Here is a 93651-nt window from a genome sequence, read left to right on the forward strand (position 1 = left end):
CCGGGACCGGACGGGCGGGACCGGCCAGGGCGGGACGAGGGCGGACTGGGGCGGGACGGGACGAGGGCGGACTCGGGCGGGACCGGACAGGATGGCGGACAGGACGGGCGGGACAGGACGGGACGAGGGCGGACTGGGGCGGGACCGGACAGGACGGGCGGGATAGGACAGGATGGCGGACAGGACGGGCAGGACAGGACGGGCGGGACCGGACAGGACGACCAGACAGGCTGACCGGACAGGACGGGACGCATGGGACGGGGACCGGCAGGACGGGGCGCCGAGCAGGACAGGACGACCGGACAGGACGGTCCGGAGCAGCGGACCGGAAGCCGGAACGAGGTGGGACGAGACGGTGCGGGACCAGAGCGGTACTCGTGCACCGGTCCGGTCGGGACTAGAGCGGCGCAGAAGAGCGGTACTGGTGCACCGGAACGGCGCGGACCAGAGCACCGGAACGTAGCGGTACCGGCGTGGCGGAAACCGAGCTGGAAAGAGCGCAGCGGAACAGTGCAGAGCGGGGAGGTGGAACGGTGCGGGATGTGTCTGCGCGAGGATGGGTGTAATGGGATCGGATCAACTCGGCTACTCATGCGGAGGCTGGGTGGCGCGGTCGACGCCGAGCGGCTGAGGCGCGGAGCGAGGGTCGTCGACCGCGATGAGTTGCTTTGCGTGTTCAAGCCGCGTCCGCTGGAACTCTCTGTAGCCGGCGTGCGCCAATGTGGTCGGTGCCGCGCCTACGGCTCGTGCCCTTTGTGACATGGGACACATCGGCGGGTTGCGGCGTTCGGGGGACCTTTCGTAGACACGGCCGCATGCCTCGGGCCTCGTCGGGACCCTTGGATTCGTCTCCGCAGGGAGCACCCCGCGTGGGGCTGAGATTGGTGGTAGGGAGCGGAACGTCAGGGCTGCGTGCGTGCTTGAGGCCGACCGCAGCGACTGGTCTTTGGGCTGTCCGCCATCGGTGATGGACGCACGTGCTCTCTGTGGAGTCGAGCAGGTGGCCCGTGTCGAGTTCACTGTCTGGGAGGCATTGCGGCGACGATCGGATAGCCGCTGCGTTAGCGCCTGCCGTTGACAGCTTTCTCGGTCGCGATGTCTAAGTGGGGCGTAGCTTGATCGCGTCAACGTCGGACAGATGCTGTCGGGCCAGTCGATGCGAGCCCGGTGGCAAGCTCACAGACTTGCTCGATGCCGGGCCGGCGGCGATGTGAGACCGTCGTTCGACGACCCGCTGGAGCTTGATGCTGGGGGAGTGTGATCGATTGGCGACGCGGGCTACGCCGCCGCCCATCCGGTCCAAGTCGGACGCGGCTCGAACTCACCTGACCGAACAGAACCCGAACGCCTACGTCACGCAGCGCCGCGACGGTCCTGCCGAAGGCCGGACTGTTGACTTGCGCCTGGTTGACGAACGGGAGTACGACGAGCTGTACTCCTACTCCTGTGAGCTCGGTGAGCTGCTTCAGAACGTACTTGTCGGCGATCCCAGCCCCACTTGTTGATCGTGTTGTAGGTCGCGGGAGCGACGATCACCGCATCAGACTGCGGAGCGGGCGTGCTTCCGGACCTTCGATACGTGGTTCGAACAGGCTGACCACTCAAGTGTTCGACCGCGCTGCCGGCGCGATGCACTCGACGTCCCATCCAGCATCATGGGCCAGGCTGATCCAGGCGTGAACTCGCTCGGCAGGCCCAGCGCCGCAGATGAACAGGTGGAGCACGCGCCAATCCGTCATGCTGTGACACTGATCGTGTCGCCATGCTCTGGAGCGTCGAAGACCGCACCGCCTCTCGCGCTGGCCGGGTCATGCGGATCAGGCGAAAGGTTGCCGTGGGTCCCTGCGCTCGACTGTGCACCGCGCTGCGTCCGCTCAGGCGCAGGGGGCGCCGAGCGGACGCAGCTTTCGAGGCAGGAACGCCACCCGACTCAGTGAGGTGGATCAGGGGCGCTCCCGGTGGAGCGGCGGAACGGACGCGGGGTGCAGGGGACTTGAGGAGAACGAGAGATGTCCCCTCAGCACGTCCGCACCGCCGGCTTGGTGGCGATCAGGACCTCGTGGGTGCAGCGGCGGAGATGGTCTCTGATCTTCAGTGGGTGCCCGATTGCGGCGAGGTGGTGCAGCGTTGGAACGATGAGCGGCTGCCCGTCGGACTCCAGAAGCGATTCGAGAAGGTCGAAGGCCGCACTGGGCGGCCAGGGCTCTTCGACGTACACCTTGGTGAGCTGTAGCCCGTGCTCGGTCGCGAACGCCTTCAACTGCCGACGGATCGCAAGGAGCTCGCCGGTATTGCGCACGAAGGACATGGAGACGAACCCGAGGGCTGGCGTAGCCGGCATGTGCACCACTCGTTCCTTTCGGGTCGAGGTGCCTAGTCGGCGACCACGATCGTGATGCCGTTGGACTCAAGTCGCTGTCGTACGGAGGACGGGTCGCCGGCCACCTCGAGGTGCTGCAGGTCAGGCGTGATGATCATTCGCTGCACTTCCTGCATCACGACTGCGAGTAGATCGTGGAAGGCCTCGGGCGATGTCTCGATCTCCTCGACGTGAATCGCCACAAGCTCCGCACCGTGGGCCTGAGCGGCGTCGACAATCAGCTTCCGAGCGTTAGCCAACTCGATCTCTGCCATAAGGAAGTGCTTCCGGATGTAGCCGTACGCCCGCATGGCGTCGCCCCGCTCGTAGTGATTCGTACCTGGACGAGTGCTAGTCATCTGTCTGACCGCCGTGTCATTCGTTGCGGCCGGACAGGTCTCGCACCAGGTCCGTGATCATTGCGACAGTCAGGCCCGCAGTCAGGCAGATCACGATGAACAGTGGCGTCGTCATGGTGGGCGTCCTTATCGTTGTTGTAACGCTCTGTATCCACACCATTGCGCTGCGAGGGTGGCCACCACTACAGGCAGTGCTCATCGAGCCGACCTATCGGCGGGGCCGATAGACGCGCCGGATGCGCTCGGGCTAACTTCACAGAGCCGCCTAGGGACAAGGAGTGACGATGACGGCAACGCAGCCGGTGCTCAAGTCCTCCTGGTGGGATCAGCCGGAGCTGCGTCCTGTCCTGGCGTCGCGTGACGTGGCAGGCATCTTCCGCTGGTTGCAGCGGCACGGCTGGAGCCAGACCCAGATCGGTGCCCGCACATGTCAGTCCCAGGGCGAGGTCTCCGAGATCCTCAACGGCCGCCACGTCAAGGCGTACGACGTCCTTGAACGGATAGCCGACGCGTTCGAGATTCCGCGCGGACGGATGGGGCTCGCATACAGCTCATCTGGCCGTGGAGAGAGCGAAGAATCGCGCGAACTGACCAGCGACGATCGCAGGAACTTCGCCGGCGCTGTGGCGAGCGTGGCGTTCGGTTCGGTCAATGAGCAGGCTCGAAAATGGCTGCCCGACGTACCCAGCGGTGTAGCTTCTGTGCCGTCGGCGATCTCCGAGACCGACGTGGAACAGGTCGTGTTGATGACCGCCGAATTCCGGAAACTCGATCAACGCTACGGCGGGGGAGCAGCGGTCGACGCTGCCCGTGGTTTCTACGGCTACGCGCGGCGGATGATCCACTCCACCGCCGATCAGCGCACACACCGGGACCTCAAGGTCTCCCTGGCCGACTTCAGCAGCATGTTGGGCTGGTCGTTCCACGACATTGGCGATCAAGCCGCAGCTCGACGCTTCCTGATGAACGCACTCGTGCTCGCGAAGGACGCCGACGAGCCCTCGCTGGCAGCATCGATCCTGTACCGCCTCGGCCGTGTGAGCATGCAAGAAGCCCAGCCTGTGGAGGCCTTGAAGATGCTGCAACTTGGCCAACTCGCCGCGCAGGACGCAGGCGATCCGGCCGAAGTCGCCAGACTGCACGCCAACGAAGCCCTGGCCTACGCGATGCTCGGCAAGCACGATCACGTCGTCGAGGCTCTCGCCCGCGCAGAACACGAGATGGGCCGTGCCGACAAGCGTCGAGTGTCTCCATGGACCACGCTGTACTTCACTCCTGGGGACTACACAGGGCATCAGGCGCTGGTGTACAACTCGCTGTCGGGCTACGCGAAAGACGACGCGCAAGCCCGCGAGTACGCCGTACGCGCTGTCGCGTTCGCACAGCAAGCAATCACCGAATCCGGCCCCGACAGATCGCGCCGAAGCCGGACCTTCGATCGGATCATCTTGTCGACGAACCTGCTGCGTACCAACGAGCTGGATTCCGGCGTCGACGTCGCTCGAGAGGTGATCAGCGAAGCGCAACATCTCCGCAGCGGCCGCGGTATGAGCCGCCTCGCCGAGATCGGTACTGCGGCCTCACAACACACCGACAAATCGGATGCTGTGGACCTGCTACATCAGCTTGAATCCGTTCGCACAACCGCGCCGAAGGCTCTCACCGCATGACCAACCTGTCCCCAGAGCTCGACCAGCGGCTCAAACACGCCCTCAAGGGCATCTGCCAAGAAGCCGGCCTACTCCCGGACGAAGCCGAACTCATCAAGTACACGAACAACGCCGTCTACCGCCTCCCCAGCCAAGGCGTTGTCGTCAGATTCGGAGCCGGCGACCTCGCTAGCCAACGCGCCGACCACGTCGCCCGAATCGCCACCTGGCTGGAACGCCACGACGCACCCGCTGTACGGCTCGCGCCTGGTCTGATCCAGCCCGTCCTGTTCGAGAACTACTCAGCCACGATCTGGAACCTCCTCGAAAGCAGCAACCCAGCATGGACCGGCGCCGAACTGGCAGCTCCACTGCTCGGCTGGCACAAGCTCGAACCGATGCCCAGCCTCAAGCCCTGGGACCCGTTCAGCAGTGCCCGCAGCCGCCTCGCCATGGCCGACGGCCTCACCTCCGACGACCACTCCTGGCTCACCAAGCAGTGGGCCAAAATCGAAGCCGACTACCGCGCCCTCATGCCTGACCTCCAGATGGGCCTACTCCACGGCGACGCCTACATCGGCAACCTGCTGCGAGAGCCCACCGGCCGCTTCGTCCTCTGCGACTTCGACGGCACCAGCACCGGCCCGCTCGCCTACGACCTAGTGGTGGCCGCCGTCAGCGCCCTCCGCTTCGGCGCCACCCAAGACCACGAAGCCCTAGCCACCACCTACGGACTAGACGTCACCACTCTCCCCGCCTGGCCAACCCTCCGCCGCATCCGAGAACTGGTCCTAGTCACCAGCGTCATCACCGACCTCCGCAACCGCCCCGACATCGCGAAGGTCCACGCGCACCGTCTGGCGACTCTCAGATCGGGCGCCAACGAACTGTGGCACCGCTACAAGTAGCGGTTGTCGCGGCTCAGAAGAGGGTCGCTGCTGCGTCATCCGCCGCCTGGCGTGTTGCGGCCTTGCTGACTGTGGCATCCAGCAGTTCGGAGAGTGCAAGTGGCTCGCGTCCCGGAGGCGTCGCGAGATGAGAGAGCAGCCGTGCGCAGACGAGCGCGTCGTAGGTCGCGCGGTGCGGCACCAGGTCAGTCGGAAGGCCTCTGGCTAGCCCAAACGCTTCGACAAGCCCACCGAGCTGGTACGAGCCGCGGCCCGGAAGCAGCCGTCGAGCGAGCTTGAGAGTGTCCACAACGCGCACAGGTCGGAAGCCCAGCAGCTCACGGCCGAGCACCCCGAGATCGACGCCGGCGTTGTGGGCGACGAACACCTTGTCGCTCAGCGCCTCGCGCAGTTCGGCTTCGATGTCTGCAACAACCGGAGCGTCTACGACCTGGTCGTCGGAGATCTTGTGGAACCGTCGCACCATCGCAGTGATCGGTCGAGGCGGTCGAACCAACCAGCTCCTCGGTTGGCCGATCGAGCCGCCTGTGACCGCGACAATCGAGATCTCAACAAGATCCGGTGGCCGCTGTCCGTTACCTTCCACGTCGACAACGGCGTAGTCGAATGTCGTCCACGGGTCGGTAGGTTGCGCCATTCCCGTCGCCTACCTCCACTGATCGTGCCGCCGGGGCGGTGGCGTGTATGCCGCCCTGTGCTGCGAACGTGCCGAGCCACACCAAGTCTGCCGCCACCGGTCGCTCCGACGCTGCATCCGAACCGGCGCGCGTCGCGACAACTGGTGCTCCACGCGCTCGCAGTATCCGGCTGAACCCGAACTGCGTCACGCTCAGAGTCAGGACGGAATCAGTGCTCGTGGCTCGGCCGCACTGGGCCATCTCATCTCCAAGATCCGTACGGCCGCCGAGGCCACGGCATCGCGGTGACCAAGCGCTTCTGCGCGCGGGAAAGTGCCTCCCGGAGCGTCGCGTTGGCTTGTTGGAGCTCGGTGACCTGATGCTGCAATCGGTCGACTTCGGCGAGGAGCACAGCGACGTGTTCGGCCCCGATTGCCTCTGCCGAGCGGACCCGCCGGTGGCTTCGCCAGTGGCGGAGGCGGCAGCGATCCGAGCAGAAGCGCTGGTCGGATCTGGCCGCGATGTAGGTGTCGCCGCAGTGCTCACACACGTGTTGGCGCGCGCTCAGATCGTGTCTAAACGGGGGTGGTAGATCGTCCATAACCACTCAACGCGCGGCTCGCGCACGGGTTCGAAATACGCGTTGCGGTTTGCTGACACGCCTCGAATGCCAGATGTGTAACGGCTTGCGACTTCGTCGCTGCGGCGGTGGATGAGAATCGTGGCTGCCGTCCGGCGACGTCGCGGCACACTGGTGCGGGCGAGCCCGCAGATGTGTAAGGCGCGGGGTCTTCGGGTGCCGGTGGATTGTTGCTGCGAGCACGTGGGTCTGTGTCCTGGCAGAAGGCCCTCCGGACGGCGCGGCCGCGGGCGTCGCGGCCAGGCTGATCGGAGGTGTCCTCGATGGAGGTTCTGTTCGAGCGAGTGGCCGGCTTGGATGTCGGCAAGGCGTCGGTCACGGTCTGCGTGCGGATCCCGGGGAAGCGGCATGGGAGTCGTTCGTCGGTGACGCGGACGTTCAAGACCACGACCGGGTCAGCGCAGGTGATGCGGGACTGGTTGGTCGACAACGGCGTGACGGTCGCGGAGATGGAGTCGACGTCGACGTATTGGAAGCCGCCGTTCTATTGCCTGGAGGAGCTGATGGAGGTGTGGTTGCTGAACGCCGCGCACATGAAGGCGATGCCGGGCCGCAAGACCGACGTGCGTGATGCGGAGTGGATCGCCCAGCTGCTCGAACACGGATTGCTGTCGCCTTCGTTCGTTCCACCACCTCCGATCCGGCGGTTGCGGATGCTGACTCGATACCGGGTGCAGCTGATGGGCGACCGGACCCGCGAGGCGGTCCGTTTGGAGTTGATGTTGGAGGACGCGTCGATCAAGTTGTCGGCGGTCGCGTGGTCGGTGACCACGGTGTCTGCGCGGCTGATGCTGCGCGCGATGATCGACGGTGAGCGCGACGCGCGGGTGCTGGCTGAGATGGCCAAGGGCAAGATGCGCTCGAAGATCCCCGATCTCGCCCAAGCACTCGAGGGCCACTTCGACGACCACCACGCCCGGATGGCCGCCGCGATCCTGGATCGGCTCGAGCTGGTCGAGCACGCCCTGGCCGATCTTGATGAGGCGATCCGGGTTCAGTGTCTGCCGTGGGCGCACGAGATCGAGTTGCTGCAGACCATCCCAGGGGTCGGGGAGAAGGTCGCGCAGGTGATCGTCGCCGAGACAGGCGCGGACATGTCGAGGTTCGGATCGGCTGCCAGGCTTGCTGCTTGGGCGGGGGTCGCGCCCGGGGTCTATGAGTCGGCCGGCAAGCGCACCCCGACCGGGAAGCGGCACGGGAACAAGTGGCTGACCGCGATGCTCGTCGAGGCAGCCGGCTCGGTCGCGCGCATGCATGGCAAGAACTATCTCGCCGCGCAGCACGCCCGGCTTGCCAAACGCCGTGGTGCCGGGCGAGCCCAGATCGCCGTTGCGCACTCCATCCTCGTCGCCGCGTTCCACATGCTCAGCAAGGACGAGCCCTACCGCGATCTCGGCGCGGACTGGCTCGCTCGCCGCAACGACGAAGCCCACACCCGCCGGCTCGTCGCGCAACTCGAGAGACTTGGACACACCGTCCAACTCGACCCCGTCGCCTAGCTGCAGCCACCAAACAAACGTGTCGGGCAAAGCCCGACGCGCTGACGCGCCTGCGCACCAACAGGTGATTCACGGGTCTGTGACGGTGGTTTGTGCGGTAAAGAGACCCGGCCCGCTACTGCTGGGCCAATGTGGGCGTGTGTCTGTATACGTCACACGCAGATGATTGTCGGGCTAGCGGCCAGTTCACGGACTCTGCTGCGGACGGCTCGTCTGGGCATTTTGTCCTCGCGAGTGTCCGTTACGGGTGCGCTTGTCGTCCCAATCGGCCACTGGGCGAACGATCTGTGCGTCTGATGTCCAAGTCGACTGGGCGTGCCAAAGCCTGTATGCCTTAACCGGATGACCCCATGGATGCCACGAGCGGAGGTGACAGATGAGGTACTCGCTCCCTGATACGTTCCCGTCCAGCCAAGTGTTCCGCTGGGCGGGGGATCGCAAGTGTCCCGGGTGCTTGATCACGATGCCGGCGACCCAGTCCTCTTCAGCTGGGTCGTTCGGGTCGGAGGGTTTGACGACAAACGCTATCGGTTTGACGATCTTCCGCGGCGGCCCGTCGGAGTGAATGGTGGTGATCGCTCTGTCGTCCTTTGGACGGAAGTAGACTGGCGAGCGGACGTCGAATGTGTCGCACAGGTGCCTCAGCGGTGAGGTGTCGAGCGGAATCCCGGACTGCTGGAACGAGATGTTTGTGTGGCCGACCCGGCGGTGCTCCGACGCCGATACCGAGCCGGTGAGAGTGTAGAGCCCGCCGTCGCAGACATCGAGGTAGCTGAACTCCTCGGTGTGGTGAAGTGATTTCACGGGCTGATACCGCTCCCGCCACGCGACGAGCTGGTCGGCGAAGGATCGTGTTCCGGCTCCGTGCCAGTTCACGGTCCCTTGCTGGATCGTCCAGCGAGCTTTGGGAGTGGTCCAGCCGAGGTGCGTCAGTTCATGGATGACGGATATCAGCTCGTGCTCGTTCTCGACGTCTAGGTCGATATCGGCTGACACCCCAACGCCACCGGCAGGAACCCAATCGATGTCGATCAGGTCGAGCGTGAAGATTAAGGGGCCGAAGTCGCCCCCGGACGCGAGGACGTCGGTCCGTCGTCCGTCCAAGAAGACGAATTGTTCGTCCGACTCGGGGAGCGGATCGACCGGTGACCTGCGCTCCGTCGGGATGTGGTGGACGCGATCGAGCTCGACTTCGCGGTGCGTCAGCAGGCTGGCTCGCTTGCGGCGAAGCATCCCAGGAAAGCTCTCGATCCCGTCGGCGACGGCGTTGAGTTCGTTGCCGCTGATGAGCAGGACTGGCCGACTTGAGCGTTCTTCGACGCGGTTGACGACCGACTTAGAGAACCCGGCGTGACTGCAGAGGATACCGACGACGTCCGATGGAGTAGCGTCGAGCCGAGTGAACAGAGAGTCGACGTCGTTTATGGTTGCAGGTCTGCTTCGGTACTTCGTCTCAATCAGATAGACGTCGTCAGATCGCTTCACGAACAGGTCGGTCTGTCGGGGTGCTGCAGCGCGGGCGTGCCGCTCGACTGAGAAGTGTTCACGCCGGAACAGACCCGCGATCAGGTCCTCGAACTCGTAGCCCGCGCGCTGGGGCCTGCCGAGTCGCTGAAGGCGCCTCAGTTCATCCTTTAGGCTCAACTCGTTCGTCACCGGACGCACGGTAGTCGACTGGCTGCCTCCACGCCGCGGATGAAGGTTCATGTGGCGCCGCTCGAGGGAAGGTGTCGGGCATCTTGACCGCATTGAGGATGCGGCGCCAGCTGTGTGGGATCGATCGCCGAGCCATCTCCGGCATGCGAATCAGGCAGTAACCCCGCGCGCAACGCAGATGCCTCGCTCGTCGCCTCATCTCGGACACGTGCGGTGCGCGCCCACTAAGCCACGGCTGGCGGGGACGCCCTATGACTCCGCCCTCGTTACCCACAGGTTCGGCGGATAGGGAACGGGCGCTTGCCTGCACTGTCACTAACCACCGGCATCAGTCTGGTGGTTAGGCTTGACCTAGGCTGTCTTTGGTGGCTCGACGGCTCGGTGTCGGACAAGGTTGCCCAGGCGAACGCTGGGAGTGACCTGAGAAATTAGAGATAGCGGTCGACGTCAGCGCCTAGACCTCGGCTGAACTGTCAGCGATGCTGATCTCGTGGCGGTTGCTGATTTCGAAGAGAAAACCTATGAGGCTGCCTATAACGCCGAGCTTGCTCATGGCGTTGGCGCAAGCCGGCTTGTTTTTTCTCCAGGACAAGTCCTCGAGAAACTAACTGGGTTCGACGCTGCGCATGATCCGGGCCTCGAGCATCCAATCTGGCAAGTCCTCGGAGCCGCTCGTCCTCGGGGAGTGAGGCTCGTTCCTGAACACTGGCCAAGTTTGGCTCCGAAGCACGACCAACTCCCGACATATCCGCTCAGTCTCATACTCCAGTTCAAGCGCGCTGAGTTCTTGTGTGGAGCGAGAGCGAAGCAATGGAACCTCTGGCGCGGACCCTATTATCGCTTTCAACGACAGCGATACCAGCATCAGGTCCTCCGGAAGTTGGAGGTGGCGTTGACGGGCCAGGCCGTCGTGCGCTATGCCGCTCCGGCCTTTCATACGCTCCGAGAGCTCGAAACTGCTCAGATGCAAGAGGAGGTCATCGCGAGATCGGGGCACGTGTCACCTGAAGCGATGGGTAAGCACGCTGTTTGGACCTACCAGATGGCTGGAATAATCGGCCGGGGAAATCCGGCCGGGCCAGAAGTCAGGTTCGAGTCTTTCGGCCAGATCCTCGAGGATCTTCTAGTCCTCCGCGATTCGGGTGTAACCGCGTTAGTCCCGTACGACGGCCTGGCTGCCCACCTCGCGGCTGTGGCAGAGGCATGTCGATCGCGGGCGCCCCGGGTACGGCAAGCTGTTGTCGACTGGACGGGGAACCTCAACCAGGTGCTTTTACCGCTCGAGTCCGTCCAGGCGTTGGTGGATTACGTCACGATCCAAACCGTAATGTCGTGGTACAGGATGAGTTGGTGGCTCATTGACGGACTACCGATAACCCGCTAGCAGTTATATGCAGCGCACTGCCGCCGAGGCGACATCTTTCTCGGTGTCACCAGTCAGAGGACAGATTGACCTCGACACGGACGGCCAGACCGACATCCTGCTGTTCGTTCCGGTGCTGCCGCCAGTTCCACGGGAATCGCCTCATCCGGAGGTTGCGCTTGGCCCTTCCTCGCCGTCTCTTGCCGTCGCGCCTGACGCGGGCGGCGGCTTCTTGCTCGCAGCACCACGAGCGATCGGAAGGTCGCCGGTGATCACCGGACTTGAGGAGCTGTGATCGGTACAGACACACGTCGCGTAGTGAGGTCAGAGATCGGGCTGTCAGCCGAGTTGTAGCCCACTACATCATGTGTACATGTGCCACATGACGACATGATGTACTCTGGAGCAGTGGATGATGAGAACCCGGTCAAAATCACGCTCACGGGCAAGGTCAGCTACAGCGACGACATCACGGTGATGCAAGCGGCCCAGATCATGGCGCTGATCGAGAACGCCGGAGGGGCGCATCAGTCAGCTGTCCCGCGAGGTGGAGGCGGACTGCGGGGAGGTGGTGATCGCGGACATCTCACCGAAGGCCCGAAATTGAACCGCGGCGGACAAAGCCCGCGGGACGCTCTGGATTCGTCGGGCGCGATGACCAATCCTGAGCGGATCGTCGCTCTGGCTTTGCACCTCCACGCTACCGATGGTGCAGACACTGTGCTGCCGGATGACATCAAAGGCTTGTTTAAGCGAGCTCGCGAAGCAACGCCGAAGAACTTCAGCCGGGATCTGGGAGAGGCGGTGCGCGTCGGCTGGCTCGATGGTAATGACGCCGACGGGTACTACGTGACTCGAAAGGCCCAAGAAGTCCTGGAGGAGGGGTTCGAGTCTTTGCGTGCGTCGCGGACTGCCAGTCGGTCATCGGGCAATCGTGGCGGATCAACGAGGCCGAGCTCGACGCCAGAGGCCTTTGCGGGTATTGATGAGATCGACGGTGAGCTGCCAGGCGTCATCGGTTACCACGCGGTCAAGAAGCGGACGGAGAAGGTCTTATGGGCGTTGGCCAAGGCAAAGGAGCTCGGCGTCGCGAGCATCTCCGGTAAGGATCTGTCTTGGCTTACTGACCGTCTTGGCGACGGCATCGCGGTCAGCGATATGACTGCCAACTACCGTTCCCTCAACAGGTCGGGCCTAGCGAACAAGAGTCTCCAGACCAAGCAGATGCGCATCACTCCTGCCGGCGAGGAGCGCTTGAAGACGTTGTCGGCGAAGTAGCGAGCTGGCCAGCCATCGCGCACTCATCGCATCCCTTGCCGCCGCCATACGCCCGACGCTTGCCAGGCAGCTGATCGAGGAAGCCGAGGCGTTGGAGGAGTCATTCTTGCTCGGGCGCTGGAAGTCCTCCGAACTCGATGGCGGCCGCTTCGCTGAGGCTGCCGCACGGATCGTAGGCGCCGTGGACTCCGGAAACGTGTCACTGACGAAGTCCGTGGACGATTGCCTGAAGTACATCGACAACCAGCATGTGCCGCACAGCCTTCCGGAACCGCAGAACGCCTGGCCCGCGCAGCACCGCGACACTCCCTGCTGAAGACCGGGTTGCTGGCGAGCGCCTGATTGACGAACGGCAGTACGAACGATCCGCGCGCACCCAGCCTGGTGAGCTCGGCAAGTTGCGTCAGCAAGTAGTTGCGCCCGACTTGTTGATCGTGTTTGTACGTCGCCGGAGCAACGATCACCGCATCAGACTGCGGCGCCGGCTCTGCGGTACGTCGTACGCACAGGATGACCAGTCAACTGCTCATGCGAATCCGGAGGCGCTGGGCGCTTGGCTTCGTGTCCGAAGGGACTTGACTCTGGATCTCGATCTTGAAGAGCCAGTTGCGTTTGAAAGATGAAATCGATATTCATCCCTGAGGCGTCGGAGCCGCCGAATACGCCCTGGTCAGCGAGGCGAGACCTCGCCGCCTGTTCGTGGAGCCCTCCACTCGGGCCCCGAAATCGGCCAGTTCTCGCGCAGTTCTCCCCACCTCGCTCAAGCCGACCTCCATTCAGCAACAGGCTCTGAAGCCTGCGGGCGGTCGAAGAATCTCGCCCGTCTCAGACCACGGTGCTCCTGAATGAGGCTTCCGGGAGCATCCGCGGGATCCCGACTCTCGTAACTCAGTGCGGGGAGCGGCCCCGGTTCTCGCTGCGCTGGGCTGGATTCCCCCCGAAGACCAGGCGCCCATGTGCGATGATCAGAACCAAGCAGTGCTTTAGGAGGTCTTTGATGTCCACCACAGAGCTGGATGAGCTGCTCGACCGCATGCCGCGGATCGCCGAAGTGGTAGAGAAGTTTTCATCCGAATCCATTCAGTCCGAGGTGTTCCGCGCCCTCATGGATGCATTCGGCGTCGCTGCCGGGATGATTAGTGAGGCCGACGCCGATCCCGGCGCCTTCGCGGTTGATCTGCAATCACCCGTCGGCTCCGCTGACACGGAGCCTGTGAATGGTGCGCCAGCGCCTGTAAAGAAGTCGCCGACGAAGAAGACGTCCGGGTCGAAGGCGAAGCAGACAAGACCCTCGACCTAGTGAACGGCGGCACGCCGTCGTACAAGGAGTTTTCGGAGTCGAAGAAGCCGACGTCGGCCCTGGAGAAGTGTCTGGTGTCGGTGTATTGGCTGTCGCGGTTGACGAAGACCCCCGTTCCGACGACCGTCGATCAGGTCTACACCTGCTTCAAGGTGGCGGGCTGGGCGGTACCGACCGATCTGGTCAACACGCTCCAGCAGGCTGGCACCAAGGGGTGGCTCGACACGAAGAAGCGGGATGACCTGAAGGTCGTCGTTCAGGGCGAGAATCACATCGAGCACGAGATGCCCGCGACGCCGAAGGGTGCCTAGCCGTGGCAGCGCAAACTCTGCTTGAGTTCGTCCATCCCGTGCTGGGCGGCGGCCGTCGAGATGTTTGCCTTGCGGCCATGTACTACCTGCGGACCAAGACGGGCGTCGAACGATGCACGGCCGCACAGTTGAAGGCTGCCTTGGTCGCGGCGCGCGTACCAAAGGCCAAAGCATTCAACGTTGCCGATATTCTTGGCAAGTCAGGTCATTTCGTCAGCACGATCGAGAAGAACGCTGCGAAGGTCAACCTTTGGCACCTCACTGAATCCGGCGTCGAACATGTCCGCATCGCGCTGGGCACCGAGGATTTCGCTGAGATCGAGATCAAGAACGACATCTCAATGATGGACTCGGTGGTTGCCAGCGTCACCGACGAGGTTGTACGGAGCTACTTGGAGGAGTCCGTTCTTGCGTATGGAGTGGGCGCGGTGCGGGCGGCGGTCGTGTTCTTGTGGTCCGGCGCGATCCGCCAGCTGCAGGAAAAGGCGCTCAGGATGGGGGCGCCCGCGTTGAACGCAGCTCTGCTGAAGCACGACCCAAAGGCTCGCCATGTCGGCAAGATCGAGGACTACTCCGGCATCAAGGATGTCGTCCAACTGCTAGCATTCCGCGAAATCGGTCTGATCGACAAGGGTGAGTGGGGAACGCTGCAAGAGGGACTCGACCTCCGTAATCGGTGCGGCCACCCGACGAAATACAGGCCCGGTGTCAAGAAGACGTCGGCCTTCATTGAAGACGTTGTGGGCATCGCCTTCTAGCTGCGGCCCTGAGGTTGGCTTCGACCTACTCACGACGCGAGACCAGATGATAACCGCAAGAGGTCAGTTCCGACGGAAGCGGACCTCAGCGACTCGATCGCCGCAGTGGCCAATATCGCTGGCATGGACCTCGGCACGAACGTGCGGACCTGGTCTGCCCGAGTCGGCGGCGCCTACGACGACCGTGACGCATCGGGTCGCGGAGCCTGCAGAGCAAGTGTGCCGATGGATCTGCGAGGCGAACAACCTAATCGAGGCCCACCGTGCTCAGGACTACCGCCCATTGGAGCGTTCAGATTCCCAGAGGGCGGCTTCGGCGACCTCAGGCTGGCGACCGGCGGACTGGGTAATGGACGGGTGCCCGGGGTGTATTGCGCAACTGTCGACCCTGTGTGCCACCATATTCAGACAGGTCGCCCGGGGAGGGCGCTGAAGAAGGGTGATCAGATGGCGGAGGATAATTTCGACCGGCTCCTGAAGGCACTGCCCGAAATCGCGACTGCGGTCAATGGATTCGATTCGAAGGAAGTACAGGAGCAGGCATTCGCCGCTCTAATCAACTCGCTCGGCGTGAGTCCGGTCGACGTGAGGAGCGACCGTTCGCAGAGCGGTGCGGGCGCTGGCGGCAGAGACAAGCCCGAGGAGCCGGCTGCCGAGAATGGTGCGCCCGCGACTGAGCCCACGAAGAAGGCGGCGAAATCCAAGAAGGCCCCTGCGGCGAAGCGCTACTCGCCGACTCCGAACCTCAACTTTGCCCCTGAGGGAAAGCAGTCGCTGGACGAATTCATCGTCGAGAAGGAGCCGACTACTAATCATGAGAAGTGCCTCTTGGCGGTGTACTACCTCTGCGATGTGATGGATCGGAAGATCTGCAACACGAACGACGTACTCGCGGTCTTCCTGCACGCCGACTGGGACAAGCCCTCCCACCCGGACACCACGCTACAGGCGACCAAGAGTGTTCATCACTGGATCGAGACGAGTGATATGGAGAAGATCACGGTGCAGTGGGCCGGCACGAAGTACATCTCGGACAAGATGCCGAAGCAGCCGAAGGCCAAGAAGTAGTGGCCCTCGACGCGACAACCGCCCTGGGTCTGCTCCCCGCTGGCCTCCGTGGGGAGCTCCTCGCCGAATTCGACCTGATCACGCGCAACTACCGGGAGGGCCGGTGGGGCCCGGCCGAGCTGTACGGCGGTCGGCTCGCCGAGGTCGTGTACACCATTCTCGACGGGTACATGTCCGGCGGGGCATACGCCACCACGGCCACCAAACCGCGGAACTTCGAGGGCTCCTGTAAGGCCCTCGAGAACAGGACGGCGTACCCGGAATCGGCGCGGCTCACGATCCCGAGAGTGCTCGTCGGTCTGTATGATGTCCGAAACCGGCGGAATGTGGGGCACGTCGGCGGCGATGTCTCCGCCAACCACATGGACGCGGAGTTGGTCCTAGCGACTGCTAAGTGGATCGTCGCGGAGCTTATCCGCATGTTCCACAGCACCGACGTCAAGACGGCCGCGGAGGTTGTCGACGCGCTGGTCGACCGGACGCTTCCCGTCATCTGGGAGGTCGACGGAGTGAAGCGCGTGCTCGATACCTCGCTGCCACTGTCGGAACAGACTCTCCTCCTGCTGTACTCGGAAACCGGGGCGCTGAGCGAGCGGAGCCTCGCGAAGTACCTCGAGCAGGACAAGCTGCCGAACTACCGGCGCGTCCTCGACAGGCTGCACAAGGCTAGGCGCGTCGAGTGGAATAGGTCCACCGGGATGGTGACGCTCGGCCCGCCGGGCAGGAAACACGTGGAGGAGCGGCTCCTGAAGTAAGGCGCTCAGCCGGCGGGCCTTGCGCCGGCCTCGCCGCCCAGTGATCCTCGCCGCGGCCAGTCGGCGAGCCGCTGGCAGCGGCCGTTGGAGCACGTCACGTCGCACCTCTTCGTATCTGCTCGCACGGCCTCCAGCGCCAGTCGATGCTGGTCCGATGAGGGCCGACGCGCAGTCGTTAGTGCAAGCAGTCGACGCATCGCGACCGGCTGGCCGCCCGTGAATCGTGAGAACGCATCCGCGGAGATGTTGCACGCCGTCAGCGGACGATCGCGCAACTGCTGGAGTTCGTCCGGCAATCCCGTGGGCGGGGAGGTGCCGCTACCACCGGGCGCGATTTTGCAGCCTGAGGCTGGTCTGCGCTTCGTTCGACCTCGTTCCTACGGATGCCAGCGGCGATTACCCCAGCCAAAGATCTGTTGCTCAAGGCAAATTGCTGCTCCGTCACAGCTCCGTGAGACGTTGGCAAACGACGATAAAGGTCAGATGGCGTTGCGAGATGAAAGTGCAGGTCAGAGACAGTTTCAGCCTTTCGCCATCGGGCGACATCGAGGCTCCAAGAGATCTACACCATCTTCGAAGGCACCTCAGAAATCCAGCGCCTCGTAACAGCCCGAGCCATCTCCGGCATGCGCATCAGGTAACCGCCGGCGGAGAGGAGTGTGATCGACCCACGCGTGCTACGCGTGCGCTACGTCGCTCCGCTCCTCCCGCGCCCGCTACGCCCGCTCCCACCCGCCCCCGGCTAAGCGCCGGAACACAGTTTCCGGCTAGCGCCGGGCGCTGCGGGCTAGCGCCCGCGATCAGCGCCTTACCGCGCGCCCGCGACCGCCTCATGGTGCCGGCCAACCAGAGTGAGCAAGCGGACCCGCCCGGGCTTGGCCGCTCACTTGACTGCCGGCACTGCAATGTGCCCGACGGCTGCCGCCGCTCACCCGCGCGGGTACGGGAAGCGCCACGCTGCGTCCGCTCAGACGCAGGGTGCCGAGCGGACGCAGCTTCGGGGCGGGAGCACCAGCCCGACGTAGTGAGGTGGTCGGCTAGCGCTCCCGGTGGAGCGGCGGAACGGACGCGGAGTGCAGGGGACTTGAGGAGAACGAGGGATGTCCCCTCAGCACGTCCGCTCCGCCGGCTTGGTGGCGATCAGGACCTCGTGAGTGCAGTGGCGGAGGTGGTCTCTGATCTTGAGTGGGTGCCCGAGTACGGCGAGGTGGTGCAGCGTCGGCACGACGAGCGGCTGCCCGTCGGACTCCAGGAGCGATTCGAGAAGGTCAAAGGCCGCGCTGGGCGGTCCAGGTTCCTCGACGTACACCCTGGTGAGCTGGAGCCCTTGCTCACTCGCCAACGCCTTCAGCTGTCGACGGATCGCGAGGTGCCAGCCGGTCTCTTGGTCCCTGGCCGAGTCATCCACAGGGGAACAGGCGACTCGGACAAGGACGTTCGTGGGTGACGGAACAGGGCTATGGACGCAGCGCTTCAAGACATCGCCTCGCCGACGTGGTCGGTCATGGCGTGGTCGAGGGTGATGATCCGGGCCTCGGTCGCGGCCTCGAAGTACTCCTGGATGCGGCCCGGCGACCCCAGGACCATCAGGTGCAGCAGGCTCGGCAGGAGCACTACTTTGACCTGGTCACGCATGACAGCATCGAGCAGGCGTCCGAAGGCATCCGGCCGTCGCGGGTCCTCCTCAACGAAGATTCCCGCCAGCTCGAAGCCAGATGCCTTGGCGAAGGCGTTCAGGCGTTCCTTAGCGCGGTTGACCTCGGACGTACAGATCAGAAGGTTGGCATGCACGTAGGCGTGGGCCCGTGGACACTCAGACAGATGGCCGCGGTCTTCGGGGCCGCAACTACAACAGAGCGAACAGCACACGTGAGGGGCGGGCGTCTGGCCGCCTGATGCTCGTGTTGGCGCCTGGAGTGCGCCGGTAGGCGTCCGAAGGTCATACCCCGCTGTCACCCTCCGACCGTATGGATTGAGAGTGGGCGAACTCGATGAACTTGCGGCAACTTGCGCGCGTTGACTGACGGCGGAGAGACCTAGACGGGCAAGTCAGTCAGGGCGGCCTTGATGAGGGCCCGGGCGGTAGACCCGTAGACGGCAAGTTTGGACAGGGCAGTGAAGGTCTCGGCATACATGCCGATCTCGCGCGGCTGCGTGATGGTGAGGAACCCGGAGACAAGCTCAACGTTGGCTTGGGCCTGGTCGAAGATGTAGAAGTCCTCGACCGGCCACCGCGGCGTCCGGTCGACCGCGGCGGGGATCACGCCAAGGCTGACGGAGGCGGACTGCATAACCTCGAGGAGGTGACGCAGTTGTCCGGCCAGGACCGAAGGGCCGCCGACTTGGTAATGCAAAGCGGCCTCTTCGAGCACGAAGGCGAAGGTGTGTCCGCCCTCGATCAGGATGCGCTGGCGGTCCATGCGTTCCGCCACGGTCGCGGCTACGTCGTCGACCGGCACTCGTCGGCGGTCGCGCAGGGACGTGAGGACTGCGGTGGTGTAGTCGGCGGTCTGCAACAGCCCGGGAATCATGCTCTGGCAGTAGGACCGGTACTGCTTGGTGCGGTCGTAGAGTTCGCGCACGGAGGCGTTGAGGTGGCGCAGCCCTGTCTGTTCAGCACGCCGCCAGTCCAGCCACATCGAGTCGACGGAGCGGAGTTCGGCGATTAGCTCCGGAAGGAGCGCGGGTGAGGAGCAGACCGCGCACCAAGTGCGTAGGTCGGACTCGGAAGGTTGTTGCTTGCCATGCTCGATCTTGGAGGTTTTGGCCTCATGCCAGCCGGCCGCGGTCGACAGCGCCCGCGCGGTGAATCCCGCGTCGAGCCTGACATCCCGCAGCCGGTCGGCCAGCGCCTGACGGGCGCTTTGGGCACTCGAGGATTGCGAAGCAGGCATCCAGATTCATAACCGACGAGAAGTAGGGCGGTTACAGCGTAATGGAGTAGTCGTCGTGGTCGATCCCACGCTCCCAGGCCGCCTCAAACGCCTGGAGGCACAGCTTCACGACGTCTGGATCGGTGCTCACCTCGTTGCCGACGAACCGCCCATCACCGGCAAAGAAGATGAACTGCAGGGTGGCTTCATCGAAGATCCACGCATCATTGCCAGGCAGGGCAACCGCCGACACATGCGGACGGGGCACCCAGCGAATCTGCTCCCCAGCCGCTACGTTGGCGCGCGAAGTCACCGCGTGCTCAAAGGCGATGTAATCCGACACTGGCTCGCTGATGACCCGAACCCGCTTCATCTGGACGCCTCGTCCGGTGGCGCTACGGGCGGTCTCCGTCCAGCCGGCGTATTCGCGGACCGCCTGGCCGAGGTCGCCCGCTTGCCAAGCGACGTAGCCCGGGTCGTCGGTCATGTACTGGTCGCGAAACTCCAGCTTCAGCGCGGTCCGGGTGCAGGTGGCAAGCAGCTCAGCGAACGACGGCTCCGGCACGACAGGCCTCCACAATCATCTCCGCCATGCGGGCGGGCAGCATCACAACGGACTCTGAGTCGGCGAGCCCATTGTCCTTGGACAGTCTGGCCAGTACGTCCGGGTTGATGACGGTCTCGCCTTGGAAGTAGAGATCCCCCGTCTCGTTGTCCCGGAAGACCGCCGCACAGTTGTTGCCTGGGCAGTCGGGGTCCTTGCCGTAGAACTCTAACGCCATGATGACCTCCCGTATTGGGTAATGCGCGGACGGTGCTGGCCTATCATCGAGCGGACTACCGCCCGTAGCCAACCCTTAGTCGGGGACGGCGCAAGTTCGAGCAAGTCGCTTGCCTGGGCGCGCCCGCCGTTGTGTACCAGCCGGGGAGGTCGCAGGGCGCCGACGTACAGCATGCGTATCAGACGAAGGTGCTCGCGAAGTCGGCGGTCAATCCGACCGTCGGGTTGTTCTCCAAGACCTTCGCCACCAAGAACGCCGTGCTCGACAAGGCGATCAGCAGCGGTGTGAAGGACATCGTGCAAGGGCGCAAGCCGATGACGACGCTCGATGACCTGGTGAGGACGTGGCGCAACACCGGCGGGGACGCGATGCGCAAGGAGTACGAGGCCCAGTTGCAGAGCCGGTAGTTAGCTGTGGGTCAGGTGTTGCAGTACTTCGAAGACGGCGGCGATGTCGCGGTGTTCGTAGCCGAGGGCTCGGGCGATGGCGAGGATTTCGTCGGCGGTGGTGGCTGTGGGGAGGGGGACTGTCAGCGAGCGGCCGGCGTCCAGGCGAGGACGAGGTCTTTGTTTACAAGGACATCGGCTCATCGGTCGGCTACGACAAGGTCGACAAGGAAATCACCTCGCGCTTCGCCGGCATCACCCTCCTCCTCACCTTCGCGGCCGCAGCCGCCACCATCGCTCTCGCATCTCGCTTCCCGTGAGGTTTGGTCGACAATGACATCTTGTCGATGGACGTTTCGACAACCTAACGTTGTCGGATGGAACCCAGTGCGCAGGCGCTGATCGGGCTGGTTGTCGACCAGGCGCCGTCTTCGGACCCGTTGGTGATGCTCGAGACGGCGGTTGCGGTCGCCGGTCGGGCCGGGAGGACCGCGGACGCGATGGTCGATCACTATGTCGGGGCCGCCCGGGCCGCGGGGCTGTCTTGGACGGACATCGGTGAGCGGCTCGGGGTTTCGAAGCAGGCCGCACGGCAGCGGTTCTCGGCGCGGTTGGACGGTGGTACGGCGATCGCAACGGAGTTGCCCGCCCTTGCTGCGCGCTTGGTCGCTTGTGTCGAGGTAGCACGCTCCGCAGCCGATGCCGAGGGCAGCGTCCCCGGTACGCACCATCTTCTGGTCGGTCTGCTGCATGTGGGCGTGGCGGCGAACGTGCTGGATCGCCTCGGCGTCTCGCGGGACGCGGTGAGGGAGGCGTGCGGCCGGTTGCTGTCAGCGCGTGACGCGGAGGAAGGCGGGCGGCAGATCGGCGACGGCGAGGCGGAGAGCGCCTTGACGGCCGCGCAACGGTTCGCGGCGGAGCGGGGGCAGAATCTGACGCGGACGGAGCATCTGTTGTTCGTGCTGGCGCTGGATCCGGGGTCGTCGGCCCGGCGGGTGCTCGACAGTCTGGGGGTCGAGCCGGCGCGGGTGAAGAAGGAACTCGCCGACCTGGTCCCGCCCGCGCCGCGGCCCGGTCGGCGCGGGCGCCGGGCCTGGAAGCCGGATCGGGACGGTACTGCGTGCTCGTTCTGCGGATGCAACGACCGGGGCCGGGTGATGGTCAACGGGCCGGGCGTACGGATCTGCAGTGAGTGCGTCGTACTGGCGACAGACATCGTCGGGATCCGGGGCCAGCGGTTGACTCCGTAGCCAGGTCCAGGGTTCACGATGGGGGTATGCGAACGAGTGAACTGGACGGCCGGGCTGGGGTGAACACGGAGACGCTGCGGTACTACGAGCGGCGTGGGCTGTTGAAGGCGCCACCGCGCACCGTGGGCGGGTATCGGGACTATCCGGTGTCTGCGGTGGGATTGCTGCGGTTCGTGAAGCGGGCGCAGGAGCTCGGGTTCGCGCTGGACGAGGTGGAGGAGCTGCTGCACCTGGACGGTGGGGGACCAGACGGCTGCGACGCGGCGAGGGCCTTGGCTGAGCACCGGCGCAACGATCTTGCCGCGCGGATCGCAGATCTTCAGCGGATGCACGACTCGTTGTCAGCCCTCTTCGAGACCTGCGATCTGCCGCGCGCCGACCGCAAGTGCGCGCTGCTCGTGGCGATCCGGTGAGGCTCGAAGTACTGCACGTCCCTGACTGCCCGAACCTCGCACCGCTGCTGGAGGGCCTCGCGCAGGTCACGGAGCTACCGGTTGCGATCCGGGTGATCGAGAGCGATGCTGACGCGGCCCGGTACGGCATGGCGGGCTCCCCGACCTTGCTCGTCGACGGCGTCGATCCCTTTGCCGCGCCGGAGGAGGGTGCCTGCGGTCTGTCATGCCGCTTGTATCGAGACGATGCCGGCCGGATCGTTCCGACGCCGTCGGTCGAGCAACTTCGTGGTGCGCTCGCGGGGACGGCGGCGCCAGACGAGTCGATCGACATGACCACGGGCCGCCAGATCCGGGTGGTCACTCGGGACGGCCGCAGTACCTGGGGACCAGCTGCGGCGGTCGTGTTCGTCGGCGCGGACGCCGGCGGTGGCCCGTCCGCGGAAGTCCCTCGCCGGGAAGCTCTTCGGGCACTTGGTTGCCGAAGACACCTCAGGGTAGGTGGCGGTTGATCCTGCGCAGTAGTGGCCCGATGAGCGGCCTGTTGTGCCAGTCGTGGTCGATCACCCACCCCCGCACGCGGCGTACCCCGATCCGGATTCGCGCTGTCTGCGTCGGCCGGAGCTCGTCCTCGCGCTGCCCCGCGCGCTGTCTGATGTCCACCGCGCACCGGACGCAGATCGCAACCTCAGGATGAGCGCCGAGCCGCACCAACTCACGCTCGTCGTACTCCGCGTCACAACACCAACACCGCACAGAGGCAGGTGGCGCCGACTCCTCCAAGCTGCTCACATGACCATCATGGCTGCATCGCTCCTCGGAAGCGCCGAACAGCCGCCAGTCAGTCTTCCGCAGCCAGCCGTGAATGCGGCCAGTGTGCGTAGGTGACGTTGCCTCCTGTGATGGTGGTGCGGAGTCGGGTCTCTCCGGTTGGGCGTTCGTACAGTTCGTAGGAGCCGGCGGGTAGCTCGGGGAAGACGGCTGAGCAGACCGGGCCGGCCGGTGTGGGGCGGCGGAGAACCTCGACGTGTGGCAGGTGTTGCGGTGACGGTACGAGTGGTCGGGCCTCGATCTCGATGCCGAGGAGTTCGTCCGGCATCGTGATGACCAGGGCGCCGACCGTTCCGCCGATGTCCAGCAGGACGGCGCCCTGGCCCGCGTGCGGGTTCTCGGTGGACATCAGGCGGCCGGGATCCCGGGTTTGGTCTGGTATCCGCCGGCCGGTGTGCCGAGGTACGGGAACCCCGGCAGGTATGGCGAGTTGGTGTTGGACGTCCCGTCCTGGATGACATTGACCGCGCCGTCCGGTGTGAACGACGGATCGACCAGTGGGATCGTGAGGCCGGCGATGGCCCGCAGTTCGATGGTGACGACGTCGTCGAAAACCCTTCGTCCGTTGGGGAATCCGGCCGGGTCGCCCGCGACGAGACCCAGCGGGTTCGGACTTGCGACCGGGGGTACGGCGAGGTTCAGCCGGAGCATGTCTGCGAGTACCGGGCCGGTGGAGTTCTGGAAGCCCGGCACGATGCCGGCGGGGATCCCGGTGAGCAGCACCGCGGTCAGGTCTGCGCGGGGTTTCTGGTATGCCGCGAGGTTCGGGAACACGCCGGGATACAGCACGGGGAGCAGCCCGGCCAGCTCCGGTTTCGCGACGTACTTGGCGAACTCGGCGTCGCCGTCCGGGGGAACCGCGTTCCAGTGGTCCTTGTCCGCCATCGGCACGATCACTTCGTTGAACAGGGGGTTCCCGAGTCGGGAGACCTGCTGGTACGGTCCGTGGCCGACGGCTCGGCCTTGCTCGGCGTCGAAGATCCGCGACTTGCGGCGGGAGGCCGTGGCCCAGACACCGATGACCGAGTTCGGGCTCAGCACGTCGGTCGGGGTCCGGCCGTCGCGCGTCAGTTCGCGCAGCGGCACCTGGAGCGCGATCGTGTGCACGTTCAGGCCCTGGGTGCCGTTCACCCCGACCGCGGCGGCGGACGGGATCAGGTGCAGGTGCTGGAACGGGCGCAGGGTGCCCAGGTCGAAGATGCTGCCGAGGTCGACGAAGAATCCCTCGGCCCGCTGCCCGGCAAAGACTCGGCGTCCGCGGGACAGGTGATGCGTAGCCTGTGCCGTGAAGCGGGCGTAGTCCGGAGTACTGCGCGGCCCGATGTTGACCGGTGGGGTCGGCAGGTCGTTGCCGAGCAGCTCCGGTTCACCGTGTGCCACCTTCGTGATCGAGTAGAACTGCGGCCGGTTCCAGCTCGGGTCGCCGATCGAGCCGATCGGGCCGGTGTTGTAGAGGAACGTGTTGTCGTTGCGGATCCGGGTGCGGAACCGGAACAGGTAGCTGATGTCGGCGCGGGCGTCGCCGCGGTTGGAGACGTGGATTCCGTACAGCACGTCGTCGCCGAACTCGTAGAAGTTGGGGCCGCCCTGGGGTGACTGGAACGGGATGAAGTTCGCGATCAGCGTGACCTTGTCGGGCTGGTCCGGGCTGACGAATGCGTACACGTCGGTGTTGTCGGCCACCGGGTCCTTCGAGATCTCGGGAGCCTCGCGGTGCGATGACATGCCTGCCCCCTCAGTCCCGGGCGGACGCACGGACCAGCCGCGCGACCAGGTCGGCGTCGTGTACGACGACCTCGTGCTCGCCGACCATGATCGAGACCTCCGATCGGCGTACGTCGCCGACGTACGCAACCAGCGTCCCGCGCGATTGGCGCGTCACCGACGCGTCCGCAACCGTCTCCGGCGCGGCGACGACCGCCGCGCCCACCCCCGTTATGACCAGAAACCCACGACGCGTGGCGTTGCTCATGCCCGTCCCCTTCCCCCTGTTGGAGGCCCTCCCCGGCCTCGCCCCTTCTCAATACCATCCGTCATCCGGAAGCGACGGTAAACCGGTCATGCGCCACGGATTCCCGCCGTGACCGGTGGACTACCAGGTGGCGTCAGTCAGAAGGGACGCACCACAATGCGAGCCGTGCTGAAGGTGTTCCCGCCCAGGCACGACCCGAGAGCCGGTAGCTAGCTGTGGGTGAGGTGTTGTAAGACTTCGAAGACGGCGGCGATGTCTCGGTGTTCGTAGCCGAGGGCTCGGGCGATGGTGAGGATTTCGTCGGCGGTGGTGGCTGTGGGTAGGGGGACTGTCAGCGAGCGGCCGGCGTCCAGGGCGAGGACGAGGTCTTTTTGCATCAGGCGGATGTCGAACCAGGCATCGTCGGGGAGGTGCAGCAGGAGTGGCTCGCGTGCTTGCAGCATGGGGGAGCCGATCGGGCTGGCTGTCATCACGCGGAGGGCGAGCTCGCGGTCTACCCCGGATCGTTCGGCCAGCAGCAAGCCTTCGGCCATTGCGAGGATCTGCACCGCGAGACTGATGTTGATCCCGAGCTTCAGGGCGAGCCCCTGACCGTTTCCGCCGATGTACGTCGGGCGGCCGAGCTCGCTGAGGATCGGTTCGACGCGGTGGTACGCGTCCTCGTCCCCGCCGACCATGATGGTGAGCGTGCCGGCCCGTACCTGGGGAACGCTCCCGGACACCGGCGCGTCGAGGAACCGGGCGCCGGTGGCGAGGACGCGGTCCGCCACCTCCTGGCTGGCGCGCGGGCTAACTGTGCTCATGTCGATCCAGACCTGACCGTCGGCCAGTTCGGGAATGATGCTGTCGGCAACGACCTGCAGGGCCGTGTCGTCCGGAATCGAGGTGACGACGACCTCGGACGTCTTCGCCAGCGACCCGGCGTCGTCGATCCAGTGCAGACCGTCCGCGACGAGGGAGTCGGCCCGTTCGCGGGTCCGGGTCGTCCCGTAGACCTCGTAGCCGGCTCCGAGCAGCCGTCCCGCCATTGCGCCGCCCATGTGCCCGAGGCCGACGAAGCCGACGACCGGGCGGCGGTTCGCCTTGATTCCTGCCTGCTTCATCGTCTTCACTCGCTTCCGTCGACTCCGTGCTGTCCCCAGCATCGCCAGCCGGACCGGGGGAGTCGTCACTGCCAGCCGTCCTTGCATCCCCCCGGTAGCCGGAATATCGGTTGGGCGCTGGCCGGGGCGATCGATCCCTGCTCGGCACGGGATCCTGAGGAAATGAAGCGTGAGCAATTGCGGCGTCTGATGCGAGTGAGAGCGCTGCCGGCCGTCGGACTCGGACTCGCATGGATGTTTCTCCTGCTGGCCGCTGTTCGTCACCCGGTATTTCGCGTCGCGGCCGCCGCGCTCCTGGTCGCCGTCGCCGTCTACGCGGCTCTGGACGCCACAGGGGTTCTACAGCGGTCACGGAATCGGCGGCTCACCGCAGCGCTCGAGCCGGCCGGTCCGCCGATCGAGGAGATCGCGGCGGCGCTTCGGCAACTGCTCTGGGACCACGACGAAATGCTGCGGTCGCCGGAGCGGGCTGACCCTGCCGGGCGTCTGCGCTGGTTGGAGCGGCGGATCGGCGACCGCGCGGTACAGGCGGCGCGGGCGATCGACGTACGGCATCCGAACCGGCCGATGGGTGGTTACAGCAGGCAGCAGTTGGGGCGGCTACTGCACGAGCTGGCCTGTGCCGGCCTGGTGCTTCCCCGCTCGGTCGTCCTGCTCGCGCCCGACAACCTGCCCTGAGACGGGCCGTTGTGCGGTCGGGACGGCGATGGGACGCTCGACGGGTGGTGAGCCTCGCATGGGTTCGGCTCCGCAGGTCGTTGCTGCTGCAGTGTGTGGCGGCGTTGGCCGCGGGTGTCGTTGCGTTCGTCCTGGCCGCTGGCGTTTGTACGGCGGCCCGGGATCGCGTTCCCGTGGTGGTCGTCGGCGTAGTCCTGCTGATCGTTGTCTTCGGCATCGCTCGGCTCAGCGGGATCATGTACGCGCTGCCGATCGGCGTCGTCGTGATCCTGGCGTTCGACTGGTACATCCTGCCTCCGCTGCGTGCGCTGGATTCGGCCACCGTCCTGCTGCTGGTGCTGTTCCTGGTGATGTCGGTCGTCGTCGCCGCGGTGACCACCGACGCGGGCCGTCGCTCGGTCGAGGCCGAGAGAGCCCGTGGCGACATGGCCGACACGCAGGCGTCGTTGCGTCGCCTGGCCCTGCTGGTCGCCGCCGGCGAATCGCCCGCGGTGGTGTTCGGCGCGGTCACTGAGGAAGTGACGCGGCACTTCGGCGGCGACACGGCCCGGATGATCCGCTTCGAGCGTGACGGTACGGCGACCTTGGTCGCGAGCGACGGTACGACGGGACCGCATGTGCGGATCGGTGAGCCGTGGGAGGGCTATCCGCCGACCGGACTGACCGCGACAGTCCTGCGCACCGGACGGCCCGCTCGTGTGGACGACTACGCCGCGGTCCCTGGTGGTGAACCGTATCTGCGCGAAGGCCTCCGCGCGGCCGTGGCGATGCCGGTCCATGTGGACGGGCGGGTGTGGGGGTTGATCGCCCTCGGGTCCAGGCATGGACCGCTGCCGGCCGGTGCCGAGGATCGGCTGACGGACTTCACCAATCTGGTCGCGATGGCGGTGGCCAACGCGCAGAGTCGCGCGGAGGTGATGACCTCGAGGGCACGGCTGGTGACTGCGTCGGACGACGCCCGCCGCCGGATCGAGCGGAACCTGCACGACGGCGCCCAGCAGCGGCTTGTCTCGCTGGCCCTCGGTCTGCGATCGGCGGCGACCGGCTTCACCGGCTCGGAGGAGACCCGGGCCGAGATCGAGCAGATCGCCACCGATCTCGTCGAGGTGATCGACGAGCTCAGGGAGATCTCCCGGGGGATTCACCCGGCGATCCTGTCCGAGTCGGGACTGGGCGCGGCACTCCGGGCGCTGGCCCGGAGGTCGGTCGTCGAGGTGCAGCTCGAGGCCCGGATCGCCCGCCGGCTTCCCGAGGTGGTCGAGGTGGCGGCGTACTACGTCGTCTCGGAGATGCTCGCCAACGCGGCCAAACACGCGCAGGCAACCGTTGTGCAGGTGCGCGCGGAGGTTTCGGACAGCAGACTGCTGCTGGTGGTGCGTGACGACGGCATCGGCGGCGCCGATCCGGCGCTCGGCTCGGGGCTGGTCGGTCTCAAGGACCGCCTCGACGCCCTCGGCGGTTCCTTCGTCGTCAACAGCCCGCCGGGCGGCGGCACGACAGCCACCTGCGAGCTCCCGATCGGCACTTGAGTTCCTGCTAGCGGGCACGCCGGGATTCCCACCACCGTGCTCATCGGTTGGGTGCTCACGGCGACGACGGCACCGCCCGCCACGCGCAATGCTCCAAGGGTGCTATCACAGCGCAGTACCCAGGAGCTCAAGGAGCGCTTCGAGGCCGAGGCGATCCCGCTTCGGCACCGCGTGTACGTCGGTGCGCTGCGGCTGACCGGGAATCCGGCCGACGCGGAGGACCTGGTCCAGGAGACGTACCTGCGCGCCTATCGGGGTTTCGCCGGATTCGAGCCCGGAACCAACCTGCGCGGCTGGCTGTTCCGTATCCTGCGCAATGTGTTCATCACCAGCTATCGCAAGCGCCAGAGCGAGCCGATCACCGTCTCCCACGACTGGTACGAGAGCACCGTCCGCGTCCTGCACAACGTCGCGGCCTCCGCAGAAACCACCGTGATCGATGCGATCCCGGATCACGGGCTGCAGGCGGCGCTGACGTCGCTGCCCGAGCGTTACCGGCGAGTCGTGCTGCTGTTCGACGTCGACGGTTTCAGCTACCAGGAGATCGCCGACATCGTCGGGATTCCCCGCGGAACCGTGATGTCGCGGATCCACCGCGGCCGGCGAGCCCTGCGGGCAAACCTGGAGCGCGCGTCGTGATCGCGGCGCTGCGGGAGGCCTGGCGCACCGTCGTACCGCCCGATGACGATCGCCATGGCCCGCTGCAGCCGTTGATGCTCGTGCTCACGGTGGTCACCGGCCTGGTCGACGCCTTCAGTTATCTGTCGCTCGGGCACGTCTTCGTGGCGAACATGACCGGGAACGTGGTGTTCGGCGGCTTCGCGATCGCCGGCGTACCGGGCTTCTCGCTCCTTGCGGCGATCGTCGCCCTGGTCACATTCGCCGCGGGAGCGTTGCTCTGCGGGCGCATCATTCGCCGCGGTGCGGCGCATCGGGCCCGCGTCCTGTACCGCGCGCTGGTCGCGGAGGTAGTGCTCGTCGGCGTCGCATTCGCAGTGGCCGCGGTGTTCGGAGCAGACGGCACCCGCTATCCGCTGCTCGTCCTGCTCGGTATTGGGCTGGGCGCGCAGAACGCGGTGGCCCGGTGGCTGGCGGTTCCCGATCTCACGACCACGGTGCTGACCCTGACCATCACGGGTACGGCGGCTGACAGCCGCTTGGCAGGCGGGCCCGGATCGAAGGCCGGGCGCCGTCTGCTGTCCGCGACGGCCATGTTCCTCGGCGGCCTCGTCGGAGCGCTTCTGGAGCGCGCGGGCTGGCACGCCGTACCCCTTCTGGTCGCCACGGTGCTGCTCGCGACGGCCTGTCTCACGGCCCGTCGGCTCGCCTCGTCCAGTGCGGCCTGGACGCATGTCCCGTGACGGCCGCATCGGGAATACTCTGTGCCATGACGACCGGTCCGTCACCACAGCCGAGCGACGATGACACCGCCTTTCGGACACGTGTGCTGCTTGCCGAGGACGACGTACTCATGCGTGAAGGACTCGCCAGGCTCCTGCAGCAGGCGGGTTTCGAGGTGGTCGGGCAGACCGGCGACAGCGTGTGGATCCTTCCGCTGGTGCGGGACGAGCAACCCGATCTGGTCGTGCTCGACATCCGGATGCCGCCGACGAACACCACCGAGGGCCTGGACGCCGCCCGCCAGATCCGCACGGAGTTCCCGGAGATCGGCATCCTGGTGCTGTCAGCCCACACCGAGGTCGAGCACGCGATGGAGCTGCTGGCGACCGGTGAACGGGTCGGGTACCTGCTGAAGACGCGGATCACCGACGTGGACGAGTTCCTCCAGACGCTGGAGCGGATCGTCCGGGGCGGTTCGGTGATCGACCCCGCGCTGGTGCAGGAGCTGGTCAGCATGCGACGCCGCAACGACCCGCTGGCGGGACTGAGCGAGCGCGAGCAGGAGGTCCTCGAGCTGATGGCCGAGGGCCGCTCGAACGCCGGCATCGCCCGGCGGTTGTGGGTGACCGAGGGCACCGTGGAGAAGCACGTCCGGCACATCATGGCGAAGTTGAGCCTGCCCGCGACCGACGACGACCACCGCCGGGTGCTCGCGGTGGTCGCCTTCCTCGAGGCCCGCTGACCGGATCAGTGCCTGTTACGCAGTGAGTCCCAGCACCGCGCGGATCGCCGGGACCGACAGCCTGGTCTTGGGCAAGAAACCGGCGACCGGGCTGGCCGAGATGCGTTCCGCGTAGTCCTCCTCGGCATGGGTGGAGACCAGGATCACGCTGTCCGGCGCCAGGCCGGTCCCGCTGGTCAAGCGCCGTACGACGTCGAAACCGCTTTCCGGGCCGAGGTCGATGTCGACCAGGGCGACGTCCGGCCCGAACTCCAAGGCCAGGCGGACCGCCTCGTCCCCGGTCGAGGCCACGGCCACGACCTGCATGCCCTCGCGCTCCAGCAGACCGCGCGCAGCCGCCAGGAAATGAGGGCTGTCGTCGACGATCAAGCAGCGCAACTCCATGACTCCAGCATGCCGACCTGTCCGGTGGCCGGACAATCCGGCTAGCTGGAACCCTGCCCTCCTCCGGCCTTCCGGCTGGCCGGTACGGCGGATGGGCGCTCGCCGTGACGAAAATCCGATTGCGACCTGGGCACCGTGGTAGTGGCAGAAGCGTGAGGTCGTGGAGAGGTGCCGGTCGTGCTGATCGAATCGTTGCTGAGGGCAACAGCAGTGCTGCTCTCGCTGGCGGGATGCGGGATCACGCCGCAAGGGGAGTTCGCCCAGGCGCCCGCCGTCGCGCACCACGATCCGGTCCCCACAGAATCACCTGCGGCCCGCGCGGAGGAGCGGCTGGCGGCCATGTCGCCAGGGGACCGCGGCCGGGTGCAGGCGGCGATCGGGACGGCCGGTCCCGGCGAGCGGCCGTACGTCGTCGACGTGGTGGCCGCCGGGCACAACGCCAACGACGTCGCCTCGTTCGCAGCTCTGATCCGAGGCAAGCGCCCACACTGGCTACAGACGCACCTCGACCTGCTCGATCCGGGCGGATCCGGCTGGGTGGAGTACCGGTCGTCGCCGGTGCAGCAGCCCGACGACACGAGCTGCGGGCCGATGACCGTCCTGATGGCGCGGGCGATGGCCGACCCCTTCTACGCGCTGTACCTCACGACCGGAGACAGCACCGCCCGTTCCAACGCCGGCCCGGACGAATTCCAGGCACGGTTGACCGCCGAGGAACACCGCATCCACGCCGCGACCAACCGCTTCTGGCCGCAGCAGCTCGGCTCAACTCCGTTCGGGATCAGCGACGAGCTGAACCGGTACGCCGGAGCTCTCGGAACCCGCTACCAGGCCCAGCTGGCCGATCGGTCGACCCTGGCGGCCGCGGCCGAGGCGGCCGGCGAGGGTCATCCGGTCCCCGTCCTGATCGGCGACTGGATCCCGCGCCACTACATCCTCCTGATCGGCCGCACCGGCAACGACCTGACCTACTACGAACCCGGCTACGCAACAGTCGGCCACCTCAGCGAACAGTCCTTCGAACACGGCAAACTCAACGTAATCGGCTTCCACCACATCTACGCCCTGGTAGGCACCCAGCCCACCTCCACCCCGCCATCCCCGATCCAGCCCAGCAAGTAATCCCCACCGCACCCACCGCACCCACCACACCCACCGCAGCCACTGCACCCACCGCAGCCACTGCACCCACCGCAGCCGCTGCACCCACGCGCCCACCGCACCCACTGCACCGGCCTGCACCGGCCTGCACCGGCCTGCATGCACCGCGGGGTGCGAGCCACCGGTCGGGTTCAGGCCGGGCGCGGCGAGGGCCCTCGCACACGAGTGGATATCCGGCGGTGTTGTGGGTTCTCTGTTGGTGTTAGAGGGGAGAACCCACAACGCCAGGGGATATCCGTTCTCGTGTCGGATGGGTGGGTGTTGTGGTGCCAGCGCCCGGCATACACCGCGGGGTGCGAGCCGCCGGCTGGCCCGGACCGAGCGCGACGAGGGCCTCCGCACACGAGGGGATATCCGTCGGTGTTGTGGGTTGTCTGTTGGTGTTAGAGGGGAGAACCCACAACACCAGGGGATATCCGGTCTTCTGTCGGATGGGTGGGTGGTTGGGGGTGGTGGTGCTGGCTGGCGGGTTGTGTGTGGGATGGCGGGAAGCTGAGGGTCAGCGGTGGCATGGCCCGTCGGTGGTGACCTGCCGACGGGGCTGGGATCGGGCTGGCGTGGGGCTGCTCCCGTCGACAGTCGCGCCGGGTGGCCGGCTGGGTGATCGGGTTGGTGATCGGGTTGGTGGAGGCGCGGGTGCTCGCGGCGGGGTGATGTGCACGCTCGACAGGTAGTGCACCGGTGAGACGGTGTACGCACGGGCGCGTTCACGCTCAGGTGCACTACCCGTCCACTGGACATGTCCTGTCGAGCGTGCACATCACACCGGGCCCGGCACCGCCCAGGAACCCGTCGACCGCTCACACATCGGTCACAAGAGCCGATTGATCGCCCGGTTGTTCAAGAACCCCGAGGATCCCGAATCGGCGCTCGAAGGGGTGGCCGAGGTGGTCGCCGCGGCCGCCGGGACCGGCGCGCACATGCACTTGTGTCATGTGAACTCACGTCCCTGCGAGCTATCGACGAGGTCGCCGAGTTGATCGACGGTGCCCGGCAGAGTGGGTTGGACGTCACGACCGAGGCCTACCCGTACGGCGCCGGGATGACAACTGTCGGTGTGCCGTTCCTGCATCCGGATCACCTCCCGCGGCCTGGGATCGAGCCGTCGAACCTGAGCATCGTGGCGACGGGGGAGCGCCCCAAGGACGCGGCTCGGCTGCTGCAGATCCGGCAGGAGATGCCGGGCGCGCTGGTGATCATCCACTACCTCGACGAAGACAAGGAGGAGGACGTGTCCCTGATTCGCCGCGCACTGCTGATGCGCGACACCGCCGTCGCGTCCGATGCGATTCCGTTCACGACACCGGCAGGTCTGGTGGTCGAAGGCGATCGAGCCCTGTCACCGGACGCGTCGTCCCATCCACGGACCACCGGGACGTTCGCCCGCTTCCTTCGTACGACGGTGCGTGAGAGCGGCGCGCTGTCGCTGCCAGAGGCGCTCCGGCGGTGCTCGTTGCTTCCGGCAAACATCCTGACGGGGGCCGTTCCCGCGATGGCCCGCAAGGGCAGGGTGCAGGTCGGCGCCGACGCCGACCTGGTGGTCGTCGACCCCGAGCAGGTCAGCGATCGGTCGACGTACGCCGGATCGCAGACCAGCTCGACCGGCTTCGAGCACGTGCTGGTGGCGGGCCAGGCAGTTGTCCGCGACGGCGACGTGGTCGCCACCGCGCTTCCCGGCCGGCCTGTCGTGCGAGGTGCGCGATGACCGCGGAACTGGTGGGGCTGAACGAGATCCGCGCGGCCGCGGCCTGACGGTGTTGTCGTCGGTGGCCGGGTCGAGGCGCTCGCGGAAGCCATGGAGACGGTACGGCGCCGGCTGGCAACCGTGAACGCCCGCGTCGAGGACGTCGTCAAAGCGACGTACTGCCTCACCGACATCACCTTGCGGGACGAGGCGAACGCACAGTTCTGCGAGGTGTGGTCCGCACCGCGCCCGGCCCGGACCGTCGTCGAGGTGGCCGACCTGCCGTACGGCTCGGTGGTCGAGATCGACGTCGTCGCCCTGGCTCGCCGTACCGGCTAGCAGGTAGGCCGGGACTCCCGTCAGCACGCCCGGCGGCTGGGTGCTCGCGTCGACGACACGGCCATGTGTGCCGCGCGATCCTGGTAGGGAGCGATACCCCCAGACCGGCGGACCCGGCGTCCTGAGTACTCATCACCCCTCGGCGCCGGGTCTGCCGCTCCACCGTCCGCGTCGTACGAGGACCACCTGACAATGCTCGGCTTCCTGCAGCACCTCGGTGCACAGCTCGGGGTGTGGTTCTACGTCATCGCCGGCGGCCTCGCCTTCGCTGAGGCCGCGGTCATGGCCGGGCTGGTGGTGCCCGGCGAGACGGCCTTGATCGTGGCCGGGTTCGCCGCCCACCGGGGCTGGATCGCCTTGTGGCCGATGGTCGCGGTGGCCGTCGGATCGGCCGCCCTCGGCGACAGCGTGGGGTACGAGGTCGGCCGCCGCCTCGGACCGAGATTGCGCTCGTCGGCGTTGGGCCGCCGGGTCGGGGACGAGCGGTGGCGGCGTGCCGATGACTTCCTTCGGCGGTACGGCGGACGCGCGGTACTGCTCGGCCGCTTCACCGCCGGACTGCGCGCACTGACGCCGGGCCTGGCCGGCATGGCCCGGATGCCGTATCTGCGCACCTTCCTGCCATGGAACCTGGCCGGTGCGGTGGTCTGGGGCGCGGGCTGCGTCCTGCTCGGCTACGCCTTCTCGGCCTCGCTGGCGACGCTGGACCGCTTCATCACCTACGTACCGCTGGCCCTGATCGTCTTGGCGGCCGTCCTTCTCGTTCTCCACCACCGAAGGAAGCGCCGCAGCGCGTGAGCGGATCCTGGATCTGTTCGCCTGCCTGTTTGCTGTCGTACGCTCGAGCGAAAGACACGCGCTATGACTCGGGAAGCGGTGGGGGCCATGTCCTTCGAGGCAAAACGGTTGCGCATAGAGGTTCCGTGGGATGGGGAGCAGGAGTCGGTCAGCGCCGACGAACCGATTATCGAGGGCCAGTGCCTGGACTGGGCCAGCAACGTCGTCGGCAGCTGTCTGGACTTCTTCACGACTGCGCTGCTCGTGAAGGGACCGTTCCCGTTCGACGCTACACAGATCCCGGCGATGCGATCCCAGCTCGAGGATCGGCTTGCCCAGCTCGACGAGGCCGAGCGCGGGAACCTGCCCGCAGGCATTGACCGCGGCTGAGCCATCACCGACATTCGATGACCCGGTCGCTGCCACAGGCGGCCGGATCGCTGAGTTGTCGCGCTCCGCTGTGCGCTACGGCGAGAGTCTCGTGGCGCTCCCGGAAGCCACGCTTGCGATACGGATCTACTCCTTCGGACGTCGGCCGCGCACGGCCCGGCTCCATCGTCAGCTCCCGGACACCGCCGCGGTGACAGCCTTTGTCGAGTCCTCCTGCGGACCGGCCCTGGAACGGGACTGGCACAAACTCCCGGACACGCCGCACTGGCGGCGTTGGGCGGCGGCAGGCACCTCCGGCCGGATCGCGGGCAAGCTCTACGTCAGTGTCGTTCCCGAAGCACTGCCCGAGGCCGTCGCCGTGGTCGCGGGGCTGGCCCGAGTGTCGAACATCGCCGCCTTCAAGGTCGGCGCCGACATCTGCCGTCCGGACCGGCTCGTCGTCTATGTCTCGGCGTACGAGGATCTCCTGCCGCTCGGCACCCTGCTCCGCGGGCGGCTCGCAGGGTGCCCGGCAGACGGCGTTCCGTTCACCGCCGCGGTGACGCCGGACGGCCTGTTGTCGTGGGCGATCGACCGCCCGTCGGGGGAAAGTTGGCGACAGTGGCTGACCGCCCGGTTGGCCCGTCATCTGTACGCCGCCGTGCACGCGGGGGCGCCTGCTCCCGGAAGCTTCGCCCTTGACCGCCTCGGGCTCGACGGTGTCGACACGGTGCATTGGATGCCGGTGACGCGCTGATGGGCTATCTCGACCCGTACGTGCTTCCTGCCGACGCCCTCATCACGCCCCTGTCCCGGTTGCCGGCGACGTACCGGGAGAAGATCGACGCCAGGCCCGACGAGTACGCCGTCACGCGGCCCCGGTCACGGCTTCCCTCGACCGTGGTCGACGCACGTACGGCGGCGCTCTTGGAGCGATTCCGGCAACCGAAGACGATCGTCGACGCGGTGGTCGAGCTCAGCCTGGCCGAGGGCCTCGACCCGCGCGCAATCCTCGATGACGCCGCGCAGCTGGTACGTCGCTTTGCCGACGAGGGCGTGCTCGCTGCTGCGGACAGTCCGCTCGCCGCGCCGATCGTCGCCGAGCTCGCCCCAGGCGACCGACTCGTCTCAAGCGACCGACTCGTCTCAGGCGACCGACTCGTCTCAAGCGACCGACTCGTCTCAAGCGACCGACTCGTCTCAGGCGACCGGCTCGTCCCGGGGGACGGGCTCGGCCAGATCGAGGTGCTCGAGCCGGTTCAGGTGCTTGTCGATGTCGAAGTGCACCGTGGCCGGGCGGCCGACGGCACGCCGGTCGCGGTCAAGCTCGCGCGTCGGGCGGCCCAGACCAGCGCCCTCAAGGCCATCGCTCATGAGGCCCGCGTCCTGGACCGGCTTGGCGGAGACGTCGCGCCTGAGCTGATCGCGTCCGGCGATCTGGACGGTCGCCCGTGGATCGCGACCCGGTGGTGCGAGGGCGTCGACGCCGCGACTGCTGCGGCGGTACTGCGTGGCACCGATGCGAAGGCAGCGCCAGACGCGCTGCTCCGTCTCGCAGAGGCGGTCCTCGACGCCTATTGCCGACTCCACGCCCACGGTGTCGTCCACGGTGATGTGCACCCCCGCAACCTGGTCGTCGATAACGCCGGCAGCGTCACGGTGCTCGACTTCGGGACATCGGTGCTCGATGGCGTCGGCGCGGATGACTACGCGGGCGCCCGCCCCGGCATCGATCTCTACGCGGAGCCGGAGCTCGCCGAGGCGGCACTGGCGGGCGCGTCGCTGCCTGCACCGACGGCCGCCGGCGAGCAGTTCGCGTTGGGCGTGCTGGTGTTCGTGCTCTTGGTGGGCGACCACCCCTACGGCTTCACGGCCGACCCTCGCGAGTTGCTCCGCCGCATCCTGGACCGGCCACCGTCCTTCGACGCACGCCTGTCCGGTATGGCAGGAGTCGAACGCGTGATCCGCCGCGCGCTGCAGCCGCGCCCCAGGGATCGTTACGCCTCCACAGCTGCGTTGCTCGACGCGTTCCGAGCGGCTCGGCTGGGAGCCGGTGACCGCCCGGCGAGTAGCCCCAGGTTCCGACCGACGGGTTCTGACCGCCTGATGACGGCTGTCCTCGACCGCTTGGCGCCGAAGGGTGCGCGGTTCGACCCGCCTTCGGCTGCGGACCCCATGGTGATGCATGGCCTGGCTGGACGGGCCTGGGCGATGTTGCGGTGTGCGGAGTCACGCGGCGATCCCGAACTGCTGGCCGTGGCGGACCTCTGGGCGACCGAAGCGGCGACCGAAGCGGCCGCCGACGTACTCCCGCACCGCTCCCAGACTGCTGATGTTCGGGGCAAGGCTTCCTTGCTGTACGGCGCCGCCGGTGTTCACGTCGTACGTCTCGCCGTGGCGCGGGCGCGCGCAGACGAGGAAGAGCGGACGTCGGCAGTGGCTGCGTTCGTCGAGGCGGCATCCGAGCCCTCGGCAGGCGAGGACGTGACGCACGGACGCGCGGGCCTCCTGCTTGGCTGCTGCGCAATGCTCCCAGACGCCCCGCCCACGGAACGACGTCTGCTGGCCGGGCTCGGGGCTCGACTCGCCGACGGCCTCGAGGCAGCTGGCAATTCCCCGTACGGCGTCGCGCACGGCACCGCTGGCCGGCTCCTCGCCCTTCTCCGGTGGGCGGAGGCGACTGGAGTTCCTCCGGGCGACGGAGTGGCGGAGCGCCTCGACACCTTGGCCAGTGCAGTCGCCCGCGTGGCGCGGAGCAGGCAGTGGGCCTACGCGGGCGACGGACGGAGTGTAAGCCACTCACTCGTCGCCAGCTGGTGCAACGGCACCGCCGGACTCGTGCACGTCTGCCTCGCGGCGTACCGCGTGTTCGGCGACGACCGGTGGCTCCGCCTCGCCGAGCAGGCAGGTACGACGGTCGAGCACGGCCCCGACACGATCTCCGGCGACCTCTGTTGCGGTCTCGGCGGCCAGGCCTACGCGCTGCTCGCGCTGTACCGGGCCGGCGGCGAGGCGCGATGGCTGGAGTCCGCCCGCCGGCTCGCCGAAGGAGCGGCAGAGGTCATCGCGCGGGTGCGCCCGGACGTCCGCGACAGCCTGTACGCCGGGGAACTCGGCGTCACGGCCCTTGCCGCGGACCTGTCCAACCCCGCCGACGCCCGCATGCCCCTCGTCGACCCGTGACGCTGCGCAAGCCGAACATCTTCCCAGGAAATGTGAGCTGGGTCATACTCGACTAGACCTGATATTCAGGCTCACTCGGGAGGGAGAGTGTCATGGGGCGGCGTGGATCTGAGGTTCTGAAAGAGCAGTACGCGGCCGGGGGCTTCACGCTCGATGACGGCATGATCGAGGAACTGGCCGCCGTCCTCGACGAGTTCGAACTCCATCACGTGTTCATCAAGGGCCTTCCCAAGCCGGACTATTTGTACCTCACCGTCGATGTCGACGACATCGACCGCTGCGGGACCGTCGTCAGAGGGATCGCCGGGATCCTCGGCAAACGCGGGGCCACAGGTATTCCGGGCGTGGTGAAGGTCTTCCCGAAGGGGATCCCGTGGCCGGAGGCCTTCACTGTGCAGCTGGATCTCGGCAAGCGCTGACATCGGCCCGTCATGGGTCTCACTGGTGCGAGTGCGATCCTCCAGGTGCACCCGTCACGGCGGTGCAACCTGCGGTGCCGGCACTGTTACTCGTCGTCCGGTCCCTGGGTAGCGGACACGACCGGCCTCGAGGTTCTCCGACGTACCGTGGCTGACGCTCGCGGCCTCGGGTACGACGTACTGGCGGTGTCCGGCGGCGAACCGCTTCTCTTCCGGGAGCTGTTGCCACTGCTGAGATACGCGCACGAGCTGGGCATGCGCACCGCCGTGACGACCAACGGACTGCTGCTCACCGAGCGGCGGCTCGCCGAACTCGTCGGCCTAGTGGACGTCCTTGCCATCTCCCTCGACGGCCGCCCCGAGACGCACAACTGGATACGGGGTGATCGACGGGCGTTCAGCCACATGTCTTCACGCCTGCCTGCGGTGCGTGATTCGGGGATTACGTTCGCCTTCATCACGACGCTCACCATGCACAACGCCCACGAGCTCGAGTTCGTGTTCGAGCAGGCAGCCGAGTACGACGCTGCCCTCGTGCAGGTCCACCCGCTCGAGCCCGACGGCGCCGGGGCCGACCTCCAGGCCTCCGTGCCGGACTCGACCGAGCTCGGCTTCGCGTTCTTCGAAGCAACACGGCTGAGCGTTGTTCACGACATCCCGGTCCAGATCGACCTCGTCACCCAGAAGGACCTGCGGTCAGCCCCCGAGCGTTTCCTGATCGCCCCGCGAGATCCGCGAGCCTTGTTGGGGAGCTGGCTGACTCCGTTGGTCCTCGAGACCGATGGGACCGTGGTCCCGCTGTCCTACGGTTTCGGTCGCGACTACGCGCTCGGGAGTGTGCGGGAGGCCCCGCTGGCGGCCCTCGCCGAGCGGTGGGACTTCGAACCGTTGCGGCGCCAGGCGCTCGCCCTGTACGAGGAGCTCATCCGCGACAACGTCAAGTTCACCAACTGGTACGAGCGGATGATGCGCCGCTCAACAGCTACCGCGGCTCTGTGGTGATGGCGTCATTCGAGGGTGGGTTGGATCGGGATGGTTTGAGGGAGGTTGGTCAGGTTGAGGGCGGCTTGGAGGGGGGAGTTCGGCGGGACGACGAGGCGGAGTTGCTGGCGGCGGTCGTTGAGGCGTTCGGCCAGGCGGAACAGCATGGCGATGCCGGAGCTGTCGAGGTAGGCGGTCTCGGTCAGGTCCACGACGATGGCGGGCGCGTCGGGAGACGCGATGCGGCTGATGGCTTCCCGTACGTCGATGGCGTTGGTGAGGTCGACCTCGCCGCAGATCCGCACAGCATGGACGCCGTTGCTTGTTCGAGCATCCACCACCGTGTACTCGGTCACGGCTCGTCTCCAACCACCACGTTGCGTCGCATGCGGATCGTCGTACCGTCTGGGCCGCTGTCGACATCCACCGAGTGCGTCAGCCCGCGGATCAGCGTCAGGCCCAAACCGCCGCCTCGGTCTCCAGGGCTCCGCCACTGGCCGTGATCGCGCACAGTCAGCTCGACCACGCCGTCCACAAGGCGCGCCTCGACCTGCATGTCGCCGGGCGAGGCGCCGTACGCATGTCGTACGACGTTGCTGCAGGCCTCCCCGCATGCGATTGCGAGTTCGCCGGCGTCCCGCCCGTCGACACCTGACTCGCGCAGCCAGCGACCTAACGCGTGCCGAACTTGAAAGAGCACGCCCGCCTCGGCCGGTACGTCGAGGGACAGCGGCGAACCGGCCAGCACCAAAGGCTGCAGCGCGACCAGTGCGATGTCGTCGGCAACCTCGCCGTTCACCCGCAGGGATGACAGGACGTGGTCACAGAGTGCTTCGAGGTCGCCGTGCCACCCGCCAGACGCTTCGGCGAGCAGCCGATCCAGACCGTCCTGAATCGACAGCGTGCGCTCCTCGACCAGCCCGTCGGTGTAGAGCAGCAGGGTGGTTCCGGGCCGCAGCTGATGTGTTACCTCGGCATAGTCCCGTTGCGGGAGTACGCCGAGCGGCGGGGCGAGCCCACCCTCCAGGTACCGCGTGTCAGCGTCGTCGATCAGGAGGACAGGCGGATGTCCGGCGTTCGTGAACCGGATCGTGCCGGAGTCCTGGTCATACAAAACGTAGAGCAAGGTCACCATCTCGGCCATCGGCAGCTCGCGGACCAGTTCGTGCAGGCCGTCCATCACCGCGACCGGTGAAGGATCGCGTACGGCGTAGGCGCGGACCGCCATCCTCAGCTGTGCCATGGCCGCCGCCGCCTGGAGGCCGTGTCCGGCAACGTCACCGATGACGAGACCGATCAGGCCGCCGCGGAGCTGGATGATGTCGTACCAGTCGCCGCCGACGTGCAGGTCCGCGGTCGCTGGGACGTAACGGGCGGCCACGGCCACGCCAGGGATGGCGGGCATCCGGTCCGGGAGCAGGTTGCGCTGCAGCGTTTCCGCGATCTGGTGCTCGCGCCGGGTGCGCGCCTCCTCGAGGGTCAGTTGCTGCTCGGTCTTGTACCGCTGGCGGATCTCGCGGCGCAGGCGGTCGTTGGTGGCGGTGAGCTGCGCTGTGCGACTGTTGACGCGCTCCTCCAAGTCGGCAGCTGCGGACATCAGCGCCCGAGCAAACCGCATCCGCTCGGTCACGAGCGCGGCGAGGAAGAACGACGTGAGCGCGACCGTGGCGTTGAACGCCTGAAGGGTCAGCATCTGCTCGAGCAGCGGCCCGCCCGCGAAGGGGCCGAGCTCGTGTGTTGCCGACCAGGTTGCGATCAGCGACGCCATCAACGCGGCAGGTGCGGCGCCGCGCAACTGCAGACGCCACGAGGCCCAGCCCAGGCACGGGAGAACCAGGAACAACAGAGCCAGACCGGAGGACGTAGTCCACACCGCAAGCACCGTTGTCAGCACGAGGATCACGGCGGCCTCGAGCCAGCGGGCGACCGGCCATCGCTCGAGCTCCCAGAACAGAGGGATGCACAAGAGGAACGGCGCGACGGCGAGAACCCCCATCGCGTCGCCGGTCCACCAGACCGCCCACGCACCGGCCAGGTCGGCGATGCCGATCGCCTTCGACCATACGAGCGTGGTGGCGCCGATGGTCGCGCTGATCGTCATGCTCGCGAGCGCACCCAGGAAAACGATCGCCAGCGCATCACGCCGGCTGTCCAGTTGACGCCGGAAGCCGACGCGTTCAAGAATGATCGCCGCGACCAGTGGCGCGAGGGTGTTGCCCACGGCGGTGACCAGCGCGGGCACCGGACCGGCACTGATCGGCAGATTGACGGCCAGCGCAGCGAGCGCGACAGCGGGCCACATCGACCTCCCCAGAACGAGGAACGCCGCCAGCGCGATGCCGCTGGGCGGCCACAGCGGCGTCACGTTTCGTTCGACCAGCGACAGGCTCAGACCCAGACGCGCGCCGAGATAATAGGCGGCGCCGACCAGGACAATGGCCGCGACAGTGCGGCCTGGATCCCCCGGTAGGCGCCGTCTGAGGGATCTCGAGGTCCAAGGAGCTCCCGTGCGCCCAGCCATGGCTCATGGGACGCTCGAAAGTCGGGCTACGTCAAGGCACTGTGCGGAGGGAGGCCCTGGCGTTACCTGGAACGGCAGTCACTCCCTGCTCGCGGCGGGCGGGCCTACGGTAGCGGCATGGGTGTTCCGACGATCAAATTGAACAACGGCGTGCAGATGCCGGCCATCGGGTTCGGTGTGTTCCAGACGCCCGAGGAGACGATCGCGGCCGTCGAGACCGCGCTGGAGGTCGGCTACCGGCACGTGGACACGGCGGCGGCGTACGGGAACGAGATCCACCCGTACTTCCGGCAGTCCGAACTGCTTGCCTACGACAACGAGCGGGGCATCCTCAACCAGGCGTGGTCGCGCTCGACACCGGGATCCGCGGCGGCCCGGCGCCGGAGACCATCACGCCGGCGTACGGCGGCATCGAAATCCCCGAGGCCTGAGGAGGCATCATGCACACACGAACGCTCGGTCAAGGTCTGGAGGTCTCCGCGGTCGGTCTCGGCTGCATGGGGATGTCGCAGAGTTACGGACCGAACCCTGGTGACCGCGACGACATGATCGGCGTGATCCGGTACGCCGTGGAGTCCGCCGGGGTCACGTTCTTCGACACGGCCGAGGTGTACGGGCCGTACGTCAACGAGGAACTGGTCGGCGAGGCGCTGGCGCCGCTGCGCGACCAGGTCGTGATCGCGACCAAGTTCGGGTGGAACATCCAGGACGGCCGGATGGCCGGGACGAACTCGCGTCCCGAGCAGATCCGGCGCGTCGCGGACGAGTCGTTGCGGCGGCTCGGGATCGACGTGATCGACCTGTTCTACCAGCATCGGGTGGACCCCGGCGTACCGATCGAAGACGTCGCCGGAGCGGTGGCCGAACTCGTACAGGCCGGCAAGGTTCGGCACTTCGGCCTGTCCGAGGCCGGTGCGAAGACGATCCGCCGGGCGCACGCCGTACACCCGGTGACGGCTGTACAGAGTGAGTACTCGCTGTGGACGCGGGATCCGGAGCCGGAGGTGCTGCCGGCGTGCGCCGAGCTCGGGATCGGGTTCGTGCCGTTCAGCCCGCTGGGCAAGGGCTTCCTGACCGGCACCGTGAGTACGTCGACGGAGTTCACCGCCGGCGACATCCGCTCGCGGGTCCCGCGCTTCGAGGCCGGCAACCTCACGGCCAACGAGGCCCTGGTCGCCTACGTCCGCGCCCTCGCCGAGCCGAAGGGCTGCACGCCGGGGCAGATCGCACTGGCCTGGTTGCTGGCGCAGCACCCGTGGATCGTGCCCATCCCCGGCACCCGTCGCCGCCCGCGGATCGACGAGAACACCGGTGCGACGCAGGTCGCGCTGTCGGCGGACGAGATCGCCGATCTCGACACGCTCGCCGCGCGGATCGGCGTCCAGGGGGAGCGCTACAACCCGGCCGGGATGGCGATGGTCGGCCTCTGAGTCCTTCGCCTCGCTAGGCTGCTCGACGTGACGTTCGAGGGGTGGCCGCAGGGCGCTTTCGATGTGTTGTTGCGGCTCGAGGGGGAGCCTTCGGCTGATGTACGGCGGGAGTGCCGGCGGGATCGGGAGGAGCTGGTACGGCGTCCGATGATCGAGCTGCTGAACGCGGTGGCTGACGCGGATTCGGCGTACGAGGACTTCTCGGTCTGGGGGTACGGCGAGGTGTTGTTGCGGGCGTGGCAGCGGCAGAGTGCGATTGTCCGGTTGGCTCGGAACGTCGAGCTCGGCGTCCGGTTCGATCTGGACGGGCTAGAGGTCAGCTTGGCGTGGTGGTACGCGCCGTCGGTGCAGATCGAGCGCTATCGGGTCGCGGTGGCAGACGATCGTTCTGGGCCGCAGTTGGTCGCCATCTTGCGAAAGCTGGAGGGATTCGTGATCTCGGGCGACCTGCTGAAGCGGCCGCTGCGCGGTTATCCCGTCGACCATCCACGGGCGGAGCTGTTGCGGCATAAGTCGCTTATCGCGACTCGGGCGCTTGGTTGCGAGGAATGGATTCACACCTCCGCCGCAGCGGACCAGGTGCTCGCTGCGTTCACCCGATTGCGCCCGCTCTCGCGTTGGCTGGTCCAGAACGTGGCGCAGTCGAGACCGTGACGTGGGTTATACGAGAGAGCTCCTTACCGCGGTGCAGTAGGACTTGATCAGAGATGGCGTGGAGACTGCGCTGTGGGCGGCGCGGGAGAGTTCGGCGATGGCCCAGTGGCGTTGTGGATCACAGGCCATCGTTTTCAGCCGCTCGTCGAGATCCGCGTCGTTGGCGAGGGCAAGGAGTTCGTCCAGGGCTTCCCGGAGTTTCCGGCGTGCCAGGAGGATCTGGCGGGCGTTGTAGCGACCGAAGTTGCGGTAGGCAACGAAACTTGCCGTGTCGAAGAACTGGTTCAAGGTCGACTCGCGCGGATAGGTCGGGTACCGCTCGTGGAAGGCGAGCAGCGCCGCCGGCATCTCCTTGGCCAGGCCGGGCTTGGCGTACCAGAGCACACCGACCGGGGTATCGGCGGTGAAGGATCCCGCGCCCTTGGTGAAGAACCCGATGTTGACGGTTCGCGGCGAGTACGCCGGGACGCGCGAGCTGCTCGGCGTCGCCCGGAGGGGGTCGAGGCTGATGTCGATCCGGATGTCGCACTCACTGGGGGCGATCGCGATCGCCTTGCCGAGTGAGCTCGTCGCGTCACCCGGGCCGGAGTCGGCGTCGACGCAGACGATCTCGGTGATCTCGCGGATGCGGAGCAGTTCGACGAGTCCGGTGTTCTCCCAGTGCCCGCCGTCGGTCAGGTAGAGGTACGGGTCGTCGAGGTCGTGGATCCCGAAGAACTCCTTGAACAGATACCCGAGCCCTGTATGCGCGTACGCCAGGTCGGGCTTGTTCGCCAGGCCGGCGGCTTCGAGTTGGGTGATGAAGCGCGGGTTGGCGATCCACACGCCGAGCCGGATGTTGAAGAAGGCCAGCAGCATGCTGGTCGGGCCGATCTGGTACCGCCCCATCGCTGGCGAGACCGCCGCGCTGGAGATCGCGACCGCCATCATCGTGGTGATCCGTTTGTGCAACGTCTGGCCGAGCCGGTCGAGCACCCGCGTGGATGCCGCGAACTGCAGCGTGTTGCCGCGCCCGTCCTGGGGCAGATGCAGAATGGTCCGATCAGGATCGAACGTCACGCTCAGCGCCGGAGTGCCGTAGCGGCTACGGACCGCACGCGAGGTCACGGTGCTGGTCGTGCACACCACGAGCGGCGTACGCACGGCCTTGTTGTCGTAGTTGAAGGCGAACAGGCCGGGTTCACGCTTGGACTTGTCTGTACCGGGGGAGTCGTTCTCGTACGGCCGTACTCGGAGCCCCTCTTCCGCGCTCGCGGTCCGGTACGTCGCGTACGCCAGACGCAGCTTGCCTCGATAGAAGGGCGCCAGCGACCAGCTTTCCGAGCTGGGGCCGAGGAGCACGATCGTCAGAAGCGCCAGTGCGAGAACCCAGTTCCAGCCGGATTGCCAGCTGACCAGATCGTGCCCGGACCAGCTGACCTCGTGCTCGGCCGCGTTCCACGTCGCCAGCGCCGTCACCCCGAGCGCGACGACAACGAAGGCAAGGCCCCCGAGCATCGGCGCAAAGCGCGCTGCCGGCTTCCTGAGAATGCGGACGACCGAGCCGACGACCCCGGCGCTCGCACCGGCCGTAGCGACCAGCGTGGGCAACGACAGATGGGCGACCGCGCCGACAAGTTCGACGAAGCCCCACAGCGCAAGAGCGAGCAACGCCCCGAGGGTGAGCGCGCTGTACGACGCGCGCTTCAGCGTCTGCAGCGTGACGCGCGCCCCCGCCTTGTTCTGGGCGTACCCGACGAGAAACTGACCGGCGAGGACCCAGAGCATCAGGACGATGAATCCGGCGACGAGGAAGATGAGCCCGGGCAGCGCGAGCGCATGGTGCTTGACGAGTTGATGCATCGCGTTCTTCGGCAGGTCGCCACCTTGGCCGGTGAGGTTGCGCAAGGCCCAGCCCACAGGCCGTGTGATCGCCCAGAGCATGCTCAGCAGCACCACCACATTGACGGTGAGCCCGGCGATCACCGTCGCGAACACAGCTGGCCGGTACGACGCTTTGGTGGAAGTCTGACTGCCCTCGGGCCCGGACTGCCTGGTCGTCTTCGCAGCGGCCGGATCGGTGTCGGATCCTCGAGGTTGGTTCGACCCCAGGTACCCGAGGTTGTCGACCAGATGACGCTCCTCGACGGTGAGCCACCCGTTGTCCTGCTGCTGCCACGGAAGCGGCGCCAGCTCTTGGAGGCGCGCTCGCTCGAGCGCCTCCTCGGCCGTCGACTGGTAGCTGGATCGAGAGATGCTCCAGCCGGCCGCCATGTTCGATCCACCCGACACAGCGGTGACCGCGCGTGCCCCGGACCAGCTGAGGACCTCACCGTCGAGCTCCTGGAGTGCGCCGAGGCTGATCGACGACGCCCGGATGCCACCGCCGGAAAGGGCAATGCCATACCTGGCCTTCCCGGGTGGAGGTTCGGAGCGATGCGTCTGAGTGCCCTCTGGGGCTTGGATGACCTCTTCCGAAGGGTTCACCTTCGGCTCCATGCCGGCCACGGCCCGGGCATACTTCGGTAGTGCCCAAGAGGCGAGCCTGATCCAGCGTGGCGTCGACCACCAGGCGAAGGCGCCTCCCGCGGTGTAGACGATGGCGACGAGGAGCAACGTGAACTTGGCCCAGGCGCAGACCGCGGCGAACTGCCAGGGCCCGTTCGACGATCCCGCGGTGAGCATGAAGATGTTCTCGCCGATGTCGAAGACGCCCGCGACGACGACTGCGATGACGACGGTGGTGCGCGCCCGCCGTAGTGCCGGCAGGCGGAAGTACTTGCCGGCCCATGACGTCAGTAGGACGAGCAGGAAAACGTAGGAGACGATGAACCAGAAGTCCTGTTGAAGAGCCCTGGTGAGGTCGGCGTCGCAGTTGCAGGCCGTCCAGGCGTCACTGCTGCCGGCGAGCTCGATGTCGACGATCGACTGCGCATGACCCTTGAGACTCGCCGCGTCGCCGAAGTGCGCGGCGGCCAGAGCGCTCAGGATCAGCGCGAGCCAACGAAGTACGGCACTCACGCGGCGCGGCAGCTCAGGGGCCGCGAACAGAACGATCATGAGTTGTACGGCGATCGCGAGGATCGCGACCCACGCTGCCTGCGGCAAGAAATCGCTTCCGACACGGCGACCGAGAATCATTGCGCCAAGCACGACGCCGGCACCCACGATCAGCCCAACCACCCGCCACCAGTACCGAAAGGAGACGCCCGTGTCCGATGTCAGCCCGCCGGTCGGCGTATCCAGAAAAACCGCCATTTCCTCACCCCCGGTTCATCAGCACTAACTGCGTGCACCTATAAGAGGCCCGAGAACGGCAATTGATACGCCTGCGTCTTGTGGGGTTAGCGGCCGCGGAGTTGGAGGATCATTGTCAGGTCGTCCCGGATTGCCCAGCGTTCGGCGATGCGGCCTTCGCGGAGGCGGTAGGCGAAGGCGGCGTCCCGGGTGCAGACGCCCTCGGGCAGGTCGAATCCGCGGAAGTTCCCGCCGGGCCAGTGCAGTTCACGCGAGCCGAACTGCACGACCAGATCGTTCTCGGCGACCACGAACGACTCGACCCAGCGGCCGGGCTGCCGGTCGCGGGCTGCCGCGGTCAGGAACTGCCTGGTGCCCTCGATCCCGGGCGGCATGTGCGGGGCGAGCGCGTGGTTGACGAGGTCCGGGGTACAGAGCGCGTCGAGGCGGGACAGATCGCCTGTGCCGTTGCCGAGCTCATCCAGCTCCTGCACGACAGCCTTGTTCTCCGAGAGATCCATACCCACTCGATACCACTCCGTGGGCACCACCGAGAAGCGCAAGGCGGCCGGAGCCGAATCCGCGTACGGCGGGGCGTGGCGATGGCCGCGAGTCTGGGCACGCGGAGTGACTGACCTGGGAGGGGTACAGCGCGGGCGGGTGTAACACCTGCATCAGCAGTCACGTCGCCGACTACATGGCGTCGCTGAACGTGCCGCCGTACGAGACCTGTTGTCTCGCCTGAGGCGCCGCTGACCAACGTTCAGCGGCGCCGCGTCGGTCAGACGTCGGCGTCGGCTTCGGCGTCGGCCTGGCCGAGGGAGTGGAGTTTGGCGAAGGGGGCGACGACCCGCAGGAGTCGTCCGGCTCCGAAGTCGATGATGACCGTGCCATCAGCCTCAACTGAATGGACGCGGCCGAGTCCCTCCCTGTCGTGAGAGACCCGCTCACCGACCTCGTAACTCTTGAGCGAGTCGGAAACCTTGGCCTTGAAAGGACTGGTGGACAGGTGACGACGCGTCGTCGCGCGATAGGGCAGCATCAGGTCTCAAGTATGCGCCGTTTTCGCCGACTCTGCGACACGGGACCCCTTCGGACCACCGGCCTGCGTGGTTTGATGAGGTACCCGCCGCCCCGAGGGAGTCCGATGATGCGTCGATTGCCGGTCCGGTTACTCGTCCTGTTACTGGGTCTGTCGATGGCCGGGCTGAGCGGGGCGAGTGCGCAGGCGACGCCGGTGGGGGACCGCGACGTCATCGTCCAGCTGTTCGAGTGGAACTGGACGTCGGTCGGTCGGGAGTGCGGCCAGGTGCTCGGGCCGAAGGGGTACGGCGCGGTGCAGGTCTCGCCTCCGCAGGAGCATGTCGTGCTGCCGGGGTCCGGGTACCCGTGGTGGCAGGACTACCAGCCGGTGAGCTACAAACTGGACAACACCCGCCGCGGTACGCGCAGCCAATTCGTTGCCATGGTCAACAGTTGCCACGCGGCCGGTGTCAAGGTGTACGTCGATTCCGTCATCAACCACATGACCGGTGGCTCGTCGGGCGGTGTCGGCAGCGCAGGCTCGTCGTACACGCACTACGACTACCCCGGGACGTACCAGACGCAGGACTTCCATCACTGCGGGCGCAACGGGAACGACGACATCGTCAACTACGGCGACCGGTACGAGGTGCAGAACTGTGAGCTCGTCGACCTGGCCGACCTCGCGACCGGCACCGACTACGTGCGCGGCCGAATCGCGGCGTACCTGAACGATCTGCTGTCGATCGGCGTCGACGGGTTCCGGCTGGATGCGTCGAAGCACATGCCGGCCGAGGACATCGCCGCGATCAAGTCCCGGTTGTCGCGTCCGGCGTACCTGTATCAAGAGGTCATCTACGGCGCCGGCGAGCCGATCACCCCGGACGAGTACGTCGGGAACGGTGACGTGCTCGAGTTCCGGTACGGGAAGGATCTCGCCAAGATCTTCAACAACGAGCGGCTCGCCTACCTGAAGACGTTCGCGGAGCCGCTCGCGTCGGATCGTGCCGTGGTGTTCACCGACAACCACGACACGCAGCGCGGGAGCGGCGTACTCACGTTCCGCGACAACGGCCGCTACGCGATGGCGAACGCGTTCATGCTGGCCTGGACGTACGGGACGCCGAAGGTGATGTCGAGCTACGAGTACACGTCGAACGACGAGGGGCCGCCGTCGACCGGTACCGGGCAGACGGTCGACACGACCTGCTTCAGCAACCGCTGGCGGTGCGAGCACGAGTGGCGGGTGATCGCCAACATGGTCGCCTTCCACAACGTCGTACGGGGGACCGCCGTGACCGAGTGGTGGGACAACGGGAACGACGCGATCGCGTTCGGCCGTGGTGACAAGGGCTACCTCGTGCTCAACGACGAGAGCTCAGCCTTGACCGGGCGGAGCTTCCACACCGACCTTCCGGCCGGCGTGTACTGCGACGTTTTCCACGGCGACTACTCCGCCGGCAGTTGCAGCGGTCCGACGTACACCGTCGACTCATCAGGCTGGTTCCGCGCCGACATCGCGGCGACCGACGGTCTCGCGCTACACGCTGCCGCCAGGTTGTCCTAGGGCGTTGAGCCTCTCGATCGGCACGCGCTCGATGCGGGTCCAGCCCTTCCAGCCGCGTTCCTCCAGGAGCGCCAGGACCCGCTCGGCGCCGGGGGAGGCTTCGAGCACGGCCGAGTCCATCAGGTGGACCAGGTCGTCGTCGAGGTCGTAGCTGCCGGCCGCGCCGGCTTGCACCGCGGCGATCATGATCCGCTCCAGGAGGTCGACGAGCTCGACCATCCGTGGGCTGTCGTCCTCGGACCAGTCGAGCGCCTCGTTCACGATCCGGTAGAGCTTGATCATGTCGGGGTGCTGCAATGATTGGTGTTTCTGGGCGACGACGTCGTCGATGAGGTGCGGGACCTTGGCGGCGAGCATGATCCAGGCGTCGCGCTCGAGTTCGATGTACCGCTCTTGCATGCCGAGCTCGCGGAGCCGGTCGAGGTAGCCCACGACGCTCGGCGGAAGCGCCAGGTGCTCACCGGCGGCGAGTTTGGCGAGGCGTTTGCGGGTGTCCTGCAGCCGTCGGATCTCGGTGCGCAGTTTCCCGTCGATCTTCTCGACGCCGTCGGTGAAGTCGTCCGGGTCGGCGTCGAGGAGTTCCTGCACGCGGGCGAGCGGTACGCCGGCATCCGCCAGCGTGTGGATCCGGATCAGTCGCACGACCGCGCCGGCGTCGTACGCCCGGTACCCGGAGTGGTCGCGTCCGGGCTCCGGCAGCAGGCCGATCTTGTGATAGTGCCGCACTGCGCGCACCGTCACCCCGGCATGCGCCGCCAGCTGGCTGATCGTGAGCATAGGTCCCAGCCTGCCTCAGGCGACTTTCCGGCGATAGGCAGCCACCGCGAACGCGTACGCGACGACGAGGATCCCGACGCACCACGCCATCGCGGTCCAGATGTCGTCGCCGACCGGTTGCTGCGCGAACAGGTTGCGGATCGTGTCGACGATCGAGGTCACCGGCTGGTTCTCGGCGAACCAGCGCACCGGGCCGGGCATCGTCTGCGTGGGTACGAACGCCGAGCTGACGAACGGCAGGAAGATGAGCGGGTACGCGAACGCGCCGGCTCCCTCGACCGTCGACGCCGAGAGCCCCGGAATCACGGCGATCCAGGTCAGCGCGAGCGTGAAAAGGAACAGGATGCCGACGACGGCGAGCCAGTCCAGGATGCTCGCGCTCGACCGGAAACCCATGATCAGGGCGACACCCGACACGATCACCAGCGAGATCAGGTTCGCGACCAGCGAGGTGACGACGTGCGCCCAGAGCACGCCGGATCGCGCGATCGGCATCGACTGGAATCGCTCGAAGATCCCGCTCTTCAGGTCCATGAAGATCCGAAACGCCGTGTACGCCACGCCTGACGCGACCGTGATCAGCAGGATCCCGGGCAGCATGTAGTTCACATACGCGTCCGTCCCGGTGTCGATCGCGCCGCCGAACACGTACACGAACATCACCATCAGCGCGATCGGCGTCAGGACCGTCGTGATGATCGTGTCCATGCTGCGGGTCACATGGCGCAGGCTGCGTCCGGTGAGGGCGCCGGTGTCGCTGAGGAAATGATTCGTCATGCGCGGTCCTTGGTGATGGCTGGGTCCTTGGTGATGGCTCGGTCCTTGGTGATGGCGAGGAACACGTCCTCGAGGGTCGGCTGCTTCTCGACGTACTCCACCTCGGCGGGCGGAAGGAGCTGCTTCAGCTCGGTGAGCGTGCCGTTCACGACGATCCGGCCCTGGTGCAGGATCGCGATCCGGTCGGCCAGCTGTTCGGCCTCTTCCAGGTACTGCGTGGTCAGCAGCACCGTCGTACCGTGGCCGGCGAGTTCCTTCACCGTCTGCCACACCTCGATCCGCGCCTCGGGATCCAGCCCCGCGGTCGGCTCGTCCAGGAAGATCACCGGCGAGTCCCCGATCAGACTCATCGCGATGTCCAGGCGGCGGCGCATCCCGCCCGAGTACGTCGCCGTTCGCTGGGCGGCCGCTTCCGTCAGCGAGAACCGGGCGAGCAGGTCGTCGGCGATCGCGCCCGGGTTCTGGATGTGCCGCAGCTTGGCGACCAGTACGAGGTTCTCCCGGCCGCTCAGGATCTCGTCGACCGCGGCGAACTGGCCGGTGAGGCTGATGGACTCCCGTACGTCGGCCGGCTGCGTGGCGACATCGAACCCGTTGACGGCGGCGGTGCCCGCATCCGCCTTGAGAAGCGTGGAAAGGATCCTGATCGTCGTCGTCTTACCCGCCCCGTTAGACCCGAGCAGAGCGAAGATGCTGCCCCGCGCAACATCGAACTCCACACCGCGCAGCACCACCTTCTCCCCGTACGCCTTCTCCAACCCCTGCACCCGAATCGCCGGACCAGCGCCCACTCGAACTGTCATACCACTCACCCTGCAGGCTTGACCCAACGTCAAGGTCAACCCCCCAAACCAACCACGCCCGCCCACCGCCACCCGCCACCGAACCAGCCTCCCCGACCGAACCTGCCTCGACTGCCGTGCCTGCGCTGCACTGGGACGGATATCCCTTCGTCTTGGGGGTTCTCCCCTCGCATACCAACGGAGACCCCACAACACCAGGGGATATCCGGGTCTTCTGTCCGATGTGTGGGTGGTCGTCGCCCCATCAGGGGCCCGGGACAGGTTGTGCGGGGCCGCTGCCCACCACGGCGGCTCATCCGTGGATGACGGAGGTCGGTGGGGGGAGAACTCTTGCTCGATCCGCGCCAGTCCTCGAGAGCGGGGAAACAAAGTTGCACGGATCGACGATTTCTTTCCCCGCCGCGCCGGCTCACGCGGGCCGCCCGTGCGGCCTGACGTCGAGTCGTGGCGTTTGGTTGCCCCTCGACACCGCGAGTCGTGAATCGAGGCTGCAGGTGACCGCCAAAGCCCACGACTCGACGCGGCAGGGGAGAACCCCGAACACGAGGGGTTATCCGGGCCCCGTGCCCGGCTGCCGGGTCACCTGGCGCCGCCCAACTCAGCCCAGCCGACCCACACCTGCGTCACAAGACCGGATATCCCCTCGCGTTGGGGGTTCTCCCCTGGTGTACGAGCAGAGAACCCACCATTCGAGGGGATATCCGTTCTTCTGCCCGAGGTGTGGGTGTGGTGGTGCCGGCTGGGGTGATCGGGTTGGTGGCGGCGTGGCGGCTTGCGGCGGGGGTGATGTGCACACTCGACAGGTAGTGCACCGGTGAGACGGTGTACGCACGGGCGTGTTCACGCTCAGGTGCACTACCCGGCCACTCGACATGTCCTGTCGAGTGTGTACATCACATCAAGCCCGGCACCGCCATTGAACCCGTCGACCACCCACGCATCAGTCACAAGAGCCGGATAACCCCTCGTCTGCTTGGTGCGGTTGGTCGGCGGCCCGGGCGGCGGGAAAATGGTTAATTGTTTGACGGTGCTGGAGGTGGGCTGGTCTGCTGGGGGGACGTGCGCCGGAACAACCGGTGCGAACCGGGAGGAGGTGAAGCGATGACTGTTCTGTCCTGCAGTTTCGCTTTGAAAGGTTCTTCGGTTTGGCATTCGCACGTTCGTTCAGCTGTGAACATTGCGGCGTAGAGGTCTCCCTCGACGCCCCTGGAACTACCCATCGCAACCATTGCCCGGGTTGTTTGTGGTCGCGTCATCTCGACCGCAACGTGCCGGGTGATCGCAAGGCCGACTGTGCCGGCGGTATGGAGCCGATCGCGGTCACGGTCCGCGGCGAGGGCCGCTGGGTCCTCATCCACCGGTGCACCAACTGTGGGCGTCTCCGCCTCAACAAGACCGCCGGCGACGACAACGTCCTGCTGCTGATGCGGCTGGCCGCCCTTCCACTGACCATGCCGTTCATCCCGTTCGCGGCCGAGCCGGAAACCAACGGCAACGGTTCCAAGCCTCGTAAGCCGAGGGCCCGCAAGAACGCGACTAGCGACGCGGCGCCGGCGTGATGCGCGCCGGCAGTAAGTGGGTGGCGGCGAGGGTGAGGCCTGCGAGCGCGCAGGCGGCGGCCGCGCTGAGGATGAGAGGCGTGTAGCCGACGGCGGTGGCCAGGGCTGCGGCGGCCAGGGGAGCTGTCGCGGACGCGAGTGTCGTCGGCGTGTTGAGGAGGCCGGCGATGGTCGCGTAGCCCTGGTCGCCGTACCGGTCGAGAATGATCGCGGGTTTGGCGATGGACGCGACACCGAAGCCGAGGCCGAACGCGATCAGGCAGCCGGCCGCGCCCGCAGTGCTGCGGCCTGCGGCGGGCAGGACGGCCAGGGCGATGCCTTGGAGGGTGATGACCGCGGCGCTGATCGATGTCATTGGCAACCATCGGCGGAGGACGGAGACGGTGATCCGGCCGGTGACGGACAGCAGACCGAGCAGGCCTGCCAGGGTGGCGGCCGCGGTGGGGGAGTGCCCTAGCTTCGTGAGGTAGGTGACGAGGTGTACGCCGATGATCGCGAGGGCGGCGCTGTGGAGGACGAACACGACGGCGAGCAGCCAGAAGCCGACCTCGCGAAGCACGCGGGTCGGTGACGTCCGAGGAGCGTCGCGGCGCGGCGTGCTTGGTCGGGTTCGGCGCAGGGCGAGGATGTGCAGAGGGATGGTGGCGAGCGCGAGCACGGCGGCCAGGACGAGGAGGGCGCGCCGCCAGCCGAGGGCGTGGACGAGTTGGCCGGTCAGGGGGATGAAGATCGAGCTGGCGAATCCGGCCACGAGGGTGATGGCGAGGAGTGCGGCGGTACGGCGTTGTGGTGCGGTGACTGCGACGACGACGGCGAACGCGGGTGGGTAGAGCACCATCGCCGAGGCGATGCCGATGGCAACAAAAGCGGCGTACAGCTCGATCGTGTTCTGGACTTGGGACCAGGCGAGGACTGCGACGCTTGCGATCACCGAGCCGAGGCTCATGACTCCGTGGCCGCCGCGGTTGTCGAGTTGGCGGCCGATAGGTACGGCCAGGACGGCGCTGATGAGTGAGGCGAGGGTGAGGGCGCCGGTCGCGGTGGTGGGGGAGATGCGCAGGTCGTGGCGCATCGGTTCGAGTAGGGCGCTGAAGGCGTAGTACAGGACGCCGTAGCTGACGGTGGTGGTGATCGCGAGTGCGGCGATGACTTCACGTCGCACGCCACCACGACCGGAGCCGGTGCGGCCGGTCGTGGTGGCGGGTGCGGACATCAGTTGCAGCAGCCGGATTGCTTGTCCTCGATCACTGTCAGCAGCCCGCCGCTGATACCGGTGGCCAGGCCGCGGGCGGTCGGTGTGGGGCCGCAGCAGCTGCCGGCTGCTTCGGCGGAGTCGCCGTAGGCGAGGTTGGAGGAGCAGACGCCGGTTTCGGGGAGGTCGAGCTGGACGTCGCGGGCGGCTTCCCAGTCACCGGCGAGTGCGGCGACGACGGAGCGGGCCTGCTCGTAGCCGGTGGCGAGCAGGAACGTCGGTGCGCGGCCGTACGACTTCGCGCCGATCGCGTAGTAGCCCGGCTCCGGATGGGCCAGCTCGTCGACGCCGTGGGGTGGCACCGTGCCACAGGAGTGGTGGTTCGGGTCGATCAGCGGCGCAAGCGCACGAGTCGAGCCGAGGACGGGGTCGAGGTCGAGCCGCAGCTCCGCGACGACGTCGTGGTCCGGGCGGAACCCGGTGGAGTTCACGACTGTGTCGGCGACGACGGTTCGCTCCCCGGAGCGCAGCTCGATCCGCCCGCTCGGGGCGCCGTCCGTCGTGTCGTGCGTTGTGCTGACGGACTCGATGCGGAAGGAGCTGACCAGTTCGACCTGGCCGGACTGGACGAGCTTCTTGAGGCGGGAGCCGAGTGCGCCGCGGGCGGGCAGCTCGTCGGCGTCCCCACCGCCGTACGTGCGCGCCTGGTCAGTCCCGCGGACCACCCACACGATTTCGGTCCCGGGCACCTCCTCCGCGAGCCGACCGAGGTCCAGCAAGGTGGTCGCCGCGGAATGCCCGGCGCCGACGACAGCCGTCCGACGTCCGGCATACCGGTCCCGATCAGCGCCGAGTACGGCGGGCAGCGCCCGAGCGACACCACCCGAAGCCTGGCCGGCGCCGTTCGACGCGGCGATCTCGCCACGGGCGGGGATGCCTGAGCCGCCGAGGACGTTGGGTTTGCGCCAAGTGCCGGAGGCGTCGATCACGGAGGACGCGAGTAGTTCGGTGCCGTCGGCGAGGCGGATGAGGAACGGTGCGTTCTCACGGCCGGCGGTGCGGATCCGGTCGAATCCGACGCGGGTGATCGCGACGACCTCAGCGCCGTACCGGATCTTGTCGTTCAGTTGCGGCAGCTTCGTCAGCGGTTCGAGGTACGCGTCGATGAGCTCCCCGCCGGTCGGCAGCGTGCCGAGATCCGGTGCGCTCCAGCCGTTAGCCTCGAGCAGCCGCTGTGCCGCGCTGTCGAGGTCGTACCGCCACGGGCTGAACAGCTTCACATGCCGCCATTCACCGATCGCCGCCGCAACACCCGGACCGGATTCCAGTACGACGAAGTCCAGTCCACGCTCGGCCAGATGCGCCGCCGCAGCCAGCCCGACCGGACCGGCCCCGATGATCACCACGGGTTCCGCCACGCCCACGATCCACTTCCTTATCTCGAAGTTCATCTAATCAGCGAGTCCCACCTTGCCTCCTGATTCGACAAGAGTCAAGATAGACACATGTCGAAACAGGAGATCACCCTGACGCCGATCTCGGGCGGCGCCTGCTGTACGCCGATCTCCGACGCGACGCTCGATCCGGCCGCGGCCGCTGAAGGGGCCGCGGTGTTCAAGGCGCTCGCCGACCCGATCCGCCTGCGGCTCTTGTCGATGATCACCTCGGCCGCCGGTGAGATCTGCGTGTGCGACCTGACGCCGCAGTTCGAGGTCAGCGGTCCGACGATCTCGCATCACCTGAAGGTCCTCCGCGAGGCCGGCCTGGTCGACTGCGAACGCCGCGGGACCTGGGTCTACTACTGGTCCGTCCCGCAACGCCTGGAGTGGATCGGCGCTCTGCTCGAAACGCGCTGACGGGTCCTGCTTGACGAGGTGAAGTAGCTCAGTAATCATTGAGTCAATGAACAGTGAGCGATTCACCGTGCCGGACCGAGCCCGGATTCATGCGGCGCTCGGTGATCCGGCGCGGCTCGCGATCGTGGACACTTTGGTCGCCGGAGATGCGGCCCCAGGCGAGCTCGCCACCGCGCTGGAGTTGCCGACGAACCTGGTGGCTCATCACCTGAAGGTCCTCGAAGCGGCCGGCGTCGTCGCGCGGACGCGGTCCGAGGGGGACAGGCGGCGTACCTATGTGCGTCTTCGGCCCGACGCGTTGGTGGCGATCACGACGCCCGCGCCGGCCGGTGCGGAGCGAGTGGTGTTCGTGTGCACGCAGAACTCGGCCCGTTCCCAGTTGGCCGCGGCGATCTGGTCGCGGCGCAGTCGAGTCCCGGCGTTGTCTGCGGGCACGCAGCCGGCGGAGCGTGTGCATCCGCGAGCGGTGAAGGTCGCTCGGCGTCACGGCCTGGATCCGGCCGGGTGGCGCACCACGCGGCTGCGGGACGTCGTACGGCGCGACGATCTGCTGATTGCCGTGTGCGACAACGCGTACGAACATCTCGAGCACCAAACCCGCCTGCACTGGTCGATCCCCGACCCGGCACCGGCCGACACCGACGCCGCGTTCGAGGCCGCGTACGTCGAACTCGCCGGCCGGATCGACCGGCTGGCGGTCGCGGTGGGCAACGGATGAGCTTGGTGCTGTGGCGGCGGGTGGTTGCGGAAGGGCTCGGGACCGGGTTGCTGGTGACTGTTGTCGTCGGATCGGGGATCGCGGCGGCCAAGCTCTCACCCGGCGATACCGGACTGCAGTTGCTGGAGAACTCCTTCGCGACCGCGCTTGGGCTGGCTGTCCTGATCCTGATGCTCGGGCCGGTGTCGGGGGCGCATTTCAACCCGGTTGTGTCGGTCGCCGATTGGTGGCTCGGCCGCCGAGGCGGTGGCGGCCTGAGTCTGCGGGACATGTCGGCGTACGTCGCTGCGCAAGTCGTCGGCGCGATTGCCGGCGCGGTGCTGGCCAACGTGATGTTCGGTGCGGCGGCCGTTTCGTGGTCGACGACGCACCGGTCCGCAGGTCATTTGTGGATCGGAGAGACGGTCGCCACCGCGGGGCTGATCCTGCTGATCTTCGCGCTCGTCCGGTCCGGCCGAGCCGCCGTCGTACCTGCTGCTGTCGGCGCGTATATCGGTGCGGCGTACTGGTTCACGTCGTCGACGTCGTTCGCGAACCCGGCCGTGACCATCGGCCGGGCGTTCAGCGACACGTTCGCCGGGATCGCACCTGGTTCCGTTCCTGGTTTCGTGGTGTTCCAGGTGATCGGCGCGGTCGTCGGCGTCGGCCTGGTCGTCGTGCTGTATCCCGATCTGAGCGGCTCCGTCGAGGAGTCCGCCGTACCGACTCTGGAGTTGCGTCGTGAGTAGACCTGTCGTGTTGTTCGTTTGCGTTCACAATGCCGGGCGCTCGCAGATGGCTGCGGGGTGGTTGCGGGAGTTGGCGGGTGCTGCGGTGGAGGTTCGTTCGGCCGGATCCGAGCCGCGCGACCAGATCAACCCGACCGCGATCGAGGCGATGCGGGAGGTCGGTATCGACATCGCTGGGAACGTCCCTCAGGTGCTGCGGACCGAGGACGTGCGCGCCAGCGATGTGGTGATCACGATGGGTTGCGGGGATGCGTGCCCGATCTTCCCCGGCAAGCGTTACGAGGACTGGGAACTCACCGACCCCGCCGGACAACCGATCGAGGTCGTCCGCGAGGTCCGCGACGAGATCCGCACTCGCGTCGAGAAACTCGTCGCGGAACTCAAAGCCTAGGGCCGGTCAGACCGAGTCGCCGGGAGCCAGGTACCGGTAGCCGCTGCCGGTCTCCTCAGCGAGCCAGCCGTTGACGCTGCTGAGGCCGCGGTCGTTGAGCTGGGCGTCGTGAATCGCGAACGCCCGCTGCGGTGCGATGGCCTTGACGAAGTCGATTGCCTCCACCATCTTCATCCACGATCCTTGCGCGGGCACCAGGAGCGTCTCGATCGGCTGCTCGGGAACGTGCAGGGAGTCACCGGGGTGGTAGACCGCCTCGTCGATGATGTAGCCGAGGTTCGCACAGTCCGGCTGCCCGCCGTAGATGAACGCGTGCCGACCGCCGACCGCCCGTACCCGGAACCCGGCGGCCGTGAACTCCTCGCCGGAGGCCACACCGGTGACCTCCAGTTGTGGAATGTGCGCGTCGACGGGGGCGTAGACCGGCACGCCGAGCCCGATCAGCCGGAGTACGTCGACGTGGTCGGCATGCTCGTGAGTCACCAGCACCGCGTCCGCGCCGGCCAAGGCTGCCGGCTCGCTCCAGGTCCCGGGGTCGATGACGAGCACCCGGCCGTCGTGTTCCAGCCGCACGCAGGCGTGGGTGTACTTGGTGATCCGCATCATCTGGGTGTGAGGAGGCAGAACTCGTTGTTCTCGGGGTCTGCCAGGACAGTCCAGGGGACGTCGCCTTGGCCGATGTCGAGGTCGGTGGCGCCGAGCGACCGCAGCCGGTCCGCCTCCGCAGCGTGGTCGTCGGTGAGGTACGGGCGCAGGTCGAGATGGATGCGGTCCAAACCAAGTTTCGGGTCGGGACTGCGGATGAACTCGAGGTACGGACCCACACCCTTCGAAGAGCGCAGTACGGCGAAGTCGTCGGTGACCTCGTGCAGAGTCCAGTCCATGGCCCCGGACCAGAACCGGGCCATGGCCCGCGGGTCCGCGCAGTCCACGACCACAGCGGCGATCGGGCCTGTGTCGCTGTAGATCGGCCGCGGCTCCAGGACGCAGAACTCGTTGCCCTCCGGGTCGGCGAGGACCGTCCACGGGACGTTGCCCTGGCCGATGTCGGCGGGCGTCGCGCCGACGCTCTGGAGGCGCTCGATCAGCTCCGCCTGGTGCGCCGCGGAGGTGGTGGCGAGATCGAGGTGGATGCGGTTCTTCACCGACTTGGGCAAAGGGGTGGGAATGAGGTCGATGCAGACGGCGCTCGGGTCCGGATAGCTGAAGCCCTCCGGTTCGAGGTTGGTCTCCTCGGCGTTGTCGGCGGTCACCTCCCAGCCGAGCGCCTCCGCCCAGAACCTGCCCAGCGCGGAGCTGTCGTTCGCCTTGATCGAGATCTGCACCAGCCGCGTCGCCATACCGCAGATCCTAGGCCCGGCCGCCTCCCAGACCAGGGTCGGGAGGCGGCCGGGGTCGGTCAGGCGGTGAGTAGGTCGGCGAGGGTCGTCCGGGCTCGCGATACCCGGGAGCGGACGGTGCCGATCGGGCAGCCGAGGCGGGCGGCGGTCTGCGCGTACGGGACACCGGCGAGCTGTGTCAGGACGAAGACCTCCCGCCGGTCGCCGGGGATCTCGTTGAGCAGTTCGGTCAGCGCGATGCCGTCCTCGAACCCGGGGAGGTCCCGCGGCTGGGTCTGTTCGGCCGCCCGCTGCCAGTCGTGCCGCGAGATTCGCGGGCGTGCTGCCTTGCGGCGCAGGTCGTCGGCGACGGTACGCCGGGCAATGGACAGCAGCCACGTCCGCGCCGACGAGCGGCCCTCGAACCGGTGCAGGCTTTGCAACGCCCGCAGGAACGTTTCCTGGGTGAGGTCGTCGGCTGAGTGCGGATCGGCGCTCAGGTGGGCGACGTACCGCCGTACGTCGTGGTGCAGCGCGCGGATGAAGTTGTCGAGGGCAACGAGATCGCCGTCACGGGCGGCGATCGCCAATTGTGTCGATCGGTCGTCGATCAAGGCAGGAGTCATGGATTGAGTCCTTCTGAAGATCCGGCGGCGCGCGGGAACGCGACGCCGGTGAGCGGAGGCCTGCCGGATGGCATGGCACATCCCCGGACGGCGAACGCCCGGGGCGGATCGTGCTGTCAGAAAGCAGCGATTCCGCTCGGTGGACCCCTGGAGGTGATGGCATGAACCAGCAGCAGGTCGTCGTACGGCATGGGGGAGTGAGCGGGCCGGATCCGTGGCTGGTGCGCGGTGACCTGTGGACGCGCGAACGGGCGCAACGGCACCAGGATCAGGCGGGCGACGGATCGCAGTACGGCGAACGCGGCCCGCTCCCCGTACGCGAGCCACAGACCGCACAGGAGCGCCGCGAGCAGGTGGGCGCCGAGCATGCCGAATGACGACGTACCGGTCATCTGGTGCCCGGTGTGCATCGCGTGCGGTACCGCCATCGACTGTGCGAGCGAGAACACCAGGTGCAGTGCGCCCTGCGCCACCAGCGTGCTGAGGACGACGAACGGTACGCCGCGTTCGCGGTCGGCGACGATCCACGCGGTGATCCCGATCCAGCCGAAGCCCATCGGTACCGCCCACCACGGGAGGCCCGCGCCGGACATCATGACGTGGCCGAGGGCGGCGAGCAGCACGCAGGTGGCCGCGAACATCGCGGCCCGCGTACCTCGGAACCCCCAGGTCTGCTGCATGGCCGAACCATCGTCGCATCCCCCTCCGACAGAACCTGAGGGCGCATCTGTGTCCCACGCCACATCGGCCGGCTGGAACTGATCGCTCCGGCGAACCGACTCCTCTCATGGACCGTTGCGGAGAAGGAGTGGACGTTGAGCGCAGTTCTGGAGACCCCTGCGAAGCTGGACAGCAGTGCGCGTGGCCGCGGCGCCGGGCTGTTCCGTGCGTTCTGGCGATGGCATTTCTACGCCAGCTTCCTGGTGATCCCGGTCCTGCTGATCCTCGCCGCGACGGGTCTGATCTACCTGTTCCGCTTCCAGCTCGAGCCGGTCCTGCACGCCGACCTGATGAAGGTCGCCCAGCCCGCCGGCCTGGTCGCGCAGCCGTACGAGACCCAGCTCGACGAGGTACGTCGGGCCTTCCCGGACGCGACCGTGGTGTCGATGACCGAGCCCTCCGCGCCGAACCGCTCGACGGTGTTCTCCGTCGACACCGCGGCCGGGCCCCGTGACGTGTTCGTCGATCCGTACGAAGGCAAGGTGCTGGGTTCGCTCAACCCGGACACGACGCTGTCCGGCGCCGCGATCCTGCTGCACGGCGAGCTGATGGCGGGCAGCTGGGGCGACTACGTGATCGAGATCGCCGCCTGCTGGGCGATCGTGATGGCGCTGACCGGCTACTACCTGTTCATCCGGGGACGGGTCGCGCGAGGGCGCCGACGGGCTACTGGTGCGGCAGGCGCCGTACTGCGCTCACGCCACGGCCGCACCGGCGCGGTTCTCGGTCTCGGGCTGCTCTTCCTGATCGTGTCGGGTCTGCCGTGGACCGGGTTCTGGGGCGCGAAGACCCAGGAGCTCGCGACCCATCAAGGTACGTCGTTCTGGGGCGAGGATCCCGGTGCGCTGTCGAACCCGACCTCGACCTTGGACGAATCGCTCCCGCACAGCCACTCGGTGCCGTGGGGTCTGGGCAAATCCGAAGTACCGCGCTCGAATCCGGCCGACGGTCAACGGTCGGTGGCCACCGTCGACACCGCGATCGAGGTCGGCCAGCGCAACGGGCTGCGCCGACCGATGACGATCGCCCTACCCGCCGACGACGAGGGCGTCTTCTCGGCGATCGGGTACGCGTTCAACGACCCCGGCAAGGAGCGCACGCTGCATGTCGACCGGTACGGCGGCCGCGTGGTGTCGACGTACGGGTACAGCGACTACCCGGCCCTGGCGAAGGTCGTTGCCCAGGGCATCGCGCTGCACGAGGGCCGGCGCCTGGGCACGTTCAACTTCTGGCTGACCACGGTCTTCTGTCTCGGCGTGATCTTCATGTGCGTCAGCGGACCGCTGATGTGGTGGCGCCGCCGCCCGAAGGGCAAGTCCCTCGGCGCACCCCGCGGCAGGCTCCCACTCCGCGCAACCCCAGCCCTGGCCGTCCTCGTCACCGCCCTCGCCATCTTCCTGCCCCTGTTCGGCCTCACCCTGGCCGCCGTCCTCCTCCTCGACCAACTCGTCCTCCGCCGACTCCCACGACTAGGAACCTGGTTCAACACCGCCCCGTAAGACGTCCGCGGCGAGGAACGGTTCCGTGGGTCCACGTCGGTTGACCCTCGAGTACGACGCGTTGCCCTCCTTGGGGGCAAGGGCGCACGATCGGAGTATGACGATTTCCGAGAACGATCGGGAAACCCTGAGAGCGCTCGCTGACGACGGCAACGAGCGGGCCCTGGACCGGCTCGCGGACCTGGCCGAGGCGCGCGGCGACGTACAGGAGCTGAGCGATCTGCTGGACGAGGGCTGCCTGCACGCGGGTGAGCTGCTGACGCGGCGCGCGGCGGCCGCCCATGATCTCCGCGAACTGCAACGCATCGCAGACGCCGGCTACGACGAGGCCGCAGAGGTACTCGACCAGCTCCTGACCGTCACTCCCGACTGACCGTAACCAGAATCGGCTCGTCGCGTCGGGCGTCGGATTCCGTTGCGCGGTGGGAGACTGCGAAAAGAGGGCGTCTGCGGCGGTCCGGTTCTAGTGGCGTCCGGGAAGCGGTGAAGCTATGAGTCTCGCTTACGAGGCCGGTCTGGTTCCGCTGGTGGCCGAGGCGGACGTCCACGCGCCGTGGAACGGGCACGACACCCGGGTGCTGATCGTCGCCGTGCTGGGGATCGCGGTGATCGTGGCGCTGATCGTCGCGTTCAAGGTGCATGCGTTCCTGTCGCTCACGATCGGGGCGCTGTTCGTCGGCGTCGCGTCCGGGATCGGCGCCGGGGCGGTCACGAAGTCGTACGAGAACGGCGTCGGCAGCGTCCTCGGGTACGTCGGCGTACTGATCGCCCTCGGCGCGATGGTGGGCAAGCTGCTCGCCGACTCCGGCGGCGCGGACCAGGTGGTCGACACGATCCTGCGCGGCCGGACCGGCGCGCTCCCGTGGAAGATGGCACTGATCGCCTTCATCATCGGGATCCCGATGTTCTTCGAGATCGGCCTCGTACTGCTGATTCCCGTGGTGGTCCTCGCGGTACGGCGTACTGGCGCGCGAGCCATGCTGCTCGGTATCCCGGCGCTCGCGGGCCTGTCCGTCCTGCACGGGTTCGTACCGCCGCACCCGGGTCCGTTGGCCGCGATCGGCGTACTCGGGGGCAACGTGGGCATCACGCTGGCGCTCGGTCTGCTGGTGGCGATTCCGACGGTGATCGTCGCCGGTCCGCTGTTCGGGCGGCTCGCGGCGAGGTGGGTCCCGATCGGGGCCGCGGGCGCGGCGCTCGAGGTCGGCGCCGGGCACCACGAGATCGAAGGCGAACACAGCGGCGCGCCCAAGGACGCTGCGCCAGGTACTGTCCGGACCCGGACGCCGAGCTTCACCGCGACTATCGGGACAGTTCTGTTGCCGGTGGCCCTGATGCTGATCAAGGCCGCGTCGGACGTCTGGATGAGCAAGGACAACGCGCTCTACCCGTTTCTCCAGTTCATCGGCGACCCGATCGTCGCGCTGCTGATCGCCGTACTGCTGGCGATGTTCACGTTCGGCACCGCGGTGGGTTTCGGCATCCCGGAGCTGAGCAGAAAGATCGGAGAGAGCCTTCTCCCGATTTCCGGCGTGATGCTGATCGTCGGTGCCGGCGGCGGGTTCAAGCAGGTCCTGGTCGACGGCGGCACCGGTACTGCGATCGCGAAGATCGCCATCGCGGCGAACCTCTCGGCGTTGCTGTTGGGTTGGATCGTCGCGGTCCTGATCCGGCTGGCGACCGGTTCCGCGACCGTCGCGACGGTGACCGCGGCCGGGATCGTCGCGCCGCTCGCGACCGGCGAGAGTACGGGCCATCTCGCGCTGGTGGTGCTGGCGATCGGTGCGGGATCGCTGTTCTTCTCGCACGTCAACGACGCCGGCTTCTGGCTGGTCAAGGAGTACTTCGGCATGACCGTTGGCGAGACCATCAAGACCTGGTCGGTGATGGAGACCCTCATCTCGATCATGGGCCTGGCCATGACGCTCCTGCTGTCGATCTTCATCTAGGCCGATCAGCGCGCGATCAGGTCGTGTGCCGAGGACGCGTCGTGGGGGAGCGGTTCGGTGTGGATGGTCGCCGAGGTCAGGTGCGCTACGGCGTGGATCAAGTCGCGCTCGACCTGGTGGCTGAGGTGGTGAGCGTCGACGAGTGACGTGCTGGAATCGATCGTGATGCGGGCCTCCGCGCGCAGCGTGTGGCCGAGCCAGCGCAGGTGGATGCCGGTGACATCGAGTACGCCGGGAACGGCCCGGACGACCTGCTCCGTCCGGTCGACGAGCGCGGGGTCGACGGCGTCCATCAGGCGCCGGTACACCTCGCGGGCGGCGTCCCGCAGTACGAACAGGATCGCGACCGTGATCAGCAGGCCGATGATTGGGTCGGCCAACGGGAAGCCCAGCCAGGCGCCGACCGCGCTGAGCACGACGGCCAGGCTGGTGTACCCGTCGGTGCGGGCGTGCAGCCCGTCCGCGACCAGCGCGGCCGAGCCGATCCGGCGCCCGGTGCGGATCCGGTACTGCGCGACCACCTCGTTGCCGAGGAACCCGACGACGCCGGCGACGACGAGTACGCCGACGTGGCGGACGTCGGCGGGATGGATGAACCGCGTGATCGCCGCGTACCCGGCGTACGCCGAGGAGGCCGCGATCAGCACCACCACGACGATGCCGGCCAGGTCCTCGGCGCGGCCGAACCCGTACGTATATGCGCGGGTCGCGACGCGGCGGCCGACCAGGAACGCGATCGCGAGCGGGATCGCCGTGAACGCGTCGGCGTAGTTGTGGAGGGTGTCGCCGAGCAGCGCGACCGAGCCGGTGTAGACCACGATCACGGTCTGGATCAGTGCGGTGAGGATCAGCCCGGCGAAGCTGAACTGCAGGCAGCGGATACCTTCCCGGCTGGTCTCCAGCGCCGCGTGCCCGTGTCCATGCCCATGCCCATGCCCATGCCCGTGGCCGTGCCCAGGGTCGTGTCTGCGGGATTTCGTCACCTGCGCATGATAGCTGCGCAAGTATGCAGATACGCAAGTAGGCAGGTGGCGGGTAGGGTCGGCGGCATGCACTCGTCGATCGAGGACTTCGAGATGCCGAACGAGGAGCAGGTGCATCTCGCTGCCGAGTCGTTCCGCCTGCTCGCCGACCCGACCCGGATCAAGGTCCTGTGGGCACTGCTCCAGGGCGAGTCGTCGGTCGCCTGCCTCGCCGAACTCGCCGGCGCCGCTCCGACGGCAGTCAGCCAGCACCTGGCCAAACTCCGCCTCGCCGGCCTGGTCAAAGGCCGTCGCGAAGGCACCTTCGTGTATTACTCGGCCGCCGACCATCACGTGCAGCGCCTCCTCGACCAGGCCCTGTTCCACGCCGACCACCTGGACCGCGATCTCCCGGAGTAGCCGGAGCGCGCTCTCTCGGCGGACTCGGGTTCGGCGGGCTACAACCAGTTCACCCCGGACCAGAGCACCCGCATGAGCAATATGTGGAGCGCTTACCGGGCGTAGCTCGCGGAGGCTGGGCGGTTCAGGGTGCTCTGATGCTGTTCGTGCACCAGTCGGCGAACGATCGATCCCGGGCCCTCGAGCTGCAGAGTTTGCGGGTCGTCGGGGAGCCGGAAGCCGAGTGTGGTGACGGTGTCGAGGCAACGGTTCGTACCCAGGACTGCCCAGCCGGTGCGAGTGTCGGGGGAGAGGTCGAGATCCTCGGCGAGGAGCAGGTCCTCGCCGAGGAAGGCGCGGGTCGCGGTGCGCAGGATGCCGCCGGTCTCTCCGTGGCGGCCGAGGACGAGTGACTCGCGAAGGTGTGCGGTGCAGCCGGCCTCGAGGCGTGCGGTCGTCGTACGGGTGACCTCGGCGTCGGCGGAGACGACGAACGGTTCGGCGTACCACTGGAGGCTCGCGCCGTCCGTCAGCCGGATGTCGATGTCCCAGCGCGCGGAACCGCCACGCATGCCATAGGCAACGGTTCCGGCGGTCTCCACGATCTCCAGCCGTACGGCGCCGGAGACCGCGATCTCGATGCGCACGTCGTCACCGGCGAGCAGCAGTGCGCCGGCGGCGACGAGGGCAACGCGTACAAGGCCGTCCGCGCCGGGCAGTTGCCGCGGTGACAGGTGGTCGGTCGTCAGCAGGCAGCGGTCGCGGACCGGGTCGGCGACGACCTCAATGCGCGTGGACATGGGTGATGACTTCGCCGTTCTCCGCGACGTGCGAATGCGGAGCCATCGGTCCGGGATCGACGGGCGTGTGGTTCCCGGCGTGTACGGCGTGCGCCATCGAGCGAACCCATGCCGTCAGGCGGGCGACCGACGCGGGATCCGTGCGGGAGAGCGCGATCACCGGTTTCCCGTCGCGGGCCGTCTCGGCGTCCTTCACCATTTGCTCGACGTCGACTTCGACGTACGGCGCGAGATCGGTCTTGTTCACGATGAGGAGATCGGCGCGGGCGATACCGGGGCCGCCCTTGCGTGCCACGTCGCCGCCGCCGGCCACGTCGAGTACGAAGATCTGCGCGTCGACGAGCGCGGGGGAGAACGTCGCGGTCAGGTTGTCGCCGCCGGACTCGACCAGTACGACATCGAGCGGCGCGAAGTCGCGTTCGAGGTCCTCGACCGCGATCAGGTTCGGCGTGACGTCGTCGCGGATCGCGGTATGGGGGCAGGCGCCGGTCTCGACGGCACGGATGCGTTCCGGGTCGAGTACGCCGGCTGATTTGAGCATCCGGGCGTCCTCGTCGGTGTAGATGTCGTTGGTGATGACCCCGAGCCGGAGCTCGCCGGCGAGTTCGCGGCACACGGTCGCGATCAGCGAGCTCTTGCCCGTACCGACCGGGCCGGCGACCCCGAGACGGAAGGAGCGGGTCTCAGGCACTTCAGGCACTTCAGGCACTTCAGGCATGGAACAACCTCATTCTCTCGATCGCGTGGTTGTGCGCGAACACGTCGATCTGCGGCGCACCGTCGGCCGGGATCTCGTCGATTCGGGTCAGCGGCGCGACGTCCTTGACGAGCCACTCGATGTCGTCGTGAAGGCCCGCCAACCACGTCGCTGCATCGGCCGGGTCCACGGGCAGCAACTTCAGGGACGCGGAGATGACGGTCTGCGCGTCGTCGTACGCGACGGTCCGCGCCACTTGCTCCGCGGACAGTCCAGTCACTGCTCCGACAACCCCGAGCACAACGGGTCGCGCAATCTCGCCGTCGTTCGGCAGGTACGTCGATACGTCGGGCCAGACGCGGCGCGCCAGGCGCAATAACAGTCGCCCCTGCCGTCGCGAGACGCCTCGCACCACGTGGCTCGGCACCCGCGCCGCCCACGCCGCCTCGACCACCCCCCAACTCCCGCACCCCACCCCACCCTGGGTGGCGTGTTCGACGAGTCGTGGATTTCGGTCGTCGATTGCGCGTTTCTCCAGCCACAATCCACGACTCGTCAGACCTGCCCCGAGCCAATCTGCACGACTCGGCGAACTCGTGGTCTGCGCGTCGACCGACGCGACCGCCTCGACCAGCGCCACGGCGTCGGCGTTGCGGGCGGTTTCCGGAACATTTTCGTCGCCTGGTGCAACATTTGTTCCGCAAAGCGACGATGCGATGTGGCGGGTCACCACGGCGACGGCTGCTTCGACGCGGGTCGTCGTACGCAGGCGATCCCGGGCGTACGCCGCGACGTCGCCGAGTTGCTTGCCGTCGGCACCCAGTCCCGCGCGTACGGCGGGCTCCAATCCGCCGGACTGGGTGTGCCCGCCGGTCGGCAGGCGGCCGTCGGCGAGCATCATCGCGACCAGTTCCGTGTTGCCCATCAGAACATCGCGTAGAGCTGAGCCAATGGGAGGACCGACGCCGGCGCCGGTTCGACCAGCTCACCGTCGACCTTGATCGCGAACGTCTCCGGATCGATGTCGATCGCCGGCAACGCGTCGTTGTTCTTCAGATCCGCCTTGGTGATCTCGCGTGTCGGCCGTACGCCGAGCAGCCCCCGACGCAGACCGAGCCGCTCGGCCAGCCCGTCCTCGAGCGCGGCCGGAGACACGAACGTGTACGAGAGATCCGCCCCGATCGCATCACCGAACGCGGGCCGCATCAGCACCGGCTGCGGCGTCGGGATCGACGCGTTCGGATCGCCGAGCGCGGCCCAGGCGATCGCGCCGCCCTTGATCACCAGACTCGGGCGGACCCCGAAGTACCGCGGGTCCCAGAGCGCGAGGTCCGCGAGCTTGCCCGGTTCCACCGACCCGACGACGTGATCGATGCCGTGGGCAATGGCCGGGTTGATCGTGTACTTCGCGACATACCGGCGCACCCGCTCGTTGTCCGCGACCTCACCGAGCTGGCCGCGGCGGTGCTTCATCACGTGCGCGACCTGCCAGGTGCGGGTGATGACCTCGCCGATCCGGCCCATCGCCTGCGCGTCGGACGACGTCACCGACAGCGCGCCGAGGTCGTGCAGGATGTCCTCGGCCGCGATCGTGGTCGCGCGGATCCGCGACTCGGCGAACGCGAGATCCTCGGGCACGTTGGGGCTGAGATGGTGGCAGACCATCAGCATGTCGAGGTGCTCGGCGATCGTGTTGACGGTGTGCGGCAACGTCGGGTTCGTGGAGCCCGGGATGACATGCGGGTACGACGCGATCGTGAGAATGTCCGGCGCGTGACCACCGCCCGCGCCCTCGACGTGGAACGCGTGGATGCCCCGGCCCGCGATCGCACCGAGCGTCGACTCGACGTACCCGGCCTCGTTCAGGCTGTCGGCGTGCAGCGCGACCTGAAGACCCCACTCGTCAGCCGCGCGCAGAGCGGCATCGATCGCGGCCGGCGTCGAGCCCCAGTCCTCGTGCAACTTGTACCCGGCCGCGCCGGCGAGCGCCTGTTCGGCGAGGGCCTCCGCGCTGACCGTGTTGCCCTTGCCGAGCAGGAGGATGTTGAGCGGTACGGCGTCCAGCGCGCGATGCATCTGCTCGAGGTGCCACGCGCCGGGGGTGACCGTGGTCGCCTTCGAACCCTCGCTCGGGCCGGTGCCGCCGCCGACGATCGTGGTGATCCCGGTCGCCAGCGCCTCGTGGAGCTGCGACGGCGACAACAGGTGAACGTGCGAGTCGATCGCGCCGGCGGTGAGGATGCGACCCTCGCCGGCGATCACGTCGGTGGACGGCCCGATCTGGAGGTCGGGGTGTACGCCGTCCGCGATGTCCGGGTTGCCCGCGCGGCCGAGCGCCACGATCCGGCCGTCGCGGATCCCCACGTCGGCGCGGACGATGCCCCACCAGTCCACGACCAGCACGTTGGTGATGACCGTGTCGGGCGCACCTTCCGCGCGGGTCGTCGTACCTTGTGCCATCGACTCGCGGATGGACTTGCCACCACCGAAGATGACCTCCTCGCCACCGACGGTGAAGTCCTGCTCGACCTCGATCCACAGGTCGGTGTCACCGAGCCGGACCTGGTCGCCGACGGTCGGCCCGTACAGCGCGGCGTACGCAGCACGCGAGATCTCAACCACGGTCCACCTCGCCGGACTCGACCGGCGGTGCCGGCTTCAGCTGGATCCCGGGCACCCGCCGCCTACCGCGCAGCGCTACCAAGGCCACCTCACGCGAGGCACCGGGCTCGAACCGCTGCGACGTACCCGACGGGATGTCCAGCCGAAACCCGTGGGCGGCCTCGCGGTCGAAGGTGAGGGACGTGTTGGCGTCCGGCAGGTGCAGGTGCGAGCCGATCTGGATCGGCCGGTCGCCGGCGTTCACGATCACCAGCCGTAAACGTTCGTCGTCGGAGCGGTCGGCGTTCAGTCGGATGGTCCCCGGTCGCACGCGGACCGCTCCAGGCGCCACCACGCTGGGCGTTGCCGGTGCGGTGGTGCTGGGTGTTGCGGGTGCGGTCGTGCTGGGTGTTGGTGGGGCGGTCGGGGTAGTTGGTTTGTCCGCACCCTGTCTTTCCTTGCTAAGTCTATCGTCGTCGGCCATGGTTTCTGCCTTCAAATGATCGGGCTGTGGATAGTCACGAGTTTGCGGCCGTCGGGGAACGTCGCCTCGACCTGCACGTCATGCAGGAGTTCGGCGACGCCGGGCATGACCTGGTCGCGGGTGAGGACGGTGCGGCCGGATTCCATCAGGTCGGCGACGCGGGCGCCTTCGCGGGCGCGTTCGATGACCCAGGTGCTGAGTAGGGCGACGGCTTCGGGGTGGTTGAGCAGCACTCCCCGGGCCAGCCGGTCGCGGGCGACCATGCCGGCCACGGAGAGCAGCAGCTTCTCGACGTCAGCGGGAGTGAAGTTCATGGTGTGGGGTTGCGGGGCCGCCCTGGCATCGGCGCAGGAACCGACCGCCGCTGACTCCCTTCGCAAGTCGGAGGCTGCAGCCTCGATGGAGGAGCCAAGATCCGGCTCCATACGCCGGGTTGGGGAGGGTTTTCTACCCGATATGGGAAGAAACTCTCCCCAACCTGCATCATGCCAGCCCCAGCCGGGGGGAGGTCATGTTTGGGACGGTAGGACGTGGTCGGAGATCTTGTCTGTGCTCAGGCATAGCGAGCACACCGCGGCGGAGTGGGTCGCGCACGCGGTCATGTCTGGGCGCTCGTAGTCCTGCCGGCACACATGACATGTCAGTACGGCGCCCGACGGGTTGCCGTGCTCGTCGTACATCGGCAGGTCCAACCCGTCGTCGACGCGCCGCAGGTAGTACTTCCCGCGCGTGGCCACCGCGAGCACCGGCGGCAGTACGAGGGCCAGCCCGATCGCGACGAGTGGTGAGTACGGCTTGATCCCCGAGCCGAATCCACCGAAGAACACGATGATCGACACGCCCGCGGCCGCGGCCATCGAGCCGAAGCCGACGGGGTTGACGGCGTACAGCATCCCGCGCCGGAACTCGGGAGCCTTGGGCGACAGCCCCAGCAGGTACTTGTTGAAGACGATGTCCGAGGCAACGACCACGATCCACGCCATCCCGCAGTTCGCGTAGAAGCCGAGGATGGTATTCAGGAAGTCGAACATGTTCGCCTCCATCAGCACCAGCGCGATCACCAGGTTGAACCCGAGGAACACCAGCCGTCCGGGGTAGTGCCTGGTCAGCCGCGTGTACGAGTTCGTCCAGGCCAGCGAACCGGAGTACGCGTTCGTCACGTTGATCTTCACCTGGCTGATGACGACCAGTACGACGGCCAGCGTCATCGCCAGCCACCCGGGCAGGAACCCGCGATAGATCTCCAGGAACTGGTGCACCGGCTGGTTCGCGATCGACGACGAGTCCGCGACGTTGGCGATCAGGTAGACGGCCAGGAACAGGCCGATCACCTGCTTCAGCGCGCCGAAGATCACCCAGCCCGGCCCGGCCAGCAGCACCGCCGTCCACCAACGGCGCGAGTTCTCCGGGGTCTTCGGCGGCATGAACCGCAGGTAGTCGATCTGTTCGGCGATCTGCGCGATGAGCGACAGGCACACGCCCGCCGCGAGCAGCATCGAGCCGAAGTCGGCGTCCGGACCATAGGAGAAGAACGTCGACACCGAGGAAGGGTGCGAGATCAGCAGGTAGCAGAACGGCAGCACCATCAGGATCAGCCACAGCGGCGTCGTCCAGACCTGGAGCGTGGACAGCACCTTCATCCCGTAGATGACCAGCGGGAAGATCACCAGCGTCGAGACGGCGTACCCGAGCCAGAGCGGCACGTGCAGCCCCAACCGAAGGCCCTGCGCCATGATCGAGCCTTCGAGCGCGAAGAAGATGAACGTGAACGACGCGAAGATCACGTTGGTGACGACCGAGCCGTAGTACCCGAAGCCGCTGCCGCGGGTGATCAGGTCCAGGTCGATGTTGTAGCGCGCGGCGTAGTACGCGAGCGGCAGGCCGGTCGCGAAGATCACCACGGCGAAGATCGCGATACCCCACAGCGCGTTCGTGGTCCCGTACGAGATCCCGATGTTCGCGCCGATCGCGAAGTCGGCGAGGTACGCGATCCCGCCGAGGGCCGAGACGGCAACGACGCCGGTCGACCACTTCCGGTAGCTGCGCGGCGCGAACCGGAGGGTGTAGTCCTCCAGCGTCTCGCGGGTCGCGGTGGTCGGGGCAGCGGGGTCAGCGGTGGTGCGGTGGTCGAGCGAGGGTTCCACAGACATGGGCGAACTCCTGGCGGCACCTTCGGGCGAGCGGTGCTCCGGCGGACCGGCGACGCTGCCGGCGGGGGATGCACCCGAATGGAAGGAACCTAGGAACGCCGTGTTACCGGGGTGTTGCCGATCCGCTACGTTCGTGTATTTCCATCTGGAAGTACTTCGCAAGGTCCGCCTCGAGCTCGCGCTGGGCCGCACCGAGGCGATCGGCTACCGTGCCGCCGACGGGGGACAGTGCCGTGACGATCCGCCGCTTGTCGTCCGGATGGATGCGTCGCAGCACCAGCCCGCGCTCGACCAGCTTGTCGACGTGCCGGGTCAGGCTCGCGGCCGGCAGTACGGCGGATTCCGCGAGCATCGACATCGGCTGCCCGGGCTCCTCGTGGAGCGCGGCCATGACCCGCCACTGCTCGATCGTCAGGCCGAACTCGTCGAGCAACGGCTGCAGACCCAGCTCGAGTTGCCGCTCGATCCGCTTCAGCAAGAGGAGCACGCAGGACCCCCTCATCGGTTCAGGTGGTGGGAAATATAGCCGTTCGGTCGATGTTCCGCCTCCGGTTCGTCCACACTTGAGCGAATGTACGGCGGGAGGAGGTGACGGTGCGGCGCTCCGACGTACTGCCGATCGCCTTCGTGGTGCCGTTGCAGGGCCCGACCGGGATCTACGGACCGTCCTGTCTCGCCTGCGGCCAGCTCGCTGTCGAGCAGCTGAACGCCCGGAACGGCATCGCCGGCCGCCGGGTCGAGCTCGTCCAGGTCGACGCCGGCCGACCGCCCGAGGTTGTCGCCGAGGATGTGGGGCGACTGGTCGATGCGGGTCGCGTCGAGGCGGTGGCTGGGTGGCACATCTCCGCGGTCCGGGTGGCGCTCACTCGACGCATCGGCGGGCGGGTCGTGTACGCGTTCGCCGCGATGCACGAGGGCGGCGACGACACGCCCGGTGTGTTCATGCTCGGCGAGCGCCCGGTCAACCAGTTGCTGCCGGCGGCGCATTGGTTGCGCGAGCACCTCGGCGCGCGGCGTTGGGTTGTCGTCGGCAACGATTACGTGTATCCGCGGGTTACTGGATCGGTGGCGCAGGAAGCCTTGCAGGGAACGGGATCCGAGATCGTGCACGCGGCGTACGTCCCACTCGGTACGGCGGACTTCCGGGACGTCATCGACGGGCTCCGGGCAACCGATGCCGACGGCGTGATCATGCTCCTGATGGGCCAGGACGCGGTGCATTTCAACCGTCAGTTCGCGGCCGGTGGACTGAGCGAGAAACTGCTGCGGCTCAGCCCGGCGATCGAGGAGAACACGCTGCTCGGCGCGGGCTCAGGCGCGAACCACGGCGTCTACGCGGCCGCGGCGTACTTCGACAAACTCACCACCGTCGAGAGCAGCGAGTTCGCCCGGCAGTACTACGCCCGCTTCGGGACCTTCGCGCCCGCGCTCAACGCCGTCGGCGAATCCTGCTACGAGGCGATCCGCTTCCTCGCCCGTCTCGGCGAGATCAGCGGCTCGATCGCGATGTCGGCCGGCCTCCCGAGCGGCCACTTCTACGACAGCCCGCGCGGCCTGCTCCGCCTCGACGGCAATCTCGTCGACCAGGACGTGTACCTCGCGGTCGCGGACGGCCTGGAGTTCCGGATCCAGGAACAGATCGCCCACACGGGCTAACCATTATGAACCGTTACGATGGTTAGCTAGCGGGATGGACGTCGATGAGCGGTTCACCTGGGAAGGCCGATCGATCGCGACGGAGCTGCGCAAGTGGCTGTATTTCTGACCGTAGGTCCGCCCTCTTTTCACAGGTGACGAGATCTGCGGTGGTGGTCGGTGGCGGGATCGTGGGGCTGGCTGTGGCGCGAAGCCTACAGCGGCTCGATCCCGGTACGCCGGTCGTCGTACTCGAGAAGGAACCGGCCGTCGGCGCGCACCAGACCGGCCACAACTCCGGCGTGGTGCACTCGGGGCTGTATTACCGTCCGGGCTCGTTGAAGGCGCGGTTCGCGGTGGCGGGCGGTGCGGCGCTGCGCGAGTACTGCGAGGAGAAGGGCATCCCGCTCGACGTACCGGGCAAACTGGTCGTCGCGACGACGGAGGCCGAACTGCCGCAGCTCGATCGCCTGTTCGGGATCGGCCGCGAGAACGGCGTTCCGGTACGCCGCCTGAACCTGGACGAGGTCGCCGAGCGCGAACCGCACCTGCGGGTGAAGGGTGCTCTCGCCGTCGACTCGACGGGACGTGTCGACTTCAAGCTCGTTGCTGCCGCGCTCGCTGACGACGTACGGGCGGCAGGCGGTGAGATCCGGACCGGTGTGTCCGTGACTGCGGTCGAGAACGCGGGCTCCATGGTGCGCGTGCGGACAACGGACGAAGTGATCGAGGCCGACCGGGTGGCTGTGTGTGCGGGCCTGCACAGCGACCGGCTTGCGCGGGCGTCCGGGCTTGAACCAGGGGTCCGCATCCTGCCGTTCCGGGGCGAGTTCAGCGAGCTTGTGCCTGAGCGGGAGTACCTGGTGAAGGGGCTCGTGTATCCGGTGCCCGACCCTGACCTGCCGTTCCTCGGTGTGCACCTGACCCGCGGGATCGACGGAAGCGTCCACGTCGGCCCGAACGCGGTCCCCGCGCTGTCCCGCGAGGGCTACCGGTGGTCGCAGATCGTCGTACGGGATGTGTGGGAGTCGGCGACGTACCGCGGGTCCTGGAAGCTTGCGCGTCGGTACGCGCGCACCGGCGCGAAGGAGATCGTGCGCTCGCTCACCGGTCGTGCGCTGGTCCGCGAGGCGCGGCGGATGCTGCCGGAGTTGCAGGTTTCCGATGTACGACGGTCCGGGAGCGGCGTTCGCGCTCAGGCCGTGACCCGCGACGGAAAGCTGGTCGACGACTTCTTGTTCCTCCGCGACGGCCGCGCGTTGCACGTACTGAACGCGCCGTCGCCCGCCGCCACAGCCTGCCTCGTCATCGGCAATCGCATCGCCGAGGAACTCTCCGCCGACCGAGCCTGAGCACGCCTGTCTTGGTCGGCATGACAACGTTCGGGGTGCCAGGAGTCCGGGCCGGGGAAGGCGACATGCACGTCGACATCGTGAGGCTGCTCGCCCTCGCTGCGTGACCGACGCCGTACGGAGCGTCACGTCGGCAGCTTGATTCGATGCCTGACGAACTTCATACCGGCGCAACAGCCGGGCAATCTGTGGCGGCGACCCTTGGAGCATGGACTCGTTGCGTACGACGATCACGGGCGGAACCGCCTGTGACGTGTGTGGACGTCTGCCGCATCCTCGGCGACTCCGGTTGACGCTGGCGAAACTGGTGGCGATCGCCCCGGTAGAGCTGGCGCTGCACGCGGTGGTGCTCGCCGCGCATCCGCCGTACCTGGTCTCGGTCGCCGTGCTGGCGAGCGTGACGACAGCGCTCGTCATCTGGGTTGTGGAGCCGTCGACGATGCGGCTGCTGCGGTCCTGGCTGCATGCTCCGAAGGTTCGTCCGCGGCACGGGATCGGGACGCTGTGGCGGATCCGTGTGACGCTCGACGACCGGGCGGGAACGCTGGAGAGCGTTACGCGGCAGCTCGCCGTGCTGGACGCGAACATCCTCGGGCTGCATGTTCATCCGATCGACGACGGGGTGCGGGACGAGCTGGTCGTCTCGACGCCGGATGACATCACGGCCGCTGACCTCGAGCTTGCGATCGAGTCGGGCGGCGGGCGCGAGACCCACGTATGGCCGACGACCGCGTTGGCGTTGGTGGACGGTCAGACGAAGGCGTTGAGCCTGTCGGCCCGCGTGGTCGCGGATCCGGGCGAGCTGCCGCATGCCGTCGCCGAGTTGCTCGGCGCTCAGCTCGTGACGAATCGGGCGACGCTGGCGGGGCAGCTGCCCGACGACGGGACGGTGCTGAAGGTGCCGTCGCCGTGGACCGGTCTGTTCGCGTTCAGCCGGCCGGGAGAACCGTTCACCCCGGCCGAGTCCGCCCGCGCCCACCGCCTCGCCGAACTGGCAGAAGCCGCCCAAACCATCACCCGCTGAACCCGCTGAACCCGCTGAACCCGCTGAACCCGCTGAACCCGCTGACCCCCGCCGAACCCGCTGACCCCCGCCGAACCCGCTGGGCCGGGTCAGTTGTGGTGGGGTGCGGTGGTGGGGAAGCTGATCGGCTGGACGATCTCGATGCGGGTTCCGACGTGCTCGCAGGTCGGGAGGTCGTGGTAGACCTCCCAGCTGTCCCCGGTAGCGACCGCATGCTCGGTTTCCAGCCAGTCGTGGACGGCGTGGTAGGTGAGCGGAAGCTTCTCGTCCGGGTCGGTATGCCAGACCGCGAGCACCGGCCCGGCGGGCAGGGAGGACGCTTCGACCTCTCCGCTGGTCGCGATCGGCGTACGGACCGGGAATCCGGCCTCGGCCTCGATCACGCCGCCAGGTAGCGGATGCCAGCGGGCAAACGGGTACCCGGTCGGGGCGATGCCGTGGTGCCGTAGATGTTCGGCCACGACCGCACACGCCGACGGCACCCAGTCCGCCAATTGTTCGGGGGCAAGGTGACCGCGCCGGACGGCGGTCGGCTCGTCGCTGTGGAATCTCACCTGGGGCATCGGTGCATCACCACCATTCAATGTACGACGGCATCCGGCGGATGGAAACGGACTCCCAGAATGGGTGCACAAATCAACAGTCTGGTGAGTTCGAGCGTGGCAGTAGAGCCGAAAGCCCCGAGCAGGAAGGACACTGGGTAGCAGCCGTTGCCGAGAGGGGATGGAGCTTGACGATTCCGGGCGTCGAGACGCTGCGGCAGTATCAGCGGGGCTGGTTGCGTTCCGACGTACTCGCGGGGCTCACGGTCGCGGCGTACTTCGTGCCGCAGGTGATGGCGTATGCACAGCTCGCCGGCCTGCCGGCGGTGACCGGGTTATGGGTGGCGCTCGGTCCGTTAGTGCTCTATTTCTTCCTCGGCTCGTCACGACTGCTGTCGCTCGGTCCGGAGTCGACGACGGCGCTCCTCACGGCCACTGCGATCGGCCCGCTCGCGGCTGGTGACCCAGTGCGGTACGCCGGATTGGCCGCCGTGCTAGCACTGCTAGTAGGAGCGATCTGCGTGGTCGGGTGGGCCGCGCGGCTCGGGTTCCTGGCGGATCTGCTGTCCAAGCCGGTGTTGATCGGATATCTGACCGGGATCGCGGTGATCATGATGACCGGCCAGCTGGGCCGGCTCACCGGCGCTTCCGTCAAAGGTGACTCGCCGCCGGCGGAGGTCGTGTCCGCGCTCCGGCTGATCGGTGAATGGAAGCTCGCGCCGGTGCTGTTGTCGATGGCGGCTCTGGCGTTGCTGCTCGCCCTGGCGCGCTGGACTCCGCGCCTGCCTGGCCCGCTGGTCGTCGTGGCGCTAGCAGCGCTAGTTACTTGGGCGGCAGGCCTGGGCGACAGGGGAGTGGCGCTGGTCGGTTCGATTCCGAGCGGTCTGCCGCTACCGCACGTGCCCGCCCTGTCGATGCACGATCTCGGCATCCTCGTGCTGCCCGCGGTCGGCGTCGCGCTGGTCGGTTACACCGATGTGGTGCTCACCGCCCGCGCATTCGCGAGCCGCGGTGAAGGCGAGCGCATCGACCCAGGCCGCGAGCTGCTCGTACTCGGACTGGCCAACGTCTCGGCGGGCCTCGTGCGCGGCTTCCCGATCAGCAGCAGCGGTAGCCGTACCGCCCTCGCAGCCGCCTCCAACGCGAAGAGCCAGGTCTACTCGCTGGTGGCCGCGCTGACGATCGTCGCGACGCTGCTCTTCGCCGGCCCGCTGCTCGAGACGTTCCCGATCCCCGCACTCGGCGCCTTGGTCGTGTACGCCGCGCTGCGCCTGATCGAACTGGGGGAGTTTCGCCGCATCGCGTCGTTCCGGCGCAGCGAGTTCCTGCTCGCGGTGGCAACGACTGTCGGCGTGGTCGCGCTCAACGTCCTGTACGGCGTACTCGTCGCGGTTGCGCTGTCCGTCATCGACGTACTGCGACGTGTCGCCCGGCCGCACGACGGGATCCTCGGCTACGTGCCCGGGATCGCGGGGATGCACGACCTCGACGACTACCCGGAAGCGCGGCCGGTGCCGGGGCTGGTCGTGTACCGGTACGACTCGCCGTTGTTCTTCGCGAACGCCGAGGACTTCCACCGTCGCGCACTGGCCGCCGTCGACGAGGCGACGACCCCGGTGCGTTGGTTCCTGCTGAACACCGAGGCGAACGTGGAGATCGACATCACCGCCCTCGACGCCCTCGACGCACTGCGCGAGGACCTGAAGTCCCGCGGCATCGTCCTCGCCCTCGCCCGGGTCAAACAGGAACTCCGCGACGACCTGGACAACGCCGGCTTCCTCGACCGCCTGGGCCCCGACCGCGTCTTCTACACCCTCCCCACCGCGGTCGAAGCGTTCCGAACCCAGTCACCGGACACCTAAGAGGGTTCTAGCCGCCTACGACGTCCAGAGCCTGCCGGGCGATCTCCCATTCCTCGTTCGTGGGGATGACGAGGACGGCCACCGGGCTGTCCTCGGTGGAGGCGACTTGGTCGATGGGGTTGGCGTTGCGAGCTGGGTCGAGGTGGATGCCCAGGGACTCCAGGTTGCTGAGGGCGGCGGCCCGGACTTCGGCGGAGTGCTGGCCGACGCCGGCGGTGAAGACGATCGCGTCGACCCGTCCTAGTACGGCGTAGTACGCGCCGATGTACTTCTTCAAGCGGTAGCAGTAGATGTCGAACGCGAGCTGTGCCCGCTCGTCCCCGGCCGCCCGGCGGCGTGACACCTCGCGGAAGTCGTTCGCGCCGGTGAGCCCCTTGAGCCCGGACTCCGAGTTCAGCGCCCGGTCGGTCTCCTCGGCCGAGCGCCCCGCGACCCGCGCGAGGTGCCCGTGGATCGCCGGATCGAGATCGCCCGACCGGGTCCCCATCACCAGCCCTTCCAACGGCGTCAGCCCCATCGACGTGTCCACCGACGTGCCACCTCGTACGGCGGTGGCGGAGCAACCGTTGCCGAGATGCAGCACGATCAGGTTCACGTCCTCGATCGAGCGCCCGAGCAACCCGGCCGCCTGCCCGGACACGAACGAGTGCGACGTGCCGTGAAACCCGTACCGCCGGATCCCGTACTCGTCCTGCCAGGAGCTCGGCACCGCGTACGTGTAGGCGTACGGCGGCAACGTCTGATGGAACGCGGTGTCGAACACCGCCACATGCGGCAGGTCCGGCAGCAGCCGCCGCGCAACCTCGATGCCCTCGAGATTCGCGGGATTGTGCAGCGGAGCCAGCGGAACCAGGTCGGTCACCGCCGCGATCAACTCGTCGTCGACCAACGCCGGCGCCGCGAACCGGTCGCCGCCGTGGACAACCCGGTGGCCGACGGCAACGATGTCCACCTCGGCGAGCGCGGGACCATGGGTCGCAAACGCCCGTACGGCCGCCTCCAGCGCGCCCTCGTGATCCGCGACCGCCTGATCGTCGTCGTAGGAACCCGCAGGCCCGTGGTGCACGTGATGGCTCTGCTCCTCGCCGATCCGCTCGACCAGCCCCGTCGCCGCGGCCGCACCGGTCTTCGCGTCGACCAGGCTGTACTTGAGCGATGACGATCCGGCGTTGATCACGAGCACATGGTGGGTCATTGCTGTGCCTGGATCGCGGTGATCGCGACCGTGTTGATGATGTCCCGGACGGTCGCTCCTCGCGACAGGTCGTTGACCGGTTTGCGCAGCCCCTGCAGGACCGGGCCGACCGCGACGGCATTCGCCGAGCGCTGCACTGCCTTGTAGGTGTTGTTGCCGGTGTTCAGGTCGGGGAACACGAACACAGTGGCCCGTCCGGCGACGGGGGAGTCCGGCAGCTTCGTCCGCGCGACGGCCGCGTCGATCGCGGCGTCGTACTGGATTGGCCCCTCGACCGGCAGTTGCGGTGCGCGTTCGCGGACGATGTTCGTTGCCTTGGACACCTTTTCGACGTCGGTGCCGGTGCCGGAGGCGCCGGTCGAGTACGACAGCATCGCGACCCGGGGATCGACGCCGAACTGGAGCGCGGTCGCGGCGGACGAGATCGCGATGTCGGCGAGCTGCTCGGCGGTCGGGTCCGGGTTCACCGCGCAGTCGCCGTACACCAGGACCTGGTTCTGCAGGCACATGAAGAACACCGACGAGACGACCGAGACGTCCGGGACGGTCTTCACCACCTCGAGGGCGGGCCGGATGGTGTGCGCGGTGGTGTGGACGGCGCCCGACACCATCCCGTCCGCGAGTCCGAGTTGGACCATCATCGTGCCGAAGTACGAGACGTCCCGAACCAGTTCGCGTGCGCGGTCGAGGTCGACGCCCCGATGCTGCCGCAGCCGGTGGTACTCGGCGGCGAACTGCTCGGTCAGCTCACTGTTCTCCGGATGTACGACGTGCGCCGCGGTCACGTCGACGCCGAGCGCGGCGGCCCTCGCGCTGATCGTGGTCGGATCGCCGAGCAGGGTGAGGTCGGCGACGCCCCGCCGCAGCAGTACGTCGGCCGAGCGCAGGATCCGCTCCTCCTCGCCCTCCGGCAGCACGATGTGCCTGCGGTCGGAGACGGCCCGGTCGACAAGTTGGTGCTCGAACATGAGTGGCGTCACCGCGCTACTCCGGGCGAGCGCGAGCTGGTCGAGCAGCGCCGGACCGTCGACGTACCGGTCGAAGAGCGCCAGGGCCGTGTCGATCTTGCGCGGCGCATCCTTCGTGAGCCGGCCGCGGACGGCGGTGAGCTTCGCGGAGGTGGCCTGCGTACCGAGGTCGGTCTCGATGATCGGCAACGTGACACCGAGGCCCTCGATCAGCCGTTGCACCTGGCTGGGAAGCTCGAAGCCGCCGTTGAGGACGATGGCCGCGATCTGCGGGAAAGTCCTCGATGCGTGCGCCATCAGCACGCCGAGCACGACCTCGGGGCGGTCGCCGGCGGTGACGACCGCGGCTCCGTCGAAGAGGCGGTCCAGCACGTTCGGCATCGTCATTCCGGCGATCATCAGCCCGGTGACCTCGCGGGTCAGCAGTTGCGGGTCGCCGCTCAGCATCCGGCCCTCGATCGGGGCCATCAGGTCGGCGACGAGCGGCTGGTTCAGCACCGGCTCCTCGGGGATCGCGAACGCCGGCGCTCCGATGCCGTCGAGCGCGGCGACAAGGAGCTTGCCCTCGCCGTCGTCCACACGGTTGGCGATCACCGCGAAGAGCGTGCCGTGGTTCGCAGCGAGCTCGGCCGCGGCCATGTCGGCGATCGCCCGTACGTCGTGCGGCGTACGGCCGAAACCGTTCAGCACCAGGAGAACTGGCGCGCCGAGGTTCGCCGCGATCTTGGCGTTGAACGAGAACTCGGTCGGCGTGCCGACGTCGGTGTAGTCGCTGCCGACGATCAGCACCGCATCAGCCTGCTCGGCGACCGCGTGATACCGCTGGACGATCGTGTCCAGCGCCGCGTCGGGATCCTCGTGTACTTCGTCGTACGTGACACCGACGCCGTCGTCGTACGACTGCTTGACCGCGTCCTGTGAGATCAGCAGATCGAGAACGTAGTCCCGACCGCCGTGCGTCGCGGTGTCCGCGCGGACGATCGGCCGGAACACAGCCACCCGCCCGACCCGCCGGGACAACTGGTGGAGCACTCCGAGAGCGACCGTCGATTTCCCGGTCGTGCCCTCCACCGAAGCAACGTAGACACTGCTACCCATACCGCGCAGCCTACGGAACCACTGGGCTCGTCACGATTGTTCCCTCCGGAGTCACGCCGTACGGGTGTCTGTTGACCTAGTTGAGGAGGACACCATGCCGAGTGCGAACCTGGCAGCCACGCCGGTGGCGGTCGAGATTCCCGAGTTGACCGGAAGGTACGCCGCGGTGGGCGACTACACCGTCGCGTTCGAGAGCTATCCCCGTGATGTGGACCCGGCGCCGTACTTCGCCGGGCTGCCCGATGACCGGTGCCAGTGCCCGCATTGGGGCGTGGTCACGGCGGGGGAGATCACCTTCCGCTGGGCCGATCACAGCGAGACGTTCAAGGCCGGCGACGCGTACTACGCCGGACCGGGCCATCTCCCGCTGATCACGGCGGGGACGAGCGTCGTCGAGTTCAGCCCGACAGCGGAACTGGACAAGACGATGGCTGTCGTCGGGGCGAATCTGGAGCGGGCATGAGGACCGTCGCCGCCGAGGTCGACGTGTCGGCGGCGCGGTTGGTCGAGTGGCTCGAGACCGGGGTGCCGCCCGACGGCACGTTCGCGGCGAACTGCTTCGCCGACGTGAGCCTGCCGCACTGGCGGTTGCAGTTCGCCTCCGGCGCGGCGACGGTCGCGGGGCGGCGCGCGCTGCACCCGCACCCGGGCGTGGTCCGGGTCGAGCGCGTCGATCGGACCGAAGGCGGGTTCGTGATGGCGTTCGAGGAGCGGTGGCGGCACGAGGAACAGGACTGGTACTGCCGCGAACAGATCGCTGCCGACGTCGACGACGCCGGTGAGATCACCGAGATGCGCGTGTACTGCACCGGAGACTGGGACGAGGCGCGGCAGGCCGAGCATGCCGCCGAGGTGACCTTGATCCGATCCTGAACCCCCACGCAGGCACAACCCCTCCAGAACGGCCATTCGGGCCGCGAAGGACGGGGTTGTGCCTGCGTGGCGCTCCGCGCCGTACCGTGATTGGTGTGACGAGCCGGCGTGAGACCGAGCTGGCGGCGCGGACCCGGGTGGTCCTCGGTGCCGCGGCGGGGCACGTCTTCGGCACGGAACCGGGGCGGCTCGCGGCCGAGCTGTACGACGTACTCGTCCGGACGACCGACGACGCCGGCCGTGCCCGGGTCGCTGCGGCGCTGGCCCGCTGCTGGGCGTACGGCGGGCACGCCGACCGGGCCGCATCGTTCGCGGACGACGCGTTGGCACATGCGGAGCAGGCCGGCGACCTGGAGCTGATCGCGGACTGTCTGGATGCGGTGCTCGCGGCTCACTGGGGACCGGACGAGCTGACGCTCCGGGAGGAGACAGCCGCGCGGTTGGACGCGGTGTCTGCTCACGTACTCGATTCCGAGGCTCGGCTCCGGGGCCATCTCTGGAGCCTGCAGGTCGGCTGGGAGACCCTGCGAGTGCCCGTGATCCAGCGCCAGTTGCGCGCCTTGGAGTTGCTGGCGGCAGAGTCGCCACGAGCCCGGTTCTTCGCGGCATCCCGGCGGTGGATGTACGACCACGTCCGCGGGGCCGACGCCGGTGCGCTGATCGGGGTCGCGGACGATGCTGCCGCGGAGGCCGGACTGGCCGATGCGTGGATGGTGACGGGCGTGATGCGTGCCTATACCGCGGTGCACGCCGGCGAGATCGAAGCCGGCGCCGAGATCGCGGAGCTGATGGAGCAGTTCGCACGGTCCGAGGGAGTCGTAGAGGTCGCCAGCGAAGCCGCGTCGGTCTGGGCGCTGCTCGGTCGCCACGATCGCGCCCGGGTCCTGCTCGAACAGCTCGGCCCGGAAGTGCTGGAGTCGCTGCCGCGGGACGTGAACTACCTCCTGAACCTGCACTGCGTACTCGAGGCGGCTCTCGCGGTCGGCGACGAGCAGATCGTCCGTACGGCGGCGCGCCTGCTCACGCCGTACGAGAACCGGGCCGTGGTGAACGCCGGAGCTGTCTATTTCCACGGCGTCACCGACGACTCGCTCGCCCGAGCCGCCGCCTTCACCGGCGACCATGCTCGAGCCGACCAGCTACGAACCAGAGCCCTGACGACCTACCGCCGCCTCGGCGCACCGTGGTGGCAGAACCGCCTACAGTCCGCAGCCGATCCGGCAGCTGCCGGCGTCGTACATTTCCGGCCGGGCGGCGACGGGTTGTGGTTGATCGGGTCCGACGCTCGCCCGGTGCGGGCGCTCCGCGGCTTCGAGTACCTGCACCAGCTTCTGGCTCAGCCCGGCCGGACAGTGTCGGCGATCGACCTCGTCACCGACGGCACAGCCACCGTGATTCAGCCGGACACCGGCCCGCAGCTCGACCGCCAGGCCGCCACGGCGTACCGGCAACGACTGTCCGACCTCGCGACCGAGTTGGCCGAGGCCACCGACTGGGCGGACCTGGCGCGCGTGGAGCGCCTCACCGCAGAACGCGAAGCCCTCCTCGCCGAACTCACCTCGGCTGTCGGTCTCGCAGGCCGCCCACGCGCGACCGGATCCACTGCCGAACGCGCCCGAGTCGCCGCCACCAAGGCGATCGCTACCGCCATCGCCCGGATCGAATCGGTGGATCCGCCCCTCGCCGCCCACCTCCGCGACGCCGTTCGCACCGGCACGCAGTGCTCGTACCGGCCGCAGCCGTCCGACCACCCCACCTGGCAACTCTCCAACTAGCTGGATTTGCTCGGGAGGTTCTGGCGGGCGAAGGTGACGGCTTCGCTGAGGAGGGATTGCCAGAGGGTTCGGTCGAGGGTGGGGATGGTGACCCACTCGCGCATCACGTTGCCGGTCGGGGCGAACGGGGTTCCGGTGCCGGCGGTGATGAGCTCGGTCACTCGGGCGGCCGGGAGTTTGAGGATCAGGGACGTGCCGTTCCTCTCGAGGCAGGCGACGAACTGGCCGGCGAGACGGATGCACGGGTGCCCCATGATCGTGCCGTGGCCGACGGCAGGGTCGTAGAGCAGGTCGTCGGTGAGCTCGTCGTACAGCTCCCGCACAGCGTCCCCGCGAGTGTCCCCGCCGGTGTTGGCCGGCGAGGACACTCGGTGCGTGGGTGGTGTCATGCGGCGGGTGGGGTGAAGACGCCGAACTGATTGCCGGCCGGGTCGCGCAGGTAGGCGAACTTCAGGGGGCCGTCGAGGCGCTTGTCGACCACGGTGCCGCCGAGTTGTTCGGCGTCGGCGCAGGTGGCTTCGACGTCGGCGACCAGGATGTAGAACACCGCGTGGTTCGGCAGCTGCCCGTTGGTGCCGAAGATGCCGCCCATCGGCCGGTCGGCGCCGGAGGCCTTGATGTTGCGGTACTCGAGGCCGGTCGCGGCGAGGGCGCCGTCGGACTCGAAGGTCCAGTCGAACAGGCTGCCGTAGAACTTCTGGGTGGTCTCGGGGTCGTCGGTCGCGACCTCGAACCAGGCCAGCGTGCCAGGGGCCGGAGTACTCATCGATCTCTCTCTTTCATCCGTTGACAGTGGACCCACGGTTTCAGCGGTTCGCGACAGCCCTATGTCGGAGTTGGGAAAAGATCCTCGGGACGCAGCGCGGCATCCGGCAGTTTGGTTTCGTACCCGTCGACCTGCAGGTCGCCGGTCGCGAGCGGCCGGGAGGGTGGTGTCGAGGTGCGCTCGGCCCGCGTGATCCGATCCATCCGGAACACCCGGTCCTCCTGGCGCAGGTGACACCACGCGGTCAGGTAGGAGCCGTTCGGCCCGACGACGACGTGTTGCGGCTCGACCTCCCGCTCGGTCCCGACCCCGCCGACATCCGTGTACTCGATCCGCAGTACCTGGTTGTCGCGCACCGCACGCCAGATCTGCTCGGCCACCTCTCCGTCCGGATCCGGCACCGGCTGCACCAGGAGCCGCACCTTCGCAGCTGCCGTACGCGCCTCGTCGAGATCCCGCTGCGGCATCGCGGCCACGATCTTCTGCAGCGCAGTCCGTGAGTCGCGTGAGAACAGCACGTGGTTGCTCCGGCTCAACGCCACCGCGACCGCCATCGCCTCCCGCGCGGTGAAGTTCAGCGGCGGGAGGCTCATCGACCGATCCACCGAGTATCCACCCGTGCGGCCCTGTTTCGTCGCCAGCGGTACGCCGGCCTGCCCGAGCGCACTGAGATCGCGCTCGATGGTCCGCACGCTCACCTCGAAGCGTGCCGCCAGCTGCCGCGCCGTACGCCCACGAGGCCCTGCCGCGCGCAGCTCCTCCGCGAGCGCATACAGCCGATCGATCCGGTTCATGCCTCGCACGCTAGCCGCGCCCACGGACAATTCCGCTACTGCGGGAGTTCATCGCCGGTGCGCTCGGCGACCATGTAAGCGGCGTACCAGGCCGGCCAGTTCTCGTCGGCCTGGCCGGTGCGCGCCTCGTGCTCGCCGTGGGCGGCCGCGGCGCGCCGGAGGGCCGCTTCGAGGTCGTCCACAGAGGTGTACGTCGCATCGTCCACGCGGCCGGGCAGCCGTTTGGTGACCTCTTGCAGCAGCCAGGTGTTGCCGTCCGGGTCACTGAATGTCGCGAACGACCCGTAGCTCGACCGGTCGTCCGCCGGCCCGGTCACGCGACCGGTGGTGTCGCCGGCCTCGAACTGCGCGCCGGGAGCAGCCGGGTGGAAGACCTCGCTGACCTTGGCGCCGTGCGCCAGCAGTTCGTTCCGCGCCGCCTCCACGTCGCCGACGACCAGGTAGAGACCCTGCGCCGTACCCGGCTCTGCCGAGGTGATCTGCGTGCCGAACTGGACCGAGGCGGGGGAGCCCGGCGGGGTGAACTGGACGACCCGGAACCCGTTGTCGAACGCGAAATCCGCGTCCAAGCGCCAGCCGAGGCCGCGGTAGAACTCCTTCGACCGGTCCGCCTCCGCGACCGGGATGACGACGACTTCCAGCTTCAGGTCGGTGCTCATGACTTCCTCCAGGGAATTCGACTCGTTCACTGACCTCCACTCTGCGGCTCCGGCGCCCCCGTGACACCAGTGAGAATCCCTGGTCATTACCCCGGCACACCGCTGACCGGCCCTAAAGTGCTGTCACGTGGATCATCAGATTGTTCTGATTGCCGGTGCGGGGCTCGCGATCATGATCGCGGCCTCGGTGTTCGCGCGACGGACCGGCGTCGCCGCGCCGCTGCTGCTCGTTGCCCTGGGCATCGGGGCCAGTTACCTGCCGAGTACGCCGGCCATCCACATCGAGCCAGAGATCATCCTCGCGGGCGTCCTGCCGCCGCTGCTCTACGCGTCGGCGGTCCAGCTCCCGGTTCTCGACGTACGGCGGAACTTCGCGCTGATCTCGTGGTTGTCGATCGTGATGGTGATCGTGTCCGCGCTGGTGATCGGAGCGCTTGTGCACGCGGTGTTCCCGAGTATCTCGTTTGCGCTCGCCACCGCACTCGGCGCGGTCGTGAGCCCGACGGACGCGGTCGCGGCGACCGCGATCGGGCACCGCGTCGGGCTCCCGCCGCGCCTCATGACCGTGCTCGAAGGCGAGAGCCTCGTCAACGATGCCTCGGCGCTCGTCGTCCTGCGGACAGCGGTCGCCGCGCTCGCCGTCACGAGCCATTTCAGTCTCGGCCACACGGCCCTCGACTTCGCCTGGGCAGTCGTCGGCGCGATCCTGATCGGCGCCGCGGTCGGCCTGCTGACCGCCGTACTGCGCCAACGCCTCGACGACCCGGTGCTCAACACGACGATCTCGTTCGCCGTACCGTTCCTCGCCTACTTCCCGGCCGAGGAGGCGCACGCGTCCGGCGTACTCGCCGTAGTGATCGCCGGCCTGCTGACCGGAGCGCTGGGCAGCCGGAAGTTCAGCGCTCGCGACCGGCAGACGCAGGCGACCACGTGGACGACGATCAGCTTCATCCTGGAGAGTGGCGTCTTCCTCGCGATGGGGTACCAGCTGCCGGAGCTCGTCGACGACGCCCGCGCGGAGACGACACTCGGCGAGATCACCGGACTCGTCCTGCTCGTGGTCGGCCTGCTGGTCGTACTGCGCTTCCTCGGGCTAGCCTGGCCCGCGCTGCAGAGCCGGTTCGGCCGCAACGACCGGACCGAGCAGGTCCGGGCGCAACTGGATCAGTTCGAGGAGCACCTGGACTCGATGGAGCCGGCCGGTGCGCGTGAGGAGAACCGCGTCGCCTGGGCGCGCAAACGGCTCGCGCGCGGCCGCGCGGACGCGGACTTCGAGGAGCGCGAACCGATCACCGGCCGCGGTCTGCTGGTGCTCGCCTGGGCCGGGATGCGCGGCGTCGTGACGGTCGCGGCCGCGCAAACGATCCCGGCCGGTACGCCGCACCGCGACACCGTCGTGCTCGCGGCGTTCATCGTCGCGCTGATCACGCTGGTGGCGTTCGGGATCTCGCTGCCCGCGGTGATCGCGAAGATGCGGTTCCGTCCGGAGAGCAGCGAGGACAAACGCGACTCGGTGCAGGCGCTGATGCGGCAGATCGGCGAGGCCGCGATCGACGCGGTCGGCCCGCTCGAGGAACAGACCGTCGACGGCGAGCCCCTCGATCCGGTCGTGGTCAGCACGCTGAAGGACAGGATCGTGCCGCGCCTGGTCACCGGGAGCCAGCAGCTCCGTGAGACCAAGGCGGACACGCGCGAACAGATGGAGATCCTGCAGCGCCGCTACCTCGACGCGATGCGCGAAGCCCTCGGAACCGAACGCAGCATCGGCGTGTACAGCTCCGAAACCTACCGCCAGGTCGAAGGCTTCCTCGACACCGTCGAACAGCGCTTCACCACGTCCTAGTGGGCCGTAAAGGTCGCGGATTGAGCCGCGTACGACGTGCCTGCCGGAAATGCCAGCGCGGCCGCCGCTCCGAGTACGAGCAGTCGGCGTATTCCAGAAAACATCACAAGCCCCCAGTAAATGTCGTTGAAAATCCCCAGTGTGATTCTCATCGACGCACGGTCTGCTGAACATCTTTTCGACCAGGGCCGTAACGCTCTAGTGTCCGACTATGGACGTCAACGCGCGGGTGCTGGTGATCGGACTCGACCCGTACCGCGTTCCCGGGCCGTGGGACCCGGAGCCGGTCGCGACCGCGATTCAGGTCGGGATGGCGGACTTCGCCGATCGCGGTGTCGGCGTACAGACCTGCCTGGTCGGACTGGACGGCAGCGACGACATCGAGGCGGTGGTCGGCGCGGCGTTGGCCGCGCAGCCGTGGGAGTGCGTTGTGATCGGCGGCGGGATCCGGAAGAACGAGGAGCAACTCGAGCTGTTCGAACGAATCGTCAACCTGACCCGGCAGCACGCTCCGGACGCAGCCATCGCCTTCAACAGCAGGCCTGACGACATCTACCACGCGGCCGCGCGCTGGCTCAGCGGAGATCGAGACGCATAAGGACGCGGGGATGGCCGGAGAGCGTCGACGTGGTGTCGGCGGTTTTGCTGAACCCGGCGTACTCGAAGTTCTTGCGGATCCCGGCGTACGCCATCGTGAGATCGACCTTGCTGTTCCCGTTGTCGAGCGGATAGGCCTCGACCACCGGCGCCCCGTTGTCGCGCGCGAAGTCGACGGCGCCGGCGATCAGCGCATGCGAGATCCCCTGGCCGCGGTGCCCCGGGCGAACCCGGATGCACCACAGCGACCACACCGGCAGATCGTCCACGTGCGGGATCTTCCGGTTCCGGGCGAACGTCGTCGCAGCACGCGGCGCGATCGCGGCCCATCCGACCGGCGTGTCCCCGTCGTACGCGAGCACACCGGGCGCGGGCGTCGCGTTGCAGAGCCCCTCGACGTACGCACCGCGCGCCGGCCCGCGCAGCGCATTGTTGAGCTTGGACGGAATCCGATAGCTCAAGCAGAAACACACGTTGGCCGTCGGCGACTTCGGTCCGATCACCGCCCGGACACCCTCGAAGACACTGGCCGGCCGTACGTCGATACTCACGGAGCTACCTCGGTCTCGCCGCCGGACACATCGTCAAGGAAACCTCGTCCGGACCACGTTGCTCCACCTCGAGCAGCTTGCGATCCTCGGCGTACCGGAGAGTCCGGCGTACGTCGTCCTCCGAGGCCACGGTGCGTTCGGCGAGAGCCGCGACCGTCTGCTCGGCGCCACCCCAGAACACGACCGACACCAGATCCGCTGCGTATCCGGTGAATTGATTCACTGCCTGGGACAGTTCAAGCGCGGCGGTCACGTGATCCGGCAGTTGCAGCACGTCCTGCGCCAAGGGCTTGTCCTTGATAGCGACGTACCGAGTGCCGTCGAAGGCCAGTATCCGAAGGGCGACGTACAGCGGCAGCAGGTCACGCCGGACCTTCGGCTCCGGTACGCCGACCTGCCGGGCGATGTCGGCGAGGGTCGGCCAGCCCTCTCCTCTCGGCCCGATGTAGAACGGTTTGTCGAGCCAGTCGGGACCGCGGTAGTGGTCGACGCCCCAGGAGATGATGTCGTCGACGGTCATACCCTCGGCCGCGCCGGTCCATTCGACGACACTCGCGACTTCGGGTACGTCGAGCCCGAGCAACGACGTCCATCCCGCATCGGCCCTGCGTACCGGTGGTCGGCGGCGGCGGAGCCAACGCGGTGGGTCCGCGGGATCCCTGTCCGGCCAGAAGTCGAACTGCCAGAGGTCGGTCGGCTTGAGATCGTCCTCGTCCCGGGGAGGTTCGGGCGTAGGTGGTAGCGGGCGGTGAGCCGCGCGGATGCGGTACATCCCGGGCTCACCCAACCGCAGATGTTCGTCGCCGGGGCCGGTCGTGAGCCCTGACAGACTGACGGCTCCGCTCGGACTCAGGTACGGCGTCTCGAAGACATCGCTCCACTGGTCATCGTCGGCCGGGCGGTCGTCGCGCAGTTGCAGGCGGACGACGCACGGCCCGTCGCCGCCCGCCGCGTACAACCACCCGCGACCCGACCGCCCGAGCGTGCCGACCGGATGCGCATCGTTCGCGGTCAGGTCGTCGTACCACGACCCGCCCCGGACATCCTGCACCACGAGAATCCCGTCCTCGGGCATGTAGCGCTCGTGCCTCCCCAGTACACCCATGCGCGAACCGTAGTACAGCGATCCGACAAAGCTGGTTGCGCTCAGTGCTGCACGGCGTACACGAGCTTCTGGATGCCGTTGGGGTACGACTCGCTCGAGGTCAGGTTGAGCTTGAGCGTGTCGCGGTCGGCGTCGCTGAACAGGCGCTTGCCGGCGCCGAGGAGGACGGGGAAGACGAGCAGGTTGTACTGGTCGATCAGGCCCGCGTCCGACAGGTTGCGGTTGAGGGTGGCGCTGCCGTTGATGATGATCGGGCCGCCCTCCGTCTCCTTCAGCGCGGCGACGTCGTCGAGGGAGCGGAGAATCGTGGTCTCGCCCCAGTTCGACACCAGGTCGCTGTCCTTCAGCGTGGTCGACACGACGTACTTCGGCATCGCGTTGTAGCCCGGGAACTCCGCCGTCATCTTCGGCCAGACCGGCGCGAACGCCTCGTAGCTGACCCGGCCGAGCAGCAGCGCGGTGGCCTCGTTCTGCTCCTCGCCCTTGAGCGCGTACGCCGACTCGTCGAACGCGACGTCCTTGAACGTCCAGCCCGCGTTGCGGTACCCGCCCTCGCCACCGGGCGAGTCCACGACGCCGTCGAGGGAGATGAACGCGGTGGTGATGATGGAACGCATCTGATGCTCCTTGCTCAAGTGGTGTGAGGTGCTTCTGCCCGTGCGTCGTGCGGTCGCGGGCGGACTCGACACTAGTGGACTGTGACGCCGGTCACTCGATCCTCACTACATGGCCAGCTCGCGGTGACGATCCAGGCAGGAGTCAGCACGCGGTGACGATCCAGGCGGCGGAGTCGAAGAGCACGCCGTCGCCGCTGTCGTGCGCCGCGAGTATCGCCCGCAAGTCGCCCCGCGCCCGCTCGGCCTCGGCCGGGGTCAGCTCCGCCAGCAGCGCGAGCGGTTCGCGAAGCTGGAGCACATTCTCGTACGCCGCCTCGACATCAGACCCGTAGTACAACCGCTCACGCACCCCGGCAAACGACACCTCACCAAACCCCGCAGCCCCGAGAACGCCCCGCACAACCTCCACATCCCCAAACGAAAACGGCGACTCATCGAAACCCACCCCGCCTTCCCGAACCGCGCCGCTGTCCGGGGAGGTCTCGCTCTCGCTGATCGCCCCGTCGTACGGAGGGGTCCCGCTATCGCGGGCCGCCCCAGCCGTGCCCGTGCCGCCGTCCGTGCGGGCGTTCGCTGCGCGGGCTCCGGCGATGGTCTCCGGGATCACCTGCGCCCACTCGTTCTCCGCGCGCGGCTGCCACACCATCGCGACGAGCCGCCCACCCGGCCGCAACGCTCGCCGCAAGTTCGCGAACGCACCCACCGGATCGTCGAAGAACATCACCCCGAACCGGCTGATGCACACATCGAACGCCGTCTCCCTGAAGTCGTACGTCGCCGCGTCCGCAAGCAGATAGCTGACCTGTTCCGACGCCGTACGCCGCCGCGCATGCTCAAGCATCCGCTCCGAAACATCCACCCCAACCACACGCCCCCGCCCAGCATCCGCCGCCGCCTCCCGCGTCGTCTGCCCACCCCCACACCCAACGTCAAGCACCCGCTCCCCGCCCCGAACCCCACAAGCGGCCCGAAACCGGCCCTGCAAGAACCGCATCTCACCGTCATAGTCGAACACGCCCCCCAGGCTAGAACCCACCACCCACACAACCCGCGCGGATGGCAGGGGATATCCGGCTCTTGTGACGGATGTGTGGGGCGGTGTGGCTGCCAGGTCTGGGTGTGCGAGCTGGGGATTGCCACCCACCTGAAGCGACCAGCCAACGTCCCCAGACGCTCCCGTCGTCCCGGCTGGACTGATCGGCCTGGTCGGCGCACTCGCCTGGGCTCGGGCGTGTGTGTGCTGCGGGTCTTGTGCAGGTCGACAGTACGTATATGTCCCTG

Annotated in this window: 98 protein-coding genes and 1 pseudogene; 51 read left to right on the top strand and 48 right to left on the bottom strand. The window is 67.5% G+C overall.

Annotation, left to right across the window (positions count from 1 at the left end; genetic code table 11):
- Positions 1-1265 precede the first annotated feature (1265 nt).
- A complete protein-coding gene (locus ACWF0M_RS31660) occupies positions 1266-1505 on the top strand; it encodes a hypothetical protein (protein ID WP_452239399.1) in 240 nt (79 codons plus the stop codon).
- 512 nt (positions 1506-2017) lie between these two features.
- Here the strand turns inward: ACWF0M_RS31660 and ACWF0M_RS31665 are convergent.
- Positions 2018-2341 carry a hypothetical protein gene (locus tag ACWF0M_RS31665; RefSeq protein WP_452239400.1) on the bottom strand — a complete coding sequence of 108 codons (324 nt, stop codon included), beginning with the start codon at positions 2339-2341 and terminating at the stop codon, positions 2018-2020.
- A gap of 32 nt (positions 2342-2373) precedes the next feature.
- Positions 2374-2718 (bottom strand): hypothetical protein, encoded by a 345-nt coding sequence (locus ACWF0M_RS31670; RefSeq protein ID WP_452239401.1) that lies wholly within the window; start codon positions 2716-2718, stop codon positions 2374-2376.
- A 284-nt stretch (positions 2719-3002) separates the two neighbouring features.
- On the opposite strand from ACWF0M_RS31670, the gene ACWF0M_RS31675 reads away from it, so the two are divergent.
- Together ACWF0M_RS31675 and ACWF0M_RS31680 are read left to right on the top strand one after the other, a co-directional pair.
- The gene (locus tag ACWF0M_RS31675; RefSeq protein WP_452239402.1) at positions 3003-4388 is read left to right on the top strand and encodes a helix-turn-helix domain-containing protein; all 1386 of its coding nucleotides are present in this window, start codon (positions 3003-3005) and stop codon (positions 4386-4388) included.
- Positions 4385-5275: a phosphotransferase gene (locus ACWF0M_RS31680; RefSeq protein ID WP_452239403.1), complete on the top strand. Its 891-nt coding sequence runs from the start codon at positions 4385-4387 to the stop codon at positions 5273-5275. Before ACWF0M_RS31675 ends, ACWF0M_RS31680 begins: the two co-directional genes overlap by 4 nt.
- A gap of 13 nt (positions 5276-5288) precedes the next feature.
- On the opposite strand, the gene ACWF0M_RS31685 is transcribed toward ACWF0M_RS31680, so the two are convergent.
- Positions 5289-5912, bottom strand: a complete 624-nt coding sequence (locus tag ACWF0M_RS31685) for a 3'-5' exonuclease (protein ID WP_452239404.1) — start codon at positions 5910-5912, stop codon at positions 5289-5291.
- An 883-nt stretch (positions 5913-6795) separates the two neighbouring features.
- Here ACWF0M_RS31685 and ACWF0M_RS31690 point away from each other — a divergent pair.
- Positions 6796-8031, top strand: a complete 1236-nt coding sequence (locus ACWF0M_RS31690; RefSeq protein ID WP_452239405.1) for an IS110 family transposase — start codon at positions 6796-6798, stop codon at positions 8029-8031.
- Positions 8032-8217: 186 nt separating this feature from the next.
- On the opposite strand, the gene ACWF0M_RS31695 is transcribed toward ACWF0M_RS31690, so the two are convergent.
- Positions 8218-9687, bottom strand: a complete 1470-nt coding sequence (locus ACWF0M_RS31695; RefSeq protein ID WP_452239406.1) for a restriction endonuclease — start codon at positions 9685-9687, stop codon at positions 8218-8220.
- Between the two features lie 1771 nt (positions 9688-11458).
- On the opposite strand from ACWF0M_RS31695, the gene ACWF0M_RS31700 reads away from it, so the two are divergent.
- The 7 genes from ACWF0M_RS31700 (at position 11459) to ACWF0M_RS31730 (ending at position 16520) form a co-directional block, all read left to right on the top strand.
- Positions 11459-12328 (top strand): hypothetical protein, encoded by an 870-nt coding sequence (locus ACWF0M_RS31700; RefSeq protein ID WP_452239407.1) that lies wholly within the window; start codon positions 11459-11461, stop codon positions 12326-12328.
- Positions 12329-12419: 91 nt separating this feature from the next.
- The gene (locus ACWF0M_RS31705; protein WP_452239408.1) at positions 12420-12644 is read left to right on the top strand and encodes a hypothetical protein; all 225 of its coding nucleotides are present in this window, start codon (positions 12420-12422) and stop codon (positions 12642-12644) included.
- 681 nt (positions 12645-13325) lie between these two features.
- Positions 13326-13628: a hypothetical protein gene (locus ACWF0M_RS31710; RefSeq protein ID WP_452239409.1), complete on the top strand. Its 303-nt coding sequence runs from the start codon at positions 13326-13328 to the stop codon at positions 13626-13628.
- A complete protein-coding gene (locus ACWF0M_RS31715) occupies positions 13628-13939 on the top strand; it encodes a hypothetical protein (RefSeq protein WP_452239410.1) in 312 nt (103 codons plus the stop codon). Before ACWF0M_RS31710 ends, ACWF0M_RS31715 begins: the two co-directional genes overlap by 1 nt.
- A gap of 2 nt (positions 13940-13941) precedes the next feature.
- The gene (locus tag ACWF0M_RS31720; protein ID WP_452239411.1) at positions 13942-14697 is read left to right on the top strand and encodes a hypothetical protein; all 756 of its coding nucleotides are present in this window, start codon (positions 13942-13944) and stop codon (positions 14695-14697) included.
- Positions 14698-15144: 447 nt separating this feature from the next.
- Positions 15145-15765: a hypothetical protein gene (locus ACWF0M_RS31725; protein ID WP_452239412.1), complete on the top strand. Its 621-nt coding sequence runs from the start codon at positions 15145-15147 to the stop codon at positions 15763-15765.
- Positions 15765-16520 (top strand): hypothetical protein, encoded by a 756-nt coding sequence (locus tag ACWF0M_RS31730; protein ID WP_452239413.1) that lies wholly within the window; start codon positions 15765-15767, stop codon positions 16518-16520. Before ACWF0M_RS31725 ends, ACWF0M_RS31730 begins: the two co-directional genes overlap by 1 nt.
- A 1108-nt stretch (positions 16521-17628) precedes the next feature.
- Here ACWF0M_RS31730 and ACWF0M_RS31735 read toward each other — a convergent pair.
- The 5 genes from ACWF0M_RS31735 to ACWF0M_RS31755 form a co-directional block, all read right to left on the bottom strand.
- The gene (locus tag ACWF0M_RS31735; protein WP_452239414.1) at positions 17629-17928 is read right to left on the bottom strand and encodes a hypothetical protein; all 300 of its coding nucleotides are present in this window, start codon (positions 17926-17928) and stop codon (positions 17629-17631) included.
- A 65-nt stretch (positions 17929-17993) separates the two neighbouring features.
- Positions 17994-18311, bottom strand: a complete 318-nt coding sequence (locus tag ACWF0M_RS31740; RefSeq protein ID WP_452239415.1) for a hypothetical protein — start codon at positions 18309-18311, stop codon at positions 17994-17996.
- A 245-nt stretch (positions 18312-18556) separates the two neighbouring features.
- On the bottom strand, positions 18557-19414 hold the full coding sequence (locus ACWF0M_RS31745) for a helix-turn-helix domain-containing protein (protein ID WP_452239416.1): 858 nt from the start codon (positions 19412-19414) through the stop codon (positions 18557-18559).
- Between the two features lie 31 nt (positions 19415-19445).
- Positions 19446-19958 carry a DUF6879 family protein gene (locus tag ACWF0M_RS31750; protein WP_452239417.1) on the bottom strand — a complete coding sequence of 171 codons (513 nt, stop codon included), beginning with the start codon at positions 19956-19958 and terminating at the stop codon, positions 19446-19448.
- A complete protein-coding gene (locus tag ACWF0M_RS31755) occupies positions 19936-20175 on the bottom strand; it encodes a hypothetical protein (protein ID WP_452239418.1) in 240 nt (79 codons plus the stop codon). Before ACWF0M_RS31755 ends, ACWF0M_RS31750 begins: the two co-directional genes overlap by 23 nt.
- Positions 20176-20363: 188 nt before the next feature.
- On the opposite strand from ACWF0M_RS31755, the gene ACWF0M_RS31760 reads away from it, so the two are divergent.
- The 4 genes from ACWF0M_RS31760 (at position 20364) to ACWF0M_RS31775 (ending at position 22715) form a co-directional block, all read left to right on the top strand.
- On the top strand, positions 20364-20582 hold the full coding sequence (locus ACWF0M_RS31760) for a hypothetical protein (RefSeq protein ID WP_452239419.1): 219 nt from the start codon (positions 20364-20366) through the stop codon (positions 20580-20582).
- 356 nt (positions 20583-20938) lie between these two features.
- The gene (locus tag ACWF0M_RS31765; protein ID WP_452239420.1) at positions 20939-21811 is read left to right on the top strand and encodes a Clp protease N-terminal domain-containing protein; all 873 of its coding nucleotides are present in this window, start codon (positions 20939-20941) and stop codon (positions 21809-21811) included.
- 26 nt (positions 21812-21837) lie between these two features.
- Entirely contained in the window at positions 21838-22224 is a 387-nt protein-coding gene (locus ACWF0M_RS31770; protein WP_452239421.1) for a MerR family DNA-binding protein, read from the top strand.
- Entirely contained in the window at positions 22221-22715 is a 495-nt protein-coding gene (locus ACWF0M_RS31775; RefSeq protein WP_452239422.1) for a hypothetical protein, read from the top strand. Before ACWF0M_RS31770 ends, ACWF0M_RS31775 begins: the two co-directional genes overlap by 4 nt.
- A 329-nt stretch (positions 22716-23044) precedes the next feature.
- On the opposite strand, the gene ACWF0M_RS31780 is transcribed toward ACWF0M_RS31775, so the two are convergent.
- From ACWF0M_RS31780 to ACWF0M_RS31795, 4 genes are all read right to left on the bottom strand, one after another.
- Positions 23045-23383 carry a hypothetical protein gene (locus tag ACWF0M_RS31780; protein ID WP_452239423.1) on the bottom strand — a complete coding sequence of 113 codons (339 nt, stop codon included), beginning with the start codon at positions 23381-23383 and terminating at the stop codon, positions 23045-23047.
- Entirely contained in the window at positions 23383-24759 is a 1377-nt protein-coding gene (locus ACWF0M_RS31785) for a DUF4331 domain-containing protein (RefSeq protein ID WP_452239424.1), read from the bottom strand. Before ACWF0M_RS31785 ends, ACWF0M_RS31780 begins: the two co-directional genes overlap by 1 nt.
- Before the next feature lie 10 nt (positions 24760-24769).
- The gene (locus ACWF0M_RS31790) at positions 24770-25006 is read right to left on the bottom strand and encodes a hypothetical protein (protein ID WP_452239425.1); all 237 of its coding nucleotides are present in this window, start codon (positions 25004-25006) and stop codon (positions 24770-24772) included.
- Between the two features lie 209 nt (positions 25007-25215).
- Complete coding sequence (locus tag ACWF0M_RS31795; RefSeq protein ID WP_452239426.1) at positions 25216-26196, bottom strand: NAD(P)-dependent oxidoreductase; 981 nt, start codon at positions 26194-26196, stop codon at positions 25216-25218.
- Between the two features lie 75 nt (positions 26197-26271).
- Between ACWF0M_RS31795 and ACWF0M_RS31800 the strand changes: the two genes are divergently transcribed.
- From ACWF0M_RS31800 to ACWF0M_RS31820, 5 genes are all read left to right on the top strand, one after another.
- On the top strand, positions 26272-26787 hold the full coding sequence (locus ACWF0M_RS31800) for a hypothetical protein (protein WP_452239427.1): 516 nt from the start codon (positions 26272-26274) through the stop codon (positions 26785-26787).
- Between the two features lie 44 nt (positions 26788-26831).
- Positions 26832-28316, top strand: a complete 1485-nt coding sequence (locus ACWF0M_RS31805) for a GAF domain-containing sensor histidine kinase (RefSeq protein WP_452239428.1) — start codon at positions 26832-26834, stop codon at positions 28314-28316.
- Between the two features lie 99 nt (positions 28317-28415).
- A complete protein-coding gene (locus tag ACWF0M_RS31810; protein ID WP_452239429.1) occupies positions 28416-28955 on the top strand; it encodes a sigma-70 family RNA polymerase sigma factor in 540 nt (179 codons plus the stop codon).
- Positions 28952-29677, top strand: coding sequence for a YoaK family protein (locus ACWF0M_RS31815; RefSeq protein WP_452239430.1), 726 nt, complete (start codon positions 28952-28954; stop codon positions 29675-29677). The genes ACWF0M_RS31810 and ACWF0M_RS31815 overlap by 4 nt, the downstream gene beginning before the upstream one ends.
- A gap of 26 nt (positions 29678-29703) precedes the next feature.
- Positions 29704-30399 (top strand): response regulator, encoded by a 696-nt coding sequence (locus ACWF0M_RS31820; protein WP_452239431.1) that lies wholly within the window; start codon positions 29704-29706, stop codon positions 30397-30399.
- Positions 30400-30414: 15 nt separating this feature from the next.
- Here ACWF0M_RS31820 and ACWF0M_RS31825 read toward each other — a convergent pair whose 3' ends face one another.
- Complete coding sequence (locus ACWF0M_RS31825) at positions 30415-30783, bottom strand: response regulator (protein WP_452239432.1); 369 nt, start codon at positions 30781-30783, stop codon at positions 30415-30417.
- A gap of 177 nt (positions 30784-30960) precedes the next feature.
- On the opposite strand from ACWF0M_RS31825, the gene ACWF0M_RS31830 reads away from it, so the two are divergent.
- From ACWF0M_RS31830 to ACWF0M_RS31870, 9 genes and pseudogenes are all read left to right on the top strand, one after another.
- A complete protein-coding gene (locus tag ACWF0M_RS31830) occupies positions 30961-31905 on the top strand; it encodes a hypothetical protein (protein ID WP_452239433.1) in 945 nt (314 codons plus the stop codon).
- Positions 31906-32683: 778 nt separating this feature from the next.
- Positions 32684-33649, top strand: coding sequence for an amidohydrolase family protein (locus ACWF0M_RS31835; protein ID WP_452239434.1), 966 nt, complete (start codon positions 32684-32686; stop codon positions 33647-33649).
- A gap of 66 nt (positions 33650-33715) precedes the next feature.
- Positions 33716-33967, top strand: a pseudogene (locus ACWF0M_RS31840) (RidA family protein); the annotation flags it as partial.
- A 192-nt stretch (positions 33968-34159) separates the two neighbouring features.
- Complete coding sequence (locus ACWF0M_RS31845; RefSeq protein ID WP_452239435.1) at positions 34160-34765, top strand: DedA family protein; 606 nt, start codon at positions 34160-34162, stop codon at positions 34763-34765.
- 87 nt (positions 34766-34852) lie between these two features.
- Entirely contained in the window at positions 34853-35134 is a 282-nt protein-coding gene (locus ACWF0M_RS31850; RefSeq protein WP_452239436.1) for a hypothetical protein, read from the top strand.
- A 190-nt stretch (positions 35135-35324) separates the two neighbouring features.
- Entirely contained in the window at positions 35325-35870 is a 546-nt protein-coding gene (locus ACWF0M_RS31855) for a hypothetical protein (RefSeq protein ID WP_452239437.1), read from the top strand.
- Positions 35849-38296, top strand: a complete 2448-nt coding sequence (locus ACWF0M_RS31860) for a lanthionine synthetase LanC family protein (protein WP_452239438.1) — start codon at positions 35849-35851, stop codon at positions 38294-38296. Before ACWF0M_RS31855 ends, ACWF0M_RS31860 begins: the two co-directional genes overlap by 22 nt.
- Positions 38297-38388: 92 nt before the next feature.
- On the top strand, positions 38389-38715 hold the full coding sequence (locus ACWF0M_RS31865) for a hypothetical protein (RefSeq protein WP_452239439.1): 327 nt from the start codon (positions 38389-38391) through the stop codon (positions 38713-38715).
- A gap of 12 nt (positions 38716-38727) precedes the next feature.
- Positions 38728-39717 (top strand): radical SAM protein, encoded by a 990-nt coding sequence (locus ACWF0M_RS31870; RefSeq protein ID WP_452239440.1) that lies wholly within the window; start codon positions 38728-38730, stop codon positions 39715-39717.
- 5 nt (positions 39718-39722) lie between these two features.
- Here the strand turns inward: ACWF0M_RS31870 and ACWF0M_RS31875 are convergent, their stop codons facing one another.
- Positions 39723-40052, bottom strand: coding sequence for an STAS domain-containing protein (locus tag ACWF0M_RS31875; protein ID WP_452239441.1), 330 nt, complete (start codon positions 40050-40052; stop codon positions 39723-39725).
- Positions 40049-42217 carry an ATP-binding SpoIIE family protein phosphatase gene (locus ACWF0M_RS31880; protein ID WP_452239442.1) on the bottom strand — a complete coding sequence of 723 codons (2169 nt, stop codon included), beginning with the start codon at positions 42215-42217 and terminating at the stop codon, positions 40049-40051. Before ACWF0M_RS31880 ends, ACWF0M_RS31875 begins: the two co-directional genes overlap by 4 nt.
- 117 nt (positions 42218-42334) lie before the next feature.
- Between ACWF0M_RS31880 and ACWF0M_RS31885 the strand changes: the two genes are divergently transcribed.
- From ACWF0M_RS31885 to ACWF0M_RS31895, 3 genes are read left to right on the top strand one after another with little or no spacing between them, the layout of a single operon-like run.
- The gene (locus ACWF0M_RS31885; RefSeq protein ID WP_452239443.1) at positions 42335-42766 is read left to right on the top strand and encodes a hypothetical protein; all 432 of its coding nucleotides are present in this window, start codon (positions 42335-42337) and stop codon (positions 42764-42766) included.
- Entirely contained in the window at positions 42658-43647 is a 990-nt protein-coding gene (locus tag ACWF0M_RS31890) for an aldo/keto reductase (protein WP_452239444.1), read from the top strand. Before ACWF0M_RS31885 ends, ACWF0M_RS31890 begins: the two co-directional genes overlap by 109 nt.
- Positions 43648-43674: 27 nt before the next feature.
- Positions 43675-44301 (top strand): DUF2461 family protein, encoded by a 627-nt coding sequence (locus ACWF0M_RS31895; RefSeq protein ID WP_452239445.1) that lies wholly within the window; start codon positions 43675-43677, stop codon positions 44299-44301.
- A gap of 6 nt (positions 44302-44307) precedes the next feature.
- Here the strand turns inward: ACWF0M_RS31895 and ACWF0M_RS31900 are convergent, their stop codons facing one another.
- The 3 genes from ACWF0M_RS31900 to ACWF0M_RS31910 all read right to left on the bottom strand — a co-directional run bounded on the left by ACWF0M_RS31900 (position 44308) and on the right by ACWF0M_RS31910 (position 48559).
- Entirely contained in the window at positions 44308-47538 is a 3231-nt protein-coding gene (locus tag ACWF0M_RS31900; protein ID WP_452239446.1) for a hypothetical protein, read from the bottom strand.
- 86 nt (positions 47539-47624) lie between these two features.
- The gene (locus ACWF0M_RS31905) at positions 47625-48038 is read right to left on the bottom strand and encodes an ester cyclase (protein ID WP_452239447.1); all 414 of its coding nucleotides are present in this window, start codon (positions 48036-48038) and stop codon (positions 47625-47627) included.
- 260 nt (positions 48039-48298) lie between these two features.
- On the bottom strand, positions 48299-48559 hold the full coding sequence (locus ACWF0M_RS31910; protein WP_452239448.1) for a hypothetical protein: 261 nt from the start codon (positions 48557-48559) through the stop codon (positions 48299-48301).
- Between the two features lie 105 nt (positions 48560-48664).
- On the opposite strand from ACWF0M_RS31910, the gene ACWF0M_RS31915 reads away from it, so the two are divergent.
- The gene (locus ACWF0M_RS31915; RefSeq protein WP_452239449.1) at positions 48665-50107 is read left to right on the top strand and encodes an alpha-amylase; all 1443 of its coding nucleotides are present in this window, start codon (positions 48665-48667) and stop codon (positions 50105-50107) included.
- On the opposite strand, the gene ACWF0M_RS31920 is transcribed toward ACWF0M_RS31915, so the two are convergent.
- From ACWF0M_RS31920 to ACWF0M_RS31930, 3 genes are read right to left on the bottom strand one after another with little or no spacing between them, the layout of a single operon-like run.
- Complete coding sequence (locus ACWF0M_RS31920) at positions 50081-50884, bottom strand: MerR family DNA-binding transcriptional regulator (protein ID WP_452239450.1); 804 nt, start codon at positions 50882-50884, stop codon at positions 50081-50083. The two genes, ACWF0M_RS31915 and ACWF0M_RS31920, sit on opposite strands and share 27 nt — an antisense overlap.
- A gap of 15 nt (positions 50885-50899) precedes the next feature.
- Entirely contained in the window at positions 50900-51661 is a 762-nt protein-coding gene (locus ACWF0M_RS31925) for an ABC transporter permease (protein WP_452239451.1), read from the bottom strand.
- A complete protein-coding gene (locus ACWF0M_RS31930; protein ID WP_452239452.1) occupies positions 51658-52464 on the bottom strand; it encodes an ABC transporter ATP-binding protein in 807 nt (268 codons plus the stop codon). Before ACWF0M_RS31930 ends, ACWF0M_RS31925 begins: the two co-directional genes overlap by 4 nt.
- A gap of 1145 nt (positions 52465-53609) precedes the next feature.
- On the opposite strand from ACWF0M_RS31930, the gene ACWF0M_RS31935 reads away from it, so the two are divergent.
- Positions 53610-54023, top strand: a complete 414-nt coding sequence (locus ACWF0M_RS31935; RefSeq protein WP_452239453.1) for an RNHCP domain-containing protein — start codon at positions 53610-53612, stop codon at positions 54021-54023.
- Here ACWF0M_RS31935 and ACWF0M_RS31940 read toward each other — a convergent pair.
- The gene (locus ACWF0M_RS31940) at positions 54001-55236 is read right to left on the bottom strand and encodes an MFS transporter (RefSeq protein WP_452239454.1); all 1236 of its coding nucleotides are present in this window, start codon (positions 55234-55236) and stop codon (positions 54001-54003) included. The two genes, ACWF0M_RS31935 and ACWF0M_RS31940, sit on opposite strands and share 23 nt — an antisense overlap.
- Positions 55236-56633 carry an FAD-dependent oxidoreductase gene (locus ACWF0M_RS31945; protein ID WP_452239455.1) on the bottom strand — a complete coding sequence of 466 codons (1398 nt, stop codon included), beginning with the start codon at positions 56631-56633 and terminating at the stop codon, positions 55236-55238. The genes ACWF0M_RS31940 and ACWF0M_RS31945 overlap by 1 nt, the downstream gene beginning before the upstream one ends.
- Before the next feature lie 87 nt (positions 56634-56720).
- On the opposite strand from ACWF0M_RS31945, the gene ACWF0M_RS31950 reads away from it, so the two are divergent.
- The 4 genes from ACWF0M_RS31950 to ACWF0M_RS31965 are packed head-to-tail and all read left to right on the top strand — an operon-like array spanning position 56721 to position 58908.
- Positions 56721-57071 (top strand): ArsR/SmtB family transcription factor, encoded by a 351-nt coding sequence (locus tag ACWF0M_RS31950; RefSeq protein WP_452239456.1) that lies wholly within the window; start codon positions 56721-56723, stop codon positions 57069-57071.
- 46 nt (positions 57072-57117) lie between these two features.
- Positions 57118-57789, top strand: coding sequence for an arsenate reductase/protein-tyrosine-phosphatase family protein (locus tag ACWF0M_RS31955; RefSeq protein WP_452239457.1), 672 nt, complete (start codon positions 57118-57120; stop codon positions 57787-57789).
- Complete coding sequence (locus tag ACWF0M_RS31960; protein ID WP_452239458.1) at positions 57786-58517, top strand: aquaporin; 732 nt, start codon at positions 57786-57788, stop codon at positions 58515-58517. The genes ACWF0M_RS31955 and ACWF0M_RS31960 overlap by 4 nt, the downstream gene beginning before the upstream one ends.
- Positions 58510-58908 carry an arsenate reductase ArsC gene (locus ACWF0M_RS31965; protein ID WP_452239459.1) on the top strand — a complete coding sequence of 133 codons (399 nt, stop codon included), beginning with the start codon at positions 58510-58512 and terminating at the stop codon, positions 58906-58908. The genes ACWF0M_RS31960 and ACWF0M_RS31965 overlap by 8 nt, the downstream gene beginning before the upstream one ends.
- Before the next feature lie 6 nt (positions 58909-58914).
- Here the strand turns inward: ACWF0M_RS31965 and ACWF0M_RS31970 are convergent, their stop codons facing one another.
- The 4 genes from ACWF0M_RS31970 to ACWF0M_RS31985 form a co-directional block, all read right to left on the bottom strand.
- Positions 58915-59514, bottom strand: a complete 600-nt coding sequence (locus tag ACWF0M_RS31970) for an MBL fold metallo-hydrolase (RefSeq protein WP_452239460.1) — start codon at positions 59512-59514, stop codon at positions 58915-58917.
- Entirely contained in the window at positions 59511-60248 is a 738-nt protein-coding gene (locus ACWF0M_RS31975) for a VOC family protein (protein WP_452239461.1), read from the bottom strand. Before ACWF0M_RS31975 ends, ACWF0M_RS31970 begins: the two co-directional genes overlap by 4 nt.
- 59 nt (positions 60249-60307) lie before the next feature.
- On the bottom strand, positions 60308-60853 hold the full coding sequence (locus ACWF0M_RS31980) for a sigma-70 family RNA polymerase sigma factor (protein ID WP_452239462.1): 546 nt from the start codon (positions 60851-60853) through the stop codon (positions 60308-60310).
- A gap of 116 nt (positions 60854-60969) precedes the next feature.
- Positions 60970-61533: a hypothetical protein gene (locus ACWF0M_RS31985; RefSeq protein ID WP_452239463.1), complete on the bottom strand. Its 564-nt coding sequence runs from the start codon at positions 61531-61533 to the stop codon at positions 60970-60972.
- Between the two features lie 135 nt (positions 61534-61668).
- Between ACWF0M_RS31985 and ACWF0M_RS31990 the strand changes: the two genes are divergently transcribed.
- From ACWF0M_RS31990 to ACWF0M_RS32000, 3 genes are all read left to right on the top strand, one after another.
- On the top strand, positions 61669-63072 hold the full coding sequence (locus ACWF0M_RS31990) for a PepSY-associated TM helix domain-containing protein (RefSeq protein WP_452239464.1): 1404 nt from the start codon (positions 61669-61671) through the stop codon (positions 63070-63072).
- Between the two features lie 97 nt (positions 63073-63169).
- Positions 63170-63445, top strand: coding sequence for a hypothetical protein (locus ACWF0M_RS31995; RefSeq protein ID WP_452239465.1), 276 nt, complete (start codon positions 63170-63172; stop codon positions 63443-63445).
- A 118-nt stretch (positions 63446-63563) separates the two neighbouring features.
- Positions 63564-65021, top strand: coding sequence for a GntT/GntP/DsdX family permease (locus tag ACWF0M_RS32000; protein ID WP_452239466.1), 1458 nt, complete (start codon positions 63564-63566; stop codon positions 65019-65021).
- 5 nt (positions 65022-65026) lie between these two features.
- Here the strand turns inward: ACWF0M_RS32000 and ACWF0M_RS32005 are convergent, their stop codons facing one another.
- Positions 65027-66004 carry a cation diffusion facilitator family transporter gene (locus tag ACWF0M_RS32005; RefSeq protein ID WP_452239467.1) on the bottom strand — a complete coding sequence of 326 codons (978 nt, stop codon included), beginning with the start codon at positions 66002-66004 and terminating at the stop codon, positions 65027-65029.
- Positions 66005-66070: 66 nt separating this feature from the next.
- On the opposite strand from ACWF0M_RS32005, the gene ACWF0M_RS32010 reads away from it, so the two are divergent.
- Positions 66071-66403 carry an ArsR/SmtB family transcription factor gene (locus tag ACWF0M_RS32010; RefSeq protein ID WP_452239468.1) on the top strand — a complete coding sequence of 111 codons (333 nt, stop codon included), beginning with the start codon at positions 66071-66073 and terminating at the stop codon, positions 66401-66403.
- A 92-nt stretch (positions 66404-66495) separates the two neighbouring features.
- On the opposite strand, the gene ACWF0M_RS32015 is transcribed toward ACWF0M_RS32010, so the two are convergent.
- The 8 genes from ACWF0M_RS32015 to ACWF0M_RS32050 form a co-directional block, all read right to left on the bottom strand.
- Entirely contained in the window at positions 66496-67182 is a 687-nt protein-coding gene (locus tag ACWF0M_RS32015) for an urease accessory protein UreD (protein WP_452239469.1), read from the bottom strand.
- Positions 67166-67882 carry an urease accessory protein UreG gene (ureG, locus tag ACWF0M_RS32020; RefSeq protein ID WP_452239470.1) on the bottom strand — a complete coding sequence of 239 codons (717 nt, stop codon included), beginning with the start codon at positions 67880-67882 and terminating at the stop codon, positions 67166-67168. The genes ACWF0M_RS32015 and ureG overlap by 17 nt, the downstream gene beginning before the upstream one ends.
- Positions 67883-67892: 10 nt before the next feature.
- The gene (locus ACWF0M_RS32025) at positions 67893-68804 is read right to left on the bottom strand and encodes an urease accessory protein UreF (protein ID WP_452239471.1); all 912 of its coding nucleotides are present in this window, start codon (positions 68802-68804) and stop codon (positions 67893-67895) included.
- Entirely contained in the window at positions 68804-70501 is a 1698-nt protein-coding gene (locus ACWF0M_RS32030; protein ID WP_452239472.1) for an urease subunit alpha, read from the bottom strand. The genes ACWF0M_RS32025 and ACWF0M_RS32030 overlap by 1 nt, the downstream gene beginning before the upstream one ends.
- The gene (ureB, locus tag ACWF0M_RS32035; RefSeq protein ID WP_452239473.1) at positions 70494-70835 is read right to left on the bottom strand and encodes an urease subunit beta; all 342 of its coding nucleotides are present in this window, start codon (positions 70833-70835) and stop codon (positions 70494-70496) included. The genes ACWF0M_RS32030 and ureB overlap by 8 nt, the downstream gene beginning before the upstream one ends.
- A 140-nt stretch (positions 70836-70975) precedes the next feature.
- A complete protein-coding gene (locus tag ACWF0M_RS32040) occupies positions 70976-71278 on the bottom strand; it encodes an urease subunit gamma (protein WP_131337901.1) in 303 nt (100 codons plus the stop codon).
- Between the two features lie 195 nt (positions 71279-71473).
- Positions 71474-73114, bottom strand: coding sequence for a purine-cytosine permease family protein (locus tag ACWF0M_RS32045; protein ID WP_452239474.1), 1641 nt, complete (start codon positions 73112-73114; stop codon positions 71474-71476).
- A 103-nt stretch (positions 73115-73217) separates the two neighbouring features.
- Complete coding sequence (locus tag ACWF0M_RS32050) at positions 73218-73601, bottom strand: MarR family winged helix-turn-helix transcriptional regulator (RefSeq protein WP_452239475.1); 384 nt, start codon at positions 73599-73601, stop codon at positions 73218-73220.
- A 107-nt stretch (positions 73602-73708) separates the two neighbouring features.
- On the opposite strand from ACWF0M_RS32050, the gene ACWF0M_RS32055 reads away from it, so the two are divergent.
- The 3 genes from ACWF0M_RS32055 to ACWF0M_RS32065 all read left to right on the top strand — a co-directional run bounded on the left by ACWF0M_RS32055 (position 73709) and on the right by ACWF0M_RS32065 (position 77125).
- Positions 73709-74770: a substrate-binding domain-containing protein gene (locus ACWF0M_RS32055; protein ID WP_452239476.1), complete on the top strand. Its 1062-nt coding sequence runs from the start codon at positions 73709-73711 to the stop codon at positions 74768-74770.
- Between the two features lie 134 nt (positions 74771-74904).
- Entirely contained in the window at positions 74905-76101 is a 1197-nt protein-coding gene (lhgO, locus tag ACWF0M_RS32060) for an L-2-hydroxyglutarate oxidase (RefSeq protein ID WP_452239477.1), read from the top strand.
- A gap of 208 nt (positions 76102-76309) precedes the next feature.
- Positions 76310-77125, top strand: a complete 816-nt coding sequence (locus ACWF0M_RS32065; protein WP_452239478.1) for an amino acid-binding protein — start codon at positions 76310-76312, stop codon at positions 77123-77125.
- A gap of 89 nt (positions 77126-77214) precedes the next feature.
- On the opposite strand, the gene ACWF0M_RS32070 is transcribed toward ACWF0M_RS32065, so the two are convergent.
- A complete protein-coding gene (locus tag ACWF0M_RS32070; RefSeq protein ID WP_452239479.1) occupies positions 77215-77688 on the bottom strand; it encodes a GyrI-like domain-containing protein in 474 nt (157 codons plus the stop codon).
- Between the two features lie 167 nt (positions 77689-77855).
- Between ACWF0M_RS32070 and ACWF0M_RS32075 the strand changes: the two genes are divergently transcribed.
- On the top strand, positions 77856-79529 hold the full coding sequence (locus ACWF0M_RS32075) for a SulP family inorganic anion transporter (protein WP_452239480.1): 1674 nt from the start codon (positions 77856-77858) through the stop codon (positions 79527-79529).
- 7 nt (positions 79530-79536) lie between these two features.
- On the opposite strand, the gene ACWF0M_RS32080 is transcribed toward ACWF0M_RS32075, so the two are convergent.
- A complete protein-coding gene (locus ACWF0M_RS32080) occupies positions 79537-80724 on the bottom strand; it encodes an acetate/propionate family kinase (protein ID WP_452239481.1) in 1188 nt (395 codons plus the stop codon).
- On the bottom strand, positions 80721-82790 hold the full coding sequence (gene pta, locus ACWF0M_RS32085) for a phosphate acetyltransferase (RefSeq protein WP_452239482.1): 2070 nt from the start codon (positions 82788-82790) through the stop codon (positions 80721-80723). Before pta ends, ACWF0M_RS32080 begins: the two co-directional genes overlap by 4 nt.
- Positions 82791-82884: 94 nt before the next feature.
- Here pta and ACWF0M_RS32090 point away from each other — a divergent pair, with 94 nt between their 5' ends.
- The 3 genes from ACWF0M_RS32090 (at position 82885) to ACWF0M_RS32100 (ending at position 85438) form a co-directional block, all read left to right on the top strand.
- The gene (locus ACWF0M_RS32090) at positions 82885-83253 is read left to right on the top strand and encodes a cupin domain-containing protein (protein ID WP_452239483.1); all 369 of its coding nucleotides are present in this window, start codon (positions 82885-82887) and stop codon (positions 83251-83253) included.
- The gene (locus ACWF0M_RS32095) at positions 83250-83663 is read left to right on the top strand and encodes a hypothetical protein (RefSeq protein ID WP_452239484.1); all 414 of its coding nucleotides are present in this window, start codon (positions 83250-83252) and stop codon (positions 83661-83663) included. The genes ACWF0M_RS32090 and ACWF0M_RS32095 overlap by 4 nt, the downstream gene beginning before the upstream one ends.
- Positions 83664-83758: 95 nt before the next feature.
- Entirely contained in the window at positions 83759-85438 is a 1680-nt protein-coding gene (locus ACWF0M_RS32100; protein ID WP_452239485.1) for a hypothetical protein, read from the top strand.
- Here the strand turns inward: ACWF0M_RS32100 and ACWF0M_RS32105 are convergent.
- The 4 genes from ACWF0M_RS32105 to ACWF0M_RS32120 all read right to left on the bottom strand — a co-directional run bounded on the left by ACWF0M_RS32105 (position 85435) and on the right by ACWF0M_RS32120 (position 87657).
- Positions 85435-85761: a hypothetical protein gene (locus ACWF0M_RS32105; RefSeq protein ID WP_452239486.1), complete on the bottom strand. Its 327-nt coding sequence runs from the start codon at positions 85759-85761 to the stop codon at positions 85435-85437. The genes ACWF0M_RS32100 and ACWF0M_RS32105 overlap by 4 nt on opposite strands.
- Before the next feature lie 62 nt (positions 85762-85823).
- Entirely contained in the window at positions 85824-86204 is a 381-nt protein-coding gene (locus ACWF0M_RS32110; protein WP_452239487.1) for a VOC family protein, read from the bottom strand.
- 59 nt (positions 86205-86263) lie between these two features.
- On the bottom strand, positions 86264-86998 hold the full coding sequence (locus tag ACWF0M_RS32115; protein WP_452239488.1) for a helix-turn-helix transcriptional regulator: 735 nt from the start codon (positions 86996-86998) through the stop codon (positions 86264-86266).
- A 35-nt stretch (positions 86999-87033) separates the two neighbouring features.
- Positions 87034-87657: a VOC family protein gene (locus tag ACWF0M_RS32120; RefSeq protein WP_452239489.1), complete on the bottom strand. Its 624-nt coding sequence runs from the start codon at positions 87655-87657 to the stop codon at positions 87034-87036.
- 127 nt (positions 87658-87784) lie between these two features.
- Between ACWF0M_RS32120 and ACWF0M_RS32125 the strand changes: the two genes are divergently transcribed.
- Together ACWF0M_RS32125 and ACWF0M_RS32130 are read left to right on the top strand one after the other, a co-directional pair.
- Positions 87785-89500 carry a cation:proton antiporter gene (locus tag ACWF0M_RS32125; protein WP_452239490.1) on the top strand — a complete coding sequence of 572 codons (1716 nt, stop codon included), beginning with the start codon at positions 87785-87787 and terminating at the stop codon, positions 89498-89500.
- A 211-nt stretch (positions 89501-89711) separates the two neighbouring features.
- The gene (locus ACWF0M_RS32130; protein WP_452239491.1) at positions 89712-90098 is read left to right on the top strand and encodes a hypothetical protein; all 387 of its coding nucleotides are present in this window, start codon (positions 89712-89714) and stop codon (positions 90096-90098) included.
- Here the strand turns inward: ACWF0M_RS32130 and ACWF0M_RS32135 are convergent.
- The 4 genes from ACWF0M_RS32135 to ACWF0M_RS32150 form a co-directional block, all read right to left on the bottom strand.
- Positions 90076-90648 carry a GNAT family N-acetyltransferase gene (locus ACWF0M_RS32135; protein ID WP_452239492.1) on the bottom strand — a complete coding sequence of 191 codons (573 nt, stop codon included), beginning with the start codon at positions 90646-90648 and terminating at the stop codon, positions 90076-90078. The two genes, ACWF0M_RS32130 and ACWF0M_RS32135, sit on opposite strands and share 23 nt — an antisense overlap.
- Before the next feature lie 4 nt (positions 90649-90652).
- Complete coding sequence (locus ACWF0M_RS32140) at positions 90653-91753, bottom strand: DUF6042 family protein (RefSeq protein WP_452239493.1); 1101 nt, start codon at positions 91751-91753, stop codon at positions 90653-90655.
- 41 nt (positions 91754-91794) lie between these two features.
- A complete protein-coding gene (locus tag ACWF0M_RS32145) occupies positions 91795-92370 on the bottom strand; it encodes a dihydrofolate reductase family protein (RefSeq protein WP_452239494.1) in 576 nt (191 codons plus the stop codon).
- A gap of 142 nt (positions 92371-92512) precedes the next feature.
- Positions 92513-93364 carry a class I SAM-dependent methyltransferase gene (locus ACWF0M_RS32150; protein ID WP_452239495.1) on the bottom strand — a complete coding sequence of 284 codons (852 nt, stop codon included), beginning with the start codon at positions 93362-93364 and terminating at the stop codon, positions 92513-92515.
- Positions 93365-93651 lie beyond the last annotated feature (287 nt).

This window comes from Kribbella sp. NPDC055110 (genome assembly GCF_053607525.1).

What these genes read in the sequence shown, in the direction of transcription:
- ACWF0M_RS31665 (WP_452239400.1), bottom strand. Translation starts at nt 2,341, where the DNA reads ATGCCGGCTACGCCAGCCCTCGGGTTCGTCTCCATGTCCTTCGTGCGC.
- ACWF0M_RS31670 (WP_452239401.1), bottom strand. Translation starts at nt 2,718, where the DNA reads ATGACTAGCACTCGTCCAGGTACGAATCACTACGAGCGGGGCGACGCC.
- ACWF0M_RS31675 (WP_452239402.1), top strand. Translation starts at nt 3,003, where the DNA reads ATGACGGCAACGCAGCCGGTGCTCAAGTCCTCCTGGTGGGATCAGCCG.
- ACWF0M_RS31680 (WP_452239403.1), top strand. Translation starts at nt 4,385, where the DNA reads ATGACCAACCTGTCCCCAGAGCTCGACCAGCGGCTCAAACACGCCCTC.
- ACWF0M_RS31685 (WP_452239404.1), bottom strand. Translation starts at nt 5,912, where the DNA reads ATGGCGCAACCTACCGACCCGTGGACGACATTCGACTACGCCGTTGTC.
- ACWF0M_RS31690 (WP_452239405.1), top strand. Translation starts at nt 6,796, where the DNA reads ATGGAGGTTCTGTTCGAGCGAGTGGCCGGCTTGGATGTCGGCAAGGCG.
- ACWF0M_RS31710 (WP_452239409.1), top strand. Translation starts at nt 13,326, where the DNA reads ATGTCCACCACAGAGCTGGATGAGCTGCTCGACCGCATGCCGCGGATC.
- ACWF0M_RS31725 (WP_452239412.1), top strand. Translation starts at nt 15,145, where the DNA reads ATGGCGGAGGATAATTTCGACCGGCTCCTGAAGGCACTGCCCGAAATC.
- ACWF0M_RS31745 (WP_452239416.1), bottom strand. Translation starts at nt 19,414, where the DNA reads ATGCCTGCTTCGCAATCCTCGAGTGCCCAAAGCGCCCGTCAGGCGCTG.
- ACWF0M_RS31755 (WP_452239418.1), bottom strand. Translation starts at nt 20,175, where the DNA reads ATGGCGTTAGAGTTCTACGGCAAGGACCCCGACTGCCCAGGCAACAAC.
- ACWF0M_RS31765 (WP_452239420.1), top strand. Translation starts at nt 20,939, where the DNA reads ATGGAACCCAGTGCGCAGGCGCTGATCGGGCTGGTTGTCGACCAGGCG.
- ACWF0M_RS31770 (WP_452239421.1), top strand. Translation starts at nt 21,838, where the DNA reads ATGCGAACGAGTGAACTGGACGGCCGGGCTGGGGTGAACACGGAGACG.
- ACWF0M_RS31780 (WP_452239423.1), bottom strand. Translation starts at nt 23,383, where the DNA reads ATGTCCACCGAGAACCCGCACGCGGGCCAGGGCGCCGTCCTGCTGGAC.
- ACWF0M_RS31785 (WP_452239424.1), bottom strand. Translation starts at nt 24,759, where the DNA reads ATGTCATCGCACCGCGAGGCTCCCGAGATCTCGAAGGACCCGGTGGCC.
- ACWF0M_RS31790 (WP_452239425.1), bottom strand. Translation starts at nt 25,006, where the DNA reads ATGAGCAACGCCACGCGTCGTGGGTTTCTGGTCATAACGGGGGTGGGC.
- ACWF0M_RS31795 (WP_452239426.1), bottom strand. Translation starts at nt 26,196, where the DNA reads ATGCAAGGACGGCTGGCAGTGACGACTCCCCCGGTCCGGCTGGCGATG.
- ACWF0M_RS31800 (WP_452239427.1), top strand. Translation starts at nt 26,272, where the DNA reads ATGAAGCGTGAGCAATTGCGGCGTCTGATGCGAGTGAGAGCGCTGCCG.
- ACWF0M_RS31820 (WP_452239431.1), top strand. Translation starts at nt 29,704, where the DNA reads ATGACGACCGGTCCGTCACCACAGCCGAGCGACGATGACACCGCCTTT.
- ACWF0M_RS31825 (WP_452239432.1), bottom strand. Translation starts at nt 30,783, where the DNA reads ATGGAGTTGCGCTGCTTGATCGTCGACGACAGCCCTCATTTCCTGGCG.
- ACWF0M_RS31835 (WP_452239434.1), top strand. Translation starts at nt 32,684, where the DNA reads ATGTCCTGTCGAGCGTGCACATCACACCGGGCCCGGCACCGCCCAGGA.
- ACWF0M_RS31845 (WP_452239435.1), top strand. Translation starts at nt 34,160, where the DNA reads ATGCTCGGCTTCCTGCAGCACCTCGGTGCACAGCTCGGGGTGTGGTTC.
- ACWF0M_RS31850 (WP_452239436.1), top strand. Translation starts at nt 34,853, where the DNA reads ATGTCCTTCGAGGCAAAACGGTTGCGCATAGAGGTTCCGTGGGATGGG.
- ACWF0M_RS31865 (WP_452239439.1), top strand. Translation starts at nt 38,389, where the DNA reads ATGGGGCGGCGTGGATCTGAGGTTCTGAAAGAGCAGTACGCGGCCGGG.
- ACWF0M_RS31870 (WP_452239440.1), top strand. Translation starts at nt 38,728, where the DNA reads ATGGGTCTCACTGGTGCGAGTGCGATCCTCCAGGTGCACCCGTCACGG.
- ACWF0M_RS31880 (WP_452239442.1), bottom strand. Translation starts at nt 42,217, where the DNA reads ATGGCTGGGCGCACGGGAGCTCCTTGGACCTCGAGATCCCTCAGACGG.
- ACWF0M_RS31885 (WP_452239443.1), top strand. Translation starts at nt 42,335, where the DNA reads ATGGGTGTTCCGACGATCAAATTGAACAACGGCGTGCAGATGCCGGCC.
- ACWF0M_RS31890 (WP_452239444.1), top strand. Translation starts at nt 42,658, where the DNA reads ATGCACACACGAACGCTCGGTCAAGGTCTGGAGGTCTCCGCGGTCGGT.
- ACWF0M_RS31900 (WP_452239446.1), bottom strand. Translation starts at nt 47,538, where the DNA reads ATGGCGGTTTTTCTGGATACGCCGACCGGCGGGCTGACATCGGACACG.
- ACWF0M_RS31905 (WP_452239447.1), bottom strand. Translation starts at nt 48,038, where the DNA reads ATGGATCTCTCGGAGAACAAGGCTGTCGTGCAGGAGCTGGATGAGCTC.
- ACWF0M_RS31910 (WP_452239448.1), bottom strand. Translation starts at nt 48,559, where the DNA reads ATGCTGCCCTATCGCGCGACGACGCGTCGTCACCTGTCCACCAGTCCT.
- ACWF0M_RS31915 (WP_452239449.1), top strand. Translation starts at nt 48,665, where the DNA reads ATGATGCGTCGATTGCCGGTCCGGTTACTCGTCCTGTTACTGGGTCTG.
- ACWF0M_RS31920 (WP_452239450.1), bottom strand. Translation starts at nt 50,884, where the DNA reads ATGCTCACGATCAGCCAGCTGGCGGCGCATGCCGGGGTGACGGTGCGC.
- ACWF0M_RS31925 (WP_452239451.1), bottom strand. Translation starts at nt 51,661, where the DNA reads ATGACGAATCATTTCCTCAGCGACACCGGCGCCCTCACCGGACGCAGC.
- ACWF0M_RS31930 (WP_452239452.1), bottom strand. Translation starts at nt 52,464, where the DNA reads ATGACAGTTCGAGTGGGCGCTGGTCCGGCGATTCGGGTGCAGGGGTTG.
- ACWF0M_RS31940 (WP_452239454.1), bottom strand. Translation starts at nt 55,236, where the DNA reads ATGTCCGCACCCGCCACCACGACCGGCCGCACCGGCTCCGGTCGTGGT.
- ACWF0M_RS31950 (WP_452239456.1), top strand. Translation starts at nt 56,721, where the DNA reads ATGTCGAAACAGGAGATCACCCTGACGCCGATCTCGGGCGGCGCCTGC.
- ACWF0M_RS31955 (WP_452239457.1), top strand. Translation starts at nt 57,118, where the DNA reads ATGAACAGTGAGCGATTCACCGTGCCGGACCGAGCCCGGATTCATGCG.
- ACWF0M_RS31960 (WP_452239458.1), top strand. Translation starts at nt 57,786, where the DNA reads ATGAGCTTGGTGCTGTGGCGGCGGGTGGTTGCGGAAGGGCTCGGGACC.
- ACWF0M_RS31970 (WP_452239460.1), bottom strand. Translation starts at nt 59,514, where the DNA reads ATGATGCGGATCACCAAGTACACCCACGCCTGCGTGCGGCTGGAACAC.
- ACWF0M_RS31975 (WP_452239461.1), bottom strand. Translation starts at nt 60,248, where the DNA reads ATGGCGACGCGGCTGGTGCAGATCTCGATCAAGGCGAACGACAGCTCC.
- ACWF0M_RS31980 (WP_452239462.1), bottom strand. Translation starts at nt 60,853, where the DNA reads ATGACTCCTGCCTTGATCGACGACCGATCGACACAATTGGCGATCGCC.
- ACWF0M_RS31985 (WP_452239463.1), bottom strand. Translation starts at nt 61,533, where the DNA reads ATGCAGCAGACCTGGGGGTTCCGAGGTACGCGGGCCGCGATGTTCGCG.
- ACWF0M_RS31995 (WP_452239465.1), top strand. Translation starts at nt 63,170, where the DNA reads ATGACGATTTCCGAGAACGATCGGGAAACCCTGAGAGCGCTCGCTGAC.
- ACWF0M_RS32000 (WP_452239466.1), top strand. Translation starts at nt 63,564, where the DNA reads ATGAGTCTCGCTTACGAGGCCGGTCTGGTTCCGCTGGTGGCCGAGGCG.
- ACWF0M_RS32010 (WP_452239468.1), top strand. Translation starts at nt 66,071, where the DNA reads ATGCACTCGTCGATCGAGGACTTCGAGATGCCGAACGAGGAGCAGGTG.
- ACWF0M_RS32015 (WP_452239469.1), bottom strand. Translation starts at nt 67,182, where the DNA reads ATGTCCACGCGCATTGAGGTCGTCGCCGACCCGGTCCGCGACCGCTGC.
- ACWF0M_RS32025 (WP_452239471.1), bottom strand. Translation starts at nt 68,804, where the DNA reads ATGGGCAACACGGAACTGGTCGCGATGATGCTCGCCGACGGCCGCCTG.
- ACWF0M_RS32040 (WP_131337901.1), bottom strand. Translation starts at nt 71,278, where the DNA reads ATGAACTTCACTCCCGCTGACGTCGAGAAGCTGCTGCTCTCCGTGGCC.
- ACWF0M_RS32045 (WP_452239474.1), bottom strand. Translation starts at nt 73,114, where the DNA reads ATGTCTGTGGAACCCTCGCTCGACCACCGCACCACCGCTGACCCCGCT.
- ACWF0M_RS32065 (WP_452239478.1), top strand. Translation starts at nt 76,310, where the DNA reads ATGGACTCGTTGCGTACGACGATCACGGGCGGAACCGCCTGTGACGTG.
- ACWF0M_RS32070 (WP_452239479.1), bottom strand. Translation starts at nt 77,688, where the DNA reads ATGCCCCAGGTGAGATTCCACAGCGACGAGCCGACCGCCGTCCGGCGC.
- ACWF0M_RS32080 (WP_452239481.1), bottom strand. Translation starts at nt 80,724, where the DNA reads ATGACCCACCATGTGCTCGTGATCAACGCCGGATCGTCATCGCTCAAG.
- pta (WP_452239482.1), bottom strand. Translation starts at nt 82,790, where the DNA reads ATGGGTAGCAGTGTCTACGTTGCTTCGGTGGAGGGCACGACCGGGAAA.
- ACWF0M_RS32090 (WP_452239483.1), top strand. Translation starts at nt 82,885, where the DNA reads ATGCCGAGTGCGAACCTGGCAGCCACGCCGGTGGCGGTCGAGATTCCC.
- ACWF0M_RS32095 (WP_452239484.1), top strand. Translation starts at nt 83,250, where the DNA reads ATGAGGACCGTCGCCGCCGAGGTCGACGTGTCGGCGGCGCGGTTGGTC.
- ACWF0M_RS32110 (WP_452239487.1), bottom strand. Translation starts at nt 86,204, where the DNA reads ATGAGTACTCCGGCCCCTGGCACGCTGGCCTGGTTCGAGGTCGCGACC.
- ACWF0M_RS32115 (WP_452239488.1), bottom strand. Translation starts at nt 86,998, where the DNA reads ATGAACCGGATCGATCGGCTGTATGCGCTCGCGGAGGAGCTGCGCGCG.
- ACWF0M_RS32120 (WP_452239489.1), bottom strand. Translation starts at nt 87,657, where the DNA reads ATGAGCACCGACCTGAAGCTGGAAGTCGTCGTCATCCCGGTCGCGGAG.
- ACWF0M_RS32130 (WP_452239491.1), top strand. Translation starts at nt 89,712, where the DNA reads ATGGACGTCAACGCGCGGGTGCTGGTGATCGGACTCGACCCGTACCGC.
- ACWF0M_RS32140 (WP_452239493.1), bottom strand. Translation starts at nt 91,753, where the DNA reads ATGGGTGTACTGGGGAGGCACGAGCGCTACATGCCCGAGGACGGGATT.
- ACWF0M_RS32145 (WP_452239494.1), bottom strand. Translation starts at nt 92,370, where the DNA reads ATGCGTTCCATCATCACCACCGCGTTCATCTCCCTCGACGGCGTCGTG.
- ACWF0M_RS32150 (WP_452239495.1), bottom strand. Translation starts at nt 93,364, where the DNA reads ATGCGGTTCTTGCAGGGCCGGTTTCGGGCCGCTTGTGGGGTTCGGGGC.